Source organism: Legionella sp. PATHC039, assembly GCF_026191275.1.
Lineage (GTDB): Bacteria > Pseudomonadota > Gammaproteobacteria > Legionellales > Legionellaceae > Legionella > Legionella pneumophila.
On the sequence record NZ_JAPHOP010000001.1, the window covers coordinates 1,094,452 to 1,209,794 of the forward strand.

Genomic DNA, 115,343 nt, shown 5'->3' on the forward strand with positions numbered 1-115,343 from the left:
AGCTCTAGTCATCGCAGGCAAGTCAGCTCCAAATCCTTTAAACAAAGATTCAAATTGAGGAACCACATAGATTAATAATCCCGCAGTAACCAAAAGTGCGACAACCATAACAGCAATTGGGTAAGTGAGAGCTTTTTTTATTTTCTTTTTTATGACTTCAATTTTTTCTTTATACGTTGCAACCTTGTCAAGCATGATATCTAATGAGCCTGATTTTTCACCTGCATCGACAAGATTACAAAATAATTCATTAAAATAGATTGGATGTTTAATTAAGGATTCTGCCAGCGTTAGCCCCGTTTCGATATCGTGCTTAATTGTTTCTATTAAGTCTTTAAGTCTTTTATTGCTTTGTCCTTTGGCAACAATATCTAACGCTTGCACTAATGGTATTCCAGACTCGATCATCGTCGCTAATTGGCGGCTAAACACTGTAATATCTGCTTGTGTGATTTTTTTATTTTTTCTATCAAACAAGGGTTTTCTTTTTTTTACTACTTTATTGGTAACAATCCCTTGCTTACGCAAATCAGCTTTAGCTATTGCCAAGCTTCTGGCTTGAATATCACCCTCCATTTTTTGACCGGCTTTATTAATGCCTTGATAATGAAAGGTTAATAGTGGGGGGCTATTTTTATCCATCCAAATTAATCAACGGTTACCCGATTGACCTCCTCTATGGTCGTGATTCCTTCCTTAACTTTTTCTATACCCGATTGAAAGATAGTCAGCATACCTTCTGATTGAGCTAACTTTAATATATCCAGCGAATTACCACCTGACATAATCAATTGGCCAAGCTCTTTCGTCATCGGTAAAACCTCAAACAACCCAACTCTCCCGCGATAACCACTTGTACATTGCTCACAACCAACTGCTTTGTATAATTTAAGATTAATCAAATCAGCTTCCTTGAAACCTAGTTCAATCAAGCCTTGATTGGTAAAGTCATCTCGCACTGCCTTACATTGATTACATAATTTTCTTGCCAACCTTTGCGCAATAATTAAGGTAACCGAACTCGCGATGTTAAAAGTAGGTATTCCCATGTTTACTAAACGATTTAAAGTTTCAGCGGCACTGTTTGTGTGAAGAGTAGAAAGAACCAAATGTCCTGTCTGAGCAGCTTTTACAGCAATCTCTGCTGTTTCAAGATCACGTATCTCACCAACCATTATAATATCAGGATCTTGCCTTAGAAACGAACGCAATGCACCGGAAAAGGTTAGGCCAGCTTTAGGATTAATATTAACCTGGTTGATACCAGGCACTTTGATTTCAACTGGATCTTCAGCTGTTGAAATATTAACCTCAATTGTATTTAATATATTTAAAGCCGTATATAAAGTGACTGTTTTACCACTACCCGTAGGGCCAGTGACTAAAATCATCCCTTGTGGGCGCTGGATTGCTTTCAGGAAATTTGTTCGCTGAACAGGATTAAATCCTAATGCTTCAATACCTAATTTAGCAGCACCAGAATCAAGAACCCTCATAACCACTTTTTCCCCAGCCGAGGTTGGACATGTACTCACTCTGAAATCAATTGCTCGTGACTTGGAAATTTTCATTTTGAAGCCACCATCCTGGGGGATACGCCGTTCTGATATATCCAAATTAGACATTACCTTGATGCGTGCTGTAATACGAGATGACAAGCTTGCGGGAGGGGTAGCGACCTCATGTAAAATACCATCTTGCCTGTACCTGATTCGGTATTCTCGTTCATAAGGCTCAAAGTGTATATCAGAAGCCCCTTGCCTTATCGCATCCAATAAAATTTTATTGACGAATTTTACGATAGGTGCATCATCAGTTACTGATGTTGCAGTATCAATATCTTGATCTTCATCATCAGCACGTATTTCCAAACCTTCCAGATCTCCAGAGTCTTCAACATACTCTGATAGGCCCTGACTTTCCTTTGCTGTTAACAGGTTATCAATCAGAGCACTAAGCTTATCTGTTTCTACAACTATCGCATGAGTATTTAATCCAGTATGAAATTGAATTTCCTTTAATGAAGCTTGTTTACTTGGATCATCTGTTGCGAGATATAAATTGGTGCCGCGACTAAAAAGAGGAACCATGGCATGACGTTTAATTAATTTCTCATTAACCAGATTGGCAGGAATGGTGTCCACATCGATGCAATGAATATCCAACATGGGTACGCCGAAATTTTGAGCAGCCGTCAGTGCAATTTGTTCAGCAGATAATATTTTATTTTTTACAATGTATTGCAGCAAAGATATCTTTTCTGCTGCTGCCAGCTTGTGTAGTTCAATTGCTTTTGTTTTGTCTAGCAGCTTTTCCAGCACGAGAAGCTGGCCGATTCCCTGTAATCTATATTCTTCTGTAGCTAGAGCCATTTCATTTATTCAAAGTGTATCTTAGTTTTAAATATAGTTAAATTTTTTTATAATTGCATGGTTTTTCGAACAAAACCCGGTATTTTGGAACAGCCCCTAAATCCTATTTCTGGTTACTTTGCCATATCAATTTTTTGCAAACACACGCTATAACGCAACTCTCTTGGAAATAATAAAAAATTTGAAAGATTTAAATTGTTTGCATCTAAAACTCGTTGTATTGTAGTTAATAAAAGGTAATAAATTAAAGGTCACATTTTGTTGATTGAACATCAAATAAAACATTATGGCACTTTATACGAATGGTTCCAATCACCTTTAGGAGTATTTGTTGCTAAAGAATTTACAGATCAATTAGAACCAGTAAAAAAGTTCTTAAAAGGAGAGACCTTACTACAGCTTGGAGACTGTGCTACAAATCCATGGTTAAACCTTCTTGATTTTAAACACAAATGGATAGCATCACCATTTTCTTCTAAAAATAGAATCCATCTTGAGTGTTCGCTAAATCAGTTACCACTGAATAGAGACACTATGGATTGTGTTATAGTACCCTTAACACTAGAGCCGTTTGGAAACAATTTTAGCTTAATTGATGAAATTGACCGAATATTGAAGCCTATGGGATTTCTCATATTCTTATGCATTAACCCTTGGAGTTTATGGGGAGGGGCTATGAAATGGGGATTACTTAATTGTTATGGTAATCGAACGGTAAAATTGCGTTCAGCTTTCAATCTTAACAGAATTTTCCTACAAAGAGGCTACAAACAGTGTTCTTTAACTAATTTTTGCTATATACCACCAGTAAATAGCCAATCTTTAATTAAAAAGTTAACTTTTTTTGATGAAATTGGCAAAATGATATGGCCTTTTCCTTCTGGCTTTTATTGTTATATCACTCAAAAATATGAGTACATCAGCCCATCGCTCACAATCGAACCTGCCATAGAATCGGTAAAAAAAGAGTATGACTCGCCCTTACAGCCAGCAATAAATTAGATACACTTATATTTCATTAATATTCCACATACGAAAGAGGTTAAATTATTGTCACCATTAAGTCTAAATGAATAAATTTGGAGCTAACAATAAGCTCTAGACGACTAAACTGCTTTAAATATTTGAAGATACACCCTTACTTTTTGTATACTTTATCCTGCTTTTAGATAAGGTTAGATTCATGACAAAAAAATCGCTATTCAAAATCAGTTTTGCTAATCAGGACGAAATTTATGAAATCTATGCTCGTTCAATAAAAGAAAGCGATATGTTTGGTTTTCTGGAGGTTGAAGAGTTGGTTTTTGGAGAGCAAACGTCACTGGTAGTTGATCCGTCTGAAGAAAAACTTAAAATGGAATTTTGTGATGTTAAGCGCATTTTTATCCCTGTACATTCCATATTTCGCATTGATGAAGTTTCAAAACAAGGGACATCAAAAGTCAAAGATAACTTGAGCCATGGCAATAAAGTAAGACCTTTCCCTGGAGCAGGGAAGATAAAAGATTAACTTCGTTTAGCCTGTATAAACAACTTCTAAGGAAATTAATAAATGACTATTCCTGATAAAATTAAAGCTGTATATGAAAAATCAACCTGTTTATACACATCTAATGAAGTTGAAGCAGCACTGGACAGGATGGCAATAAAAATTCATGAAACACTGCAGGATAAAAACCCTGTAATTATTTGCGTGATGGTAGGAGGTCTAGTTCCATTAGGTAATCTATTGCATCGTTTGGATTTTCCTCTAGAGGTGGATTATGTTCATGCTACGCGTTATCGAGGTGATTTAACGGGAGGGGACATTCTTTGGAAAGTGAGGCCATCAAGCAATCTCGCAGGACGAACAGTCCTAGTCGTAGATGACATTCTTGATGGTGGTATAACCTTGGCTGCCATAATTAATGAAATCAAAGCCATGGGTGCTGCGGAAGTTTATAGTGCTGTATTAGTTGATAAATATCGTAAACGTGTCCCCAATGGTTTGCAAAAGGCTGATTATGTCGGTTTACAAGTAGAGGATCATTATATTTTTGGCTACGGTATGGATTATCACGAGTACTTACGTAATGCGCCAGGGATTTTTATCGTTCATCCGGATCATGAGGCAAGTAAATAAATTATTGTAAAAGTTGCATACATTTTTCAGGTGGCATGGGATGATAAAAATAGTACCCTTGACCGTAATGACAACCTAGATTTTGTAAAAAGACAAGTTCGTGTTTGTTTTGAATTCCCTCTGCAATCAAACTCAAGTTAAAACTTTTTGCCATCGCAATTATGGCTTTTATTAGAGTTTGGTTGGATTGATTATTTTTTAAATCCTTAACAAAGATTTGATCAATTTTTAAAACATTAATTGGTAAGTCTTTTAAGTAACTTAAGCAAGAATAACCAGTACCAAAATCATCAATTGAAATTTGGATACCCATTTCCTTTAATTCACTTAAAATATCCATAATGTCAGTAGACTTATCTATTAATATATTTTCAGTCAATTCCAATTCTATAAATTCTGGTTTTACTTGAAATTCGGATAATAGTTCATTAATTCTTTCAGGAAGATGCTTAAACTTAAACTGTTTTGGTGAAATATTGATTGAAATTTTTAAATTGTTAAACCCTTGGATTTGCCATGCCCTTATCTGTTTGCATACACTGGCGAACACCCAATCACCAATTTCACCAATTACTCCTATTTCTTCTGCAAGAGGAATAAATTTGTCAGGAAGAATTAATCCTTTTCCAGGGTGATTCCAGCGAATTAGAGCTTCAAAACCAATCACATTCAAAGAACTCAATTTTAGAATTGGTTGGTAATACAAAACAAATTCATTTTTTGCCACTGCATTTCTTAACTCACTTTCCAGTAAAATGTGTTCTAAGGTATAGCTATGCATTTCTTGAGTATAAAATTGAAAACTATTACGACCTTCAATTTTTGTTCGAGACAGTGCAATATCAGCCTTGGATAATAGTGTGTCCACTGTGTCTCCATCTTTAGGATAAAACGAAATCCCCACACTGCAACTCATTTTAATACAATGACCGTTCATTTTAACAGGTTCGTGAAATGCACTCATTAATCGCGAGACCCCAGTAACAACCTCTTTGCTATTGTTAATACTGGCAATTACAATAAACTGATCACCACTAAGTCGTCCAAGCACATGGTTCATCGGCATGCAATCAATTAACCGTTTTGAAATAGCTTTTATTATTTCATCTCCCTTGCTGTGCCCAAATACATCATTGATTTGTGTAAATCGATCTAAATCTAATAAATACACTCCTATTATTTTCTTACTACTAACAGCTGTTTTCATTGCATATCCCAGTATGCTAATAGCCAATACTTTATTAGGTAAATTAGTGAGCGTATCATGTGTAGATTGGTGAGATAGCTCCATTTCAAGCCTTTTAGGAATAGTAATATCCCTAAAGCTCCAAACACGCCCAATGATTTCATCATCCAATTTTAGTGGTTGAGTATAGCAGTGGTAATATGTATTATTTTTAAGTTTTAATTCAAATGCCTGTTGATAGTCTGGATTTTTCAAGATCTTATTAATTCTTTGGATTGCTTCTCTTCGATTGATTAATTGTTTATTAATCATCAGCTGTATATCATGATAATTTATCGTTTTCAGAAATCTCTCTTTTTGATACCACATACTTAAAAAGCGTTTATTGTAATTCATTACGTTACCTTTTCTATCCACTACCAAAATACCATCCGCAGTTGATTCCAATGTCGCGTTAACTTCTGATAATGCGTATTTGGCAGTTGCAGTTGATATTTTTGCCAATTGCCATAATCTAATGATTAATCCAAATAAAATGGAAAAAAGAATTCCTAAAGCTAACGTAGTGAGAGATAAATTAGTGCTTAAATTTAGTTCTTTTTCTTTTTTAAAAATTTCAAATGATAGCAAGGAAAAAGTAAGCATAATGCAAAATGAGCCCAAGTAGGGCATTGCAATACTAGAATTTAATTGATAGATGATATTATGGTGCCAATATAAACCCATCATCGCTGAAGAGAGCAACAAAAAACCAACTCCTGTGTTGATTGACATAGGGGTTTTGTTGCCCCATTTGTAAGCCTGTTGAATATCTGAAAAATAACCACTTATGAACAATACTGCTAAACAAAATACTAATAAGCTAAGTGCCCCTGCCAGAGAATTATTTAGTGACCGATTACCAGTGAAATTCATCAAGATAAGTGCTGCAGCAATTAATAAAAAGCAAAAAGCCGTGTTTGCAGCCATTCTGCCAGGAAAAGCATTTTGAATGGACTGGTAGTGATGAAAGAATATTTCGTCAATCCCAAGATTGATACTATAAGCATGTTGAGCTAGAGCTAAACCAGATAAAATGAAAACAGCTAAACTCAATATAATTGCTGACTTGTAATGGTAATTTAGAAATAAAAAAATAGAAAAAGATAAGGCTATGAAACACAAAGCAGTATTATAAACAACGGCTACTGTATTTGGGTAGTATTGAATTAAAAAGACAATACCGCTGTACCAACCAATAATAACAGATAGTCCCAATAAAAGTGTTAATGTGGAAAAAACTATCGTTAAATAAAGTGAAATGTAGTAAGAACCAGATAATTTAGGGAGTAGTATTGATGTCATAATATAACATCCCTGGTAGTGATTTACTTGCAAACGTGTTATCAATATAATAATAGACTATTTATTTATCGCACGCGCACGACATTCTCACAGAATTGTAACACACAGCATTTCCAAAATGGTTTACACACTGATTAACGCTCTCTAAGTGCTGATTGCTTAGCCTTAAGTATGGGCTTCAAAAGGTATTGAAGAACGGATTTTTGACCTGTAAGTATATCAACTGTAGCTTGCATACCCGGAATGATAGGCAATGGTTTTTTTTCAGTTCCCAGATAATTTTTCTCTGTTCGCACTTTAACTATATAATAGCTTTCTTCTTTTTTATCTGTTTTCTCATCAATAATAGTATCGGCACTAATATGCTCTACAACACCCTCCAACCCACCATAGATAGAAAAGTCATAAGCAGTAATTTTAACCATGGCCTTTTGGCCTGGGTGTATAAAACCAATATCAGAAGGGCGTATTTTTGCTTCAATTAATAAAGTATCATCAAGCGGGACTATCTCAAGTAAATCACTACCTGGTTGAACTACACCACCAATCGTTGTCGTCTTAATTTGTTTTACAATACCATAAACTGGAGAACGAACTGTGGTCCTTGTTAAACGATCTTTATCTGCTTTATTCGCCTCAACCAGGGCAAACAACTCTGTTCTGGCTTTATTCAATTTATCCAGCTCTTCTGATTTGAACTTCTCAATGTTTCCTTTAATTTCACTTACTGATCTTTCCAGACGAATAACCTCTACTTCTGAAACGGATCCACCCTTTAATAATGGACGAGTTAAATCCAATTCTTTTTGCGCCAACTCTAGGGATTTTTTCAGTTGATTCAACTCTCTCATCCGTGATTCATACAGAGACAACTGATCCTGCACAAGATGAGGATAGGTTTTGATAAATTTATCTGGAAACACAGGTTTTGTATCACTAATTTCAGCATTAAGCCTTATAATTTCTATTTCCAATGCATCAATTTTTTTCTCTGCTTCGGCATAGCTGGACATAAACCGAGTATTATCGATTTGCATTAAAATTTGATCTTTTTTAACTATTTGCCCTTCTTTGACAAAAATATTCTGAATAATCCCGCCTTCAAGATTCTGTATGACCTGAACCTCACTAGAGGGAATTACTTTTCCTTGTCCTATAGTTACTTCATCAAGAATGGCATAATTAGCCCAAATAATTGCTACAATAAAAAAAAGCAAGGAAGTCCATAAAATAATATGGGTAAAGGTTTTTGAGCTGTGAGTTTTTTTCATAGACTATTTCCTCACCGTTACCCCAGTCCTAAGGGCGCTTAGAACAGCTTCTTTATTACCATCAGCAATGATTTTGCCATTTTCTAAAACGATAATACGATTGACCAGCTCCAGCATGGAAATCTTATGCGTTATTAAAATTAAAGTACGATTATCGGATAAGTATTCATTAAGATTTTTCTTGATTAGCTTTTCGTTATTATCATCCATTGCAGAAGTAGGCTCATCCAGTAACAAGATATTAGGGCTCATAATCAAAGCACGAGCAAGAGCAACAGATTGTCTTTGTCCTCCAGATAATTCCGCTCCTTTTTCTCCTACTTGTCTATCAAAGCCTTTGGGATGATTATTGGTAAAACTCGTTACCCCAGCTATTTCAGCGGATTCTAAAAGAGCAGAGTCGTTTATAAAGGGAGCGCCTACACAAATGTTATCTCTTATGCTTCCATAAAATAAAACAATATCCTGAGGTACATAGCCTATTTGCTGACGTAAATCGTCAGGATTAATTTGGTTATAATCGGTGCCATCCAGCAAAATAGTTCCTTCGTTAGGAACGTAAAGCTTTAATATTAGTTTTCCCAAAGTCGATTTACCTGAACCAACTCGTCCTATAATTGCAACGCGCTCACCAGCATTAATTTTAAAATTAAGATTTTGTAATACCTTCGTCTCATCTTCCTTGTAATGAAAAGACACCTGTTTAAATTCAACAGCACCTTTCAGAGAAGGTCTGTGGAGATAACGAGATTCTTCTGTGGTATCTGTCTCAAGTTGCATAATCTTGTTTAATGAGTCCAGAGCATTAACTGATTGGAAGTAACGAGTAAATAGAGTGGATACTTGAGCCATAGGGGCTAATGCTCTTCCAGTCAATATGGTACAGGCAATTAATCCACCTGTGGTTAACTCACCTTCAGAGATCATATAAACACCTGCAATGATAACAGCGATAGTCGCAATTTGTTGGGCCAGATTAGTGATACTGATACTTGTATTGGCTACAAAACGTAATTGCATAGAGTTTTTAGAAGATTCATTAATTATTCTTTCCCACCGTGATTGCAGGACTGATTCTGCTCCAGTTGTCTTTACAGTCTCTATAGTAGCTAGAGACTCAAACAACGTCGCTTGCTTTTCAGCACCATATTGATAGGATTTTCTAGTAAGTCGAATTAAAGGCCATTGCAGCAATAAACCTATTATAAAAATGGTAGGGAGCACTAAAAAAGGTATCCAAAACAACACCCCGCCAATCAAATAGATAACAAAAAGAAAAATAAATACAAAAGGAAGATCAACAAGAACTGTCATAGTAGTCGAAGTAATAAAATCTCTGAATACTTCAAATGACTGTACTGTATTGGCTAAAGAACCAACCGATTTTGGCCTGTTAGCCATACTTAATCCGAGAACTTGCTGAAATATTAAAGCAGACAACTCTTTATCGCTGTGTTTATTTGCCACATCAATGAAATAGGATCGTAAACTCTTGAGCAGCATATCAAAGAGAAATACTAATGCTACACCACTAGCAAGCACCCACATGGTTTCAATAGCATGGTTTGGAACCACACGGTCATACACATTCATGCTAAATAATGGAACAACGAGTGCAAATATATTCACGAGCAAGGAGGCCACAAGAACTTCGGAATACAATGGCCAAGATTTAATAACAACTTTCCAAAACCAGTTTTTTTGTTCTTTGGAAAGAGTTTCATGTGCTCTGGTGCTAGGTTTATATTGTTGCTCAACAAAAATGACTTCACCACTTAACTCATCGGCAATTTGGTTCAAATCAATCCGGGAATCAGGTTGCTTGGGATCAAGGATTGCTCTTTTACCATCATCATCCAGTATTAGAAGCACAGCCTCGCCATTTTTTTTAATCACTACTAAGGGGATATCTGAATCAGTGATTTGTTCTAATTTTAAAGTTTTCACTTCAGAATCCAAAGAGGCTCTGGCAGCGGCACGCGAAAACATATCAACACTCAATTTACTATTGACCAATGGCAAACGAGCTATAAGTGATGGAGGCGAAAACGGATTTTGATAATATCGAGTTAATAATACCAAACAGGCTAGCAGAGAGTCATTCTTGGCTAGTTCACTCAAATCAATATGAGACCATGATTGTCTTCTCGGAGTGTTCATATGATTTTTATGATTATTCTTTATATTATTTATTTTATTTAAGTATATACTCAAATTACTTAAATAAAATAAAAATACCAATCTTTATATTAAGCAGTAAATTTAGTCTTTTTAAAGGGTTTGAGTGATTCTGTTATTTGCTTATAAAGCTCGGGCAACCATCTGGGTTGAGCAAATGTAGATGTTGATGGCTTTTGATATCGTAAGTCATTAGGGGCAATAATAACCTGAATATTTTTGAGGCCGACTCTTCTTGCCAAGATAAACAGTTGATCAATGGCAAGGTCACCGACAGCCAAGCATCCGACAGATAAATTTTTTCCATGAATAAAAATATTATTCCCTAACTCTTTCCTACCGTCCATATAACCTTTTTGCCGATCGAAACTATTTGGGTAGTTAATCATCATGGATAAGTGCATGCTGCTAAAAGGATTAAAATTTACTAATTTATAGATCCCTTCGGGGATCTGCTTATCATTCTCACGTAATTTGGGTCCTAAACGCCCACTAAAACCAGTTAATGGGTAATCATGAATATGCATCCATTCCTGGCTTGGATTTTTTGCCCATAACTCAACTTTACGCTCTGACTTGAAGGCAAGCAAGGCAATTTCTTTAGGAGGGTAGCTAACCCCGGCTTTAGAAAAATAAGAAATTAATTGCGGTTCTACTCTTAGCCCATAACGTTTTATTGCTTTGTCAATCGCTTTATCCCAGTTAAGCTTAGGTGCCATTGCAAATAAATTACAGCAGTAAAGAATAAACAATATCGAAAAAAATCGTTTCATAGACGCACTATACTGGTAAGTTAAACACATACTATCAAATAATAAATATCAGAACAATTTGTTAAAATATAGAAAATAGCTAATTTAACTCCTTTTTTGTTGCAATAAGAGTATTTGCTTTTTGCTTGGTATTGATAACTGCGATGCTATAAAATCTGGACTTATAGACAATTGGCCAAGCGAAGGGATTAAACCGTAATGATTAGGGCAAAGATAGTGAACAGTACCATCCAGTGCCACCTTATAAAATATATATCTGTAATCACAATATTCCGGTTTCTCTAAAAGAGCTACCTGCATCACAGGGGTTCCTATCAACCTGTTTTCGATAAAATAAGCGTTAATCCAAAGATTGATTACAACCAATAAAGCTCCAATGACTATAAATGATTGAAACAAACTGCTAACAATTTTAAACGCCACATTATCATTACTTAAATGCCATAAAACACAAACCAAAGATAAACACAAAACGAGCAAATTGATGGTATATATTGCTGCGTTAAGATAATTAAAATAAGTACCTAAAATCTCTCCCCCGGAAGTCTGATAATGAATGACTAATGAAATAAGGCTTATCCATAGCGAAGAAATAATATAATAAATCGCGTTTCGTTTGATTCCAATAATTAAAAGTGCTAGGGCAATTAATGGAAAGATACAGTGAATAACTTTAGCCAAGATATGCATTGATTCCATCCCTTATTATATAAATTATTAAGAACATACATAGTTATATCAGTAATTTACATGGGTTACTAGCCAGGCCTAATATAAATAAATCAGGACATGCTTCCTGCAATCAATGACGCTCTGCTATTTAGTTTTTATCAAAAGAATAAAGGGGGCAGTAGGGAAAACGGATGTCTTTACTAAATCGTCAGATAGCACAAGCCTTCTAAGGGTAAAGTCATCAAGAGCAGGGATTACATAAGACAATAGATTTAATACTGGTGGTAAATTATGCTTGGTTTTTTTTTGCTTTAAATTAAAAATATTTTGATGAATGGAGCCTATCCACACAATTCTTTTAGGCTTAGATAAATAATAGTTCGATTGCCAAATAGTTAAATCAAAAATCAACTTTGATTTCTTATCTTGATACGTCATTATCAAGCCTGGCTTTTTATTTTCATATAGTTGAGTGAGTAAAGGCAGTTTAACGTTTGATGGTGCATTATTCATTCGCATCAACAATCTGGTAAAAAAAGTTTTATCGCTCTGTGGTTCCCAACCAAATTGTTCTAACTTATTTTGCAATGCATCCAGATCACCTATGTATTGAATATTTAATAGACTTATTCGTTTTCCAATTCTGCTTAACCTATATAAAGGTAAAAGAGGTCTTTGCTGATCCCACCATTGTTTTTCTGTTAAAGTAAACTCCTTGTGATAGGGCATATGATCATGAACCTGTTCTTTAAAATTCATAACTGTTGAAACAGCTGTTGAAAATACAATAACCATAAGTAGTGATATGAGCATAATTAAAGGATGTACATTCTTTATAGCAGAAGTACTAAACCTTCTATATACCAAACAATGAATCAAACATACTTCAACTCCCAACAGATAAGCAGCTAAAATATCAGAAAACCAAAAATCACCTAAATAGATATTAGCAAACCCACTTAATCCGAGCACAACCAAAATAACTGTTTTAAAACTGCTGGTTATTAAGGAATACTTACTATTTATGTAAAATAAAATAAAACCATACAGTGCTGTTGCGATGGAAATACTAACAGATGGAAAAGAAGAACCAGGCAAAGTAACCAATAGTCCTTGCGGTCTGGGGCTGTCAATAATCTTAGTTAAAAATAAAGCAATAATACCGCTCAATAGGGTTATGCTGCTTAAATAAACTGTAGCTCGGTAATTTTTATGATAAATAAACCATATACAAGAAGCGATAAATAACCCAGCTAAAGTTGATTTACTTGTTAATTGAGCACATACAATAAAAACTGCTTCAAGTAAGGAACTGTGAAAGCTTTGCATAAAAAAATGCACAGGCACATTAATACAGTCTAGTAGTTGACCTTCAATGGTAAAAATAACTAACGTTAAAAAGAGAAAAAAAATCACGAGAGCGATAAGTAATAAACCAACCGTATTGTAATGATTTTCCTCCTGAAAAGGAGTGATAGCATAATATATTTTAGATAATCTGGGGCTTGTCTTAATTTCTAACCAAAAACGATGCAAGTTATTTCTCAAAAATGAATTTAACTTAATAAATAACCATTTGAGAACGAGGCTACTCAACCAAATAACAGCAAGAATGACCAATATCAAGATAAAAAACCTTGTAGCTCCTTCTGCTGATAACTCATGTCCTGCCGCACCAATCAACACCCCTGGCACAACATATAAAATAGACCATCCGATAGCAGAAATTATATTTGCGATCAGGAATCTCCATTGTTTCATATGCATTATTCCAGCAATAACTGGAATGATAGAACGCAATGGGCCAACAAAACGACCAATTAATACACTTTTACCGCCATGGCTTGCAAAAAAATCTTTACCATACTTCAATAAGCCCGGATATTTTCTAAAAGGCCAAATCTCAATTAAACGATCACTATAGAAATATCCCAAAAAATAACTAAGGCTATCCCCACAAATAGCACCCAAAGTAGCGGCAAGTAATGTCAAATCAATACGCATGATTCCAGAACCTGCTAATATCCCTATTGCTGTCATAGTAACAGAGCCGGGTATAATACTCCCAATGACAGCTAAAGATTCGCTTAAAGCAATTAAGAAAGTAATAAACAGGGACCAATGTGGGTTTGCTTGTAGCCAATAAGTCAGTGGTTGCACATAATCTGCTAACAAATTCATAATTTCCTATTATTTAAATTGAGTCAAAAAATACTGTACAAAATGTTGGCTTACTTCCTCTAACTGAATATTAGGATGGAAATGACTCATTTGTGTCATTTCCATCCTAGCAAAACCACATGGGTTAATGCCTAAAAATGGGCTCAAATCCATGTTTACATTTAATGCTATACCATGATAGGTACACCCATTTTTCACCCTCAGTCCTATCGATGCGATTTTTTTTTCACCTACATAAACTCCTGGTGCCCCACTGCGAATGTTTGCTGGAATTCTATAATGTTCTAAAACCGAAATTAATATTTCTTCCAGTTTTACTACTAAAGTTCTTATGCCCAGGTTTCTGCGGCAAATATCCATTAAAACATAGGCTACTAGTTGACCTGGGCCATGATATGTAACTTGTCCGCCGCGATCTGATTGCACAATTTTTATAGAGTTGGGATTAAGTACATGCTCTGGTTTACCTGCCTGCCCCTGAGTATACACAGGATAATGCTCTAATAACCAAAGCTCATCGCAAGAATTACTGTCTCGGATTGCAGTGAATTCCTTCATCTGCTCCCATATTTCAGTATAATCTTTTATGCCTAAATTATGAATTATCATTATAAAACCATTTTCACAGCAGGATGTTGACTTAAATCCTGATATAATCCATCCAGCGAGATTTGATTTTCTGCATACACCGTCACAGTAATAGCCAAGTACTTGTTTTGTTCACTCGTTTTATGAGTTAAATGTTCATTTTCAAAAGTAGGGAAGTGATTAATAACAATTTGCCTGATTTCATTGAGCAATAATTCTGAGTTAATTCCGATAATTTTTATAGGAAAATAGCAAGGGAATTCTATTAAAGTGGTTTTTGTCATAATTTAGTTTACTAGTTGTTGGTAGGAATCGTTAATTATCCGCCAATATTCGCCAACTTTTCCGCCATTAATCAAAGAATCATTAATCTTTGTAATAGGGAATACTTCTTTCGTCGTACTTGTTACCCAAACTTCCTGAGCAGAAAAAAGCTCTGACATGCTAATTTCTGTTTCTCTAAACTTTAAATCTAATTTTTTAATTATTTCAATAACAACTTGCCGAGTAATTCCTGGTAAACAGAAATTATTGATGGGTGGGGTCTTAATAACACCATCCTTTGCGACAATGAATACGTTGGTACTACTTCCCTCTGTAATTAGACCGTTCCTGGCAAGAATTGCAGTGTGGAATCCTGAAGATACAGCCTCATCATTCAGTAATATATTGGCAATTAAAGAAGTAGTTTTTATATCACATCTCATCCACCGAAAATCTTCAACCAGTTTTGCTGACATTCCCTGTTCCTTATCTTCGAGGGTGGGAAATGAATTATGCATGGTGAATGCGATAACAGAAGGTGTGGAGGAAGTAGGGATATCATGCTTGCGCACCCCTTGATTTCCTCGTGTGACTTGGATATATACTTGTAAATTACCTCCATTATTTTCTGATATTAGTCTATGAATTAAACCATGCCAATCATAATTTGGTATAGTCATCTTAATTTTTTTCATATTTGAGAATAATCGGTCAAGATGTTGGTCTACGAAGTAAGGCTGCCCATGGTAAACAGGCAGCACTTCATAAACTGAGTCACCAAAAAGAAAACCTCGATCAAATATTGAAACTTTTGCTTCAGATTGAGAACAATACTTGCCGTTAACAAATGCGATATTCATTATGAAAATATCCTAGGAGCCGAACCATCGCTTAAATGCTAACCTTATCGAATCTTTTGTTCTGGTATAGAATCCACCTGACTCCACTGTTTGCAAAGCATAAAGCGGTTTGCTTGAAACGATATTGTTATTAAATTGCACAATAATATCGCCAACTTTATCGCCTTTCCTTATAGGAGCTTGTAAATCATTAGAAATTTTAGTTGAAATATTTAATCTTTCATATTGACCTGCAGGTATCGTAATAAATTGATCTTCTGTTAAACCCACAGCAACTTTATCAGAAGTTCCTTTGTAAAGCGGTAATTCGGCAATTGATTGCCCAGATTTATATAATTGATGTGTTTCAAAAAATCTAAATCCGTAATTTAGTAATTTTTCACTGTCATCGGCACGCACAGAATCACTGGGTTCACCTAAAACCACAGCTAATAGACGCATGTTATTACGCTTTGCTGAAGATACTAGACAATATCCAGCATCATTGGTGTGGCCTGTTTTTATACCGTCAACTTGACTATCTCGCCACAACAAACGATTTCTATTAGGTTGGCGTATACCGTTATATGTAAACCATTTTTGTTTATACCAGTCATAATACTCAGGGAAATCGAGTATTAAGGCTCGGCCTAAAATCGCCAAATCTTTAGCAGTTGTATATAGATTAGGATCAGGTAGTCCAGTACTGTCTGTAAAATGACTATTTTTCATACCCAGATTTTGAGCTTGCTGATTCATAATGTCTGTAAAAGCATTTTCGGAACCACCAAGGTGCTCTGCCATTGCGACACAAGCATCATTACCAGAGTCTACTATAATGCCTTTTAAAAGGTCTTCAACAGAGACCTGATCACCCTCTTTTATAAACATACGAGAGCCGCCTGTCTGCCATGCATCACGGCTCACTCTTACCATATCATTAAGATGAATTTGCGCACTCTTCAATGCATTAGAAATGACATACAATGTCATCATTTTGGTCAAACTGGCAGGTGGTAATTTTTCCTCACTATTCTTTTCTGCAATTACTTTTCCACTATTCACATCAATTAAAATATAAGCTTTGGCATTAAGCAATGGAGCAGCTGGAGTTGTAAAAGGTTTCGTTGTGACTGTTGGAGAAGGCTTCTGCAAATCAGAGGAGGGGAGCACTTCATCAGCCATTGAATTGGTAGACTGTACAAATAAAGTAATAAGAAATAATAGCGTCAATAAAAAAGACGTTGCTCTGGTCATGATATTACCTGATGATAGTTACAAAATAAATGTATCTTATCACAGCCTTTTGCAGGCGGCCAAATAGCATATTAAAAATATTAATATTTTTTTTATAAAGCTAAATAAGTTGTGAATTAATTTAATCGCACTTCGAAAATTATTATTTTTTGGTAATATTAGCAATAACTCATAACAACAAGAAATATCAAAGAATATGCGTAAACTACTTATTGTTTTTTCAATTTTTTTAGCAAGTTGCCAAACTACTAATGACAAACCCAACCTAACAAATAAAAAACACCAAACCACTCACACTAAAAACTCTGTCTACGATCGATATAAATACAAGTCCAATCGTTATACAATACAGCAGGATGGAGCTCCCAAACAAGCCAAACAGGTAAGCTTTAAAGAACCAGTGCCTGTTAAAGAACCATTAAGCAGATATGGTAATCCTTCTGAATATTATGTTGACGGGCGCACTTATGAAGTCATGAAAAGCTCAACAGGGTATAAAACTCGTGGTATTGCCTCATGGTATGGAACAAAATTTCATAAACAGCGTACCTCCAGTGGCGAACCCTATGACATGTATGTCATGACTGCTGCCCACAAAACATTACCTTTGCCGACTTATGTCAAAGTAAGAAACTTGGAAAATGGCAAAGTCGCAATAGTTAAGGTTAATGACAGAGGGCCATTTCACGCAAATCGTGTCATAGATCTCTCGTACGCTGCAGCATTAAAACTGGGGGTTTTTCCCAAAGGAACTGCTCATGTTGAAATTGAAACACTAATGGGGCCTGCTGGGCAAGGCCATTATTATTTGCAGGCAGGGGCCTTTTCCTCAGAAGTCCTGGCAAAGCGTTTGAAAGAGAAACTAATTCACATTACACCGTCGCCGGTGTTTATTGAACACTATAAACAGCACTATATTGTCCGAGTAGGGCCTTTTGGTAACAAATCAATGGCTGACAACCTTAAAGCAAAATTATCAAATAACGGAATAAAGGGATCCTTTTCTGTGTTAATTTAATTTGTTTCGTGGAAAAACTGGTTAATTTATATTTTTAGAATTAAGAAAAAACCACTCAGAATAGTTTGGGAAAGAAATAGTTTTAGGTATAACATTATACTCAGACTGATTCTGAATGTGTGCATAGCTTGTGTTAATTTTACCAGCACATTATGACTCTATCGATGACATTCTTATCAATAGATATCACCTTGGTTCTAACTAAAGGCAACAATTTATTATTAATAAACAATAATTAATAGCTAATTAATAGATTAATGGATAAAATTGCCTTTATAATTCAATTTTAACTACCTTTTCTTAAGAGGTATTCAATCAATGCATGATGGCTCTGTATTTTACACTATATTTCTGATATTTGCTGGAGCTGCTTTTTTTTCTACCTTGGTATTGTACACCAAACAGTCATTATTGGTTGCTTATATAACACTTGGTGCTATCTTAGGTCCCTGGGGATTCAAACTTGTATCCGATGTGACGGTTGTCAAGCAGATAGGTGACATCGGAATAGTATTCTTGCTTTTCTTATTAGGTTTGCATTTACAGCCCCAGAATTTGATTCATATGCTAAGAAAAGTAACCTGGATTGCAATCGTAAGCTCAATTCTGTTTGCTGCACTTGCCTACGGAATTGGCAGATGGTTTGGCCTCACGGTGACTGAGTCATTGATATTGGGCGGAGCCATGATGTTTTCAAGTACTATTATTGGCTTGAAATTATTACCAACAACTATTTTACATCACCAGCACACTGGTGAAGTCATGATTAGCGTACTCTTAATGCAGGACGTTATAGCCATAGTTCTTTTGATATTACTTAATAGTGCGCATCAGGATGGGAACCTGTCAATCAATGATTTCATCCTGGTTATTATCGCGCTACCTGCCCTGTGCTTGTTCTCTTTTTTATTTGAAAGATACATCCTGATAAAACTGCTGGCACGCTTTGATAGAACTCAGGAATACGTTTTTCTACTCTCAATAGGATGGTGTTTGGGGATATCCGTTTTAGCACAAACAATAGGCTTATCAGAAGATATTGGCGCTTTCATAGCAGGAGTAGCTTTGGCATCAAGCCCAATTTCATTGTTCATTGCTGAAAGTTTAAAACCATTAAGAGATTTTTTCCTTGTAATGTTCTTTTTTTCGATAGGTGCTACTTTTAATTTTGGATTTGGAGCTCAGGTAGTTATCCCGGCAGTGATATTAGCAACATTGATACTGGTTATTAAGCCGTTGCTATTTTATATATTGCTTGCCCGTTCTGGTGAGAAAAAACAAGTAGCAAAAGAAGTAGGAATTCGCTTGGGGCAGGGGAGTGAGTTTTCTTTATTGGTTGCGAGCATCGCCTTGAGTACAAACCTGATTTCAGAAGTTGCCTCCAATTTAATCCAGGCAACTACTATTTTAACTTTTATCGTTTCATCGTATCTTGTTGTATTGAAATATCCAACACCTATAGCTTTATCTGAAAAAATGCGTAAGGATTAATCAAATGAAATTACTGGTAATAGTACTATGCTTGCTCAGTGAACGGTTTTTAATCCATTCAGTGTCCTATCAGCGATTTTCTTGGTTTAATAAATACTGTCTATTTCTTAAAAAATTCATCGATAAGAATAAATATTTCTCTAATCCTTGGGCTACCTTGGTAGCTATCATATTGCCCATTGTTCTTCTCACATTTCTTGTTTATTTTTCACTACAAAGTATTCTGTTTGGTTTATTTGGCCTAATTCTTAGCCTGTTTATTTTTTACTACTGCCTGGGGCCGCAAAATGCTTTTTACCCAATTTTGAAGAAACAGGCTAATCAAACTGAAACAGATGCAATTGGAGAATATTTTGCTGAGGTTAACAGCCAATTATTTGCTGTTGTATTCTGGTACATCATCGCTGGGCCAATAGCAGCTTTAATATACCGATTAATCGCTTTATGTAAACAAATTAATTTTATAAGTACTCAGGCAAGTCAAATTACTAACATTCTCGAATGGATACCAGCCAGAATCACCGCTTTGCTGTTTTTGTTAGTTGGAAATTTTCAACGAGGTTTCCATCTATTCGTTCAATATGTTCTAACTTCTCCTGACTCAAATGATAAGATACTGAGAGGGTGCGGTTTGCAAGCAGTTCGTATCAATGATACTGAAGAAGTACCAATGGCTGCTGCTGAAAATCTTGTAGAACATGCCACAATAGTGTTGTTAGTTTTTATTGCCTTATTTACGTTAGTAGCTTGGCTATAATGTTCTATTTCACAATAAATTAATGTGGGACTTGAATCATGAACACTGCATTCCGTTTACTTTTTTGCCTTATAATATTGGAGCTTTCAGCTTGTGCTACACTGAAAAGTAAAATTACCCATCATAAAACTTTAAGCCAATGCCAACAAACCTGTTTTCAGCAGCTTAATTACTGCAAACAAAATTGCACAGACAACTGCCGAGATTGTTCTACAAAAGTAAACCATTTCGCCAAAGAAAATTATCTGGAATACCTTCACGACGTCAAAATCCAAGGTGGATATATCACTCGCGGGTTGCAATCTTACCGTGATCCACTACAATGCCGCAAAGTAACTTGTAATTGCTCTGCGGATTTTAATGCATGTAATCAAGGTTGTTCTGGTGTAATTCAGAAAAGATTACAACCCGTACCATACTGTTCATAAAATTATTGATTGTTGGGGAACTATTTCATGACCAATGAAACAAATTTAGATCTGGATCCAATAGAAACGCGTGAATGGCTGGATGCCCTACAAGCTGTACTATTTAATGATGGTCCTGAGCGTACTGCATTCCTTTTGCAGCAACTTCTTAATAAAGCGAATGCCGAGGGGGTTAAACTAACCAGCTCAATTAATACTCCCTACAGAAACACTATAAAACCTCACGAAGAAAAACAAATGCCTCCCGATGAGGGAATTGGAAAGCGCATCAATGCCTTAATTAGATGGAACGCTGTTGCAATGGTACTTAGGGCAGGTAAATACGCGCCAGAGCTTGGCGGCCATATCGCTTCTTATGCATCTGCATCAACGTTATATGAAACTGGATTTAACTATTTTTTTAAGGGTCAAAAAGGCGAAAACGGAGGGGACTTGCTTTATATTCAAGGCCACTCGGCTCCAGGCATTTATGCCAGAGCATTTCTTGAAGGCCGATTAACAGAGAAACAACTTGAAAAATTCCGGCAAGAAGTAGAGGTAGATGGTTTATCTTCCTACCCACACCCTTGGCTAATGAACGATTTTTGGCAATTTCCCACCGTATCCATGGGTTTGGGCCCTCTACAAGCAATATATCAAGCTCGCTTTCTAAAATATCTTGAGAACCGGGGACTGATCAAAGCTGAGGGTAGGAAAGTATGGGCATTTTTGGGTGATGGCGAGATGGATGAGCCTGAATCAGTCGGGGCACTCAGTATCGCAGCACGAGAAAAGCTGGATAATCTCATTTTTGTAGTTAATTGCAATTTACAAAGGCTTGATGGGCCTGTGCGTGGTAACGGTAAAATCATTCAAGAACTTGAAGGCCTATTTCGAGGAGCTGGATGGAACGTTATTAAGGTCATCTGGGGAGGCCGTTGGGATCCATTATTTGCCCGTGATAATCAAGGCTGGCTACAGAAAAGAATGGAAGAATGTCTGGATGGAGATTATCAATCTTACAAAGCGAACGATGGATCGTATGTAAGACAACATTTCTTTAATCAATATCCAGAATTAAAGAAAATGGTTGAAAATATGTCTGATGAGGAAATTTGGCGATTAAATCGTGGTGGCCATGATCCTCAAAAAGTGTATGCAGCTTATGCCAGAGCAGTTGAACACAAGGGAACTCCAACAGTTATCCTTGCAAAAACCATCAAGGGCTACGGGATGGGTGCGGCTGGTGAGGGACAAAACATTACTCATCAACAGAAAAAAATGACCATAGATCAACTAAAAGCTTTCAGAGATCGATTTAATATTCCAATCAGCGATGACAAAATTGCTGATATTCCTTTCTATAAACCTGATGATGACAGTCCTGAAATCAAGTATATAAAAAAGCAAAGGGAAGCCTTGGGCGGTTATTTGCCCCACCGTTCAACTGAAGTAGAACAGTTAAAAATACCTGATTTAGGAGAGTTTTCCAGTATTACCAAGGGATTAGGAGATAGAGAAATCTCGACTACTATGGCATTTGTGCGAATTCTTTCAGCTCTACTCAAAAATAAAGACATTAATTCCAGAATAGTTCCCATAGTACCAGATGAATGCAGAACATTCGGTATGGAGGGATTATTCAGACAAATTGGAATTTATTCTCCCGTAGGTCAACTTTATACTCCTGTAGATCATGAACAAGTGATGTATTACCGAGAAGCAGTTGACGGGCAGATTCTTGAAGAAGGTATTAATGAAGCTGGGGCGTTTTGTTCATGGATTGCTGCCGCAACCTCTTACAGTTCAAATAAGCTGGCAATGATTCCATTTTACATTTATTACTCTATGTTTGGTTTCCAACGCATTGGTGATTTAGCATGGGCGGCAGGAGACATGCAAGCGAGAGGATTTCTGCTCGGTGGAACCGCTGGCCGAACAACGTTGGCAGGAGAAGGATTGCAACACCAAGATGGACATAGTCATGTTTTAGCATCAACAATACCTAATTGTATTTCTTATGATCCCACATACGCCTATGAATTAGCAGTTATCATCCAAAATGGATTGCACCGTATGTATGAAAAACAGGAAAACGTGTTTTATTACATTACTATTATGAATGAAAACTACTCTCATCCCGATATGCCTGCAGGGGTAGAGGAAGGTATTATCAAAGGAATGTATCTCTTAAAAGAAAATAAGAAAAAATCAAAAAACCATGTCCAACTAATGGGATGCGGTACTATTTTGCGTGAAGTTATCAAAGCCGCAGAGATGCTGGAAGAGGATTTTTCAATTACATCGGATATCTGGAGTGTAACCAGCTTCAATGAGCTACGTAAAGAAGGTTTGGCTGTAGAGCGATACAATAACATGCACCCCCAAAATAAGCCTCAGGAAAGTTATGTGACATCTCAATTAAAAGGACGTCGTGGACCTGTTATAGCCTCAACTGACTATATGCGTATTTATGCAGATCAGATCAGGCCTTTTGTTCCTAATCGCTATATTACCCTAGGTACAGACGGTTACGGCAGAAGTGATACACGTACACAACTACGTCATTTCTTTGAAGTTGATGCAAAATTTATAGTGTTGGCAGCATTAAATGCACTTGTAGCTGAAGGTAGCCTTGACAAAGCAAAAATTGTCGATGCCATGAAACGTTACAATATTAATCAAGACAAATTGGATCCAATGACCCATTAGTTAAACAATTAATCAGAACAGAAGATAGTTCCGGTTTAACTGAGTGCTGAGGAAAATATGACAAAAGAAAGTGAAATTAAAATTCCTGATATCGGTGGCGCTAATCAAGTTGATGTCATTGAGATTTTAGTAAAAGAGGGTGATCAGATCGAAGTGGATACACCATTGATTACGCTTGAGTCTGAGAAGGCAAGCATGGACATCCCCTCTCCAATATCTGGAACGGTAACGCAAATTCTCGTTAAAGTCGGTGACAAAGTATCCGAAGGCGATCTCATTGTCAAAGCCAAGTCAGATACAACGACAAATATTTCCAGTTCTCAAGAACAAAAGGCTGAATCAGAAAAGCAGAATTCGCAAACCAGAGCAGAAGAGCAATCTGTTGATACAAAGGCAACTGCATCTACACCTGGCTCCAAAGATATTGAAATATCTATCCCGGATATTGGTGGTGCAAATGACGTTGATGTAATTGATATTTTAGTCAAACCAGGGATGGAAGTAGAAAAGGATCAGGCATTAATTACATTAGAGGGTGATAAAGCAACGATGGATATTCCTTCGCCCTATGCAGGTAAAGTCATCGAAATGAAAATTAAATTAGGGGATAAAGTATCTCAAGGTACTCCTATTCTAACTCTAAAAGCCTCAGCAAAATCTGAGACACCTGAAATCGAAAAAAGCCAGATTAAAAATATCTCAGAACAATCTATAAAGGAAATAGAAAAGCCATATGAAGAACTAAAATCCGAACCAATATCAATTAATAACCTGGAGATAGCTGAATCAAAAAGTATCATAATATCTGCAGGTCCAGCCGTAAGAAGGTTGGCAAGAGAGTTTGGAGTCGATTTATCTTTGGTTCAGGGAAGTGGGAGAAAATCTCGTGTTACAAAAGAAGACCTGCAAAATTATATCAAAGTACGTTTAAATGAAAAAACTACGTCTGGTGGCTTCAGCTTACCGTCAAATCCAGCCATTGATTTCAGTAAATTTGGTTCAATTGAAACAAAGCCTTTAAATAAAATTAAAAAGCTTACTGGAGCAAACGTACATCGCTCTTGGATAACCATTCCACATGTCACTCAGTTTGACGAAGCAGATATTACAGACCTGGAGGCGTTTAGAAAATCAGAATCAGAGAGCACTAAAAATCAAGATTACAAATTAACTCTGTTAGCATTTGTTTGTAGCGTAGTTTGTAAGGCTCTCCATGCTTACCCGCAATTTAATGCGTCACTGGATGCCAGTGGTGAAAATTTAATTTATAAAAAATATTATAATATAGGTATAGCAGTAGATACACCTAACGGTCTGGTAGTTCCTGTAATAAAGAATGTTGATAAATTGAGTGTGATTGATATTGCAAAGGAAATGTCCAGACTCAGTACGAAAGCTAGAGAAAAGGGATTAACACCTATTGATATGTCAGGCGGTTGTTTTACAATTTCCAGCCTTGGCGGTATAGGCGGAACGGCATTTACTCCTATTGTAAATAGCCCGGAAGTTGCAATTTTGGGCTTATCAAGATCAGTAATAAAACCCATATACGATAATAAAGAGTTTAAGCCCAGATTGATGTTGCCTATTTCCCTTTCTTACGATCATAGAGTAATCGATGGCGCTGAGGCAGCCCGGTTTACTCGCTTTCTTTGTGATTGTTTAGGTGATATTAGAAGAGTTTTACTCTGACATATAAAGGAATAGAGCTATTGGTATTTCCTTGTTCTGAATGAAATGCCAATAACCCCAGAAAACATATTTTTTAATGAGGCTTCTTATGGCTAATAAAATTAAGACAGATGTAGTGGTATTAGGTAGTGGACCAGGCGGATACACCGCAGCTTTCAGGGCTGCCGACTTGGATAAAAAGGTGGTTTTGGTCGAGCGTTTTGACTCACTAGGTGGGGTTTGTTTAAATGTTGGTTGCATTCCCTCAAAAGCATTATTGCATATTGCTAAAGTAGTAGATGAAGCCCATGAAATGTCAGAGCAAGGTGTAGCATTTGGTAAACCTAAATTCGACAATAAAAAATTGGTTGCCTGGAAAAACTCTGTCGTTGCAAAGTTGACCGGGGGACTAAAAGCTCTTGCCAAACAAAGAAAAGTAGAAGTAATTACTGGGACAGGCAAGTTTTCAGGTACCCATCAAATTCTTGTTGAAACAAAAGAAGGGACTGTAGAAATTGAATTTGATAATGCCATTATTGCAGTAGGCTCAGAATCCATTAAATTACCATTTATACCAGAAGATAAACGAATATTTAGCTCTACAGGAGCATTAGAACTCGCTGATATCAAAGGTGACTTACTTGTATTGGGTGGTGGTATTATTGGCTTGGAAATGGCAACTGTCTACTCCTCCCTGGGAGTTAATGTAACAGTTGTTGAATTTATGGACCAATTAATTCCGAATGCTGATGCTGACCTGGTCAATATACTGCAAAAACGAATGACTAAAAAGGGTGTCAAATTTCTATTAAAAACGAAAGTAACTGCAGTCGAAGCCAAAAAAGATGGTATTTATGTTTCAATGGAAGGAGAACATGCAACTGATAAGCCACTTTGTTTTCAGCAAGTACTTGTTGCAGTAGGCAGAAAACCTAACGGTGGGGCAATCAACGCTGAAAAAGCAGGGATCAAAGTAGATGAACGTGGCTTTATTCCAGTTGATAATCAATTAAGAACGAATGTTCCTCATATTTTTGCTATTGGCGATGTCAATGGACAACCAATGCTCGCACATAAAGCCATCCCTGAAGGGAAAGTTGCAGCAGAAGTCATTGCAGGGAAAAAACATTATTTTGAGCCAAAATGTATACCTAGTGTTGCTTATACAGATCCAGAATTAGCTTGGGCTGGTCTAACAGAAAAAGAAGCAAAAGAGAAAGGAATAAACTATGAGAAAGCCTCCTTTCCATGGGCTGCTAGCGGTCGTGCACTCAGCATGGGGCGAGAAGAGGGGATGACTAAATTACTATTCTGCCCAGAAACTAACCGTATCCTGGGAGCAGGTATTGTTGGGGTTAATGCCGGCGATTTAATTGCAGAAACTGCCTTAGCCATTGAAATGTGTTGTGATGTTGAAGACATCGCTCTTACTATTCACCCTCACCCGACTCTATCAGAAACCATAGCTCAGTCAGCAGAAGCATTTGAAGGCACTATAACGGATCTGTATTTGCCCAAAAAGAAGAAAAAATAATAATTACAGGTAGCCAATTATACCTCATTGCATTTCCTTTGCTCACACAAGCAAAGGGATGCTTATTATATGTATATAATTATATATAGACCTCTTGCATGGGCTGATTATTTTATTTTGGGCTAGATACAAACTTTTTGCGGAGTAGAGTTTACATACATCCCACAAAAATATCTGCAGTACAGCAAAAAAATGAAAGGACGGTCATGCAAAGGGTCTAAATAAAAAACTAAAGAATTATTAAGTGCAGTATTTTGGATTAGTAATGTTTGATAACACATTTGCTAATATTTAATTCATCATAAATTAAGTATGATTATTCCCAGGAGTAATGAATGATATTAAACATTCGTAGAATGAAAGATAGTGATATTGAAAATGTCTATTCTATCGAAACAAATGTTCATATTGCCCCCTGGAGTAAAGACATACTAAGAGATTGCGTGCTTGTTGGTTATGATTGCAGAGTTCTGGAAATCAACAATGGAGATAGCTCGATCCTTGCTGGATATATCATATCCAGAATAAGCAATAATAGTTGTCATATATTAAATTTGTGCATTGCCAAACCATTACAATCAAAAGGTTTGGGGAGAAAACTATTACAAACAGTTCTTTATTCTTTATCAAAATATACTCAAACGGAATCAGTTATATTAGAGGTAAGGCCAAGTAACAGCGCTGCATTACATCTTTATGAAACAATGGGATTTGAAAAAGTAGAAATCAAAAAAGACTATTATAAAGATAAAAACAGCGTAGAAGACGCAATCCTCTTAAAAAAACTACTTCATCACTAAAATAATATTCTTACCATTAAAAATTTTATGGAAAAATTTTAAGTCAAGACTGTTTTTTCATTTTTTCTTTGTTATTATATAGGGGCATTCAAGACTTCCATATAATTTATCCACATGTGGATAACTTTTATCATATTCTAATAGTTTATTTTCCTAATCCATTAATTGATGGTTAATCATCCTTATTTCATAAAGGTTATTTAATGTAATTTATTTTTTATTATGAAAATTTTTATCCACAAAATCTGTGGATAAACTTGTGCATAGCACTGTGAATACCTTGAATTAATGGTTTCAAGAAAAGTTGTATTGGTATTAACCAGTAACTTTAAAATAATCAGCGCTATGAATCCTTTGCCTATTTGAGATATTCTTTTTCAATTATTTTTCCAAACATTAAAAAACGCATCTCCCTTGGAGCTTAAGAAAAATCTCAAGATCCAGGTAAAAAACGTTTTTTAGGAGGGAATTTAGATAAACTAAATGATTGAATTATAAATATTTTTTAACAAAGAGATTGAGTTTTTTTGTGAGTCCTGTTTTTGCAAAAAGTTAAAAGATCAATTATTTTGATTTCACAAGCCACGGATAGAGGATTTAAATTGAAGACTCTCGTCATAACAGGAATCAGTAGAGGGATAGGACTGGAAATTGCTAAAATTTTCCTTGACAAAGATTGGATGGTTATTGGTACTTCCACCAGCGGATATTCTCCTATAAAACATAAAAAACTACGCATATACAGGCTAGACCTAGCCATTTCAGAGCACATCGATGCATTTGCAAAAAATTTACCTAAAATTGATGTACTGATTAATAATGCCGCCGTGTTGCTTGAAGAGTGGAATGAAGAAAAAATTAATATGACCTTATTGAAAAAAACCTTTGCAATTAACCTGTTTGGTACAGTTGAGTTAACTGAAAAATGTATCCCCAAGTTCAATGATGGTGCACAAATTATTAATATCTCTTCGGGGTGGGGAGCATTTAGTTCCAATAATTCCCCCTTTCAACCACATTATAAAATGTCAAAAGTCAGTTTGAATATGTATACTAAATTGCTTGCAGAGAGACTTCCCCAAATAACTGTATCCAGTTTTGATCCAGGTTGGGTTAAAACAAACATGGGAACACAAAATGCAAAAAAACTTCCCAGTGAAACGGCACTGGAAATCTATGAGCTGATTAGTATGAAGAAGAAAAGTGGCTATTTTTGGTTTAATGGAAAACCTAGGGATTGGTAGCTAGTTAAATTTCAGTTATTCTCAACTATAAAATAAAGAATCAAAGGAGTGACAAACGTGAGTTTCGATTTTATAAAATCAATATGGATTGCAGCTCTTATAGGTATAACACCAACCTTGTCTTATTCAGAGTCCAATATTCAGTATCAAGAAACACTTCAATCACATTGCTTTGAAACCTGGATGAAAAAAATGGATCCATCAATTGACAAAGAAACATATAAACAATTTGGAGATAAATATTGTCGATGCATTTCAACTAAAAATCTCGATAATAAAACAGGGGTTCAAAAAGCAATTAGAAATTGCATACCACAAACAATTTTACATGATGCCATGGATGAACTGGAGGAAGAGGTGACTTTATCAGAAGTAACGACACAAACAATCGAACAATATTGTCTTAATAGATGGAGCCTTATTTATCCTAACCAAAGTGATGAAGATAAAAAAACAATCCAGGCTTATTGTGCGTGCGTCAAAACAAAATTATTGAGTTTTATAGAGCAAATAGAAAAAATATCAAACAAGGAATACAACGAAGCCATTAATGATATTAATACGATTTGCTCGGAAAATTTAAATCAATAACATAGTGTAATATAATTAAATGTTGACTAAATAAATAATCATATTTAGCACCAGCCAGCTCTAATGCTTTATGAAAGGCCTATTCATGTCAAGTAAAAATACCTATAACACTGTACTCAATAAGCAAGAAATAAACTGGATTTTAGAGCAACGTATTACAAGACAGACTGACAATAAAGAAGTTTTAATTTATCCAATGGGAGCAGAACGCTATTTGTCATCTGCTTTATCTGGTCATGAAGAAGAAAGGTATAATTTACACAGTGAAATCAAAGAAAAAAATGTCCTAATTATCCCTGGATATGGTAATAGCGCTTTTTTATTTGCTCAAGCAGGGGCCAAATCTATTCTTGTTTATGACAAAGATCCCGTGACTATTGCATGGGTAAAAGCATTTAAAAAATATTACCATTACAGAGAATACAATAATAATGGAAAACCATATCCTTCAATAGGTGAACTTCTGACAGCTCTCACCAAATGGTATCCTCCTCTACTTCAACTACCTTCAGGAGTGATTAAAAACTCTGTATTTTGGATAATTAACCCTAAATTACTAAGAAAATCATATATTTATTATATGCTGAAACTCACCAGGCAAGCTGTACAATTAAGAGTTCAAAATGAATTTGAGTTCGATCATCATATAGAGTTTTATGCAGGTGAATTAAAACATCTGATAAAAAATCATCCGTCAAAAACATTTGATACAGTATTTGTTCCTTACCTCTTAGGTGTACAAAATGGAATAGAAAAAGAGAAAGATATTGTTAGTTTTATTAGGCAATTAATAGAGCTTGTACCCTATGGTCATATTTTAGTGACCCCTTCAAAAAGCACTAAAGAATTCCATCTGGTTGGGCAAAGTTACTTTTGTACAACAGCTTATTCTAATATACAGTCCATTCCTGATTTAAAACCTTATATCATTGCAGAAGACAGTATTTGGTTTAAAACTCAAGGACTTGCAATATTTGGTATAAAACCAGGTGCAGAGAATCGTTTGTGAAAATAAGGCTATGATTTATTTGAATTAGAAAACGTGCTTCCTCATTACCTATCAAGGAAGGGGAGTATTCACCCCCCCCCCAAGTTTTAGGCAATATCAATATCTCGCGCTTTTCCAAATCAGGTTATGAAATATGAAATCAATGCAATTGATATGCATTTTCCTTATTTCCATCAGCAATTAATTGAGTTGTTCTATCCTGCATGGTTGATCCCCCACGAAAAGTCAAATGGATTGGTAATGGGAGATCTTCTTTTACCTTATCCAATCCCTTTTTTGCCATTGTTCTCACATCAGATGAAGTAGCATTAGAGTAGATTATTTTTAAAGTGCTAATCATCATAGCTTGCCTATTTACATCGTATTTATCCCAATAAGTAAATTTTTCAGTTAGATTGGCAGCCAAAGTTGGATTAATTTTATCCAAGTCCAAAATGGCATCAGCAACCAGTTGGTAACCTTCGCCTGTAGCAGAATGAAATCCAAATGGGTTTTTTATAAATGATCCTAGCAGAGCATACACCTTGTTAGGATTAGACAAATCAAAATCACCATGACGCATTAATTTTTTTACCCGCTCTATCACATCAGGGGAGTGCGCCGATGCTTGAATACTGAACCAGTTATTTACGGCTCCCGGATCATTTTTCCAATAATGATAATAATCCTCTAATGCAACATCTGCTTCCTCACAATTTATTTCGCATAACATGCTTAAAGCCAAAGCAGTCTCTGTCATATTTTTGCCTAAAGCATCCTCAAATTGAAGAATCAGTTTCTCCTTTGTTTTTTCAAAATCAACATTTAGCAAATAAGAAAAACATACGGATTTTAAACGCCGCAATCCCGCTTGCTTCAAATCAAAACCTTTTAATTTTTGTTTATCATCATCCCCAGATATTTGTATTCTAAAAAGGAGATTATAAAAATCCGTTTTCAATTCTTTTGCAAGGGCATTTTGTATTAATTGACGCCCCTCATTTAATTTTTCAAAATCAGGCTTATCCTGATTTTCAATCAACTCTTCTAAAGACGGTAAGGTAATTAATTCAGCTAGCATCCATTCATCTAAAGAGTTATCAGAAAGCAATGCCTTGTAAACAGCGAAGAACTGAGGAGATAATTCTATTTTTTTTCCTTTGCAAAAATCGTTAAGTAAAGCTGAAATAAGTTGCTTTGCTGCCTCACAACGATTATACAAATTAGTATCGAATTGCATCAATAATAATAAATTCTGATAAGAATATTCATAGTTCATTTGTACCGGTGCAGAAAAACTACGTAATAACGATGGAATAGGGCGGGTCTGGATATTTTCAAATTGAAACTTGATTTCCTCCTGATCAACGATTAATAATTTATCAGCTACAATTTCTGCCCCCGAACTATCGAGCAAACCCATAAGGATGGGAATGGGGCGATTTTTCCCATTGACTATTTTAATTTTTAAGAGATATTGCTTTGCATCTGGATTAAATTCATCCGTTACTATCAATTCAGGAATTCCAGATTCAGTAAACCAGGATAAAAAGGAACGAAGATCTTCACCAGATGAATTACTAAGTGAATCAATAAAATCCTCAAGAGTAACTGCGCTTCCATCATTATCCTTAAAAAACTTGGCCACCCCTTGAATAAAGGGTTCTTTACCTATAAACAACATCATCATACGAAAAATATCAGCACTTTTTTCATAGGCTGCAGCAGTATATAGGCTTCTAACTGCTGTATAGGCACTTTGTCGTGGTGCTCTTTCATCCAAATTCTTGCCATCAAGTAATCTTATCAAATCAGTACCAAACAGCTCCTCTCTGAACATAGCAGCTCTAAACGTAGTAAGACCTTCCTTTAATGGCAAATTGAACCAATCTCTTATTGTGACTCGATCTCCTGACCAATAATGAAAAAACTCATGAGCAACCACTTCCAACACACGTAAAATACCTAAATCGGTTTTAGTTTCAGGAGTTGCAAATAAGTTTTCTGTATTAAATAAATTTAAGCCAGTTGGCTCGGAAGCACCTGATGCGTATTTATCAACTCCGGCTACCATATGTTGTCTCAAAGCACATTCTAAATTAAAAGTACGTTCATCCCATGCCATTGCTTCTTTCAATACTTCTTTTGCAAAATCACATTTTTTTGTAGCTGATGGTGGAACATAGAATTCGATGGGTAATTCACGGCCAGATTTTGTTTGATAATAAGTGACTGAACGCTGTAAATTGCCTGCCACCAGCGCAAATAAATAACTTGGCTTTGGGACATCATCCAGCCAGGTTACAGAATGCAGCCCTAAAGGAAGTTCTTTTTTCTCAATTAGCACACCATTTGAAAGTAAAACAGGATAATCTTGCTGATTCGCGATGATTGTAGTTTTATAAGTCGCGAGATTATCAGGTCTGTCCGGCAAATATAATACTCGGCGCAATCCTTCAGACTCTGCCTTAACTAAGGCTACTCCCTCTGTTTCATATAATCCAAACAAATCGGTATTTTCACCGAGCAGAGTAGTCATTTCTATAGTAAAGGGGGGATTTTGAGGTATATTTTTGATTATTAAAGCATTTTTAGTTAGCTCATATTCGTTTTCTTTCAATAAATTATCGTTCATTTGTAGTGACACTAATGTCATGTTCTCACCATCCAATATCAAATCATTTGAATGTGAATCAATATTTGGGTTGGGCACTACTGTAAGTCGGGCCTTGGATTCTACTGGCTTTTTACTGAGATCGATTTGCAAATCAACATGGATTACAAAATAATCGAGAACCTTATAATCATTTAATTTCTTTACTTTAGATTGATCTATTTTCATGAATACTCCCTGAATTACCACAAAAAACTAAGAATTAATACTCCTCATTTCAACTGATTACAAACCATTTATCTGCTTTCAGTTCAGTGAAATCACGATATAAGATCAAGATAGTAATTTCAATCAAGTTAGTATTTTTGTTATGGCGATAGATATTATCTCCTTTGCACTCAAAGGATACTTGATTAAAGAGCAGTATGATTTAAAAAGAGAGTTTAAATTCAAATACCATGAAGATTGGTCAAAGAAGCTGTTAGAGTCGTTTCTGGCTTAGGGACACTTTGAAGTTTTTTTAGACACTCATTGGGATCAAGGCTACATTGACCAAAAAGAGAGAAATTATAATCCTGAGACACCCCATAACCCATGCATCGATCTCCTGTCGCTACAATCAGATCATGAGCATAATCGGCTAGTTTCCTTGCTGCCTCTTCATTTCCTCCAAGCCTGGTAACTAAATCTTTCATCTTCAGACTGTTAAATTTTCCCTTATCATAACATCTCATTAAGTCCAGATCATGAGCAAGAGCCATAAGTATACCAGAGGCTGATGAAATTCCTGGTTTACCCGTATCCAGAGCTTCAGCCCAATATTGAAGTTCACTTTCATCGGAAAATAGCGAAGGAATTAATGACGATTTATTGGAAACTACATGATTTAAAAAACCTTTTTGAGCATTTTCTTTAAAAGTAGCATAGATATGTTTGGAATGCTGTCCATTGTATGCTTCCTTAAATGCCTGCTGATAATGATTGGCATCTGTCCAACTCATATCGTTTTCACGCCCAATTACTGAAAATAACATCATGTATTGTGCTTTTTGTATTTCTTTTTGCGTTAATTTTTGGAATTTTGCATCACCTGAGTATGTTTTCAAAAATTCAGCAATGACTGGTACAAGCTGTGCGACTCGTAACGTATGAGCAATTCCATGATTTGGCCTGGGAACTAAACCCGAGGGAGTATTTAATGACCAATCCTGTCCCATATTGGACCAATGTTCCCAATCAGTATGCTTTTCCCAGGCTGCCTTTACATTAGCATCTGGTTGTTTAAGTTTAGGATTATAAGGATGTTTTAAAAAATTATTCCAAACATAGTCAATGGCTTTGGCCCCATTAGCAGATACTAGATAATCATTTTTCTCTATTTCTTTAGTTATTTTAGTATTTACCAATAATGAAGGTCCATTTAAAGAAAGATTCTCCTGATGAAAATAGAAAGTGTCACTACCTGTTTCATTTTTTGTTGGGCAGGTTCCTAAATGAGAGCTTATCCCCAGATTAGACAACACAAAGTCTCTAAACTCTGTCCTTCCGAAATTAATTGAAATTTCCTTATTCTTGGAAATATAACAACCTAATTTATTATCTGGGTATTTTGAAGGTTTAATCAGTATCATATTCGGCTCTTTGATTTCAAAAGGGTGAGATGAGATATTGACTCCTAAACTTTTTGCCTTATCTGTTATTTTATTAAGGAAAAATTGTCGCTCTGTCTGATTTTGAAAAGTAATTCTTATCATCGGACTATCAACGTTTCCTGTCGCGGTAATAGAAATCGAAGAGTCTCCTGACTTTGAGGGATTAAAAAATGTTGGCGAAGTAGAAGTAGTCGCCGCCGGCTTTGCTACAGGAATAATAACAGGGGCCCCAATTTGTACAAACGTCAACTCAGAATTCGCACCTGGAAGCTTATGTTTATGGAAGAAAATAGTATTATGGTCCTTGAAAATCTCGGCATGTTCTGTTTTCACGCCTACTTTAGGTAATACAAAATGACTCAACTCCACTTTTCCAAAATTAATAGCGAATTTTCCCCCTGGGGATATATAACAACCACAAGGATTAGTTGGGTAATTGGAAGCCTCTATCAGAAGTGAGTTTCCAGGGCCTTGTATTAATGGAAAATTTAATCCTAATTCGCTTGCTTTTATCTTTACTTCCTTGAAAAATTTACTTTTTTCTTCCTCACTAATAAATTCCATTTTTAAATTAGGTTTACCATTATTAGAAACCCAAACTATTTTCGTAACCATAATTGGCCTCTGCTATTCCCAAGAATATTTTTTAATTATAGTACATATTGTCTATTATTTATCTATAAGGTTTTTTATAATGGCATAAATCAGATTAGATGATTAAACGGCTACGCCTATTTTTTAGATATTTACCTCCAAAGAATTTATACAAGGAATTGAAGATGCTGGGTTCATTGACATCGAAAAAGGAATACTCCAATTATTGGAGGAGGTACAGTATTAACCCCATATAGAGACTGGATAAGTAATCTTAGCTTTACATTGCAGCACATGAACAATTCACCCGATTTGGAACCATACAACTAACCATAAAATCATCAGGATGAATCATTCAAAGCTTGTTGTTTATGCTATGGGACTTTAAGAATAATCAGCAAGCAACCAAACACATATAGTGGAAAACTGGTTTTTCAGGTATTTCCCTGGTTATTATTCTGGCAAATACCTGATTATATTTAGCGATAAGAGATTATATTGCCAACTTCCGTCAGATCCCTATTTGAACGATCAGCAAGATCATATGATCCATTTAAAAGAGTATTACTTTCTCTGGAAAAAAACATTCTTAACTGATTTGCATTTTGACGTCTTAACTTAGGTGCCATCAAAGGGTAGCCGTCATTATCCAGAATCGGCTCATTTATTCTTATTGATTCCTGACTTATGTCTTTAGGCAATTTGACTGCGCCAGCATAGGACTCTACAGAATGTAAGGTAATTGTCTTTAAATTAAAAAACTTTGACATCATTTGCTCCTATTGGTTTTATAAATCTCACTTTGATAATAATAAGAAAATGATTAAAATTCACTAGTTTAATTTTATGAGGGTTTATTTTATGAGCAAAACGTATACAGAAAAGTTATTTTCATACGGGACCTTACGCTATGAAAAAGTACAAATTGCTAATTTTGGTAGAAAAATGCAAGGCCAAGAAGATGTATTGCAAGGATTCAAATTAACCACGATTGAAATTAAAAATTCAGCCGTTGTTGCGACAAGTGGCGATAATTTTCATCCCATTATTTCGTATACGGGCAATCCATCAGACAAAGTTCCAGGTATCGTATTTACTATCAGCAAAGAAGAATTAGCACAAGCTGATAAATATGAAGTCTCTGAATATAAACGTGTGAATGTGAAATTGAGCTCAGGGGTGAATGCATGGGTTTATATCAATGCTCAAGATTTTTACGGTAATAACCAAGCAAAAAGCTAACTAACAATACAAATATATAGAGGCTCAAATGGGTGGTTATATTATTAATTTGTAGCAAATGCTGTATTGCCGATCTACAAATCGCATATGATGTTCACACGTTATGCAATTAAAAAGCCAAAAATAAAACCAAAAGGCGGATTTATTTTCACTTATGATCACAATTTAATCAGTTGTGTATAATAATTAGTATAAGGTTTAGATAGTATAACTCTGAAGGAAATTATTATGACACAACAAAAGTGGAAAGAACTTCATAGTTCTCATCATCGGGAAAAAAAAGATTCTTATATTGAGTATTTTAAAGAGCACTTAATTGAACATCTAACCAAAGAACATGACCCTAACGGTGAAACAAATCAACCTAGTAAAATACTAGAAGCCAGTCGGAGTACGACTGGGAAATTATCAAGAATATTTGATGCGTATCATTTCCCGGCTCCAAACTATGAAGAGTTAAACGCTATTCATCAAAAACCTAATGGATTAAGAGAGCACATGCAGGAAAATCTAAATGGGATTATCCCTGTTTTACTTAATGAAGATAGAACCGCACTTCATCCAAAGGTTATTGAAGCGATAGGGCGAGATAATTACGAAGCAATTTTAAAAAATGCTCAGGGTAATGAACAGGAGATTGCTCTCCAATTCCTAAAGGCAGCAATAATAAGCTATGGGCAAAGGATGCTAGATAACACTGATGATAGTAATCTTAAAAATAAAGCTTTTATTTCAATTATGCCTGCCCTGGAAAAACTTGCCGGTGAAGTGACTTTGCAAGGTTTGCCTGAACAATCTAAAAAATCAAATCCACTCGATATTCTGAAAATGTCACAAGATCTCTTGAAATTACTCGATGAAGCGAATACAGCGGGTATTACCATACCTAACAGCAGTATAATGCGAGACAAATTGCAAACTGTATCTGATCTTATGGATCCAAACAATGAAGAATTTAATATGCTTCCAGAAGAAACAAAAAATTACAAAGCTATAGAAAATTATGATAAAGCTATTGAAAGTTTTATTACTGGAGCACAAGAGACATTGGCAACCAAGCCTCCCGAACCAGAGGAAGTCCACTGGTTCAAAAAATTTCTAAGGTTTATCACAGGCAATGAAAAACTATTGCAAAATGCTGATGAGAAACGTTATGACCAACAAATCAAAGTCCTTTCAGATATTAGTGATTTAAATAAAAAACTGAATTCCTTTCCACAAGAGAAAAACATATCTTCTGAACCTGAATTGACTCATGATCATGGAAATGAGACTCAAATGAAACTCAAATGAAACTCTAATTAGAGAAACCATTATTGATTGCTAGGGTATGTAGTTAATTTTAGTCTACCCCGCAATTAAGTCTGATTATTTTGATAATCAGACTTAATCGCTATAACCGTGTAGGCGGATTCAATTTGTAAGTGCAATTTACTGTTAAGGAAAATAACTATTAGTTTCTGAAATTTCTTTAACTGTTTCTTCCGATAATTTCTCCTTTAATTTAGGGGTCTTTAATATTAAGTTTTTAATATCTGAATGGACCATGCTGTACCCTTTGAAAAATCCTTCATTTGTTTCACTCATTGCTTCAAAATAACCTCTAACTAATTGTTTTGGATGCAATGAGAACTTATTAATTCCAGAGAATTCTTGCAGCTTTTCTTGCCATACCAAGTTGCTAGACGCGAGATTACGCAATAAAATACATACGGAAGATATCTTTCCTAAATCTTTAACGTCTAAAAATTTCAGTGTAATAATTAATAAGTCTTGGGGTAATTCAATTAACTTCATTCCGTAAATCCTTCAATATTCGTAGTAAATCATAGATGTGTTGCGCTATGTAGTTTAGTGGCAAATCAAGTATCTTTGAATAGAAAAGGTTTTAAAATAAGTCCATTTCGCAGAAATACTTTATTTTTATGCAACATTAACTAGCTCATCCCAAATTTCATTTGGCGTTTTAAATCCTAAAGATTTACATAGAAGAAAATTTACCTTTTGAAATCAAAGGTTTTGATTGTGATAACGGCTCAGAGTTTCTTAATTAGCACCTTATTCGTTATTTTACTGACCGCGGTTCTCAAAAATCCGTACAATTTACCCGTTCACGTCCTTATAAAAAAGACGATAATGCGCATGTTGAACAAAAAAACTGGACTCATGTCCGTCAGCTCTTTGGCTATCATCGTTTAAAATTATTATCTATAAGTATCTGTTCATATTCTTCGGCAGAAAGAGATGCATGGTATAAATCGTGTCCTCCATTATTACTCCAAACTTCATCGTATTCAGGTCCTGATGTAAAGATTAATAAACCATTTTGATCAACATAGGAAGCTAGTAAATTTAAAGTCATTCTTTGATCATCGTGAGGTAAATGAAAAAAGCTATGCCAGGCAATAACCGAACAGTGATATTGAATACTTTAAATACAAAATGTTCCTTCCAGTTGCCTTTTTTTTCGTATTTTTGTCCATTCCCACCAAGGTTGTTTTTGACCTGTACGTGCTTCGTTTATAGCAGCGGCAAAGACATCCCAAACACATGGATCATGAGCTTGGTCAGTAATTTGTTGCAGGCGTGAGTACATTTCATCAGCACATGCATTAGCAAGTTGAGGAATTGAATTAATCTCAAGTAATTGCAAGTCTTTATAAGTTGCCTCCCCCACATTCATAAGACTTAAAAGTGGATGGGTTGCCTTGAACTTATTTTTGGTCATATCTATCCCGTGGAAGCTGCCTTTATTTCAATCATAATATCATCGAGATTGATAATTCAAACAACTTCTTGAGCCCATGATTTTAAAGAGTGATATTATTACTTCTATAAATCTTATTTTTTATCCAGGCCGATCACATCATAAATAGTGATAGGAGCAGCAATTCCCTTAACTTTTACCCTTAGGTGACCATTTAATTCAAGCGACTGGTTAATTTCCTGGTAAGTTGCCTCAGAAATTAAAATTTGCCCACCCAAAGTCAGATCCTGAATGCGTGATGCCAGATTAACTGGAGAACCAATTGCACTGTATTGCATACGCTTCTGAGAACCAATATTCCCTACAATTGCGTAACCTGTATTAATCCCTATGCCCATTGCTAATTCGGGTAAACTGCTGTTGCGATTCATAGCGTTCACCTCTTGCATGGTAGCTTGCATCTCTAATGCGCAGGCTATCGCTCTGTATGCGTCATCCCCTCCAGAATGTGGTGCTCCAAATACCACCATGATAGCGTCACCAATAAAGGAATCAACAGTGCCATTATATTTTTCTATGACATCAACCATTTTTCCATAATGATTGTTAAGCGCAGCAACAATTTTATCCGCAGGAAAATGCTCCGACAGAGTAGTAAAATTTCTTAGGTCGCTAAACAAAATTGTAATTTTACGCTCCTCCCCTCCTAATTTTAACTCTGATTTTGATTCAAGAAGCGCTGCAACAATCTCGTCAGACATGAAACTACCAAATACTTTACGAATAAAATTATTTCGCATTTCAAGTTCTTTCTTAGCTTTTGTCAGAGAAATGTTTTTTTCTCGGACAGCCTTCTCAAGAAGCGAAATATCCAGCAGATTGAGTTGATCTTCTGCCAACGTTGCTAAATCTTTTAAAATTTGAATTTCAGTCTCGTCTAAATTACGTGGTTTTTTATCTATCGCGCATAGTGTTCCCACGTTAAAACCATCAACTGTAGTTAACGGAAATCCTGCATAAAAACGAATATTGGGTTCACTAGTCACATAGGGGTTATTGCAAAATCGCTCATCCAACAAGGCGTCTGAGATTATCATTGGTTTATTTTGTTGAATAGTATAGTGGCAAAATGAATCATTACGGGATATTTTGTTAAGACCTATTCCACAACTGGATTTGAACCATTGGTGTTTGGAATCAATAAAAGAAATAAAGGCAATAGGAACCGATAAGTAGCCCGAAGTGAGTCGGATAATCCGATCAAATCTTTCATCTGGTGGTGTATCAAGAATTTTTAATTCGTATAACGCAGCAATACGATTCTGCTCAGTAGTATCCAAAGGTTTCTTCATAATTTTCTCAGGATTGTTATCACGATTGGTTCTTTTCCCAGGTGAATAAATAAAATGAGAGACATAATGGTTATTAAGATTATAGTACAATGCACTCATATTGATTGGCTTAAACCAACAAATAAGTAAATTGTATTCAGCAATGGAAATAAAGTTGACGAATTATTTGTATGTGGCTAACACTTGCTATGAAGAATATACACAAAAACGGGCAAATAAATAGTATTTAATTACCCGTCCAAAACCTTAAAAATTTAACCTGATTTAATGATGCGAGAGGGTATTATCATCAAGATGTTCAGATGCCTTATTTACCAATCCTGAAATACCTGATAGCTCATTGTTTGTAAAGAAACCAAAACGTGATGAAGGAGAACTAGAAACAACTGATAAAAACTCATCACTATGAATCCCGTCTACACCACTTTCAGCATCTTTCACAATGCTTGTAAGCTCTTTTTCTTTTGGCGCAGGAACAGAATAATGATAAATAGTTTTGCAACTGCCATTGTTGCCCAGAACCTTTACAGAACGTATTAGGTCAAATAGTATATCGAAAGGACTAACTCCCTCTTCTCCTTCTCTAAAGCCCAAGGTATATGGATACTTACTCCCCGCGCTAACTCCTTCACATTTAGCTACCACTACCCCTCGTTCGCTAGGCTTTACCTTCTTGCATTTAGCCCATCGGCCACCAGCCATGCCTGGATCATCTCCAATTCTTCTAACAATTTCACTATTGGATAATAGTTTACTATCTGCATCTTCATGCAATTCTATAGCAAGCATCGCTCCATTACGTCGTGTGCCTTTATTAAAATATTTTTGAGCATATTTAAGATCAAAAGCAAAAAAAGTTTCTCCCTTTGCTTTAGTTGAGACCTTTTCGTCGTCTTCTTCACATACTTTTTTCTTGTTACCAAATATTCTCTTTCCTTGATTTAAGTTTTCAAGAATTGCTAAATATTCATTTTCACTGACAAAGCGAAATAAATAATTACTAGGTCTTTCAATGTTAATACTGAACTCTGCAAAAGATTCTTCCTCTAACTCTGCAATCTCATCTACATGTCTGGTAATAGAATCCTCCAACTCCCTAATTCTTTCTTTACGAAAAATGCTTTCCTTTTTTTTAATATCGGATTTACGATTTGCTTTAACAGGCGATAAATCCAGTTCCTCAGAAAGCTCTACTAACTCATCCAATTCTTCTTTACTTGATTTTGCAATAGTTGGATTATGTCCTTTTATTTTAGGCATTTGCATTGCTTTATTTTTACGCATCTAACTCTCCTAACATCGTTACGATATACAATATGTACTTATATTATTCTTACACAATATATTTTGCACATTATCAGCAAAATGAAATGGATTGCAATCTTTCATTTCTAAATCAAAATTACTGAATCGAAATACATTAGATTTAAGAAGAATACTTGGGCAGCAAAAATAATGTCTTGCCCATTAGTATTCTATGTTACTCCCTAACGGTTTTTTTGGCTCAATTCGCTATTGAGTGCCTCTTCAAGATTTTGAGATTGACTAACCGCCAGAGAAGACTTCAAAGCAAAAAAGCCTTGATGTCCGGTGGTTCCAAAAGTTACAGCATAAGCCACAGCAAAGGTCACTGCATTAACCAATTGTTTCGCTAAATTGGTTAAATAATCTCCCCAACCTAAATCTTTTTGCAGTATTGGTGCAGCTTCCTGAATCGTTCTTTTTGTATTTTGCGCAAAAGTTATTAATTTTTCTCTGCTTGGTTCATTAAATGCTTCCTCTTTGTATTTTCTCAAAGTATCTAGCAATTCTATAGCTCTTTGCTTTGCAGGAACATGATAAGTGCCAATAGAGTTAATTTCATTTTCAAAATTATTCAAAATGAGATCAATAGCATCGGACTGAGCTACGCATTTTTTGCTTTTTTGCTCTTCCTCAAGTTTGATTCGTTGCTCTTCCTCAAGTTTGATTCGTTGCTCTTCCTCAAGTTTGATTCGTTGCTCTTCCTCAAGTTTGATTCGTTGCTCTTCCTCAAGCTTGATTCGTTGCTCTTCCTCAAGCTTGGCTTGCTGTCCTTCCTTCTTAAGCTTCTCTTGAGCATCAGGAAGCCAGGAAAGTCCATCTTCTCTTTGTTGTTGTCGTTTTTCTACATCAGACTGAAGTTCACACCATTTAGGAATGTTATCAGAAGAAAAATTAGCTTTTCCAGATACACAGGCATGATGCTGCAAAACTCGTAATGGTTGAGACATAGGTTCAGCTAAATATTCAAAATACCTCGGGATGGATCTACCAGATATAGCTTCCACCCAAGATGATGAGACGGCACTTGGGCCCGAGAATTCCATAACCAATGGTTTATAGACATTCCCTTGAAACGACTTCAATAGTTTTTTAATGCCGTCAGGAGTCTTAGGACAGTCATTAAGATGTTGTTTTTCTATATGATTTTCAATAACAGATGTAAGCAAATCTTGATTTTGATGCTGAATTGCCTCTTTAATTGCAGGTATAAGTTCTTGTGTAGCAAAAGTTTTAGCAAAATACTCAGCGCCAAAAAAAGTTGCAAACGACAAAGCATCCTGGTGAGCTTCTGAAACCACTGCCCTTAAAGTACATAAATCAAATTTGCCATTTGTTTTTTCAACAAGTAACCGATAACCTGGCGAACTTTTTAAACGCACTAACTCTTCGTTTTTGCTTTCTGCAATATATTTCGCACAGTTTTCATAACGTGCAATGATATTTTTGGCAACTCCTTGGATTATTTGAAGACGTGCTTCTTTATCTTTGCTATAAGCAATCATGTCGGTATTGAAGGCTGGGTTTTCCAAAGCAGGTTGTTGACCGTCCTTTGTGAGCGCCGATCCCATATTAAGTAGAACCGGGAAGCCGGAATGCACCTCAACCGCGACTTTTTTATCATTCATTGGCAAATCAATGTCAATATAATTGCTACTTTCTCCGATGATTACATCAACCCAACGCACCAGATCAGATGCTGCCGCAGGATTTCCTCCCTTACCCTTTCTCATTGCCTCAAGCTCATCTTTCGCCAGATTTAGCAATTGAGCATCAGTTTTACTGACTGATTTTAAATCTATCGAATCAATATCAACTAATTCAATATTATTTTCCTTTGCCCATTGCTGAAAATCCATCCTGGCCGTCTCATTTAAACACAATGAGCTAAAAACAATTCGAGTTTTGCCTGGCTGGTTAAGTTTTGCATTTTTTTCTACTTTAGTTTTAACATGTTGTGGCATGTAAACTGCTGGGTTATTGCTAAACCAGACAGAAAATATATTGGTTGTATCAAATGCGTATTTATCTTCACGACTAACGTCCAACCCCAGGATATTAACATTCCCGTTGCTAAGGTCGCTTAGCTCTCTCTTTAATTCTGGAATAACTTTTTCATTTAAAATTTTAAGTTGTTCTTCAGAAAATGATACGCTCTTGGCATAGACACCATTACCCCTGATCCTATTGTATAAGTCGTTAATCTGCTCTTGACTAAGCGCTGCTTCTAATCGTCTTGCTAATTGGTCGAAGATGTAAGCTCGTAACTTTCCCGCTTTCTCTCTTTTTTCGCCCTCAACCACGTCCTCCAATAGCTCGCGTGTCAATTTATTTAAAGTATTACTAACAGGAGATTTACCAATTGTCATAGGCCCATATACTTGAACCTTGCTCTCAACAGGCTTGTACGCATCCTGAACTGGCTGACTTTCAACAGTATCAGAAGGAAACGGGGTATCAAGGTCTTTATTTTTTCGAACCCAATCTAAAGCAATCTCTTTCCCAATTGTAAGATAGAGAGCAAATTTAGTTAAAAACACCTCACTAAGCAGTGTTTGTTCATTAACTCCAGTATTTAACTGGTGAATTTTAAGCAATGAATCAGCCAATTCTTTAGCCATTTGCTCATCAACAACGCATGTTGATTTGATGCTCTCAATAAAAATTACCTTTTGTTGCTCTTTCATATATTAATCCCATCTGGTTATAATCTAAATTTTTACTGTTGTCTCTACTGGAGAAATACCAAAATAAACCAAATATTTACAAAGTGTTCATGAATATACCATAAATAACTTAAGTAAAACTTAAATTACGTTATTAATCTAATCGGATTGTATTCATAAGATAACTGATTCTAACATTATGATGATGAATTAAGTTTCAATAACCATGAGTCAATAATGACTCCAGACAGTATAAAATGAATTACCATCTAACCTTTCGTCATCCGAACAAATCTTAACGGAAGATTATTGGGAAGAGTAATTACTTCATTTGAAATGCGCTTATAGCCAAAAGCGCTGTAGAGCTTAACCCCAGGTAAAGTAGCCATCATCTCAAGCCGAGTAAATTTTTGTAAAAGAGCCTCTTGTTCACAATGCTTCAAAAGAATACTTCCCAATCCTTGTCTTGCGAATTTGGGATGAATAAATAAAGCTCTTATTTTTGCAAAATCTTGTTGAGGATCCAGATATATCCCCTGTTCTCTACCTGCATATTGACTGCCGCCAAATAATGTTCTTCTACGACTCCATCCACCACAACCGGCAATTTGCCCATCCCTTTCTACGACAAAATACGTTTTGTCTAAAATTAACTCTAAATCGACACCAAATACATATTGAATGGCTCCTTCAATTTCTTCCTTTGTATAATCTTCGCGGCTAAGCTCTCTTGCTGAACAAGAAATTAATTGATTTAAAAATTGAATTTCGTTCATTTCAGCTAATCTGATTGTAATCATTGATTGATAACCTCCTGCAAGTTTGTGTGGAGGTAAGTTAACATAAAACAAATACAAATAAATTTCTTATTTTATTTATAAAAATTACTTTTTATAATGTATTTTTACAACAAAAGGTAATATATGAAAAACAAGCCAACAAAAAATCATCCAAATGAAAAAAATACAGGATATCCAGTTGAAATACTTGATAAAATTGATAGAAAAATTCTAAATATTCTTCAGAAAAATAATCAAATTACTAACCAGGCATTGGCAGATATAGTTGGAATCTCTGCCCCACCCTGCTTTCGAAGAGTCAAACGCCTAAGAGAGGAAAAAATTATCGTTAATGATGTTGCTTTGGTTGATCCATTTAAAGTAGGTAGGCCATTAATTGTGTTCGTAAATATTACTCTTGAAAAACAAAGAGAAGATCTGCTAACTCATTTTGAAAGAAAAATGCACGAAGAGCCTGAGGTTATGCAATGCTATTTTGTCTCGGGAGACACAGATTACCTGCTTATTATTCATGTCAAAGATATGAATCATTATAATGAATTTGCCAGGCGAGTATTCGCTAATGAGCCCAATATTAGAAAATTCAGAAGCAGCTTTTGTCTTAATAGAACCAAATATAATACACAAGTTGTTTTAGATGAGTAGTAACTAGCAAATACCTGCCTGGTTAACAAACCTAATCCCGCATGTACTATAATTAATTTAGGAGCGGAATCACAAGGAGCCAACCATGCAAGAATCAATTCACTCTTTATTTTTGGCACAAGCAATCGGCCTCTATCTTCTTATTGTGGGAATTATAATGCTTTCTCGAGCTTCATATTATCGTGAATTGTTGACTCATCTCAAAGAAGGCAGTGCCACTATTGTAACGGCTGGAAGCTTGGGGTTAATTATCGGTATTTGCCTTGTACTGGTCCATAACATTTGGGTTCCTGAATCAGAGGTATTAGTTACACTGGTAGCCTGGCTTATTTTGATTAAATCAATATTATGGCTTGGATTTCCCGAGTTTATGGTGAAATGCAGTCAAAAAGCCTATACAGGGACAGGCTATTATGTGATTTCCATAGTGGTATTAATTATTGGGATTCTGCTAATAACCCACGGATTTTACCTGTTTTCCCATTGATTTTACCTGCTTTCATAAGCAACTCTGCTTTCAGTAAGGTAACCATCAATGGATGAAGTGTTTAGGTTTTTATAAAAGAAAGGTGCAAGTGTTAACGTTTTTTTTCATTTCAAAAAATCGTAAAGTTTTTTTGAAAAATTGTTAAATTTATGGCGCTTCTTAATAAAATCTTAAGCTTGTCTACATATACTTGACCTGCCTTCAAAGGAAATGAATTGTTGCATAGGGAAATCTCTGAATTATATGAGGTTTAGTATGTCATCGTTTAAGCATTCTTGTGAAAAAATTGATATCAATCTAGCTCATAATGTTCTAACCATTTGTCCTAAAAATAGAGAGGCACTGCAAAGAATTACTGCCCTTTTCAATAATCTGTACATTCTTTATTTTATAGGAGGTATCCCTAGCATCACCTACGATGACATGGATCAGATTCAAATTAATATTAAGTATTCTCAACAAATAACCGATGCCAAACTCAAAAATACATTACTTTCTTTTGTTAATTCTGAATTAATCTCTCAAGATGAAAAAGAAACATTTTTAAATGAGCTGGAGCTCACCAAAACTTCATTCACTACCCAATTTAATACCGAATTGGAAAATATCAGAAAAAAGGCTGAAGAGTTAAGCAAAAAAGCAGAAGTTGACCCTTATCATTATGAGTCTGCGTCAAAAGCAGCTAGCAAGCTGCATCAAGAATTATTAATAGCCTCCCAACTTTATTTTTATCATAAAACACCCGAGGCATACGAAAATTTCAAGCAAACATGTCAAAGAGAAATTGAGAGGGCTCGACCTGTACTGGAGCAGCATAGAGGATGGAAACCTTTGTTAGTTAATGTAGGAGCGGCCATCATAGGTCTTGGATTTCTCTATTTGCTTGCAGCTTCCATTAACTATTATAAAACAGAGGGCCGTCATTTTTTCTTTCATTTTGAAACGGACTCTTTGCAAAAATTAGAAAACCTGAATATAGCTCAATCTCAAGTATTAAGAATCTAACCATGAACAACCCGGATTAGACGGCTCTGTTATAATCCGGGAAAAACAGATTTTTAATTTCTAACCGCAATACCCAATACCGAGCTTTTCATTTCCTCCACCAATTTCTCAGACCTGGTTTGAGAAAATAACCCCATACGACCTGTGTAGTAATAATTTATCCCAAAAGCAAATAAATACCCTATACCAAGCAAAAGGATAGCCATTGATAACTCAGCCACTAACCATAAGGCATCTCGGTGATTTTGCAAAGTCAAATTGGCTAAATCTATTTCTGCTATGCAGCACTCTTTATAACGTTTTATTAAAAATGGATCTGGATTCTTTTCAAGATAATTGGTGTAGGTAGTGAGCTTACTAACCAATTGGCTCATTGCATTTGCTGCATCAAAACATGCTCTATTACGCAAATCTTTTTCTTTGCTCTGTAGGGTAATTAAATGCAAGTGAATTGAATTGAGCTGTTTCCTTAATTTAATATCATTATCTGTTAAATCAATTTCAAAGCTTGTAGAGCACTTTAATCTTTTATATTTTTCAAAATCAATTTGGGAAAACTGCTTGATAGCCTTATCAATAGATCCTCTTTCCTCAGGGTCAACTATAAGCATTGTGCTTAGGCACGATCTGATTTTGCTTTTATCTTCCTTGGTTAAATAGAGTTCCAATTCTGGGTCAGAGAAGAGTAGTTCGTTTCTTGACTTCTCAATCACGTAGTCCAAACCCTTATCACGAGAGATATAATAATTAGTATATTTATCTCCCCACAAATAACTTAATATCCTGCCTGTTGACCAAACATCAGCTTTTGCTGTGTACAATGCCTGGGTATTGAAAGATTCAGGCGCTCTGTATGCTCGGGTTCCACAACGACGATAATCCTGTTCTGACGCCCTAAGCACAAAACCAAAATCGATTACTTTAGCTATCGGAGGTGACTTGCTAAAATCGATTATAATATTTCCTGGTTTTATATCTCTATGAATCAAATGCTTATCCGTCACCTGCTCTTTAATTGCTCTTAAAATGGCAAAAGTAAACTCAATCCGATTAATAAGATTAAGCTCAGGTACCTCTTCAGAGAAATCAAGCCGCTTAACGGGATTTAGAAAATTCTCTAAAACGATACCCTCTGCTTTTTCCATAATCAAGTAACTGAATTTACTCTCTTTGTTTTCTACAAATATTGGTGGTTTAACCGCTATATGCCCTGATTGAAGAAGCCCTTGATATTCACGTAGTACAGAATGACTTTGATCGCGTTCACTATGGTTTTGTATTTTAACTAATTTATTCTTTGGTGGTCTTTTAATTGCATTTCCAAATTCAAACTGAATTGTACCTAAAATGGGATACACAATACCGTACGCTCCCTTACCTAAAGGGTTCTTATTAGGGTCAAAAAATTCAAATGTATGTTTTTTTTGATCCGATTTTCTTGGGCGTCTCACTAAGGATTGATTAAATAAGAAGCAATAAGTAACATCCTTATGAGTATATTTGTACCCTTGATTATTATTCCAGGCACCTGGTAAATCATTATCATTCAGATAACTCTCCAGCGCTGCAAAAGCTTTTTGATTTGTAATTTGTAAATTTTGGAGATTAGCTGCATCAACGGAAAAAAACATTGTACGGGGCATGATATTGACTTCAATTTGATTAATCGGTTTTATTATACCTCGTCTTTTTTATTAAGTTAAATTAATTGAACTCTTAGCTAAAATCTAATTCATTATTTTTTAAATTTATAGTATAAAATGAAATTTTGATTTCAAGGAGAGAATTGTGGGTAAGGTAAACGCAGTTGGAATGGCTGAAGTCGGAGTTGAAAGAGCCAAAAGGAAAGAAGCCCTAAGAGTTCTGACGTCATCCCTCTTCAACCTGGATAATAAGGAACACACTCAGGCATTGGAAAAGTACATCAAACAATTTGAGTTAAGTGTCAATCAAATGTACCTCTATCAAACAATGAGTACTGCATTAACAGCTTGGGGGGGCTCGTGGATAGTTGGAAGGTTTTTGCCTATTCCTGAATTTGCGAATCACCTTCTTGCAGCCTGTCTCTATTTAGGCGTTTCTGGCTACATTCTTGAATCATTTAGCATGACCGATTTTTATGAACAATTGAAAGAGATGAAAGTACTCTATAATTGGTGTCTAAAAAATAACAAAGAAAACTATAGTACCGATATCGATAATACCAATAACCTTTTGTATCCTGATATCCAGCGCATGATTAAACTAATCGCCCCTTTATGCTCTACTGATTTTATGATTGCCTGGCCTAAAGAAGTAAAAACTACAGAAACTCAAAGTGGAATCCTATCCAACACATTGTCCATAGGCTATTCTATAGTATCAGCGCCATTTTCACTGTTCTCAACAGCCAGTAAACCGAGTCAGGATCAAGTCCAACGAATTAAAGACCTGAAAGTGCAGGTAGAAACAAGAGGTCTTGACTTAGGGGTTTTTGCTGGTTTTGAGCAGGCAGTCAAGTATTTTGCTACGAACTCTGATTTTAGAGATCTATTGAAAGCCAAGCTAACTCAACCTGTCAACTCATTTAAAAATTTGTTGCAAACAACCATACCAGGAATGTTGGCAGGAACTAATTCAAAATAATGGTAATAGATCCCTCATACTTAAATATTGCCTAACGGTCTTATTAAGTAAAGAGCTGATGTGTTTCTTGCCGACCTTAAGCCTTATTAAAGGTTGGCATTAGCATTAAAGAAAGGAGGCATAATCATCATTAAGGCCAGTATGAGGATGATTAACAGCAAATAATGTCATTGATTTACTCCAAAAAGGTTTCTCAAGATGAAAACTATTTTTGCAAACAAGGAATTGCTTTACAATCAATACAAAAAAATGTTTCTAGAGCAGATATCAGACGTCAGCAAATTAAAAGAATGTATTAAAGCAAGGTATGATATAAAAGAGCTTCCTGACGAAATACTTTTTAAATTGTTAACTAATAATCATAAAAAAATTTACGATTTCATAGGGACACATAATCAAAATAGAATCCGATATTTTTTCGGTAATTTTGATAATTTTGATCCGCGTGATAACCAAATTACCGTTTTAGATCGATTTATTCTTGATAGCGTTCATTTTTATATCACTAGCAGTTTATTAATGCAGTTAAACAAAGAATATCAAGAGAATGCAATGGAAATTGATAAAGCATGGCAAAAGGAAATTCAAGCCCATGCCCATTTCGGTCCATTACCAACAATAGCTATCGTTGGAAACTTGATTAAATCGAATAAAAACCGCGTCTTTAAAGATTTACAATTCCCTGCGAACAAAAATATACAGCTCTTTCAATTAAATAAATTATCAATTAAGATTAATGATCAAGTCTTTGCGCTCTGGTTACCCAAAGAAAGTGAAGCACAAATATCACTATCCAACTTCACTCGCAATACCATTTTTGTTTGTATTGCCACCGCCGCTATTTTAGCAATAGTCGTAAGTCTCTTTGTATTTTCTACAAGCTCAGCAGCTAGTTTAGCCGTTATTTTTAATCCTGCATCGCTAGGAATAATGATTGCATTGTTAGCAGGTGCCACGCTAATGCTGGGTATAAGCTCTCTTTATTCTTCCACTACCATACATAACAGTACAATAGAACATCCGGAGAACCGAACACCAGAAGAGCATTATCACTCTCATAATATTCGCAAGGATAAAATACATTCTAGTAAGGCCAAACCAGAAGAGCAGTTACCCTACCATGATCTCAAATGGTTATTATTTAACAGAAAACCACATACATTAAGAGAATCAATAGTGACTCCAGCAACAGCATCTGAACAAATATCATTTATGTGTACTAATAGACAAAAGCTATAATAAGCTTTCCCTAATATCTGTAAAATTTATCATAATACCGGTAAACAGATAGTGCTTAATTTATCCTTAAAATTAGGATTGACTTAAAATTACGGATGTAAAACAGGAGCGCAAATAAAATCCTCTTGGTAACGTTCTTATACGATTACCCTCTGGGTCATAACCATAACATAAAGATTTTCCATTGGCAGCCTTAGGCCTCACTTGAAGATACTCTCCCGAAGAAGAATTTAATGTTTCTAATTGTCCCAGAACTATTTGATTTGTTAAATAATTCCAATCTTCTGCAAGAACAGATTCCTGATCTTTATTTGGAGACCATAAAAATCCACATCCAATTCTTCTGTGAGGAAATGGAATATCTGTATCTCCCTCTATAGGAATCCATAATACCTTTTTTAATTTAGCGTAACATTGAGAAGACTCCCAACTTTGCTGATGGATGGTCAGTAGTGGAATAGAAACAATAAATGTGGACTCGGCCGGTTTCCCTGCTTTATTAATAGGTATCGTTTTTAATTCAATGCCCAACTGCTTGAAATCAGGTAGCGACTCATTTTTTGCATCAGCACCTAAAGCTAACTCGAGAGCTTGTCCGACCCATCCTTTTCGATGAACGGGGTTTAAAGGGGTAAATAGACCCAATTCAAGAGCTAATTGAGCGAAACTCAAGCCCTCAATTCGCTGGCATTCCTCCAAAAGTTCTTTTTCATTCTTCGGTGGTTTGTTTTTTAAGGCTAAAATCACTGGAGCTCTCTTTTAGTTCAACAGTAATAGGCTCAATTGGCGGCTGTATTCCTGCCGCTTTAAACTGTGCAGTTATGGCAAACAAGACTTTTGACCTTACTTCAACCCGGTTATGATTCTGGATATTAATAAAATACCGTGCTTCAAATTCTATTAAAGCTGTATCGATTTTCTTTAAAAAAACTTGTGCGGGAGGATCTGGAACAATTTCCGGAATAATTGCCAATACATCAAGTATTAACTGTTGAATCATCACTGGATCATCGGCTCTGCTTACCTTTATTGGTATGACCGTACGAATAATACCATCTTGATGAGTCCAGTTTGTAAAAGGTTTATTGAATGTTTCAGCATTCGGAATCAAAACCTGAGTATTATCCCATGAAGATACGCGCATCGAGCGAATGCCTATGTGAGCCACTTGCCCTTCGTATTCACCTATGGTGATCAAATCGCCTTCCCTTACGGGTCTTTCAATTAAAAGCATAATGCCTCCAACAATATTTGAAGCAAAATCTCTTAAACCGAAACCCATACCGACAGCAAGTCCTCCAAGTATCATCGACATACCGCTAAAATCCAGTCCCAGAACATGAAGAGTGATGAAGGTACCCAATAATATGATCGCATACTGTGTAAATACAGATAAACTATGGCGTATACCCACATCTTTGGTATTCTTATATAGCCATCGAAAGCAAAATTCTCTTGTCCACTTTGCTGCCCATACTAAAACAGCAAGCAGAATAAGAAATTCAATGATACTGGCAACTGTGATGTGTATGCCCGTAATATTAAGAATACTGTATTGAACTACTTTTTCGAGGCTAGTCACAACCAGTGAATCAGAGTACCAACCAAACAACTGAAATAAAATTAATACACTTGTCAAAAACAAGACAATACGCAAGATTTTATCGATTGGTTTGAGGAAAACCTCTATCCATAACCAACCATTTTTCAATGAAGAGATCATCCACTCAGAGAAAAGCTCTAATGCGTCAAATATCAAACCTCTTACGAGAATATAACCTACTAAAACCAACAAAATATAAGCTTGATAACGACTCATAGTCCATGCCAGATTCACAAACCCAATTAAACCAATAATTGCGGTTGTAAATAAGGTTATAGGAACTAAAATGACCAATAAAGAAATTGCATTTTTAAAATATCTTTTCTTTGATTTCAATAATGGTCTAATCAGATAAGGAATTACATCTTTACTTTTCCACGCGACCAAGGATACTGTTAACATAAAAAGCATGAATAATCGATTAAATATATCTTGCAGTAGAATTGATAAAGGTAACAAGTGACTAAATGTCATCAACGCAGTTGTCCATCCACCAAAAAGCAACAACCATTTTAGTCGATAATATAATTTAACGTCCTGACCTGATGAATCCGATATACTTTCTAACAAAATCAAACGGGCTATTAAAATTAAAACTCTAAAGGTGAGCCATACGATAATGAGTTTAATTAATAATTGAGAGTTAGCATAAGAAATACTGGTGAAGTATAAAATGAAGGATAACATAGCGAAGAAGCAAAGATGAGGTATGTTTCTTTGCAGTAAAACGAGTATTCCACCATAAAGATAACCAGTAAATCTTGAGCGTTCTTTATCGCTTGCTAAAGTCTTCAAAACATGATTTAAAACATAAAACAGGCTCAGGATAAAAATAAGAACTGTCCATAAAAAAATAGCAGGAAAAGTATCTAGCCAGGTATAACTATCATAAACCTTTATGGTTAGTGTTTTGATGTATTTATAAAACAAATTGGGGATATCAATTAGCTTCTTGAGAATAACTGCCCAACTGTCTATATTGTATTCGCTTAAACTTTGTCTTGTTGAGATCTGTTTCTTTAATTGATTTTGATAATCCTCTAAATTTTTGGATAAGATAAGTTTTTGATTAGAGGTCTCCTTTAATTCTGTTTTAACGTCATTCTGCAATAAGCTAACTGATTTTTGTAACCCTGGCTCAACAAAAAGATTGGCCTGATTCGTAAGAGAATTCAGAATGGTTTGCAAAGAACTCTCTATAGCCGAATATTGATTAATAACCTCTCTGTAATTATCAATCGCAGATTGCAAGGCTTTAGTATCCAAGTTATTTAATAACAGGATATTCGTTTTAATTATCTTTTTCTGTAACTCCAGTGCATTCAATTTTTGATGAATAACTGCAATTCTTTGATTATTGATGTACAAATTAGCTTCATATTGAATCTGTTCGCTAATCGCTAGTTCCGGTTGCTTTTTATCTTGGCTGGATACTGCATTCGCATAAAGGATATTCAGCTCTTTATTCAATTTAGCTCTAATGGCTTTAATTGACTTAAGCTTTTCTTTCAAATCGAAGTTGGCTTTCCAAAGTTTTAATTCATTCAAAATATCATTTAAAAGTAGTTGATATTGTTTGGCTAAATCCAAAGTTTCTGCAATTAACTCAGTAGTTTTTTTATTAACAGTAAGCAAAGTCTCGATTTTACCTACTTTTTCCTGAATGGTTACTTCAGCATTGGCAAGTGGCATTTGTTGCAAACGCTTTAGCTGGTCATTCAAATTGACTTCTTCTTTCTTTTGATTTTCACTAAAACTATTCAAACTCTCAATTTTTGCTTTATTCATTGAAAGAATAGTTCTAATTTGCCTTAACTTCTCATTATACTCTTGCTCATCCTTGGGAGCGCTCTTTTGTTTAATTTCATTAATAGCAATGGTCAAATGAGTTTTTTCATGAGCCAAATATTCTACTAGCGTGGCATTATTTTCTTTAACCGACGCTGAAAAGAGCGAAAAACTAAATAATAAAAATAGAGGCAGGAAAAAGCACCACGAGTATTTAAAACTTGTGGTGCTTAAATTTAAATTACTTTGTCGTAATAGTTGGCGCAAGTCTTATACCCAGTTCAGTTAATTGTGCATTGCCCGCAGGCGATGGCGCACTTGTTAAAGGACATGATGCTGTTTGAGTTTTGGGAAACGCAATCACATCCCTTATGGAAGTTGAGTCTGTCAGCAGCATAGCTAATCTATCAATTCCCAACGCAATTCCTCCATGAGGTGGAGCACCATATTGTAAGGCATCCAGCAAAAATCCAAATTTCTCATGTGCCTCTTGCTCACCAATTCCGATCAAATCAAATACAGTTTTTTGTAGCTCAGGTTGATGGATACGAATAGATCCACCGCCAATTTCATAACCATTAATAACTATATCATATGCCTTGGCTAATGTTTGCGTTGGCTTGGAGCGAAGTGCCTCAGCAGATAGTTCCTGAGGGGATGTAAAGGGATGATGCATAGACTGTAACTTATTACTCTGAGGATCCAACTCAAACATAGGCCAATCAACTACCCACAATAATTGCCATCCAGGATTAATCAGATTTCTATCATGACCCAGTTTATTCCTTAAAGCTCCCATAGATTCATTGACTACATGAGCTTTGTCAGCACCGAAAAAAATAACGTCGCCAGTCTCCGCCTCAACCCGATTAAGAATAGATTGCACAGCCGTTTCAGATAAAAACTTTAGAATGGGTGACTGCAAACCCGCCATACCAGCACTTAAATCGTTGACTTTAATATATGCAAGTCCTTTAGCCCCATATATAGTTACGAATTGTCCATAGTTATCCAGATCCTTTCGACTCAGATCACATCCATTAGGCAATTTTAAAGCAACCACTCTTCCTGAATTATCATTCGCAGCAGAAGCAAATACATTAAAGTCACAATCCTTTACCAAATCTGCAATATCAATCAACTCCAGTGGATTACGCAGATCGGGCTTATCACTTCCATAACGTGTCATAGCCTCTTGATATGACATTCTTCGCAATTTATCAGGTAAGGTAACGTTAATGATTTCCTTAAATACAATCTTCAGCAATCCTTCAATTAGTTGCAATATATCTTCTTCATTAATAAAGGCCATTTCTATATCAAGCTGAGTAAACTCAGGCTGTCTGTCAGCTCGTAAATCTTCGTCTCTGAAACAACGTACAATTTGATAATATTTATCAAATCCCGACATCATCAGCAATTGCTTAAATAATTGTGGTGATTGCGGTAACGCATAGAATTGTCCTGGATGCACCCTTGAAGGCACCAGATAATCACGAGCCCCCTCGGGAGTTGCCTTAGTCAACATAGGCGTTTCTATATCTAAAAAGTTCTGCTCATTCAAGTAATTACGTATGCAACTGTTTAATTTGTGTCTTAAAGTTAGTTTCTTCTGCATAACAGCGCGCCGCAAATCAATATAGCGGTATTTATAGCGCAAATCTTCATTGATAATTTGATGATCATCTGGCAAAAACGGTGGAGTTGGAGATTGATTAAGGATTTCAAGTTGTGTACCGATTACTTCAACCCGGCCAGTCTCCATTTTATCATTGATCATTCCTTCTGGTCTTTTACGCACTATGCCAGTAACACGAACAACAAACTCTGATCTTAGTTTTTCAGCAATTGCAAAAATTTCCTTATTTTCAGGCTCGTACACCACTTGCAATAATCCTGAACGATCACGAATATCTAAAAAGATAACCCCGCCATGATCTCGTCTATTATGCACCCACCCACAAACTGTGATTTGCTTATCCAAGCTTAATTCATTCACGGCCGAACAGTAGTGTGTACGCATAAAACCACCTATTAAAGTTTATTGAGTTTTTACTTGTGCCGATGCAGGATCAGACTGCATTACACCTAACGATATTACTAATTTTAACGCTTCATCAATGCTCATGTTCAACTCGATGGCATCTTGCCTGGGTATCATCAACATAAAACCCGAAGTAGGGTTAGGTGTAGTTGGAACAAATACAGACATCATGTCTTCCTTGGATTTCTCTTTAATTTCAGGATTAACGGAGCCAGTCTGAAACGCGATAGTCCAAAGTCCTTTACGAGGATATTCAACTAAAACAACTTTACGAAAAGCTTGGCTATTAGTTGATAGAACAGCATGAATAACTTGCTTTACTGCATTATAAATTGACCGCACCAGAGGTATTTTAGCCAATAAGAATTCACCCCGACTTACAAGTCTCTGCCCGAAAAAATTGGTTGCAATAATTCCTGTCACGAGTAATAAAACCAATGAAAATAAAACGCCAAAGCCTGGTAAATAGAAACCGAATAACTGCTCAGGTTGATAAGCTTTTGGAAATAAAGCCAAGGTGCTATCAAGCATATCAATAATAAATCGCAGGACTACAATGGTTACAAATATTGGTAACCACACTATTAACCCGGTAATTAAATAGGCTCTGAGGGAGATTAATTTCACTCGCTATCACCTTTTGTCGATTTTGCGCTATCTGCAGAGCTTGCTGCGGGAGTTTCTTTAGAGGAATTCTCTTTATTAATGCCAGTATCTCCTGATTTATTCTCAGTTGACTCCTTTGGTCCATTTCCTTTGTTTTTAAAATCTGTGACATACCAGCCAGTCCCCTTTAACTGAAATCCAGCCGGAGAAATAAGTTTTGTTACAGTATTTTCATAACACTTTGGGCATTGTTTTACAGGCGCATCCGTAACTTTTTGCATCAAATCAAATTGATGATGACAGTTTGTGCACTGATATTCATAAATTGGCATCTAGCATCACTCCATAAACTCGAAGTATCTGAAATTTAACTTTTCATTATAATTGCTGCCATGGGTATAGCGCAAGCAGAACAAGCAATAACATCAGGTGTGTAGTGCTGTTTTGATATAAAATTTCACTGCGATTACAAGGAGCTTAAACATATATCAGAAATCTTGCCACCATAGTTTGTCCTAGCTAATAAAGGATATTTTAACTTGGCTTCAAGGGTACTAATATTTTCATCAAGCATTAGCATGTCCTGATCCAGGCAATTAGCAATCCATCCTTGACATTTGATTTTATTTATTTCGAGCACTTCCTGGGTAAGCAAAGTGTGGTTGATGCAACCCAACTTCATGCCCACAACTAAAATAACAGGGATTCTGGTTAATTTTAAAAAATCAAGCCAAGTGTCCTGCTCATTCAGAGGAACCATTAATCCCCCGGCCCCTTCGATAAATAATTTCTTAATATCATTCAGTTGCAAATTAAGGCAATAATCAGCCACTTTATGGACATCAATACTTGCACCATCCTCCCTTGCTGATAAGTGCGGTGAAACTGGCAATCTAAATCGCCAGGGATTAATAATTTCTAAAGGCAAATGATTCTGTTGCTGGTGTAAAAGTGCATCAGAATTTACTAATTGATTTTCACTGTACTCACATCCGCTTGCTATAGGTTTTATCGCTGCCGAACTTGAAAAATAATTAACCAATTGATTGGTTACAAATGTCTTACCACAATCAGTGTCAGTACCCGTAACAAAATATCGTTTCATTTTATAAATTCATCCATCATTGTAATAAATAAATCGGTATGGGACAGAAAAGGCATGTGAGCTGCTCTGTTGAAGAGGACATACCTAAAATTCGGGTAATTTTTCTCCATAATTGCCATGGTCTTGGCAGGAGTAATCGGATCAAGTCTACCAAATAAGTAAACAGTAGGTATAGATATTTGTTTCAACTGCTCTCTAAAATCCCAGGTACCCAAAATTTCGAGACCAAACGCTAAGCCTTCTGGAGATGGGGGATTACCTATTTTAAAATCAAATTTCATCTTATTGAGTTGCAATGATATGAACTCTTTTAATGTCTTATTAATATCTTTAGATAAATTGTTATAAAAATTGACAAATACCTCCTCTGCTACTCCCGGCCAATCAATATCAGAGATAAAGCGAGGTGAAGAGGTTATATTTATCAAATACTGCAGTCTGGCAGGCTCTTCAATTGCTAAACGTGTTGCGTACAGCCCACCCATTGACCACCCTGCCAATGCAAATTTATCAGGTAATTGGTCAAGCAAATTCTTTTTAAAACTCTCCCAGTCCATCATTGGAGTCAATCCAAAACCAGGCAAATCGACCAAAATAATCTGATATTTAGGCTTAAGGTAAGGAATTATTGGTTGCCAGATTTGGCTATCAAATCCCCAGCCATGAAATAAGACCAAAGGCATACCTTGCCCATATTTATCGAGATGAATATTCATGTATTAAGTACAATTTATTAAATAACTCAATGATTTGTTCAATAGTATGCTTATAATTAATAATAATCCGTAAACCGGAAGAAGCACTGTTTACCGTTGGAGCTCTGATAGCAGAGCAATAAATTCCATCTTTTTTCAGTTCACTGGCATAATACAGTGCCTTATGAGGGCATCCTAACCTTAATTGCTGAATTGGAGTATCTGAATCCAGCCAATTTAAAGGCGAAGACTTTATCAATTCTTTGAATTGAGCAACTAGTTGGTTTAATTTTGCTCTTCTGGAGTCGGCAGCGGCTATTATCTCCAAGGTTTTGAGCAAGCCATAGCATAAAGCAGGACTAATAGCAGTTGAATAAACAAAAGAACGTGCCGTTTGCAACAAAGCATTTATCCAATCTTTTCGCCCACCAACCACAGCGCCCTGGGAAGCAAATGCCTTACCAAAAGGAATAACTCGCAAGGGAACCTCATTCTGTGTCAGCCCATGGCCTGGCACAGAGCCCATTCCTTGAGGTCCAATCACACCAAAAGCATGCGCTTCATCTACAAAGAACTCAGTGCCATTCTCTTTGCATAACGTACTAATCGTTGATAACGGCGCTATCTGCCCGCTCATACTAAAAATACCTTCTGTAATCAAAACAGAATCACCCAAATGAGATTTTAACAAGGCAGACAAAGCATTCATGTCATTATGTATGTAACGAGAGTAGGTTACTCGTGACAAAGCCAATCCATCATAAATTGATGCATGAACGCTTTTATCTATAAAACAATGTATTCCCAAACGCCCAAGCAAGGCCGTAATGGCCAAATTTGCACAGTAGCCAGAGGAAAATAAAAGACAATCATCTACTCCCAGCATTTCGGCAAAGGCCCTCTCAAGGGTTTGGTGGCTACTATGGTAGCCACTTAAAACCATCGAAGCACCACTTCCACAAGGATACAACTCATATCCCTTTTGATAGGCTTCAGCAATTCGCCTGTCTTCTGTGAGCGACAAATAATCATTAGAGTCAAATCGAATATAATCTATCTTATCCGTTTCTAAAATTTGTCTTGTACGCAATAATCCTTGTTCTTGCAGCAGTGCTGTGTACTCATTAATTTTTATATTAAGAGTCATTTATACCATCTCAGTCAAACCCAGTTTGTTAAAAAGAGTTTTGTCTTTGAAGCGCTGGGGATTATCTTCTGTCAATAATTTATCGCCAATAAACACAGAATTGGCTCCGGCAAAATAGCAAAGTGCTTGTAACTCGTCGCTCATTTCGGTTCGACCAGCTGTCAATCTAATAGCACTTTTAGGCATTAAAATTCTTGCTGTAGCAATGGTTCTTACCAATTCAATCCCCTCTACTCTCTCAGCTTGGGCTAAAGGTGTTCCTTCCACTGGAATTAAACGATTAATTGGCACACTTTCCGGGGGAGTTTCCATATTAGCTAATGTTAATAAAAATTCGATTCGATCTTCTCTGGTTTCCCCCAATCCTAAAATACCACCACAACATACATTAATTCCCGCTGAACGAACGTTATTTAAAGTATCTAATCGATCGCTGAATTTTCGAGTGGTTACCACCTTATCGTAATAAGATGGTGAGGTATCAATATTATGGTTATAATAATCCAATCCAGCCTCCTTTAAATGAGAGGCCTGTTCTTTGGTAAGCATGCCTAAAGTCATACAGGTTTCAAGCCCTAAAGACTTTACTCCTTCTATCATTTCTTTTAGCTGCGGAATTGCTTTATCAGGTGGACAACGCCATGCAGCTCCCATACAAAAACGTTTGGCCCCACCCTCCTTTGCTTCTTTGGCACATTGCAATACCTCTTCAACTGACATCAATTTTTCTTTTTCTACATGCGTTTTATAGTGACCACTTTGAGAGCAATAGCCGCAATCTTCTGGGCATGCGCCCGTTTTAATGCTTAACAAGGTTGCAAATTGTAAAGAATTAGGATCGTGATATGTCCTATGAATGGTATGTGCTTGATAAAGCAAATCATTAAATGGTTGTTGATAAATTGCTTCAATATCAGAAATTGACCACTGTTTATTTTCTTCAGACACGGCTACCCCCTTTAATTCAGAATAGTGAACATGATAAAGTCGCGCCTATACTTGTCAACCAAAATTTTTAAAATGGTAAACACAGATCAGCTTATTGCAAAAGACTTAAAGCACATTTGGCATCCTTGTTCACAAATGAAAGATTTCGAAACATTCCCCCCTATCGTTGTCAACAAAGCACAAGGTAGCTATCTCTATACCAATAAGGGCCCCGTGATTGATGCAATTTCCAGTTGGTGGTGCAAATCATTAGGGCATAGTCATCCAGCAGTGATAGCTGCTATCAAGAGCCAACTGGACTGTTTTGAGCATGTGATTAGTGCGAATACAACTCATCCTGCTGTAGTGGAATTAGCTGAAAAATTAAGCGAAATTACAGGAAAACAGCATGTGTTTTTTGCAAGTGATGGTTCCAGTGCTGTTGAAATTGCCATGAAATTAGCCATTCATGCTTCACAAATAAAAGGGCACAAAAATAAAAATCAATTCATTGCCTTAAAAAATGGCTACCACGGAGAAACTATTGGCACCATGAGTGTCAGTGATTTAGGGCTCTATAAGGCTCCCTATACATCGTTTGGTGTGCAATGCCATTTCATCGATGATATTCCCTATGTCTCAGGCCTTAAGGATCCCTTATGGACAAATTGTGATGCTTATTGGAATAACGTCGTACAACAATTGAATAAAATTTGCGATAAAGTTTGCGCGATACTTCTGGAGCCTATCATTCAGGGTGCTGGAGGTATGCTATGTTACAGTGCGGATTTTCTCTCAAGAATCTCGTCATGGGCTAAGGAAAAAGACATTTATTTAATTGCTGATGAGATTATGACTGGTATAGGCAGAACTGGAGAATGGCTAGCCTGTGATCATGCAAGGGTACAACCTGATCTGATTTGTCTATCTAAAGGATTAACTTCCGGCTCAATACCATTTAGCTGTGTCATGATTGACAGTGCCTTATTTGATCTTTTTTATGATGATTACCATACAGGGAAATCTTTTTTGCATTCACATACCTATAGCGGTAATCCACTTGCTATAGTCGCTGCTTTAGCAACTATTAAAACAATAGAACAAGATAATTTACTCATGCGTAGTCAGGAACTTGGTAAAATCATGTTTTCCTATATGCAGGATATAGCAAGGGACACTAGAAAACTTGTAAATGTTCGTGGTGTTGGAGCAGTTGTTGCGGCTGATCTCATAGAGAGCGGTCAAGCAAGAATTGGATTTAAAATTTATCAGGAAGCAATAAAACAAGGCGCACTGATTCGCCCGATTGGCAATACTCTCTATTGGTTACCACCTCTTAATACAGATAAAAAAATCATTGGGAAATTAGCAGAAATAACATTAAACTCTATAGAAGAAGCCTATAACAAAGCTCAAGGATATGAGTAAGGTTATTCACAAATTATCTTTATTTCTTTTTAAAAAATTTAAAATCATATGGATTCTCTTAACTATTGGTATCCTGATTTCAGCTGTTTACGCTAATTGGAATATTAACCAAAAAAGAGCTTATAAAGATTTAAAAGAAGTTGCAATCAATCTCAGTAACAACATAGATGGTTTTATCGAAGATCTACTTCAGGAAATCTATGCTTTGCCTGTATATGGGAAAAAAATTGTCGATTGTAAATCAGATTTATATCCATTCTTGGAACATATCACTCTGAATAATCCTAAAATTTCTGGTGTTATTATTAGTGACAACAAGCACAATCTATTTTGTTCAACTTTACCTAATAATAAAGATCTTATTGCAACACCGATTCGTTCACGTTCTATTATAGGCCCCTATAATTTACCATTATTTGACCAGCCCGTTTACCTGATCCAGCAAAAAATGGGCAATTACCTTATAGGTATTTTAGTTATTGCTTCTGTCTTAAAAAGTGAATTACAAACAGATAAAAATCAATCCACCTATATAGCCCTATATAATGAATATGAGAAAAAAAATATCTTTCGTATTCGATATACTGAGCAAAATAAAAACTGGGTATTAAGCAATACGCAAGAAACTGACACACAATATACCCCATTAAGTCTCGTTGCTATAGAAAAACTACAAAGCATAAATGGTGTTTCTGTCGTTGTTTCTGAAAACAATAAAACTATCCTTCATAACTTTTGGTATAGTCAAACAATAACCATTCTTATTGTTTTGATTTGTTCCTTTATTTTGTATGCCCTTATAAAAAATATGATGACTAAACGTTATTCATTGCAAGGCGCAATAAAACTGGCTATTAAAAATGAGGAGTTTTATCCGGTATACCAACCTTTGTTTGATTGTGATGAAGAACGATTCACAGGGGTTGAAGTGTTATTGCGATGGGAAAATGAAGACAGTCAAATCATTATGCCTGATTTTTTTATTGCTGAAGCAGAAGCAACAGGATTAATTGTGCCAATTACACTTCAAATCATAGAAATTGCCTTCAAAGAATTTAGATCTCTATTAGATGAACGCTCTTACTTCCACCTTGCATTTAACATTTCTGCACTACATTTCACAGATTCAGTATTTTTCAATCAATTCCATAATCTAATAGAAAAATATAATATTTCACCGCATCAAATAATTTTTGAAATTACTGAAAGAGAACTCCTCGACAAAAACGACATCACTTTTATCAATAAAATGCAAGAACTAAGGCAAGCAGGTTTTTCACTTGCTGTTGATGATTATGGGACTGGCCATGCCAGCATTAGTTATTTGCAACATTTTCCATTCAATTATTTAAAAATTGATAAATTATTTGTTCAAGCAATTGGTTCTAATGATATTATTGAATCATTAAATGACGCCATTATCCAGATGGCAAAAGGATTAAACTTAGTTACTATAGCAGAAGGCGTGGAAACAAAAGACCAAGCTAATTACCTGGCAAATAATGGTGTTCGTTTACAACAAGGCTGGTATTATTCCAAAGGGCTATCCATTGCTGAATTAACAGCCTTGCTTAAAGGAGAAAAAATATGAGGAATTATATTTTTTATGGTTTACTACTATTAATTGGTTTATCCCATCAAGGCTTTACTGCCCCAATGATGAAAAAAGGAAGTTACTGGAAATGTGTAACTTATGATAAAGCCAACAAAGCATGGACGGCGCAAAGCTCATACCGAAAGGTGGCTATCAATGTTACATTTGCCGCTTGCAAAAAAGAAAGCCAACTTCCTGCAACATGTAAGACATCCATATCAAATTGTGAAGGATTTATAAATGGAGTAAGCACCAGACCAATGTGGCGCTGCACAGCCATCGATATTACTGCCCAACCTTGGGAAAGTAATTTTTACCCAAATCGGGATGATGCCGCCTTAGCTGCCCAGGCCTATTGTAAAGAAAACAGTACACTACCTGCTACTTGTTATATTAATATGGTGACTTGTGCAAACAAAAATGAAGGAGCCCACTCAGATGGTCTATTCAGTGGGACTAACCGGTAATATTGCTAGTGGCAAAAGTACAGTCGCAGAATTTTTTTCCGAGCTAGGTATAAATGTTATTTATGCAGATAAAGTTGCCAAAGAATTAACTTCTAAAAATACACCCTGCTACCAGGATATTATTTCACATTTTGGTTCTTCAGTGGTTCTTGATAATGGTGAGCTTGATCGGAAGCGTATAAGAGATATTATATTTTCCAATTCAAATGAGCGCTTATGGCTTGAAAGTCTATTACATCCAGTCATCCGTAAAAAAATTGAAGAGCAACTCATTGTCTGCACTTCGCCCTATTGCCTTATTGAAATTCCTTTATTATTTAATAAACATCACTACCCTTATCTTCAAAAAGTTCTATTGGTTATTGCTCCCCTGGAATCTCAGCTAGACAGAATTATTAAAAGAGATCATTGCACAAAAAAGCAAGCATTAGCTATTTTAGCCACACAACCTAATATAGAGCAACGCTTGGAAGCAGCCGATGATGTGCTGATCAATGAATCTGGATTGAGTGAATTAAAAGCTAAGGTGAATAAGCTTCATCAAAAATATCTTAGGGAAGCAAAAATCAAACAGTAACAACAAATTTCTAGCAAAAGACCAGTTAATATATGGATTTTAAAGATTTTTTTATTTTCAACAACTTTTATGTTAGTCTTAACACAAAATTCACCTTAATAGCTTGATTTTTAGATTTGTTTATAAAAAACAATATTGTTTTTAAATAAACCCAGGAGCCCATTTTTACCCAATGTGCATCTATAAAAATTTAAATTGCCATTATTATAGGATAAAGCTAAGGATGGCCTTAATCTATGCATGACCATATGATAACGTTTCAACTAGCAACTCATTTTTTATCAAGAATTGCCTTGCGCCTGGAGTACCTTTTTAAAACCATTAATGAAGCTTGTAATGAGTCTCATGAGGTTATTCATCGATTTGCATTAAAGAATATAATTGAGATTGCTGAAATAGTTGAAAAGCCGGAATTAAAAAGCAGATTTATTAAAGAGTTAATTAGAATTGAGCATGTACTTAAAAAAGCCAATCTATTGAATCATAGTGAGTTATTTGATGATCTGGAAACACAAATTCATGTGTTAAATCATGTACCAGGTCGATTTAGTAACAAAATCCATGATGATGAATTTTTAAAAACTTTAAGACAAATACACCACCCCAATACTAAAGAATGCGAATTTAATTCCCCTCATTTGGTATTGTGGTTTGATTCAGATCCCCTAATGAGACAAAAAACAATTAGTCAATGGGTATCATGCCTGAAGGATCTGGAAGATACTGTAAAAATTTATTTGTCATTGTTACGAGGTGTTACTCAGTATACTCCCATTAGAGCAAATAATGGATTCTATCAGCATAGTCTTTCACCTAAATCACTTAACCATCTGATCTTGTTAAGAATAGATAAGAAATTGAAAATGATACCAAAAATCCAGTTAGGGCATCATAGTTTAACTATCAGGCTTTATGAGCTTGTCACTGGTCAAGAAATCAGAGATAAAACAATAGAAATGGAAATTGCATTTTGCCAAATATAGACGCCCTGTGCGCTATGCTGGCTTTGCGTTAAGGTGAGTCCGCATTAATTAAATTGTATAGTAATTCCTCCGCCAGTAAACGTTCACGCTCCATGTAAAGGGGCGTTTAATTATATTTGAATAGAAGTCCACTTTAGAAGGGCTTCCATGATAAATGTTAAGATATTATTTTTTTGTTGTTTGCAAGTAGCAATAACAGAAAAGATACGTTCAATAAAACGACTGCCTCGCTCAGATTGAGTTCCAAAAGTAAGTTTTTTAGAAATAACCAGAGGTCTGAGTTGACGCTCAGCGTGGTTATTTGTTGGAGGAACATTAGGTAGTTCAAAGAAGCTCCATAAGCTAGCAACAGACTCCCAAATATTAGTGCATGTTCTAGCAGTTGCTTTATGCGAACACCGAGCTCCTTCTCGTAAATGACGAAGTAATTTTGCTTTAAAATAACGAAACCTTTTTCTAGGTTTTTTAAACGAGAGCATGTTTGGGTCATACTCTGTTTTCCAGAACTTAAAAAGACGCTCATAAGCTTTAAGAAGCCTTTTTCCTATTTTTCCTGGCACTCCAGGGCGTTCGGATATTTTTTGAAAATCCCTTTTCAAATGAGCCCAACACACTTGACGATTCCTATCCGGCAAAAAATCATAAGCAGAATAACGATCTGTTACATAAATGTGGTTTCGAAAATCACCAATGAGTTCTTTAGCAATTTTCCTTCCTCGAGAACGCTCTAATTTGAAATAAGTCGCTTCCTGTGTGCTCATAATCCATGCCCAACCATTTTGGTAGCATTCTTTATGGCCTGTTTCATCTAAATGAATCACTGTTGCGTTTTGAACTTGGGCTTTAATTTCTTCATGAGCTTGCTCGAGTGATTGACTCACCGTGTGCTCAACATTCGATACACTTCCTAAGCAAATGGGCATTTGATAAACATCAGCAAACCAAGCATGAACCAAACGCTTACTCAGCCGGTATTTACTGGTCAATAAACTCACCATCGCTTGAGCTCTGGGACCAAATCCCTTACGACTCACGCCTTCAGGCAAATTGCCTTGATAGCGGCGTCGGCATGTTCTACAGCATCCAGTTTGAAGCTGGTATTCAATCACTTCATAACGGGGGGTAGGTAGTTCAAAAACTTGATGTCGTTCAAACTGACCTAAAACATCTAACTCTTTACCACAATCACAATGGCTTTGGGGTGGGCAAACAATCACTGAGTTGATTTTCTCTATAGGTACTAATGCACGTTGATGACCTTTATGTCCCGCTTGCCCTCCAGGTTTCCGACCACTCTTGGGCTTACTTTGCTTTTTCTTTTTAAGGTCTCGCGATGGTGGCAATGAGGAATTTTTCGAATTGGTATTCAACCGCTCTTTAAGGCAGGCATTTTCTTCTTTAAGCTCAACTATTATTTTTGCCAAATGGCCTATAGTCTCCAATGCTTCTTCCAAGCTCTTCGGAGTTAAATTGATTTGCGATAAATCAGCCATAAAATCAAAATGTTATATTTTGACTCCTTATAGCAATTTTCTAAACTAATAAAAACCCCTCCTCACAAAAATTATTAAAATTTATATGGTTATGTGACAAGGGGCGTGAACGTTTACCTCCGCCATAATAACGCTCAACACCATTCAAAAGGCCAGTGATACGTTGATTAACCTCAAAATCAATTGCAATATTCTTTTTAACTTGATAAAGAACTCCTGCATCAGTACTAAACCCGCTTCCTTCATCAGGTGCTGTTTTACTTTGTCCATAAATCTCAGCAAATAATGATATTTTATTTTTAGTCCACGATAAAATAAGATCTGGATTAACACTCGTATAACTTTGTCCACCATCGTAACTAGGCTCCGATTGAGAAGTAATACCCAAATTACCTGTAAGATTTAATTGGGAATTAAAGTTATAACTTAAAATTCCTATTACACCACCTCCTGGATTTGGACTACCAAAAGAAGCGCTGCCTGATGGAAATACAAATGTTCCGCTAGCAGTTATAACCCACTTATTGTTAAACCATAGAACATGATTGACAATAAGCTGAGTTTGACTAAAACCTATGCGTGGATCAACCGTCTGATTAATATAATTGGGTAACAACAAGTCTACCTCAAAATAACCAGGCAAACCTAACTGTATTGCAGCAGCAGGAAAATTATGCTGTACACCTTCCCCAATTAATTGCTGATATTGATATCCAGAGCTAATTAATACGTTTCTGGGAGGGACTACACAAGGATTAGTTGCAATACCGCCTCTTTCAAGAAAAGAGAGCATATCTGTTGGTTCACCACAAACTTTTTCATATGTTTGATAATCTGTAGCAGCTTTGATTTGAAGTGAGAATAGTAATAAAGAAAGGGTAAGTGTATAAATTCCATTTTGCTTAGTAATCATTTTTCTGTCCAATTGATTAACAATTAATTGAAATACAAAATCTAATCATTTACAAAAGGCTACTATCTTTGCAATCTCTAGCCTATGTGAACATACCTTGTAGTGACCATTCTGATTGATTTTATCTCGACAACAGATCTGTTATAACATCATCTAAACAAGAAGTTTGTTTTGTGCTTAGCAATTAAACATGATGTCCTAGCCTCAAACTTTAGACTATTCGTACATTTATAAAGCTTGATATTGAAGTTCAGGGATATCAATTAAATCGAAAACCGCATGATTTGCTTTAGGGAAATCATTAATATTTAATTCCTCTTTTTTTACCCACTTCATATTGAGTTGTCCTTCCTGACATAAAGGGTTGCCTGTAAAACGAGTCACCTTAAAAATAATTAATTGTATATGTTTATCTGGATAGTCATAATCGACATACCCCAGAAAACGATATTCATTTACAATTATGCCTAACTCCTCCCTAATCTCTCGAACCAAAGCACCCTCAGGAGATTCATGAGGCTCCAGTTTTCCTCCAGGAAACTCCCAAAATCCTCCATGTGCGACATGAAAAGGACGTTGGGTAATTAGTATACGTTGTTTTTCATCGATAATGATAGCAACTGCTACTTTCACACGAGGCTTCCATGACAGGCTTTATATTTTTTACCTGAGCCACAAGGGCAAGGATCATTACGGCCAATTTTCTTTTCTTGTCGTCTAAAAGTTTGCGTTTCACTTGCCTCATCATTCTCTGATAAACTTTCATGCATGAGATTCATTTTTCTAATCTGATCCGCTCTACGTTGCTCTTCAACAACTTGAGCATCCTCCTCCGTTTGAATTTCAACGGATGATAGTATCCTGATCACCTCATACTTAAGATTATCGAGCATCATTGTAAATAAACTAAAAGCTTCTTTTTTGTATTCCTGCTTTGGATCCTTTTGAGCATAACCCCTTAAATGAATTCCCTGACGTAATTGATCCATCGCAGCCAAGTGTTCACGCCAATGATTATCTAAAGTTTGTAAAATAATGGATTTTTCAAATTGTGAAATGACTGGCCTTCCAACTTTTCTTACTTTTTCATCATAATGCTCTATAGCTAAAGCAAGAATTTTTTCTTTAATTTGCTCAGATTGTATACTATGATCTTTATCAATCCAGTCAGGCACAGGGGCTTTGATTTTAAATTCATCTGACAAAACATCAGACAAAGCCTGTGGATCCCACTGATCCTCTAGACTTTGAGGGGGGATATAAGTATCAACCAGACTATCCATTACCTCTTCTCTCATCATTTCAACAACTTCCTGTGTATCCGTCATTGCCATAATAGAGGAACGCTGAGTATAAATGACCTGCCGCTGATCATTCGCTACATTATCATAATCCAACAATTGTTTTCTTACATCAAAATGATGTCCTTCCAGTTTGCGTTGAGCATTTTCAATTGCTCTGGTAACCAAACTATGTTCAATCGGCTCACCTGGCTGCATTCCTAAACGACGCATCATAGAGGCCACGCGCTCAGAAGCAAATATTCTCATTAAATTGTCTTCAAGTGACAAATAAAAACGACTACTTCCGGGATCACCCTGGCGACCAGCTCGCCCTCTTAATTGATTATCGATACGTCTTGATTCGTGACGCTCAGAGCCAATAATTCGAAGTCCGCCTGCTGCAATCACTTCATCATGACGTTTTTGCCATTCTTTTTTAACCGCTTCTTTTTCTTGCTCACTCGCATCAGCTGGCAAATTAGCCAGAACAGCTGCCAAGCTACCACCTAAAACAATATCTGTTCCTCGTCCAGCCATGTTAGTCGCAATGGTTACAGCGCCAGGGCGCCCGGCTTCGGCAATAATTTGGGCTTCTTTTTCATGGAATTTTGCATTCAATACCTGATGCTTTATGTTCTCCTTTTTTAAGAGTTGACTTAAAAACTCAGAAGCTTCGATTGAAACTGTTCCAACTAAGACAGGTTGTCTACGAACACCACATTCTCGTACATCTTCGATTATCGCCTGGAATTTATCTGCCTGTGTTAGATAAACCAAATCAGGCTCGTCTTTTCTAATCATTGACCTATTGGTAGGTATTACAACCACTTCAAGATTATATATTTGTTGGAACTCATAGGCTTCTGTGTCAGCAGTACCCGTCATTCCTGACAATTTATTATACATGCGGAAAAAATTCTGAAAAGTTATAGAAGCCAGAGTCTGATTTTCATTTTGAATTGGGACTCCTTCCTTGGCTTCGACTGCCTGGTGCAAGCCTTCTGACCAACGCCTTCCAGGCATGGTACGGCCGGTATGCTCATCCACTATCACTACTTGATTGTCTTTGACTATATAATCAATATCTCTGTGAAACATTGCATGAGCCTTGAGTGCCGCATTCACATGATGCATCAACATGATATTGCTGGCATGATAAAGACTCTCACCAGGATCTAGTAATTTGGCTTTGGTCAGCAGTTCTTCTATATGCAGATGGCCTGCATCAGTCAGATGAGCCTGTTTTTGCTTTTCATCTACAGTATAATCGCCTTCGTCACCCTCTGCTTCTTGTTTTTTTAACTGTGGAATCAAAGAATTAATTTTGATATACAGCTCTGAACTATCTTCTGCCGCGCCAGATATGATCAATGGAGTTCTCGCTTCATCAATCAAAATGGAATCTACTTCGTCGACAATAGCAAAATTAAGCTCTCTTTGTACCTTATCAGTCAGACTAAAAGCCATATTGTCACGTAAATAGTCAAAACCGTATTCGTTATTAGTTCCGTAAACAATATCCGCTTTGTAAGCTTCTTGTTTTTCCTTGTGCGACATATCAGGATAGATAACGCCAACTGTAAGCCCTAAAAATTCATATATGGGCTTCATCCATTGGCTATCTCTTTTCGCAAGATAATCATTAACAGTGACTATATGTACACCACGTCCGCTAATGGCATTTAGATAAGCTGGCAAGGTTGCAACCAATGTTTTACCTTCCCCGGTACGCATTTCAGCAATATTTCCCTCATGCAATACCATCCCGCCTATCAATTGTACGTCAAAATGCCTAAGACCGAGAGTGCGCAATGATACTTCTCTAACCGTAGCAAAAGCTTCCGCAAGTAACTCATCGAGACTTTCACCATTATTGAAACGTTCTTTAAATTCTTGAGTTTTTTCAGCCAGCTCTTCGTTTGATAAAGCCTGCATTTTCGGCTCAAACGCATTAATAGCCATTACAGACTTTTCCATTCGCCGTAATGTCCGTTCATTTCGGCTTCCAAACATTTTCTTAATTAACGTACTCAGCATGGCCTCAATAACCCTCAGGATGTTCCAATTAATAAACATCGTTAATGTACTAGAAATCTTGATAAAATTCCACGAAATGTTGGCATCTGCTCTATTATTTCTTATACAAGGTCGACTTGATTTATTGCTTCCAAATTTAATAAGTACTGGATTAACTCACTAAAACCGGAAGTATTTTTCTCCTGAATAATATTCATCAATTTCTTTTTCCAATGTTTGGCTCCCGGTAATCCAAAAGTTAAATTAAAAAGTGGCTTAGCTAAAATGCTTAAAGAGAGATTAGCTCGAGATTGATCAAACCAATAATCCAGATAACTCATTAACAACTGGCTACGTTTAATTTTGATGAATTCTGGGTATAAGGCTTGATGAATTTCAGCAATTTGATATGGGTTATCGCAAGCAAGCCGTCCTAACATTACTCCATCGACATGCTTTAAATGACTGTTTATTTCTTCAATAGTTAATATATTCCCATTGATTGTAATAAAGATATGAGGAATTTCCTTTTTTAGCTCATATACATAATCATAATTTACGGGAGGAATTGTTCTATTTTGCTTTGGATTTAACCCATTTAACCAGGCCTTGCGAGCATGAACAATCAGTTTGTCACAGCCTGCTTCAACCAAGTGAAGAGAAAAAGATCTGAAAAATTCATAACTGTCCTGGTTATCGATACCGATTCTCGTTTTCGCTGTGACTGGTATTCCTACTACCTGTTTTATTGCACGAATACAATCAGCAACGTGTTCTGGCTCCTTCATCAAGCAGGCTCCAAATCGTCCCGCCTGTACTTTGTCACTAGGACATCCCAAATTCAAATTAATTTCATTAAAACCTTTCTGCTCAGCAATAATGGCGCACTTAACCAATGCGGATTTATCTGCACCACCCAATTGAATAGCGATAGGATATTCAACAGAATTAAAATACAAAGCTCTGTCAGGATTATTTTGCACAGCCCCTGTTGTTTGCATTTCAGTATACAAAAGGGCGTTAGGAGCCAATAACCTTATCAGAGTACGAAATGGACTGTTAGTCCAATCAATCATCGGCGCTATAGATAATTTGGAAAAAATACTATTAACCACGTTTAATATCAATTTAAAGCAAATATAACATTATACATTGTTGTTTGAGAAATACACAAAAATAGTATCAATTTAAGCGTTTATGCTTGCTGAACAGGATTCATTGCCTGGATGAGCAATTGGAGCTTTGTTCTCCCCTGATAAAAATTGATATCCAGTTTATAGGCGGTATGAATGTACTTAATCCTATGATTAGGCCAGGATTTTAAATCCACATTAAAAGCAATGGCATCCAGTGGCTCTCCTCCTTGTGAGGAAATTAATGTCATTTTTAAATGATTTTTACCGACAATTCGTTGATCCAGAATTTCAAATACATTATCAAATACGGGTTCTGCAAACGCTTGGCCCCAAGGACCAGCTTGTTGTATTAATTGTGCTGTTTCCAAACTCAGTTCATGGGATTGCAATGGTCCGTCCGTCAGTATTTCTCCTTCGCACTGTGATAAGTCAAGATGTTTCAGAACCTCTGACACGAATGCTGAGCGAAAATCATTCAATAATTCGGGGCTAATACTTAAGCCAGCAGCCATAGCATGTCCTCCGAATTTAAGAATCAGTCCTGGATTGTCCTTATCAATAGCTGCCAATACATCTCTAATGTTTAAATCGGGGACAGAACGTGCTGAGCCCTTTAACTCATGCTCACTGACAGAAGCAAATGCAATCACAGGACGATGATATTTTTCCTTCATCCTTCCTGCCAAGATTCCTATCACTCCTTGATGCCAGGTTTTATCATGAAGGCACAAGGCAAGTGGTAAGTGTTTATTCTCTTCATCGTTAATTGACAATTTCTCCAAAGCAAGCATGGCTTGCTCTTTCATTTCAGATTCTATTTGCCTTCTTTCCAGATTCAACTCATCCAACTGTTGACAGAAATTTCTCGCTATTTTTGGATCCGTCGTAATCAAACATTCAATACCAAGCGACATATCATCCAGACGGCCTGCGGCGTTTAATCTTGGCGCTATGGCAAAACCAAGGTCAGATTCTCTTAGCCTGGAGCAATCCCTACCAGCAATTTCAATCAAGGCTTTTATTCCTTCTCTGCATTGTCCTTGACGAATACGCATCATGCCTTGATTAACCATGATCCTGTTATTTTGGTCAAGCCCCACAACGTCGGCTACAGTCCCTAATGCAACCAAATCCAGAAAACTCGCCATATTAGGCTCAGGCATGTTGATTTCATTAAACCAGTTAGAATTGGAAAGATGCCTGCGCAATGCCAGCATAACGTAAAAAATAACGCCAACTCCTGCAATTGACTTGCTTGGAAATAAACAACCGGGTTGATTGGGATTAACAATTGCACAAGCATCGGGTAGTGATTCTGCTGGTAAATGATGATCAGTAATTAATACATCTATTCCCATTTTATTAGCCGCATCTACTCCTTCAAAACTGGCTATACCATTATCAACAGTAATAATTAAATGAGGTTGCCATTTGCTTGCCACTTCAACAATAGCAGGAGTAAGACCATAACCAAATTCAAATCGATTAGGCACCAAGTACTCAACAAACCTTGCACCCATAGCACGCAAGGCAGTAATGGCTAATGCCGTAGAAGTTGCCCCATCGGCATCAAAATCACCGATAATAAGAATACGTTGCTCTGAGCGCAAAGCATTCTCTAATCGTAGACAAGCTTCATTAATGCCTTTTAAAGTGTGAAAAGGAAGTAATGTTTGTAATTGTTTATCAAGTTGAGATTCGTCACTAATGCCTCGTGTTATATAAATACGTTTTAATACATCAGGTACATTAGGTAAATTAACAGTAAACTCAGGCTGTTGTCGTTGTTTAATCAGCATGTGTCAGACTTCTCCATAATCGAGTAAACCAATGAGATTTTGCTTTAATTAAAGCACAATTGTTCCAGTACCAATGCGCCGGTATTTTTTTTATTTCAACTTGATGTAATTCGCTTAAAGAATCAATGCCATGTAATAGAACAACCTCAAACCCGCTCACGTTCACTGACGGGTCATATAAAGTCACATTTGAAGAATATGCTTGAGCTACTGCCAGAAAATGCTTGTCTGTGCAAATTGATATTGTTTTTTTAGTTTTCAATTTCCCACTACCCCATGCCCAAACACCATTAATTAATGATTTCCGAGTATTGGAAGAGAAAAACATTTGACTTTCAGTAAAAAATTTTTGCCAGTACATAGTCTCATCCAGTTGCGATAATTCTGGCATCAAAGACTTGTTTAGTACCTGATAAATTGGTTTGGCATTAAGAGGTGGCTTATCATCAACTCGCAATAACCAAGTGTATTTGTCATAAAAATAAAGGGACATTCCTTCTTCCGCTAAATAGGCGGAGTACAAATCGAACCAATATTTCACCTCTTCATCTGTTACTCGTAAATCGTTATCAAGAGCGACAATGACAGCATCATTATGTGATGCTTGCCAATGCATAGGAGTTAAAACCGCCCAATCTCCCTCAAGATTATGACTCGATTTCAATAAGTTACCTACTGGGGGATTTATAAGGTCATAACCGCCGCATGCTAATAAATTAAGTACTGCCAAACCTTGCGATTTTAATAATTTGCCCTCTTTGCTATCACAGTCGCTCTCTGTGTTTATAATGACATTCATAGCACTAAACAGCCTTTAGTAAACCATCTCTTTTAAACAGAGTTTTTAAATTTCTCAAGGCCTGTCTTATTCTGTCTTTATTTTCAATTAAACCGAATCGGACATAACCATCCCCTTGCTGTCCAAAACCTATACCAGGTGAAACAGCAACTTGTGCTTCTTTCAATAAATATTTACTGAACTCAAGAGACCCCATAGCGCGGTAATTGAGAGGAATAGGTGCCCAAACAAACATGGTCCCTTTAGGTTTGCTCACTTCCCAACCAATATCATTCAGTCCATCACACAAAAGATTGCGTCGTTTTTCATAAAGATTTCTTATTTCCAACACACAATCATCAGGGCCTTCCAATGCTGTAATTGCAGCAACCTGGATGGGAGTAAAAGTACCGTAATCCAAGTAGGATTTGATACGTGTTAAGGCAGCTACTAACTCTTCATTACCACAAGCAAACCCAACACGCCAGCCAGGCATATTATAAGATTTGGACATTGAGTAAGTTTCAATTGCAATGTCTATGGCGCCAGGAACTTGTAAAATCGAAGGGGCTTTATACCCATCAAAAACTATATCTGAGTAAGCCAAATCATGAATAATCCAAATGTTATTACGCTTGGCAAGATCAACCACCTTTTCAAAAAACTCATATTCGACACAGTGAGTACTTGGATTTGCCGGAAAATTCAAAACCAAGGCTTTGGGTTTTGGCCAGGTTCTGCTAATAGCATCTTCTACTGCAGCCAAAAATTGAACTTCATCGATTAAAGGAATTTGCTTTACATTAGCACCAGCAATGATAAATCCGTAGGTATGGATTGGATAAGCAGGGTCAGGAACAAGCACCGTATCACCTGGACCTGAAATTGCCAAAGCCAAATGTGCAAGCCCCTCTTTAGATCCTATTGTAGCTAGTATTTGTGTTTCACTATCCAGATGAACATCATAATGTCGAAGATACCAGGTTGCCATCGCTCGACGTAATCTCGGAATTCCTTTCGACATTGAATATCGATGCGTATCAGGCCTTTGAGCAACCTCTATAAGCTTATTAACAATATGAGGTGGGGTTGGTTGATCAGGATTCCCCATGCCAAAGTCTATAATGTCCTCTCCTCGCGCCCGCGCTTCCATCTTAAGCTGGTTTATTGTATTAAATACATAAGGGGGTAAGCGTTTAATGCGTGGAAATTGACTCATAATATTGACCTCTGTGATATACTGTTAGCCATTATAAACTAATGAACTTTTTAAAATCATGAATATCAATCTAGAAACCGCAGAGCAACATGCAGTGCAAGCATACAGCGATAAAAAGATTCAGATTAATTCCATAATTTATGAAAGTAGTTTAATTGTTTCTAAGAAAGAAATCATTACTGATTTTGTAATTAAAGACATCCAAGACATTAATAATTCATATATTGATTTATTATTAAGAAGCAAACCCGAATTAATTATTATTGGTCATCTGCAAACAGGCAAAACGCTGCCTGTCACTCTAATCAGTCAATTATCGCAAAAAAGAATTGGTATCGAATGCATGTCCATAGGTGCCGCTTGTAGAACTTATAACGTCTTATTGAGCGAACACAGAGCGGTTGTTGCAGGGTTTATCTTCTAATACCAATTTTTTGAGAGGGCTCTGGCTAAACATACCAAAGCTATAATTGCCTTCTTGCTTCTAGCACGTTAGGAATTTGCTCCAACTTAGTTAATAAGCGCGACAAACTGTTTAAACCATCGATCTCAACAGTTAAAGTGATATAAGCCATATTTTCATGTTTATTGCTATGGGTCTGTAAAGCATAAACATGGGCTTTTTCATTTGAAAGCAGCGAAGTAACATCCTTCAATAACTCGGAGCGATCAAAGGCTTTAATCAACACATCAACAACATAATTTTCCCGTGTTGCTGAACCCCAATTCACCTGAATAAACCGTCGCTTTTGCTTTTCACTGGCATGTATAATATTAGGACAATCTTTTCGATGAACGGAAACCCCCCTTCCAATCGTGATGTATCCTACTATTTCATCACCAGGAACAGGTTGGCAGCATCTCGCCATAAATGTCAATAAGTTCCCAACTCCTTCAATACGAAGATCACTCCCTGTGACCTCTGGTTTTTGTTGTTGTCTTACAAACTTCTGTAAATTTTGTTCTGGAGTATCTGGGGGTGCCAATCGATTAACAATCTGGCCTATTTTAATATCACCTCGCCCCAAACTGGCATAAAGATCATCCGCCTTTTTATAATTCAATGCCGTAATCACTTCATTGAGTTTATCCGATTTAATACCTAAAGATTTTAATTCTTTCTCCAATAACTCACGACCATCTCTCACATTATCTTCATAATCTTGCATTTTAAACCAATGCAATACTTTAGCCTTGGCTCTTGCAGTTTTTAAATAATTCAGATGAGGATTAATCCAATCCCTTGATGGTTTGATTTCTTTTCCAGTCAGTACTTCAACCCTGTCTCCTGTTTTCAATTGATAAGTCAATGGGACAATATGACCATTAACTTTGGCACCTCGGCAACGATGTCCCAAATTACTATGCACATGATAAGCAAAATCCAAAGGAGTCACTCCATGGGGTAAATCCAACACATCGCCATCAGGAGTAAATACATACACTCTGTCTTCAAGAAACTCAGTCGTAACGTTTTCTGCGACACCTTTATTAGCCGCCATTTCCTGGTGCCACGCCAAAACGTCTCTTAACCATTCTATTTTGCGCTCATGGCTCTCTTTTTGTGATACCGCCCCCTCTTTATATTTCCAATGGGCTGCCACACCCATTTCTGCTAAATCATGCATATGAAAAGTTCTGATTTGCACTTCAAAAACTCTTCCTTCCGGACCCTCTACTGCGGTATGAAGAGACTGATAGCCATTGGATTTTGGATTGATGATGTAATCATCAAACTCTGCTGGAATTTGCTTCCACAAAGTATGAACCATGCCTAACACTTCGTAACATTGTGCTTCAGTATCTACCAGAATACGAACCGCTGTGGCATCATATATCTCATCTAATGATACATTTTTGCGCTTCATCTTTTTATAAATACTATGGATATGTTTTGAGCGACCATAAACGGCAAAGTGGCGGGCTCCTGTTGCTCGAATCTGATGTTCAAGCTGTTCGACAATGCGATTGACAAAACTGTCCCTTTCCAATCGTTTAGCCTTCAATCCCTTGGCAATCGCTTTATATTCTTCTGGATGCAAATGTCGGAAAGCCAAATCTTCCATTTCCCACTTGATTGCCCCTATTCCCAAGCGGTTAGCTAAAGGCGCGTAAATTTCCATGGCTTCGGTTGCCAGCTGTTTACGTACCGTTTCAGACAGATGCCCTGCTGTTCTTAAAATACATAAACACTCTGCCAGCTTGATTAAAACAACTCGCACATCATCAACCATCGCAAGGAGCATTTTGCGAATATTGTCAATTTGATTTTTGTTTTGTGGGTATTTATTTAAAGCCTGGAAATTGTTCATGGCACTCATTTTTTCTATGCCTTTGACCAATTTAGCGATATTGTGCCCCAATTGCTCTTCAACATCGTCAATAGATAAATCCGCATAATGAACATTTTCAAAAATAATAGCGGCAGCCAGAGTTTCCTGATCTACTTCCAGGTCAGCAAGTAAATCAGCCATTGATAACCCTTGTTGTAAACAAGTTTGCCCTGTTTCAGTAGCATGATCCTGACCAGCCAATTGACTTAAAGTACAGGCAGCTCTTACGAGTTCGAGATTATCCAAATATCCTTTTGAGCCAAGATGATGTAACCACATCTCTACGTCAATACTGCCATCTGGCGTCAACGGAGTCGTATCTTTTACTCTTACCATACACATTATCCTTTTTGAAACAAGGCAATAGACTCGACATGCGTTGTATGAGGAAACATATCCATTACCCCAGCAGTTATCAAAACGTAACCTTTTTGATTAACCAATATATCTGTATCTCGAGCTAATGTTATCGGGTTACAAGATACATATACTATACGCTCGGGATCAATTGAATCAATTTGTTTTACAATTTCAAGCGCACCAGAGCGGGGAGGATCGATTAAAACCTTGCTAAAAGACGTATTAACCAGATTCCTAACTTCCATCACATCATCAAGATTAGCAGCATAAAAATCCACATTGGTAATATGATTAGACTTGGCATTCATATAGGCTCTTTCAACCATGTTCTTATTGCCTTCGACACCAATAACTCGAGAGCAATGTTTAGCCATGGGAAGCGAAAAATTACCCAGTCCACAAAATAAGTCTAGCACGATATCAGAATTTTTTAATTCCATTAACTGAATTGCCTGCGTTACCATCTTTCTGTTTAACTCGGCGTTTACTTGAGTAAAATCGTTGGGATGAAATTGAAAAGTTATTTGATAATCGGGCAGCTCATAACTCAAATAAGCATGAGCATCTGAAGGATAAAAGCAAAAAACCGAATCAAGTCCACCTGGCTGCAGAAATACCTTGTATTGGAATTGTTGCGCAAATTTCCTGATTTTCAACTCATCTTGCTCTGTTAATGGAGATAGATTGCGGAAAATCAGCGCCACTTCATTATCACCTGCAGCCACTTCAATTTGTGCGATACACTGCTTATTTTCCATCGTATCGATTAATTTTCTCAAATGGACAATATCAGTATCTATTTTTGAATTAAGAATAGGACATTGATTTATTTCTGTAATGAACCTTGGATTATTCCTCTCTCTAAATCCAACCATGGTGCTTTGTTTCTTTTCTACAAAGCGAGTACTTAAGCGTGCTTTATTTCTATAATTCCAATGATGGCTTGTTAAAGGCGACAACACTGATTGAGGTTCAGTATGGCCATACCGGGATAGTAAATCCAAAAGATGGGATTGTTTGAAACGAATTTGTTCCTCGGCACTCATATGTTGCAAAGAACAGCCTCCACACATTTGATAATGAGGGCATTTTGGTTCAACCCTGAGAGTAGAGGGTTCGACAATTGATAGTAATTTACCTTCATCAAAATCCTTTTTTACCCGTGTATACTGAAATTCAACCACCTCACTGGGTAATGCTCCCTGAATAAAAGTTGCTTTGCCATTAACTCGTGCTATCCCCCTTCCATCATGGCTTAAGTTTACGATCCGAGCGGTTTGTGAGGTTAAATTCAATTTTGGCTTAACTTTTCTCATGAAATGATTCTCAAATAATTATCAATTACAAAATTCTCATGCTACATTTTTAGAATGTTGTATGGATATAAAAAACAAAAAATGCCCAAATAAAGGGCCGAATAATCAAGGGAATGCATAATGTTGAAGAATATCACACGAGCTTTGTCTTTGTCATTGTTAATAAGCCATAACATCTGCGCCAATGAAGCATCTTCTATCGAGACAATATCTCAACCAACGACCATTCAATTTTTAGAAAAATTTGGTGCAGGATTTGCCAATCTGGAACATAAAAATCTGGGGGATAGAGTTCAACTTTATTTACCAGGCCATAACAGCAAGACTGGTATTGTAAAACTGAGATTACCCAATGGGAGTAAACTAAGTTATGGCGAGATCGTGATGTACGGTGGTGATATGTTTGGAAATCCAGCAAAACCCATATCCAATTGCTCTGAGAAAAACAGGTTAGCTTGTTTCCAGGCGCAGTTTGACGCTCTGGGGACTTTAGGTAACAACCAAGACAAACGTTGCTCCAACCCTCTTAATCAGATAATCCATCTTGATCGGTTTTTTACCAATTTGGCTGAAGAGATCGAAAAATCAAAACAAAACGGAACAAATGATTGGGATTATTATAAGCAGCACGACTCAGCTATTAGCAAGGAATTAAACAAACTGACTTGTGGTGGAAGTATAATCAGTGGTTTTATACCCTTTGGCAATTATATTAAATTAGCTGAAGTCAACTATGATCACTTTGTTCCTGATTCACTTGTAGCCTATAAAACAGGCCATAGATTTGCTTTGGAAACAGCATTAAAAGCTTATGAGAAAAAGCAGCAGGGACTTATAGATGAAGCTCACAAGCTCTTTGAATTAGCCTATGCTCAAAACGCCTTTGCAAATCATTACTTAACTGATTCTTTTTCTGCAGGGCACATGCGTACTCCAAGAAGAGCCATAGGACATGATATATTACTGCCTTCTGTTTTAAATCTTCTTATCGCCAATTTGATGCATAATGAAGACAATCAACATGGGTTAAATGTAGTGAATCATGAAGGAATAAGTTGGCTTGCCTATGGCGATGGCTATTTATACAAACCTGAAGCCGAATTACAAAGAGTGGCCATCTTAGACGCCATGCAACGTTCTGCAGACAGTATCCATAGTACTTTTATGAATGGAGTTATCCCTGAACACTACCCAGAGATGGATGTGTTTCCCGACTACTCAAAAATTGAACAGATAAATGATACAGCTCCATTATTTAAAGTTGAAAACGGCGTTTTGCTTAAACGAGTTAATAATAAGGATCACTATGATCACCATTGGACAAAATACTGGAGCGGGCTTGTGACTTTAATAGAGTTTCAGGTTAATAAAATTTAAATGTTCTAACTTCCATAAAACAGGCATTATGAAGAAAAATATTATTATGTTCATTGTATCATGCGCCATGTTTATGGAAGCTATTGATACAACTATTATCAACACCGCAATCCCGGTGATAGCACATAGTTTAGAGGTCAATCCAATTGATCTTAAACTCGCGCTCATTAGCTATCTTTTAAGCTTGGCAATCTTTATTCCTATAAGTGGATGGATTGCTGATAAATATGGTGTAAAAAAAGTATTTATAGCAGCTATTGGTGTCTTTACTCTAAGTTCCTTATGGTGCGGATTCACTCAAAGCCTTTGGGAATTAGTATTAGCCAGAATTATACAGGGTGTGGGCGGCTCCCTAACCGTGCCTGTTGGACGTTTAATTATTCTGAGAACTTGTGAGCGTCATGAATTAATAACAAAAATGAGTATTGTCGTCATGATTGCCTCGATAGGTATGCTACTTGGTCCCTTACTAGGCGGTATTATTACTGACTATTTCTCATGGCGGTGGATATTTTGGGTTAATATCCCTGTTGGCATAATCGCCATGCTTTTATCTCACAAACTGCTTCCAACTATCTTGCCCAGATCGGTTCCGCCTTTGGATAAATCAGGATTTATAATGTTCGGAGCAGGCCTTGCATTCTTGACTTTAGGTTTGTCTTTGTTTAGTGAGACGAAAGCGGATATCGTCTACTCCGCTTCAATTACTCTTTTATCCGCCTTGCTGTTAATTGGATATAGCAAACACTCTCGTAGCAAAAGCAATCCTATTATAAAAGTTACTTTGTTAAATATAAGAACATTTCGTATTGCCGTGTTTGGAAATTTATTAACTCGTTTAAGTTTTGGTGGAATTCCCTTTTTATTACCTTTGCTCTTCCAAATTATTTTAGAATATTCTCCCCAGTTATCAGGAATGTTGCTTACACCAGTGGCACTAGGCGTATTCCTGGTTAAGCCGTTATCTTTCTCCATCTTACGAAGATTGGGTTATAAAAAATTACTCCTTTTAAATACTGTTTTAGTCTGTTTTTCTCTTTGGTCCTTTGCCACAATAAATCAAAGCACTTCTGTCATCTACATTGGTTTTTTAACATTTCTTTATGGATTTTTCATTGCTCTGCAATACACAGGGATGAATTCCCTCGCGTATGCGAATATTGACGATAATGATATGAGTTATGCGACAAGTATTATGAGCACAGTTCAACAGTTATCCCAAAGTTTTGGAGTAACAATTTCTGCCTTATTGGTCAGTTTATTCACTTTTCAGGTTTCGCAGCATTTTGTTTTAACAGTCAAGATTTTTCATCTAACCTTTTTTGCTTTAGGGATACTTACGATTCTTTCAGGATTGATATTTACCAGCTTAAAAAAAGAGGATGGAAAAGAACTGATTGAGTCACCCACCTAGGTCCATCTCAGTTGTATCTTGTAAGCCAGACACCTTGATGACCAGGACAATTCATGTCGATACAGTATCTGGTCATTCAAGAAAAAATTAATGCTTAAGGAAATTAATTAAATTCAATGATGATCTAACCATTCACCAACACAGACAACAAATCAGGCGCGTCACTTTCAAGTGACTCCTTTAATCTAGAAAGGTTTCTTTTACATCTGGTAAAACTCACATCTTTTGCAAACATAGTCTGTGTCGTTGGTAAAACATTCTCTAAACCAAAGATTATTTCAATAAAGTTATTGATATGAGCCTTGATCTGATTCCAAATTCCTGGGGCTGACTCCAAAGAAGGTTTATAGGTGTATATAATATCAGTACACTTATCAGCGAGTAGGTATTGGTTTATTGGTGCATGAGGAAATCTCAACCTGGAATCTTCTTCCAGGATGACTCCTAGATCATGAAGAAAACCTTTAGCTGCTTCAATAACCGGTTTTTCAAGTCTTGATCGATTGGCATTTAAAATTTGTTCAACACGTAAGTGTAACTGACTTACTGCTTTATGCACTTCACTTTCATCACGCAATTCATCGGTTACTTCGACAAACAGCCTTTCTCCCTCATCTACTATTCTTCTAAACCATCTAGGCATATTAATGCTCCACTATTAAATAGATTGTCCAATTATACATCATAAAATCATTCATTATCAATCATCTCTGCATCAACATTTAGAGCAAGAGTCCATCTATACTTGTTATTCTTTAATAAACCAGTGTTATTTGGAGCTTAAATATTGAGAAATAATTTCTGCGACAGAGGCTGGATCATCCATGTGCACATGATGTCCTCCTTGTACCCTATGAATGGTCAAATTTTTTATTGATTGGGAACGTCCTTTAAAAACAGATTCGGGATAAGATACACCTTCGTTAGCGAGAATTAGGCAAACTGGCACGTCTATAGCACGAAACATGGCTCGAATTTCATCTTCATGGGGAATAGTCGAGCTAATACAACGTAATCGGGGATCAAATGTCCAGACCCAACCTTCTTTCTCTTGTTTTGTGCCTCTTTGAACTAAAGCTTGAGCTGCTTGATAGCTTATATTACCAATATTCATACGGTCTTTTATCGCAGCATCCCGACTTGCAAATACAGTTCTTGGTTGTTTCCCAGATATTAAATAGCTCTCGATATTTAAGGGTAAATAAACCATACTGTTCTCAATAATATGGACCGTTGGCCCTAAAATATCTAAAAATACCAGTTTATTGACTTGTTTAGGCTGAGCAATGGCTAGAACAGTTGCCAAAAAAGAACCTAATGAATGAGCAATAATATCAAAACTCTTCCATCCCAATGCCTTAATAACATGGCACATGAGAAAAGCATCATTTTTCCAATGAGGAACAACACCCTCAGGATAGTGACTTGACAGTCCAGTTCCAGGATAATCTACTGCAACCAGTTGCCTGTCTGATAATAAAGGTGCTAGCAAATCAAAACTGGCCGCGTTATCCATTTTACCATGCAAACACAATACTGGATTAGGGTTTTCTGAATTCCAAATTTTAAGAGCAATAGTAAAACCCGGGATTTTAACTTGTCTTTCTTGGTAAGATGTCAAGATAGATACCTTCTTAAAACTCTCCAGCTGGGGCAAATATTTAAGAGATTTATATACTAATGAATAGTAGGAGCAAGAGTCAATGAAGAGAATAATATTTTCAATTTCTTGATGACTTTGATGAATGGCAGATCCGAAATTACCATGCTAATATAATTTAAGTGTAATAAGGAAAAAATAAGATTCACAATGCTGTATCCGAGAGAGACAAGGAGAGTATTTTGAGTTTATTATTAAAAAGCCCGGCATTTGAACATAACGATTTTATTCCTGATGAATTTACTTGCCATGGATTGGATCGCCCTCCACCGCTTGAGTGGGAAAACGCCCCGCCAAATACCCAATCCTATGCATTAATTATGGATGATCCGGATGCGTTAGGAGGATTATGGGTTCACTGGGTTTTATTCAACATACCGGTAAGTTATAACGAACTGGATGCAGCTATAGATGTACCCGACTCAGCGATAAGCGTTAAGAATAGTTGGGGCAAAACAGGTTACGGCGGACCATGCCCACCAAGCGGAATACATCGATATTATTTTAGGTTATATGCTTTGGATACTTTTTTATCTCTGGATGAAAAAGCAACAAAGAAAGACGTTGAATATGCTATGCAAGGCCATATTCTTGAGACAAGTGAGCTCATTTGTAAATATACTAAAATCTAATCCCTCTTGAGATTAGAAGAAGAACAATGATTACTAATATACTGCATAAGCCTATTTTTTTGGGAACAAAAAATATACCTGCCAAGAGTATTTTTTATTTTTTGTTATGATAATCATTGCTTAGTGTCTTAAACAGAACCCTACCTTCTACTCACTTGTTTCCATTTTTCTGCATACATTTCATTCATAGTTCTTATTTTAGAAAAGTCCCATAACCTGTTTAAAGGATCAGACTGATCAACAAACAAGCTTAGAGGTTCACCTTGATTATATATAGGATTTTTAACGGCTGAGCTAGAGGCCGCTGGATAATAAAAGAAGACCAGAGAATTTCTTACATCTTTTTTCTTTGCCTCAACTACCTGATGCCAAGGACTAACAATTTTTCCACCAGTCCAAGCTGATAAAAAATCTCCAAAATTAACTATAAGGCAATCATCCGTTTCAGGGATTATGTTTTGAAAGTTACCCTCATTATCTCTATATTGGTATCCATCTGCATCTGCATATACCAAAGTAATCAGGTTCCAATCTGTGTGAAGCGAATTTGCTCCTGTATTAGGAGGGTCAAATTCTGTCTTTTTGTAATACCTGAAGCTTCGTAATAACGATTGAAAATCTGAAGATTCATCAATCGGTAAAACAGTTTTTCCATTGAAGAGGATGATTTCAATTAACCTGGATAATTTTTTTGCTGTATTGGCAAAATCTTTTATCAATCCATTAATATCATCTGGGTTGATATAACCATGATTAGGATAGATATTGGGAGCAACTAATGATAAATTTGAGGCATCTGAATCCGGGATTTCATTATCAGGCCACCCAAACGAATAAGATTCTTTTTTTTCAAATACATCAACAAGACCACTTTCTACACCCAAGGGAAAATAGCCTCTGGTTGCACCACCACCTGAAATTTGTCCGGAAATATCTATTTTGGTTTTAAAATCCAAATTGTAAAATGTATCCAGATTAGATAAAACCCTCTCTAATCTTCTGAAATTCACCGGCGAATTTTTTAGAATAAAAGTACCAGTCTGGAAAGCCTTTTCAAGATTTTCCAAGCACTTAACCGGATCATTTAAGTCAACAGTGATTACAGGCTTATTATTTTTCATCTTTCTCGTTATTTCCTATAAAGAACTATAAGTTTATGTTTAATTTTTAAACTATGAGTAGCTATTAATGCACAATACTGTATTAAGGAGCAAAGACAGATTTTTCTTCAAATGTTTGCTTGTCATCTTGATTTGAGAAAAATTGAAAACCCGTCCTCAATTTTGATTTAGGCTCTGTAATTAATTTGTATTGTTGCAGAACCTTGTTATCAGGTATTGCAGCAAACACCGCTTGCTCAAGTCTATGGAGCTGTAAAATATTACATTCCCCTTGTTTCTTAATGCTTAGGTATTGTTCAAATACCTTATCAATTATTTCCTCCGTAGACTGAGCATTAAGTATTTTATTAATTAGATAATTCCTATAATTATCATTAGTTATATGCCTAATATTATAGAGAATTTGAATTTGATATATATCCACACCATATCGTCCCATTCCTTCAGCCCATTCTTGCTCAATCGCTGCCTGAAGCAAAGTATGCAAAAGGATTTCTGCGTCACTGGCATATCGTCCTTGTAATACCCATGCTGAGCCCAGCAAAACTCGACCCAGCATCACTTCAAATTCAATTGGAACTTCCCCTAATTGTTTTTTTATTTTTTCAAGAATACTTTGTACACTGTAATGTGGCTCACCGACAACCTTATAACCTAATTGGTGTATATCATGATTTGTAATAGCAGCCACCATCCCACTATACCCAAACTGGAATTCCTTTGGTGTCTTAGCCTCTCTAATAATGCTTGACACAGCATCACCGTTATAAGCTTCAATATTGCGTGGCTTTCCTTGATACACTAATCTATCCGCTTTCGTTTTGGAAACTATTCTTGTGAGACGTTCATTTTGAACTTCTGAGATATTTTTTGTGCTGCCAGATGTTTGTTTACCATCACCATAGCTATCTTCATGCGATAACATTAAAGTTTTAAATTCAACTTTCAGGTTTGAATCAGTCTCCTTTATCGCTTTAACAATGCGCTCTATAAAATCAGGCTTATTACGTAAACCAAATCCTGAACCGATGTTTTCCACTGATGCAGCAGGGCAACACATATTAATACCAATACGAATTTTATGATGAAACTCTTTGGGCACCATTCTTTTTAGCATGAGAATAGCAAGCTTTGTTGTTTCTTCTAATTTATTGCCATTTTCACCATAAAAAAAGTTGAAATCTTCTTGCTTGGAAAATTCATTAGGGATAGCCAACTGAAAAACAAACTCTTTAGCTTTCTCTAATTCCTGACGACTAAATTGCAAACGATAAAAGCTTTTTGTTGCGTCTGAATGATGAAGTGTTTGTTCCAAAGATGCTAACGGAGTGCTCATGAACCGGCTATTGAAAATTTCTGCGATTACAATCATTTCACTATAAACTGTGCTTTTGAAAAACCCATTCAACCAATATTGACGGGCGCCAGGCCCGCTTCCTCTTACCATCGGCGCTGTTGAAACATGAGACATTAACTCCGATTGTTGATTGGATAAAAGATTTAAATCAATTAATTCAGGTTTGTATTCTCTTGAGGATTTTCCGAAAATCGAAACATCGTCAAGCAACTCCCAAGATTGAAGTTCTGCCGTTTTAAAATTTGCATGAAAAACATCAACAACTTGAGTGTGTTGTTGATGTCCCTTAATTAGAATATGAAGCTGCTGTTTTTCGTAAATAGCTGGCACCACAGAAAAACAATCTCCTCTCAATGGGGAACTTGTTTTTATCACAGCTAATATTGGCTGCCTGTTTAAACCAGCTTCAAAACCATCTGGCTTTTTAAAAAAAGATTCATCTAATGTTAAATAAATATTTTTTTTATCCGTTGACAGCTTCTGTGGATCATTTCTATTCAATTCAACACTAAAGACAGGTTCTTCTTTAAAGTAAGAGGTAGGATCATAGTTGAATATTTCGGGATAGTTTTTTGTTAACAACCCCAATATTTTATTGGTCGAACGTCCATTAAAAAAATTTGCCTCAGCATGCCTCTGCCAGGGAGTAAAGGCTCTAAGTGGTTGCTGCATAGCAGTGTCAGGCAATAAATCGTCATAAATAGCATTCCATCTAAGTGTTAATTGAGAGGTAACATGGCCTGAACCATCTATATACAGAAGATATTTGCGAAACTTCGTATCAAAACAAATGGAAAGTCCGTCTTCATTTGAGTCATCCTTCAACAATACAAGCCATGATGATTTTCTTTCATCTCTCCCTTTAACAGGCTCAGTTCGATAAACAATGCTGCCCGGATCAAGTTCCCCCTCGTCATTAATTGGAAAATTGGGCGCTCCGAGTTTGACATAAATAGAATGGAAAGTTTCATATGTTTCTCTTTGAACACGACTTAAACCCAGGTTAGATTGTACAGCACGGCGTATTTTTTCCATCATATTATTAAATTTATGCAATTTCTCAGACTTTCCCTCTTCTCCTTTAGATATATTACAAATAAGTGCTTGCAAGGATTTGGCGCAAAATTCAATTTTTTGCTCTCTTTGTATCGCATCAGAAGGTGGAATAACTCTGTTAAGGTGAAAATTTTCATTCTCTAGATGACCTGTCAAATACTCAGTGGCCCGGTCATAAAAAGCATGCGATACGCCTTTGACTTTCCTGATTTCATCTGCCGAAAGATTTCTAAAAATAGCATTTGCAATATTTGACTTATCTAATATCATTTTTTCTTTCATTTACAACATTCTCTTTTTTAATGCATTATCGTAATTTCATTTCACCCTTGATTTTTCTTGCATATTTTGTTCAATTTGAAACTAATACTCTAAAATTTTATAAATTATGCTCATAGCAAAGAAAAAAATCAGGCCTTGTTGTATTCGGATATCCCTCAAACCGCATTTATAGACAAATGTGATTAAGCTATTTTTATTTAGGGGGTATTTCCTACTTGTTCGTCATGCTTTACGTTGAGACTAGAAGCGATTGTGCTATCCAATCAGGAAAAAGAATTTGGAGTTCGGCCTTATTATGCATTTAAATACTCTCTTGTTTAAAAACATAAAGAATACTTAAAGCAACATTCAGAGAATATCCGTAAAATCACGGATAAAATGGTTATTTATCTTGTAATGATTCCGTTCAATTGAATAATCAACTCAGCTTTATTATCACATTCCAATTTTGTTTTTAATTGATTAACATGGGTTTCAACGGTTCTTGCTGATAATTGGAGTATTTTCCCAATTTCTTTATAACTCATTCCTTGCAACAAGAGTTTTGCACAATCCTTTTGCCGAGGAGAAAGAAGGGATTTTTTTAGCTCTTTATTGATTTTATTTCGGTGACAACAACTGGCATTATAGGGGAGTATTATTTTATTTTTTTCGAATTGACTTATTATTGAATTAAATTGATCTTTAAAGTAAAGACTATATTGTTCTAGAACATCCAGATTATTGAGATAAAAGTTATTAACAATACTTGTATTATCACGTGTACTTGCAAAACAAAAATATTCTATAGAATCATGATTTATTTTAGCAATAGATATACCATTGGCCATGTCGAAATTTATTGCGGCATCTTGGAGCATCAAAGGACAGTCATCCGTTAGCCATAAATAATAATTCAGTGGTTTTTTTAAATAGGATTCTGGAATAGTCAGCGTCTCCAGATAGTTCATTTTAAAATAATGCTCAGTCCATTTTTGGTCTGTAGAGAGTCTAATGACAGTACTATCAAAGTAAATTCGATAATAATTAAAGACTGTCATACCATGTTTTATGAGCAAAGGTTGCATGATATTTTTTATATCTTCACAGGTAGTCAAGGCAAAGTGATTTTCCATATGCCTTAAAACATTTGATGAATTAGGCATTAGTTCTCTCTTCAAACTCATGGGCAAATAATCTTGCGTAGATTTTCAGATCTGGATTCAGCATTTTTTGGAAAGCCATGTAAATTGCTCCAGTGCTTCTTCAGATGTTAAATTTTCGTTCCCTAAAACTTCTTCAACTTTGAATATGTTTATACATGTGAGGATAGGATTAATCAAAAATAACTGTCCAGAAAGTCATCATTCTTTTCAAGACAGCTGACATAGTGAATACAATGAAATCCAACGTCTGATTTTAAACCATTTAAGACAATTCGTTGGGTAATGAATCAAGAAATTCAGTCACTTCTTTGGGGGTAAGTTCATAAAACTGCCCTCTGGATAAAAATCTGGGCATTGTAAGCATGCCATAACGGATTCTTATTAATCGACTAACCTCAACACCTTGAGACTCCCACAACCGACGTACCTCTCTATTTCTTCCTTCATTAAGGGTCACATGGTACCAGGAATTTGTTCCTTCTCCTCCACGAAATTGAATTTTGGTAAATTTTCCCAAACCATCATCCAACATAACCCCTTTCAATAAGTTATTTAAAGATTCCTGGCTGACTTGACCATGAACTCGTACGGCATACTCTCTTTCCAAACCATATTTGGGATGCATGAGTTGGTTAGCCAATTCGCCATTATTAGTAAAAATGAGCAAACCGGAAGTATTTAAATCCAGGCGCCCCACTTGCACCCAACGCCCCTGTCTAAGATGCGGTAAATTATCAAATACTGTTTTTTCAAATTTTGGATCATGTCGACTGGATACTTCACCGACCGGTTTATGGTAAAGAAGAACCCGGATGTTTTGTTTGCCTTTTAAAGGGTTGGGAATCAACTTTCCTTTGACGCTAATTTTATCACTAGGGCCAGCGGAATCTCCCAGTTTAGCTGGTTTGCCATTAACCTGCACCCAACCATTATCAATCCACCGCTCCATTTCACGACGAGATCCAAGTCCGGCTTGACTTAATATTTTCTGTAATCTTTCACTGCTCATTTTGCGTACACTCTTTTATAGGTTGGGTTGCCTCGTGCAGGGTTAATGTATCCATTATTTCAGGTAAGGGAGGAAGTTCACTTAAGTAATTTAAGTTAAAGTAATTTAAAAATTCTTTTGTCGTTGTATAAACAGCCGGCTTCCCTACTACATCTTTATAGCCTGCTATACGAATCCATTCCCTCTCCATTAACGTTTTTATAATCTGGCTGTTAACGGCAACTCCTCTAATGTCTTCAATATCAGCTCGCGTAACAGGTTGCTTGTAAGCAATTATTGCCAAAGTTTCAAGCAGTGCGCGCGAATACTTTGCTGGCTTCTCGATTTGGAGACGAGCAACCCAAGTGGCATATTTGGATTTTGTTTGTACCTTAAAACCACTTGCAACCTCGATAAGCTCAAAAGCACGGGAAGAATAATCTACCTTTAAGCTCTCTATTATAGCCTGCAAATCTTCTAATGTTGGTTTTTGCCACTCATCAAAGGTTTCTTGTATTTTTTCTAAAGTAACGGGCTCATTATTGGATAATACCAAAGCTTCAACAATATTTTTTAATTCATTGTCAATCATTTCATGCAGCCTGCAAATGTATAGGTGAAAATGGCTGAGTTTGCGTAATAATCAATAAAGACTGCTTAGCCAATTCAAGAATAGCTAAAAAACTCACAACCAATCCCATCCTTCCCTCTTCAAGAGTATATAATTGGCTAAATTCCAAAATTTTTTGATGCTGCAATTGAAAGAGAATACGACTCATTCGTTCACGAACAGACATTAACTCCCTGGAAACTTGATGTTTTGAATAATGCTCTTCACGTTTCATCAAAACTTTCATAGCCTCGACTAATTCAGATAACTCAACTTCAGGATAAACTTTAAGTGTTTCAACCTCCTCTGGATTAACCTGAATTGTAAAATTATCTCTGTCTTGTCTTGGCAATCCATCCAATAATTCAGCTGCTTGTTTTATTTGCTCATAAGCTTGCAACTGTCTTACCAGAGTCATGCGTGGATCTTCTTCTTCCTCCTCTGAATCTGGTGTGACTGGCAATAATAAACGTGACTTGATTTCAGCTAACATGGCAGCCATTAATAAATACTCGGCAGCCAGCTCCATTCTTCGATTTTCCATGAGCTGGATATATTGTAAATACTGGTTGGTTATACTTGTCATGGGAATATCAAGAATATCAATATTTTGCTTGCGGATTAAATACAGCAATAAATCTAATGGCCCGGTAAAAGAATCCAGTAATACCTCCAATGCATCAGGAGGAATATATAAATCCTCTGGAAACTGAGTAATTTCTTTACCATCCACCACCGCTTTGACTAAAGGCGCAGGCTGCAAATCGATATTCATTAATAATCAAGCCCCATGACTTCTCTGACCGTATTTAAAGTCTTGTTTCCTTCTTCTCTGGCCGCTTCGCTTCCTTCTGCTACAATACGTTTTACCGAACCTAAATCAGCTTCATAATCTGAAATTGCTTCCTGTATTGGTTTAAGTTCTTGATGGATAGCACCAATCACTGGCCTCTTACAGTCAATACAACCAATTCCTGCTGTTCGGCAACCTTTTTGCACCCAATCTTTTACTTCCTCATTAGAATACACTTTATGGAATTGCCAAACAGGACATTTTTCAGGCTCTCCTGGATCTGTACGTTTAATACGCGCCGGATCCGTGGGCATAGTCAGAATTTTCTTTTCAACTAAAGCTGGCTCATCTCTTAGCATGATCGTATTATGGTAAGATTTGGACATTTTCTGCCCATCAAGACCAGGCATTTTTGCGGTTTCCGTAAGCAAAGGCTGTGGTTCGTTTAATATAATTTTGCCACTTCCTTCCAAATATCCCAACAACCGCTCTTTATCTCCAATCGACAAATTAGGCTGATCTTCTAAAAGCGCTTGTGCTGTCTTAATCGATTCGTGGATGCCATGCTCCTGAAATTGCCTGCGTAACTCGGTATAAATTTTCCCATTCTTTTTACCCATCTTTTTGATTGCTGCAGCAGCCAGCTCCTCAAAATTAGCCTCTCTACCATAAAGATAGTTAAATCTTCGGGCTATTTCTCGTGTTAACTCAATATGAGCCACTTGGTCTTCACCCACTGGAACATAATCCGCGTGGTATAAAAGTACATCAGCACTTTGTAGTAAAGGATATCCCAAAAAACCATAGGTTGATAAATCTTTTTCTTTTAATTTCTCCTGCTGATCTTTATAAGTAGGAACTCGCTCCAACCAACCTAAAGGAGTGATCATGGACAAAAGTAAATGTAATTCAGCATGCTCTGGGACCCAGGATTGAATAAATATCTTACATAAGCCTGGATTAACTCCACAAGCTAGCCAATCAATAATCATATCCCAAAGGTGTTTTTCAATAAAATTGGGGTCTTCATATTGTGTTGTTAAGCCATGCCAATCTGCTGCAAAAAAGAAACAATCGTATTGATGTTGTAATTTTATCCAATTTTTTAAAACACCGTGATAATGACCTAAATGCAATCTTCCACTGACCCGCATTCCAGAAACGACTCGCTTATTGGAAGTAAACAGTGCTGACATCAATTTCCTCTTCTTGTTATAAATTAATCAATTATTTCAAATACAAAAATTTCTTTATTCCCTGAATTCTAACCTGATGCTTGCTTCAATCATCCTTTATCCAAATTTTATGGAGATCAGAGACATGAGATTAATAATCAAAAGCTAACTGGACAAAATAAAATTCAATGGTGTCAGCTCTAGTCTGGTAGGAGCACATAAAATTCTCTTTCACTAAATACTAACAAAACCGCGACTGTATTCCATTACTTAAAGGGTTCAGGATCTCCTTTTCCCTCTCTTATAATTATCGGATAATCTCCAGTTAAATCCACTACTGTAGTGGGTTCATGGCCACAATTTCCACCATCAATTATTAAATCAATTTGGTTGCCTAATAAATCTTTTATTGCTTCGGGCTCGCTTAATGGGGCTTTAGCCCCTGGTAAAATTAAAGTGGTGCTCATTAAAGGGGCTTCCAGACACTCCAATAAAGACAAAGTAATCGTGTTATCAGGTACTCTTAACCCCAATGTTCTTCGTTTTGGGTGGAGCATCAAACGAGGCACTTCATGTGTAGCATTAAGAATAAAGGTATAAGAGCCTGGAGTAAAAGCCTTCAATAATCTAAAAATTGGATTAGAAACCTTTGCATAAGTACCTAACTGGGATAAGTCACGACAAACCAGGGTCATATTATGATGCTTATCCAATTGACGTAAGCGGCGAATACGCTCCAGGGCTGATTTATTACCCAAACTACAGCCCAAAGCATAGCCAGAATCTGTCGGGTAAATGATAAGCCCCCCTTCTTCAATAATTGAAACTGCTTTTCTCAACAAGCGTGCTTGAGGATTATCTGGATGTAAAGCAAAAAACTGACTCATAAAGTCCCCTGTTTCATGTTCCATTCTTGCCAAATAGGCGTGCATATTATTGGTAATTGTCGCTGACGCCCCAGATTTATACGAGATTGAGCATCACTATGGTAATCTGAACCTGATGAGGCGAGCAAATGAAATTGCTCACACATCCCGGCCATTTCTTGAATTTGTACAGTTGTCATTTCTCCAGAAACGACTTCCATGCCAACACCTCCAGCCTCTTTAAACTCCGTGATTAACTCACGCAATTTTGAACGCGTCAATCCATATTTAAGTGGATGAGCAATTACAGCCTGTCCACCAGAATGAGATATACCTTTGACCGCATCGTGCATGCTAATCCATAAGGTAGGTATATAGGCGCACTTGCCTCTCCCAAGGTAATTTTTAAAAGCCGACTTCATATCTTTTGCCTTCCCTTCATTAATCAGTACTTGGGCAAAATGGGGTCGACCCACCCGTTTGTGGCCTCCCAAAAGACAGGCTTTTTCATAAGCATTGTCAATACCAACCGAATGCAAGGATTCTCCAATTTTCTCAGCACGCTCTATTCGACTTTTATTTTGATAAGCAATTAACTCTTGTAATTCTGTTGTGTGGTTAATTTGGTAACCAAGTATATGGATGTCATACTTCTTCCAACGAGTACTGAGTTCTATCCCTTTAACTATTTCAATATTTGTATGGGTTGCAGCACCATATAAAGCGTCATATCCTGCAACAGTATCATGATCAGTAAGAGATAGGCATTGAACTTGTAAAGTACTCGCTCTTTTTATTAGTTCTTCTGGAGTCAGTGCACCGTCTGAAAAAGAACTATGACAATGAAGATCGATCATAAATTGCAGCTAATTTAAAAAAATCGAAGTATAGCATAATTAACGTGAGTTCGACATAAAAGGCTTTTATAACTTTTATGTCGCTAAACGCACGTTATCCCGTAAAAAAGCAAAGCTTTTTATACGGGATCCATTCTAAACACCCAATTCTATATAAGTAAAACCAGGTAAAAATATGATGTTGTAAAGACTAAACTATCCTTTTCTTTGAACAACTTGCACAACATAGTACTTTTGCACTATTCTTTAAGTATGGTCATTAATCTTTAATAAAAACTTTGAGTAGTACATTAAACAGTGAAATAATCAAATTACCACCTCTTAATACCAGGGAACTCGCAAACCTGTGTGGGGTTTTGCACAGTAACTTAAAAATTTTAGAACAGCACTTTAAGGTTTCAATAAAGATCAAAAATCATAGCATGATAATATGTGGCCAATCAGGTGACCATTTTGAAGAGATAAAAAAAGTATTAAAATTATTGTATCCTTTAACTAGCGAACCTATAGATACCAAAACTCTACGAGTCTTAATCAATGAGGATTATCAAACAGCAATGACTCACCATATCAGATTATCACGAAAATCAATTTCTGCACGTAACAGCAAACAAGCCGCATATCTGGATTCAATTAATACTCATGATATTACATTTGCCGTAGGGCCGGCTGGGACTGGTAAAACCTACCTGGCTGTTTCCAAAGCAATAGAATGTTTTGAAAAAGGCGAAGTACAAAGACTTATTTTTGTGAGGCCTGCTGTAGAAGCGGGTGAAAAACTCGGTTTTCTTCCCGGCGATCTGGTAGAAAAAGTCTTACCTTATTTAAGGCCTATCTATGACGCACTGTATGAAATGATAGGTTTTAAAGAAACTCAAAAGCTGATTCAAACAGATATCATTGAAATTCTCCCATTAGCTTTCATGAGAGGCAGAACTTTAAATGAATCTTTTATTATTCTCGATGAGGCTCAAAACACCACCATCATGCAAATGAAAATGTTTTTGACACGCATGGGCTTTGGCTCTAAAACAGTCATCACAGGTGATATCACTCAAGTCGACTTGCCTAAAGGTATTGACTCGGGCCTTGCGCATGCCATTCAGTTATTCAGACATTTTCCTGATATCAGCATTCATACATTTACCAGTCGTGAAGTCGTCAGACATCCTTTGGTTTCAAAAATCGTAGATTGCTATGATAATGAGATGGAAAGGATTAAAAAATGACCTATCACATTGACATACAAAATGCTACAGGGAAGTTATTGCCCTTAAGTGAAGATGAAATCACCAAGCTGGCATCACTAGCTCTAAGAGATCATAAACAGGATGCTGAGCTAACAGTTCGTCTGGTTGATGTTGAAGAAATGACTTATCTTAACCATACCTATAGAAAGAAGAACAAACCAACCAATGTTCTTGCATTTCCTTGCTCACTACCAGCGAACATTGAACTGGAATGTCCTCTTTTGGGTGACGTTGTTATTTGCCCTGAAGTGTTGCTTGCAGAAAGTGATCAATTCAATAAATCGCTACATGCTCATTGGTCTTTAATCCTGATTCATGGAGTGTTACATTTATTAGGTTATGATCATATAAAAGATGAAGAAGCCTCTATTATGCAAATGCTCGAAGCTAAGTTACTAGCTGAATTAGGTTATGCTAATCCATATGAAGTCGAGGAAAATAAACTTGAATAAATTGGAAGATGGTGGGTCGTGGTTTTCTCGTTTAAAACAGTTCTTACAAGGAGAGCCACAAAATCAGGAAGAATTGGTCAGTTTATTAAGAGACGCTCAAATACGCTCCCTGATTAATTCAGAGACCCTCGCAATGATTGAGGGAGCTATCCTTTTCTCAAAAATGCGTGTTAGAGACATAATGCTGCCTAAAAATCAAATGGTTTGCATTAATAAGGATGATGATTTTAAGCATATTATATCTATTGTAACTCAAACGGGACATTCACGTTTTCCTGTAACGAGTGAAAACTCTGATGAAGTGGTTGGCATTTTGCACGCAAAAGACTTGTTAAAATATCAACCAGAAAATATGGAATCATTTGATTTATTGGACATCTGTCGCCAGGTAACTTTTGTACCTGAAAGTAGACGTCTTGATAGTCTGCTTAGTGAATTTCGAAGTAATAGAAATCATATGGCTATTGTTGTTGATGAATATGGAGAGGTGTCAGGTTTCGTTACCATTGAAGATATCATTGAACAAATAATCGGTGATATAGAAGATGAATTTGATATCGATGAAGATGCCTATATCAAAGCACATGAAGGACACTGCTATATCATCAAAGCCCATACTCCAATAGAAGAATTTAATGAACAGCTCAACGCTAATTTTAGTGACGAAACCTATGATACAATTGGTGGCATAGTACTAAATAAATTCGGCTATTTACCTCAACGAGGCGAAGTAATAATCATAGATGATTTTGAATTTAAAGTTCTTAATGCCGATTCGAGAAGAATAAAGTTATTAGAATGTCTCGATAAAAGAAGTCCCGAGAAACTAAATTCTACAGTTGAAGGATAAGTAATTCATGAGCAGCTCTATTCTCATTATTGATGATGACACAGAACTCACAGATTTATTAACCCAATATTTAGAGCCAGAAGGCTTTAATGTAGTATGCGTTCATGATGGAGAAAATGGTGTTAAAAAAGCTTTAAATCAGGTATTTGATGCCATTATACTCGACGTCATGCTGCCGAAGCTTAATGGTTTTGAAGTATTAAAAGCAATAAGAGAGCATTTGGAAACACCTGTATTGATGTTAACTGCTCGCGGTGATGATATCGATCGCATTGTTGGGTTAGAAATTGGTGCAGATGATTACTTACCTAAACCCTGTAATCCACGAGAGTTAGTGGCACGTCTGCGTGCTATTTTAAGACGCACTCAAAAAATCCCAACTCCTAAACCAATTATTGAACAACATAATATCATTGTGGATTGCTCCAAACGCCACGTGACTATGGCAGGAAAATTCCTTGAATTAACTAACGCGGAATTTAATATTTTGGAGATGTTAATCAAATCACCAGGACAAGCATTTTCCAAAGAGGAACTCACCGAATATGCTCTGGGAAGAAAATACACTGCTTATGACCGCAGTATCGATGTTCACATCAGCAATTTGCGAAATAAATTAGGCGATAATCCCCAGGGGGAACCTTTAGTCAAAACTGTCCGCGGGTTTGGGTACATGTTTAATGCGTAGCCTGTACTGGAAAATATTTGTTTCTTTTTGGCTGGCCACCATTTTAATTATTTTTACTACGGCATGGGTTACTAGCCAAATCGCACAAAAATCATCACAACCAGCTCGAGAAGAAATGTTCATGGACAGCTATGCCAATGCAGCTGTTGCAACCTATGAGTCAGGCCAACAATCAGCACTTTTGAAATGGCTTGATAAAATAGGCCTTTCTCGTCATATGACACTGTATTTACTAACTAGCACTGGCGAAATCATTGGCGCACAGAAGCCACCTGACGCTGTAAAAAAAATTTCAGAAAATTTAATAAATGATGAACTCCCAAGTGATGGCATATTTAAAACAGGGAAATTAGTCGTTAGCCATGAGATCCTATCAACGTCTGGAAAATATTACCGGCTAGCAGCTGTCAGTGAAAAACCAATCTCTTATTTTGTGCAAATTCCATGGGCTGGACTGACAATACGCTTAACTCTGGCCATATTCATCAGCGGGCTTATTTGCTATTTACTCTCACGTTATTTAACTCAACCTTTACGCTCATTAGGCATGGCAGCAAAATCTATCGCTAAAGGAAATTTAAATACCCGGGTTGGTCGCTTCAGAGGTCATAGTAAAGATGAGATTGCGGAATTAAGTAATGAATTCGATCGAATGGCCGAGCAATTAGAAGCGCTTGTTCATTCCAAAGAACGATTAATACAGGATATTTCCCACGAATTACGCTCTCCATTGGCTCGACTTAAAATCGCCATAGAATTAGGGAAAAAGAAAACCAAGCATTTGGCTGATAATGAATTTGCCCGCATGGAAATTGAAACATCCAGACTTAATGATTTGATAGGTGAAATTCTCGATTTTGCTCGTTTAGAAAAATCGACAACAGAACTTCATTTATCCAAAACAAATATCGCGGATTTACTTGCACAGGTTATAAGTGATGCCAATTATGAGTTCAGTCACAATTCTATAAGAATACAAGCTGGAATAATCACAACTTGTGAATTAAATATTGACCAACGCCTAATACACAGAGCTATAGAAAATATTGTTCGTAACGCATCACACTATTCTCCTCCAGATGAAAAGGTCCTTATTTCATCAAGCTATAATGAAAATAAAGATCAAGTTTATATTGATATTAATGATAAAGGACCTGGGGTTCCCGAAGATCAACTGGAAAAAATATTTAATCCTTTCTATCGCGTGGATACCTCCAGAACAAAAAAAACCGGTGGCTATGGGCTTGGACTCGCAATTGCAGCCAGGGCTGTAGCATTACACCAAGGAGAAATTATTGCTAAAAATAGAGAGCAAGGTGGTTTGCTTGTTCGTATCATTTTACCTGCTGATGTTAAATAGGATTTCTATATTGACTAAAATTGATTTTTGACTTGCATTTTTATTATTTAATTCCGCATACATACAAATAATTATACATTTTGTTCATAATCCCAATTTACTGGATAAAACCTATAGATTTAAGTAAAATGAATCTAAAAAATAAATGGAATGCTATTTTGTGAGCAATGATACAAAATTAAATAACGCAAGTAATTATTTCTTTATATCTGGATTTGTAATTTCAAAAATTAAATACCTTCCCATTGCCGTGGTTTCTTCCACTCTGAATCTGATTTCACTTTTGTTTTACCTGGTTGGCTATAGCTTGTGGTTTATTGCAAGTCATTTTTATCCAGGCCAAGATAAAAAGATGCAAGAGTGGTATGAGTTTGCTCAATTTAAAGAACAATATCTTTACGCCGCAGCTCTAGGGCTCGTCGCAACATCTATCAGTATGATGGCAATCTTTTCCCCAATAATGCTTGTTCTTTCAGCATGGCTGTTCTTTGGCAGTAATATTGTTTGGACAATTGGTGAGTACAACAAATTAAATAATCCACTCAGCCATGAAGAAAATTTTTCCAAAGACCGTCAAAATGCCTATGTGTCTTATGCTTTATCCATAAGTTTAATAGGATTCATTACAGCAGTCTCAACTACTATCGCTTTCTTTATTCCAGTAATGACTATACCCTTACTTATAGTTACAAGTATTGTATGTATTGGGGTAGGAGCATTAGCGTTTGAATATTGGATCGAATCGAAATTTGGTGACCCTCAGCCTGATATCACTATCGATGAAAGCTACAAACAAATGAGCAATGATTTGGGGAAAAAAATTACTTTGAAGCCTAATCCTACCCCAGAACCTTATCATGGAACCAGGCCACTTCACTTTACGCCACATGATGTAAAAATGAAAGAACCGTCTCCAGATCTTCAAATGGATTTATCCTATCGTACTTGTAAACCACAGTATTAATTTAGTATATTCTGCACGCCAATGATGAGGGTGTGACAATGGATAAATTAACTTCGAACATGATTAGCGAAGCGCATAAGGCACTAGTCAACGCTTATGCCCCCTATTCCAAATTTTCAGTAGCTGCTTGTATATGCACTGATAAAAATAATTTTTATACAGGAGTGAATGTAGAAAATATTTCTTATGGGCTAACAACCTGTGCTGAAGTTTCAGCGATTTGTAATATGGTTACCGCAGGTGAGCGAAAAATTAAAAGCATTGTGGTATTAGCTGCAAACAATTTGCTATGCTCTCCTTGTGGCGCATGCCGACAAAGAATTCATGAGTTTTCATCCTCTGATACCATGGTACATCTCTGTAATAAAGAAACAATATTTCATAGTATTACAATTAATGAATTACTACCCTTGGCTTTTGATTTTAACCCTTAATCGGACGATTTTATGATGACTTCAGTATCCACTATCAGTTACCCACATTTAGCAGCAGAATATATTCAAAAAACATGTCCATCATTTAAACCAAAAGTGGGTGTAGTATTAGGCTCAGGGTTAGGACAATTTGCCGAAGAGTTAGAAGATACAGTTGCTATTGAATACGAAAAACTCCCAGGATTTCCCAGAACTACAGTACAGGGGCATGGAGGAAAATTAATTTTAGGATATTATGGATCTACTGCGGTTATTTGCTTACAAGGCAGAGCCCATAATTACGAAAGCATGGAAAATCATGAAGCAGTAAAAACCTATGTAAGAACTTTAAAGCTATTAGGTTGCCAGTATTTTATAGCAACAAATGCTTCTGGTTCACTTAAAGAAGAAGTTGGACCGGGTGAATTAATGCTAATTACCGATCACATCAATTTTCAACCCGGAAATCCTCTGGTTGGTCCAAATGATGATGAGTTTGGACCCAGGTTTTATCCTTTAGATAATGCTTATGACATTACCATGCGTAATGCATTATTGGATATTGCTCAAAGACATTCGATTAAACTACACCAAGGAGTTTATATCTCTGTCTTGGGACCAAACTATGAAACAGCTGCTGAAATTCGTGCCTTTAAATTGCTGGGAGCTGATGCAGTGGGTATGTCAACTGTACCTGAAGTTTTAGTCGCCAATCATTGTGGCTTGCGTGTCGCTGTCATTGCAACCATAACAAATTATGCAACTGGACTTGCAAAAACCAGTCATAGCCATGAATCCGTTGTCAAAATGGCTTCCAGTGCCGCTGAAAAACTTAATACTTTGATTAAACAGTATATTTTGGAATTATCGTGAGTTTGGATAAGCATTTTAATGATGTCTTGGACAAGCTCCTGTCAAACCAGGATATTATATCTATTTCGAATGCTCAATTGATGCATTGCATTGATTTGACTCTGCTAGAGGCGGATGCTTCTCTTGAAGCATTGCATCAATTACAGAGCCGAGCCTGTCAAAATGATGTTGCAGCTATTTGCGTACTACCCAAACATCTTCATGTTTTTAAGCCTAACTCCAAAATTAAATTAGCAACTGTTATCAATTTTCCTCTTGGGAATGATGATTTGCTGGTTTCCTTGGCAGAGATAGATAATGCCATTCAACTGGGTGCTGATGAAATAGATTATGTACTACCCTATCAGTATTACTTAAGAGGAAATAAGCAAAAAGCGCTAAATCATTGTGATGTCGTTATTCAAACCTGCAAAAAATATCAACTTACCTTGAAAATAATTTTAGAAACTGGCCTTTTTCCAGATATGGAAAGCATTTATCAGCTTAGCTCAGAAATCATTGCTCTTGGTGGGCGGTTTCTCAAAACTTCGACTGGAAAAACCCCCCAGGGTGCGACTCTGGCAGCAGTATTTGCTATAGTCAGTGCTGTTATGGATTCAACTTATGCATCCTCTTGTGGAATTAAGGTTTCAGGAGGGATTAAAACGCCTCTCCAGGCTCAACAATATGCTCAACTGGCTGAATTACTTATGGGCAAAGCGATTCATAAGGATTGGTTTCGTATTGGAGCCAGTACTCTGCTTGAGAAATTATTGTCATGAACGCACAATCTATGTGTTAATATGTCAGCATGCAAACAGGGAGAGGGCTTGCAATGAAATTATGGATAATACTATTTAGCTGCTTTATTGTTACCTTTTTAATAGCATTCTCCCACGCAAAAGCGCCAGTAAACAACAATAAATCATCTTATTGCCTCCCTAACCAACCATGCTGGCCAACCCCCAAAGAATGGGAGCAACTAAACAAAAAAATAAATGGCCATTTAATAAAAGCCAGGAACTATCTGTCACCTTGCATTGAAGATCCTAAAAGCAATGGTTGTAAAAATACCCTGGAGGAAATAAAAAATCCCTTTTATTTGGAAACACAACCTACCGCAACCCAGTCCACCGGCTGGTTTGATGCATGGGATTCAGAAATAAGCCCATACATAGTTGCAGCAAAAACACCGCAGGAAATTGCTCATGCAGTAAAATTTGCTAGAAAACATCATATCAAACTAGTTGTCAAAGGCACTGGTCATGACTATCTTGGAAGATCCAATGCTCCTGATTCTTTGTTGATTTGGACACATCACATGCGAGAAATACAATTCCAGAAACATTTCGTCCCAAATGGTTGTTCTGCAAATCATAAGGGTGTTCCTGCGGTAACTGCTGAAGCGGGTACCAGATGGATAGAGGCTTATAAAGAGGTTACTGTAAACCAGGGGCGCTATGTTCAGGGCGGAGGTTGTACTTCCGTTGGAGTTGCCGGGGGATTTATTCAAGGCGGGGGATTTGGGAGTTTTTCTAAAAAATATGGAACCGGTGCAGGGGGAATTTTAGAAGCAGAAGTAATTATTGCTGATGGTTCAATTTTGATTGCCAATGAATGCCAAAACCAGGATTTATATTGGGCATTGAAAGGAGGTGGCGGCGGAACTTATGGTATTGTAAGTAAAATCACATTGGAAACGCATGAATTGCCAGCAATATTTGGAGCATTAACAGGAAGTATTACAGCAAAAACAGAGCAGGATTTTAAGAGTCTCATAGACTATTTTATTATTTTTTACAGGGAAAGACTTCATAATGAACATTGGGGGGAACAAGTCATATTAGGCCCTGATAACAAAATGGAGTTGGCATTGGTTTTTCAAGGGATAAGCAAAACTCAGGTTGATAGATTATGGCAACCATTAAAAACTTGGTTATCCCAAAAACCTGAACGTTATCAATTTACAATAAAAAGCCTGGTACTGCCTGCAAGAAAATTCTGGGATTATGATTATTTAAGCAAAAATCTACCTGATCATATTGTATTTGATAAGCGAAAAAATATCCCTTATCCAGAGTTTTGGTGGGCTGGTAATCAGTCAGAAGTTTCTATCTATTTAACTCACTACCAATCCGGTTATTTACCCTATACCCTCTTTCAAGAAAAATTTTCGAATAAACTATCTAACGCTTTGTTTGAAGCATCTCGACTGACCAAACTGTCTTTGCATTTTAACAAAGGCTTGGCAGGGGCGTCTCAGCAAGCAATCGAGAGACAAAGAAAAACATCAATGAACCCTTCCGTATTGGATGCAGCAGCCTTGATAACAATAATTGGGGGGCAACAAAATGTCTTTCCCAAGTTGCCTGGGCACAAACCTGATTTAGATAAAGCACGGTTTTCAGCTAAGCAAGCAAAAAAAGCAATGAAGCTAATATCTGATCTGAATCCTGATTCGGGCACTTATGGAAATGAGGCCGATTACAATTTAAAAAATTGGCAAAGAGCTTTATGGGGATCCAATTATGAGAAGTTATTACAAATTAAACACCATTATGATCCTGAAAACCTGTTTAATTGCCACCATTGTATTGGAAGTGAATAAAAATTAATTAATAATTTTGAGAATCTCAGTTAGAATAACTAGTCATAGTGAATTAATTAGCATTGGAGTTTAAATTATCATGAAGACTAAAATCATATTAAAATCCATTTCATCATTACTTTTGGGTTTGCTACTTGTAAGTTGTAGCAATGAACTTCCTCCCGGCGAATATGATGCAAATGAGATAGGCAAAATAAAAAAGGTTATTCCGGGTGTGATTATTTCGAAACGACCAGTTAATTTACATCGTCAAAACGCTGATGCCAATCTGCATGTAAAAGGTAGTGCTGACTCTAATTTGATAGATGGTGGTTATAATAGAACACATGGTGTCGAATATGTCATCAAGTTAAACTCTGGCACCATTATTTCAGTGGTACAAGCAGAAGACTTGAAATTAAAGAACAAGCAAAAAATTCTGGTAATTTATGGAAGACACACTCGAGTTGTAGCTGATAATGGGAGCGATGTATATTAATTAGCCTGCCTGCTCCAAAATATGGGTTGGTGTTGGATTTTTTCTTCTAAAGCCTGTCTTATGAAGGAACTTTCCTACACCCATAATCTCTTGAAACAACAAATTTTCTATTAGGGTTGAGAGGACAGATTATTTAAATCAATGCTAATCCAACCGCAAACCACATTACTAATCCATAATAACCACTCACTAAAAATGCTTTAAAACAATTTTTAGGTTTTCTTGCATAAATTAATTTTAGTTGATAAGTCAATATTCCAGCAGCATTACACCATAACAAATAAAAAAACCATTCTGCATTTTTATTTATTGCCCATACCAACCATAAAGAATGCAGAAAAACCAGTAACAAGGCAATAATTAATCTATCATAACTTGCAAAATATATTGCAGTTGATTTGACTCCTATTTTTAAATCATCGGCTTTGTCAGTCATCGCATACATCGTGTCATAAGCGATAATCCAGGTAAAATTAATTAAAAACAATACAATAAAATCGCTATTTAAATTTTTCCCTGAGGCAATAAATGCCATAGGAATACCCATGGAAAAAGCCAAACCTAATATCAGTTGTGGTGCATTCAAAAATCGTTTACAAAATGGGTATACAAAAGTAATTAGCACGGAAATAACCGCAAAATAAAAACAATTGATTGGAAGTTTTAATAATAAAAGCAATGAGGCAAAAAGTAATATAAACAATAAAATAAATGCCTCAGACAAGCTGACCTCTCCAGAAGTCAAGGGACGAAATTGGGTTCGGGCTACATGCCTATCAATATGTCTGTCAGCAATATCGTTAATAACACAACCTGCGGAACGCATGAATACTGTACCTAATAAAAAAATCATAAGCAAATCAATAGAAGGAAAGCCCTGATTTGCCATCCAAAGTGCCCATGCGGTGGGATACCAAAGTAATAAAATTCCTATTGGTTTATTTAAGCGTAATAATCTGACATAGGCATTCCAGGGAATCATAATAAACTTTCCAACTCCGGTAACAAGATTTCAGCCAAATAAAAAGAACTCTTTTCCTGAAATACTAGCTCCGTAAACCTGACCCACATCTGAGAGTATTCAGAGCCAATGTATTTTTTAACCCAATGAAACTCAAGATTTAATTGATTTACAGGATAACAAAGTATTGGTAACCGCCTCACACTACTTTCATCAAAAATGAGATTTCGTATTGATTCATTTTCCAAACGGTTGAAAAATTCTGGCTTAAGGGCATAACACGATTGTGGAATAACCGATCGCGCATACCAATAGACAATCCCTTGATTTTTCATAACAATTTCACGTTGAAGAATGCTTTTGTCCTGTATACACAGAACATACTTATCCCACCAATTTGGGATAGACCAGTTCTGAGATAAACGTTCCAGCTCCGCATTACCGGTCATTGCTTTTAGTTTATCTGTTAAGGAACCTTGGTATTCTAACCAATCTTTGAGTAATCCTGGTCCTTTCGTATCGGCAATCAGCAGGGATTGATAATTAATAGACATACATAAATAATTTGGAAAAAAAATTCATAAGATATTACAGAATTACCTCTTTATGAACAACCATTGCTTATAATTTAAGATAAAAACAAAATTATTTTATTTTGATTTTGCGTTAATTACCCCACCCTAGCTCTGCCAAGCCTATTTAAAGTAACCACAACTTTTTCATTGGTTCGTCTATTATTCAAAATAAATTTACCATTGCTCATCGCACGATTCGGAATATTGGATATAATAATTCTATGGTTTGAATCTACGCCTTTCCAATTAATATTCCAGGAATTAGAACTCCATTGCCATTGGTAAATAAGCTCGGTTTTATTGGATTTTCGATTAAGTTTAGCGAGCATCATTCCCCTAGACCAATTTTCATTAGAACCAAAAGGAAGAAGATAAATCGGATGCCCCAAATGAATAGCCTGTATTTTGGAGTATTGAATGGCTGTTTTTATGCTATTAACTAATGATTCTCTCTCATTGTTTTGGATTAGTGAAAAAAATGACCATGAACCTAAAAGCAATAATCCTAAAAGCAAAGCTAATGCAAGCATTGTTTCAAGTAGAGTAAATCCTGTTATTTTCATCAATTGAAGCCTCATATCATCTACAAAATTTTATGATGAAGATAAGAGGCGATCCTAAGAGCAATCGCTTTGGGTGATATGGCTGCGGCATAGGCTAAAATTTTATTTCTTATCCCCGGAATAATATACAACTTTCCTTTTTTTAATCCTTTATAGGCAATTTTAGCGACCTTTTCAGGGGTCATCATTCCAATATATCCCCTCTCCAACATAGAACTTTCCATACCAGAAGCATGGAAAAAATTGGTTTTTGTTGCTCCAGGACAAAGAATAGACATAGATACCTTAGTATCTTTAAGCTCATAAGCAATAGCATGGGAAAGCGTTGCCACATATGCCTTACTCGCATAGTAGGCTGCCATAAAAGGACCCGGTTGAAATGCTGCTGTCGAAGAAACCTGTAAAATACTGCCTTCGTTTCGAGCTACAAAATCATGAAGAAAACATAGTGTTAATTCACTTAAAGAAATCATGTTTATGTTCATTAAATCATCGAGCTTGTTCATGCCCATCTCAACAAAGGAACCCATATAGCCTATGCCCGCATTATTAACCAGGCAGTTGACTTCTACACCCTGCTCCTTTAAATCAGTATACAACTTAAATGCGCTTCCAGGTTTGCTTAAGTCATGTACTTTATATTCAACATTAACTTGATATTGTGTATTTAATTGCTTTGAAATGTGCTCCAGCTGTTCAGAATCTCTACCAATAAGTATTAAATCATGGCCATGTGATGCAAACTCATACGCCAAGGCCAAGCCTATTCCTCTCGTGGCTCCCGTTATTAAGGTCATCATGAAGCATTCCTCCTTTTACTGTTTGCACAGGCTCTATTTGGTTACGTAGGCAATCCAATAACCGAGATACATCGTCATACTTTTCCTGTTTTAACAAATTCAAGATCCGTATACATTGAGGGAGACTTAAATCCCATTTGCCAAAATAATTTGCTTTCATAAGATTAATGTCGCTATACAATAAATGCCTAACCTCTTTTAATACATTATAAATTTGTTGGCATGATCTTTCCTTGAGCTCTTTAATTAATTTAATGATGATATGAATCATAACATGAGCATTCCCTGAAATTTTGTTAAAATGCTCAAGACAATCAAAGGGAGAATGTATATTTAGTGAATGACGTGCACGGTCTAATAGATTCTTATCAATTTTATTTATTAATAAATCATTAGATAGTTTTAAAAAAATTGGATAGAGCGCCAGTAAGACATCATGGTTTCCATTTTCAAGTTCCTGGCTGTGATTATGATGCTGACAAACCGCATTACCAAAAAAAGTTAAAGTATTGCTTTCATTACAAGCTGTTTTATTCTTTTCAGGATTAGAAGGTAGAGACGTATTAAAATAAAGTTTTCTAAGTTCAAGGGATTGCTTCATTAAAGCAGTACGATTAGGTAAGGTAGATTGCACAATTAGATTATTAACAACATTAAACCATTGTTCATGTCCCCTGTAACAACAGTATGCAAGCAAATCTCCCAAAGAATTGAAAGTAGAGTACATTATTTCCTTGTTAACATAGCTGTTTTTTTTTCTAGTATATCTTACATTAAGATAATCCAGAGTTGATTGATAACCATTTTGGATCAATTCCTCCTGGCTCTGCCTCTCTACATTAAATCCTGTTGTTGATACTTTCCCTGTTTCAGGAATTATAGTTTGAAGAGCATATTGTCTTAATTTAAGGCGGTCTCTTTCCCATCCACTTGCAGGATCACTCACTCCAGTCAGTAAGCTATAAATCCAGTTAAGAACGAAATTCTCCCGATAAACTTTGTCCATTATTCTATCAATAACATTTCTTTCAATCCCATTATCAAATTGAACTGCCAATACTTTTAAATTATTACCAAATTCAGACTCCAACAGCGTTGAGTGGTCATCAAAAAAAACTTCAGTTGGAAAATTACTTAATATTCCACCATCATTATGCTCTTCACCATCCAGCAGAGTATCTCTATACAAAACTGGAAAGCTCGCAGAAATTTTAACTGCTTCACTGACCTCCAATAATGGGTAACGATTTGCTGATAAATAAATAGTTTTTCCTGTGCGTTTATTTGTTGCTGTAACAATTAATTCTTTGCCTATTCCACAATCTGGAAATTGCTCTCTTAGAGAAGCTAAAGTACTAAAAGTTATTTTTCCCTTAGGATATGGAATTTTATATTTATTTACTATTTGCCTTACTTTATTTGCAATCGCATAATCCAGCGCGGTCTTTAAGGAATGGGTATCCGATAATCCATTTCTGTCTATATCAAATTGAACTAAATGCTCTTGTTTGAAATGCTTGAAAAGTTCACTAATTTCATCAGCAGTATAACCTAGGTAGCACATCAAAGACATCATAGCACCGGCAGAGCTTCCTGCAAATTTGGTTGGCTTCATTCCTGCTTCATTGAGAGCCTTCCAAACCCCCACGTGAGCAAAAATTTTTGCCCCACCTCCACAAAAAACCAAATTAGTAATATCAGGTCGTTTCTCTGTGACTAAGATCTCTTTTGATTTGGAGCGCTGATAAATTTTGACAGTTTTAGTTTTATAAAGTAATTCCAAATTGTCGTCTGCAGTGCTTGTTTTTTTAGCGTCGTATGTATCGCCAAAAAAAAGTTTAGATATCCATCTCCAAAGTCTGATATACCAAGGCCTCACACCATTGAAACGTTGCATTTTTCTATAATCATACATTTCTTTATGACGAGCTTCTGAATCAGTTACATCAATAGATTGCGGATGAGGGCTTTTACAGACAGACTCATAATTAAGATTTTTATAATTGAGCCCAATAAGTTCATCAACCAGTTTATCAGTAATGAATACTCTTTTAACATTACCTAATGGCTCACTTTGGTTATCATTCGGATCTCTGTATTTTGTACCTGAAGGTGGTACTAAAAACTGGTTAAATCCAATTAAGATACCCTGCTTTCCATGACACATTTCAATACCAGTCAGCTGATAATTGACAGAAAGTCCCAAATCCGTTATTTTCCAATGCTCAGATTTATTATTAAATAACCAGTTTTTTAAGATACCCCACCAGCTTAAAGCAACCTCCGCAGTGAAACCTCGATCTTCATTCACGTAAACGCCGCTTAAAAAACCATGCTCTTTATCTTTTTGATGAGGCTCAAGCAACCATTCAATAAATAAAGCTCTTTTTGAATCACTCAATCGAGTGAAATCAAAAATCATACGTTCATCATCAAATAAATAATTTCCAAGTGCAATCTTGTTATCTGGAGGTAATCCATTAATTCTGAGGCGTCCCAGATAAGCTGATATGATTATTTTTTTTAATAAATCTAAATTCTGAGGGTATTTGGTGTCAGATTCCAGCAGTTGACTTATGACGTGCTGTGGGGTCATCAGTAAATCCTTACGTCTGGGTAGTCCATAGAATAAATATCTGAAATACTATTGATTATTTTTAAATATTTATTAATCATCTTTATAACAATTATCATAAATTTCTATGGAATAAAATAGGAATGGTACAACTAATTCAAAAATGAACAAAATTATACCATATGTATAATTTTTTAAAAGTATGTGCCATCAAAGATCACGCAATAGAGCTGAGACAACCTCCTGAGGATTGCTCGCTTGCGTAATTGGTCTTCCAATAACCAGAAAATCACTTCCTTCTCTGATGGCTTGTTGTGGAGTCATTACTCGCGATTGATCATCTTTTAGATTATTTGGCAGTCTTATGCCAGGAGTAACGGTAATAAAATTCTCACCACACTTCTGTTTTATAATTTTAACTTCATGCGCAGAGCTTACCACACCATCAAGCCCAGCCTCTCTGGCAAGCATAGCGAGATGGGTTGCTTGCTCAGGCAATGTATTACTAATACCAACACTGGCCAGCTCCCCTTCTTCAAAACTGGTCAGCACAGTCACTGCAATCAACAAAGGCCTGTCTTTACCATACTTTTTTAAAGATTCCCTGGCAGCTTGCAACATTTTTAAGCCACCGATAGCATGAACATTTATCATCCATACCCCTAATTCTGCAGCAGAGTGGCATGCTTTAGCAACTGTATTAGGGATATCGTGAAATTTCAAATCTAAAAATATTTTAAACTCTCTTCTTACCAATTCTTTTACAAACTGAGGACCTAGTAGAGTAAAAAGCTCACTCCCAACCTTAAGTGCGCAATGATTCGGATCAAGTTTGTCAACCAATTGTAAAGCGTTATCTTGATTATCAAAATCCAACGCAACGATTAATTTAGGTGTCATTTATACCACAGCCTCTTCATTCATCATAAGTAAAGCATTTCTCACTGCTACAACTATTTTCAATTGCTCATCTTCTTGTAAATAAGGGTGCATAGGCAGGCTAATTACATGTTGACTTGCTTTCTCAGAGTTTGGAAAATCTCCAAGTTTGTAATTTAAATAACCAAGTGCCTGCTGTTGATGCATAGCAATTGGGTAATGAACAGCTGTAGGTATACCTGAGGCTTGCATTGACTTCACAAATACATCTCTATTCTCAACCTCAATGGTATACTGAGCATACACACTTGCATTGCATTCATGCACATAAGGAGTTTTCACTAACTCAGAGAGCATTTGATCATAACGCTTTGCTACTTTTTGTCGCAATAGAATTTCATTAGAAAATATTTTCAGCTTCTGAAGTAGTATTGCTGCTTGGATAGTGTCCATTCGACCATTAATCCCTACCCGATTATGGCAATAGCGAGCATTTTGTCCATGAATTCTAATTTCAATTAATTTTTGGGCTAAAACATCATCATTCGTAAAACAAGCTCCAGAATCACCATAACCACCTAAAGGTTTTGATGGGAAAAAACTGGTACAGCCAATAGTAGCCAGGGAACAAGAGTATTTGCCTTTATAAGTAGCTCCAAAACTCTGCGCGGCATCTTCAATAACAGGAATACCGTATTGAGTTGCAATGGCATTAATCACATCATAATCTGCGCATTGCCCATATAAATCTACTGGCATAATGGCCTTGGTTTTCTTAGTGATTGCTCTCTCTAACTGCTCAGGATCCAAATTATAAGTTAAAGGATCTATATCTACAAAGACGGGTGTTGCATGACAAAGGCTAATCACTTCTGCTGTTGCGAAGAAACTAAATGGGCTTGTAATTACTTCATCCCCAGGCTGAATATCCAGAGCCATCAATGCCATTAATAAAGCATCTGTACCACTTGAATTCACAATCGCATGCTTCACTCCAACAAAAGTGGCCAACTCTTTTTCAAGTTCTGCAATTTCAGGCCCCATAATATATTGGCCATGATTTAATACCCTTTTAATGCTGTTTAAAATATCATTCTCAATTAAAGAATATTGTGTTTTTAAGTCGATAAATTGCATTATAATCTCATAATTAGTATATAAATTGTTTAGCTATACCTAAGATCAATACCATGAAGTTAAGGAATAATCTTAATACAAATCTAAAGTTGCAATAAACTGATTTGAACGTAAACTGCCTTGGCAAACTAGAAGACAAATCAAATTAAATTAAATTTCCTATTCGAATTGTTTTACTTAATTTGCAATAACAAATTTGAATTACGATACTAAGTTAATATGCAACTGTTCATTAACTTTCTGAGAGTATGTCTCAGGTTAATCCCCTTCCAAACCATGGATAGGCTTCATTCTACCCCACTGTTTACAACTTGGGCAATGCCAATGTAAATGTTTACCACCAAAACCACAATGCCCACATCGATATATGGGCTTATTATCTAAAAACTTGCTAGTAATATCATAAAGCATTTGCAGTTTTTCACGTACTTTCCCATGAGCAGACTCCAAGTGCCAATAAATCAAACGATTCAAACCTCTTATCGATGGATGTTTGCTTAAATTATCAGCCACAAAGTCAATTGCAATATCCATACCCTTACTTTGTCGTAAATAATCAGCGATAACGAAAATTACAGAGGCTCGCGGATGTTTTTCCAAAGTTTGCTCAAGATAGTGAATACAATCCGGCATGGAGTCCAGTTCTTTATGGCAAAGAACTAATGATTCAATGATTTCGGTTAAAAACTCTGCATCCTGCTGCGGCACTCTTTTTAAAGATCGAATAGCCTGTTTATAGCGGCCTTCTTTTATTTCAATTGTAGCATTCATCAAACTAGCTCTTACGGACTCCGGATCAACATTCATTGCTTGCTTTATACAATAAATTGCTCTATCCATTGCATTGATTTTAAGCGCTTGACTAGCCATTTCACAGTAATAATGAGCTGCTTGATTGTGAAAACTGGCTCCGGTAGAAATTTCCAGTTTCTTAATAATATCTAAAGCTTTTTCCCAAGCTTTTTCTTGTTGGTAAATTGCTAATAATCCTTGAAGACTGCTTGTATCTCTACTCCCGCCCAACTCAACAACTTCAAGGAATATACGTTCAGCTCGGTCAAACACTCCAGCACTCATATAATCTTGCCCTAAAGCCATTAGGGCTTCCTTTCGCTGTTGAATACTTAATTGAGGTCTGGCGATTAAATTTTGATGAATACGAATAGCCCTGTCTACTTCCCCTCTACGCCTGAACAAGCTACCCAGTGCAAGATGGGTTTCTACTGTATCGCTATCAACTTCTAGAAGCTTGATAAATACGTCAACCGCTTTATCAGATTGTTCATTTAATAAATAATTAAGTCCAACTACATATTCTCGCGATAAGCGATTGTGGACATGAGCATCTTTATTAGAATTACTGCGGTTAGCCAGCCACCAGCCAGACCATGCGGCAGCAGGTAACAAAAGTGGCCATAAATTAATCATCTATTAATTTTCCTCTCTGCATATCGAGTTTCCACTAATAATAAAATTAATGTTGATCTTGTAAGGGTATTGAACGTAAATTCTTAATTTCTTTTTCAGTTAGTTTTAATTGGTTTTTCATTTTACGACATTCAATTTTTAAACGCCAATATCGTGTAATAAAGAGAACAAAACCTATAAAAACACCAACTCCGAGCATGATAGTCATAAGAACAGAGATAGGCATGGACACCGTTTTAAAATAGAAATTAACTTGAACCGACGAGGCATTTAGAGCCGCAAAACTAACACCAATAATAATAAGCAGCAAATAAGTTACCAGCATTAATATGCGCATTGAATATTTCCTTTAATCCTTAAGCTAAAAAGTCCATCAT

The 115,343-nt window shown here is 36.3% G+C and carries 103 protein-coding genes (1 of these 103 running past the window's edge); 41 read left to right on the top strand and 62 right to left on the bottom strand.

Annotated elements, in window-relative coordinates; genetic code table 11:
* Window positions 1-642 carry the 5' portion of a type II secretion system F family protein gene (locus OQI99_RS04950; protein WP_265731435.1) on the bottom strand. 579 nt of this gene lie to the left of the window's left edge, so only the first 642 of its 1,221 coding nucleotides appear in the window; its start codon is at window positions 640-642; its stop codon lies beyond the left edge, outside the window.
* 5 nt (window positions 643-647) lie between these two features.
* The gene (gene pilB, locus OQI99_RS04955; protein WP_061514106.1) at window positions 648-2,372 is read right to left on the bottom strand and encodes a type IV-A pilus assembly ATPase PilB; all 1,725 of its coding nucleotides are present in this window, start codon (window positions 2,370-2,372) and stop codon (window positions 648-650) included.
* A gap of 258 nt (window positions 2,373-2,630) precedes the next feature.
* On the opposite strand from pilB, the gene OQI99_RS04960 reads away from it, so the two are divergent.
* The 3 genes from OQI99_RS04960 to OQI99_RS04970 all read left to right on the top strand — a co-directional run bounded on the left by OQI99_RS04960 (window position 2,631) and on the right by OQI99_RS04970 (window position 4,494).
* The gene (locus OQI99_RS04960) at window positions 2,631-3,374 is read left to right on the top strand and encodes a methyltransferase domain-containing protein (protein ID WP_265731436.1); all 744 of its coding nucleotides are present in this window, start codon (window positions 2,631-2,633) and stop codon (window positions 3,372-3,374) included.
* A gap of 181 nt (window positions 3,375-3,555) precedes the next feature.
* Complete coding sequence (locus OQI99_RS04965; protein ID WP_061514108.1) at window positions 3,556-3,882, top strand: DUF1820 family protein; 327 nt, start codon at window positions 3,556-3,558, stop codon at window positions 3,880-3,882.
* 42 nt (window positions 3,883-3,924) lie between these two features.
* Window positions 3,925-4,494, top strand: coding sequence for a hypoxanthine-guanine phosphoribosyltransferase (locus OQI99_RS04970; RefSeq protein ID WP_265731437.1), 570 nt, complete (start codon window positions 3,925-3,927; stop codon window positions 4,492-4,494).
* Between the two features lies 1 nt (window position 4,495).
* On the opposite strand, the gene OQI99_RS04975 is transcribed toward OQI99_RS04970, so the two are convergent.
* The 10 genes from OQI99_RS04975 to OQI99_RS05020 form a co-directional block, all read right to left on the bottom strand.
* Window positions 4,496-7,024 carry an EAL domain-containing protein gene (locus OQI99_RS04975; RefSeq protein WP_061514110.1) on the bottom strand — a complete coding sequence of 843 codons (2,529 nt, stop codon included), beginning with the start codon at window positions 7,022-7,024 and terminating at the stop codon, window positions 4,496-4,498.
* A gap of 134 nt (window positions 7,025-7,158) precedes the next feature.
* On the bottom strand, window positions 7,159-8,295 hold the full coding sequence (locus tag OQI99_RS04980; RefSeq protein ID WP_061514111.1) for an HlyD family type I secretion periplasmic adaptor subunit: 1,137 nt from the start codon (window positions 8,293-8,295) through the stop codon (window positions 7,159-7,161).
* Window positions 8,296-8,298: 3 nt separating this feature from the next.
* Window positions 8,299-10,455 carry a type I secretion system permease/ATPase gene (locus OQI99_RS04985; RefSeq protein WP_265731438.1) on the bottom strand — a complete coding sequence of 719 codons (2,157 nt, stop codon included), beginning with the start codon at window positions 10,453-10,455 and terminating at the stop codon, window positions 8,299-8,301.
* Window positions 10,456-10,544: 89 nt separating this feature from the next.
* Window positions 10,545-11,246: a L,D-transpeptidase family protein gene (locus tag OQI99_RS04990; RefSeq protein ID WP_195911931.1), complete on the bottom strand. Its 702-nt coding sequence runs from the start codon at window positions 11,244-11,246 to the stop codon at window positions 10,545-10,547.
* A gap of 84 nt (window positions 11,247-11,330) precedes the next feature.
* A complete protein-coding gene (locus OQI99_RS04995; RefSeq protein ID WP_061514113.1) occupies window positions 11,331-11,936 on the bottom strand; it encodes a hypothetical protein in 606 nt (201 codons plus the stop codon).
* A 126-nt stretch (window positions 11,937-12,062) separates the two neighbouring features.
* A complete protein-coding gene (locus tag OQI99_RS05000; protein WP_265731439.1) occupies window positions 12,063-14,099 on the bottom strand; it encodes a bifunctional DedA family/phosphatase PAP2 family protein in 2,037 nt (678 codons plus the stop codon).
* Window positions 14,100-14,108: 9 nt separating this feature from the next.
* Complete coding sequence (gene lipB / locus OQI99_RS05005; RefSeq protein WP_265731440.1) at window positions 14,109-14,708, bottom strand: lipoyl(octanoyl) transferase LipB; 600 nt, start codon at window positions 14,706-14,708, stop codon at window positions 14,109-14,111.
* Window positions 14,708-14,971, bottom strand: a complete 264-nt coding sequence (locus OQI99_RS05010; protein ID WP_011213793.1) for a YbeD family protein — start codon at window positions 14,969-14,971, stop codon at window positions 14,708-14,710. The genes lipB and OQI99_RS05010 overlap by 1 nt, the downstream gene beginning before the upstream one ends.
* 3 nt (window positions 14,972-14,974) lie before the next feature.
* Window positions 14,975-15,811, bottom strand: a complete 837-nt coding sequence (locus OQI99_RS05015) for a D-amino acid aminotransferase (protein WP_265731441.1) — start codon at window positions 15,809-15,811, stop codon at window positions 14,975-14,977.
* Window positions 15,812-15,823: 12 nt separating this feature from the next.
* On the bottom strand, window positions 15,824-17,047 hold the full coding sequence (locus tag OQI99_RS05020; RefSeq protein WP_265731442.1) for a D-alanyl-D-alanine carboxypeptidase family protein: 1,224 nt from the start codon (window positions 17,045-17,047) through the stop codon (window positions 15,824-15,826).
* Between the two features lie 196 nt (window positions 17,048-17,243).
* Between OQI99_RS05020 and OQI99_RS05025 the strand changes: the two genes are divergently transcribed.
* From OQI99_RS05025 to OQI99_RS05075, 11 genes are all read left to right on the top strand, one after another.
* Window positions 17,244-18,065: a septal ring lytic transglycosylase RlpA family protein gene (locus OQI99_RS05025; protein ID WP_265731443.1), complete on the top strand. Its 822-nt coding sequence runs from the start codon at window positions 17,244-17,246 to the stop codon at window positions 18,063-18,065.
* A gap of 318 nt (window positions 18,066-18,383) precedes the next feature.
* A complete protein-coding gene (locus OQI99_RS05030; RefSeq protein ID WP_265731444.1) occupies window positions 18,384-19,556 on the top strand; it encodes a cation:proton antiporter in 1,173 nt (390 codons plus the stop codon).
* A gap of 4 nt (window positions 19,557-19,560) precedes the next feature.
* Entirely contained in the window at window positions 19,561-20,313 is a 753-nt protein-coding gene (locus OQI99_RS05035; RefSeq protein WP_265731445.1) for a hypothetical protein, read from the top strand.
* A gap of 38 nt (window positions 20,314-20,351) precedes the next feature.
* A complete protein-coding gene (locus OQI99_RS05040) occupies window positions 20,352-20,741 on the top strand; it encodes an acyltransferase (RefSeq protein ID WP_265731446.1) in 390 nt (129 codons plus the stop codon).
* A 27-nt stretch (window positions 20,742-20,768) separates the two neighbouring features.
* Window positions 20,769-23,432 carry a pyruvate dehydrogenase (acetyl-transferring), homodimeric type gene (gene aceE / locus OQI99_RS05045; protein WP_011946508.1) on the top strand — a complete coding sequence of 888 codons (2,664 nt, stop codon included), beginning with the start codon at window positions 20,769-20,771 and terminating at the stop codon, window positions 23,430-23,432.
* Between the two features lie 57 nt (window positions 23,433-23,489).
* Window positions 23,490-25,124 carry a dihydrolipoyllysine-residue acetyltransferase gene (gene aceF, locus OQI99_RS05050; protein WP_011946507.1) on the top strand — a complete coding sequence of 545 codons (1,635 nt, stop codon included), beginning with the start codon at window positions 23,490-23,492 and terminating at the stop codon, window positions 25,122-25,124.
* Between the two features lie 88 nt (window positions 25,125-25,212).
* Entirely contained in the window at window positions 25,213-26,637 is a 1,425-nt protein-coding gene (gene lpdA, locus OQI99_RS05055) for a dihydrolipoyl dehydrogenase (protein WP_011215566.1), read from the top strand.
* Between the two features lie 335 nt (window positions 26,638-26,972).
* Window positions 26,973-27,437, top strand: coding sequence for a ribosomal protein S18-alanine N-acetyltransferase (gene rimI, locus OQI99_RS05060; RefSeq protein WP_010947230.1), 465 nt, complete (start codon window positions 26,973-26,975; stop codon window positions 27,435-27,437).
* A 602-nt stretch (window positions 27,438-28,039) separates the two neighbouring features.
* Window positions 28,040-28,681: an SDR family NAD(P)-dependent oxidoreductase gene (locus tag OQI99_RS05065; protein ID WP_265731447.1), complete on the top strand. Its 642-nt coding sequence runs from the start codon at window positions 28,040-28,042 to the stop codon at window positions 28,679-28,681.
* 57 nt (window positions 28,682-28,738) lie between these two features.
* A complete protein-coding gene (locus OQI99_RS05070) occupies window positions 28,739-29,272 on the top strand; it encodes a hypothetical protein (protein ID WP_011946504.1) in 534 nt (177 codons plus the stop codon).
* A gap of 85 nt (window positions 29,273-29,357) precedes the next feature.
* A complete protein-coding gene (locus OQI99_RS05075) occupies window positions 29,358-30,281 on the top strand; it encodes an ABC transporter permease (protein WP_265731448.1) in 924 nt (307 codons plus the stop codon).
* 139 nt (window positions 30,282-30,420) lie between these two features.
* On the opposite strand, the gene pepN is transcribed toward OQI99_RS05075, so the two are convergent.
* The 3 genes from pepN to OQI99_RS05090 form a co-directional block, all read right to left on the bottom strand.
* Entirely contained in the window at window positions 30,421-33,102 is a 2,682-nt protein-coding gene (pepN, locus tag OQI99_RS05080) for an aminopeptidase N (RefSeq protein WP_265731449.1), read from the bottom strand.
* A 221-nt stretch (window positions 33,103-33,323) separates the two neighbouring features.
* A complete protein-coding gene (locus tag OQI99_RS05085) occupies window positions 33,324-35,141 on the bottom strand; it encodes a SidE phosphodiesterase domain-containing protein (protein ID WP_265731450.1) in 1,818 nt (605 codons plus the stop codon).
* Window positions 35,142-35,599: 458 nt separating this feature from the next.
* Window positions 35,600-35,893 carry a peptidase gene (locus OQI99_RS05090; protein ID WP_322783692.1) on the bottom strand — a complete coding sequence of 98 codons (294 nt, stop codon included), beginning with the start codon at window positions 35,891-35,893 and terminating at the stop codon, window positions 35,600-35,602.
* An 88-nt stretch (window positions 35,894-35,981) separates the two neighbouring features.
* On the opposite strand from OQI99_RS05090, the gene OQI99_RS05095 reads away from it, so the two are divergent.
* Window positions 35,982-36,362 (top strand): gamma-glutamylcyclotransferase family protein, encoded by a 381-nt coding sequence (locus OQI99_RS05095; RefSeq protein ID WP_265731452.1) that lies wholly within the window; start codon window positions 35,982-35,984, stop codon window positions 36,360-36,362.
* A gap of 228 nt (window positions 36,363-36,590) precedes the next feature.
* Window positions 36,591-37,655 carry a hypothetical protein gene (locus OQI99_RS05100; RefSeq protein ID WP_265731453.1) on the top strand — a complete coding sequence of 355 codons (1,065 nt, stop codon included), beginning with the start codon at window positions 36,591-36,593 and terminating at the stop codon, window positions 37,653-37,655.
* Between the two features lie 144 nt (window positions 37,656-37,799).
* Here the strand turns inward: OQI99_RS05100 and OQI99_RS05105 are convergent, their stop codons facing one another.
* The 7 genes from OQI99_RS05105 to OQI99_RS05135 form a co-directional block, all read right to left on the bottom strand.
* Window positions 37,800-38,159: an F-box protein gene (locus OQI99_RS05105; RefSeq protein WP_265731454.1), complete on the bottom strand. Its 360-nt coding sequence runs from the start codon at window positions 38,157-38,159 to the stop codon at window positions 37,800-37,802.
* A gap of 391 nt (window positions 38,160-38,550) precedes the next feature.
* Window positions 38,551-38,724, bottom strand: a complete 174-nt coding sequence (locus tag OQI99_RS05110; protein ID WP_265731455.1) for a hypothetical protein — start codon at window positions 38,722-38,724, stop codon at window positions 38,551-38,553.
* Window positions 38,725-38,793: 69 nt separating this feature from the next.
* Window positions 38,794-39,090 carry a helix-hairpin-helix domain-containing protein gene (locus OQI99_RS05115; protein WP_265731456.1) on the bottom strand — a complete coding sequence of 99 codons (297 nt, stop codon included), beginning with the start codon at window positions 39,088-39,090 and terminating at the stop codon, window positions 38,794-38,796.
* 113 nt (window positions 39,091-39,203) lie between these two features.
* Entirely contained in the window at window positions 39,204-40,520 is a 1,317-nt protein-coding gene (locus OQI99_RS05120; protein WP_265731457.1) for an adenylate/guanylate cyclase domain-containing protein, read from the bottom strand.
* Between the two features lie 165 nt (window positions 40,521-40,685).
* Complete coding sequence (locus OQI99_RS05125; protein ID WP_265731458.1) at window positions 40,686-41,705, bottom strand: hypothetical protein; 1,020 nt, start codon at window positions 41,703-41,705, stop codon at window positions 40,686-40,688.
* Between the two features lie 203 nt (window positions 41,706-41,908).
* Window positions 41,909-44,410, bottom strand: a complete 2,502-nt coding sequence (locus OQI99_RS05130) for a glycosyltransferase family 88 protein (protein WP_265731459.1) — start codon at window positions 44,408-44,410, stop codon at window positions 41,909-41,911.
* Between the two features lie 248 nt (window positions 44,411-44,658).
* Window positions 44,659-45,189, bottom strand: a complete 531-nt coding sequence (locus OQI99_RS05135; RefSeq protein ID WP_061514116.1) for a GNAT family N-acetyltransferase — start codon at window positions 45,187-45,189, stop codon at window positions 44,659-44,661.
* Between the two features lie 123 nt (window positions 45,190-45,312).
* On the opposite strand from OQI99_RS05135, the gene OQI99_RS05140 reads away from it, so the two are divergent.
* The 3 genes from OQI99_RS05140 to OQI99_RS05150 all read left to right on the top strand — a co-directional run bounded on the left by OQI99_RS05140 (window position 45,313) and on the right by OQI99_RS05150 (window position 47,326).
* Window positions 45,313-45,834, top strand: coding sequence for an Lrp/AsnC family transcriptional regulator (locus tag OQI99_RS05140; RefSeq protein ID WP_080447486.1), 522 nt, complete (start codon window positions 45,313-45,315; stop codon window positions 45,832-45,834).
* An 85-nt stretch (window positions 45,835-45,919) separates the two neighbouring features.
* The gene (locus tag OQI99_RS05145; protein ID WP_010947214.1) at window positions 45,920-46,321 is read left to right on the top strand and encodes a hypothetical protein; all 402 of its coding nucleotides are present in this window, start codon (window positions 45,920-45,922) and stop codon (window positions 46,319-46,321) included.
* Between the two features lie 195 nt (window positions 46,322-46,516).
* Window positions 46,517-47,326, top strand: a complete 810-nt coding sequence (locus tag OQI99_RS05150; protein ID WP_265732351.1) for a lpg1484 family Dot/Icm T4SS effector — start codon at window positions 46,517-46,519, stop codon at window positions 47,324-47,326.
* A gap of 53 nt (window positions 47,327-47,379) precedes the next feature.
* Here the strand turns inward: OQI99_RS05150 and legK1 are convergent, their stop codons facing one another.
* Window positions 47,380-48,969: a Dot/Icm type IV secretion system effector kinase LegK1 gene (gene legK1 / locus OQI99_RS05155; RefSeq protein WP_265731460.1), complete on the bottom strand. Its 1,590-nt coding sequence runs from the start codon at window positions 48,967-48,969 to the stop codon at window positions 47,380-47,382.
* Window positions 48,970-49,114: 145 nt separating this feature from the next.
* Between legK1 and OQI99_RS05160 the strand changes: the two genes are divergently transcribed.
* Together OQI99_RS05160 and OQI99_RS05165 are read left to right on the top strand one after the other, a co-directional pair.
* Window positions 49,115-49,951 carry a hypothetical protein gene (locus OQI99_RS05160; RefSeq protein ID WP_265731461.1) on the top strand — a complete coding sequence of 279 codons (837 nt, stop codon included), beginning with the start codon at window positions 49,115-49,117 and terminating at the stop codon, window positions 49,949-49,951.
* Window positions 49,952-50,149: 198 nt separating this feature from the next.
* Entirely contained in the window at window positions 50,150-51,190 is a 1,041-nt protein-coding gene (locus OQI99_RS05165; protein WP_265731462.1) for a hypothetical protein, read from the top strand.
* A gap of 72 nt (window positions 51,191-51,262) precedes the next feature.
* Here the strand turns inward: OQI99_RS05165 and mutH are convergent, their stop codons facing one another.
* The 9 genes from mutH to bioB all read right to left on the bottom strand — a co-directional run bounded on the left by mutH (window position 51,263) and on the right by bioB (window position 61,126).
* Entirely contained in the window at window positions 51,263-51,937 is a 675-nt protein-coding gene (gene mutH, locus OQI99_RS05170) for a DNA mismatch repair endonuclease MutH (protein ID WP_265731463.1), read from the bottom strand.
* Window positions 51,900-54,848, bottom strand: a complete 2,949-nt coding sequence (locus OQI99_RS05175) for a mechanosensitive ion channel domain-containing protein (RefSeq protein WP_061514122.1) — start codon at window positions 54,846-54,848, stop codon at window positions 51,900-51,902. Before OQI99_RS05175 ends, mutH begins: the two co-directional genes overlap by 38 nt.
* A complete protein-coding gene (aspS, locus tag OQI99_RS05180; protein WP_265731464.1) occupies window positions 54,823-56,604 on the bottom strand; it encodes an aspartate--tRNA ligase in 1,782 nt (593 codons plus the stop codon). Before aspS ends, OQI99_RS05175 begins: the two co-directional genes overlap by 26 nt.
* An 18-nt stretch (window positions 56,605-56,622) precedes the next feature.
* Window positions 56,623-57,252, bottom strand: a complete 630-nt coding sequence (locus tag OQI99_RS05185) for a DUF502 domain-containing protein (RefSeq protein WP_265731465.1) — start codon at window positions 57,250-57,252, stop codon at window positions 56,623-56,625.
* Window positions 57,249-57,563 (bottom strand): FmdB family zinc ribbon protein, encoded by a 315-nt coding sequence (locus OQI99_RS05190; RefSeq protein ID WP_061514125.1) that lies wholly within the window; start codon window positions 57,561-57,563, stop codon window positions 57,249-57,251. The genes OQI99_RS05185 and OQI99_RS05190 overlap by 4 nt, the downstream gene beginning before the upstream one ends.
* Before the next feature lie 134 nt (window positions 57,564-57,697).
* The gene (gene bioD, locus OQI99_RS05195) at window positions 57,698-58,336 is read right to left on the bottom strand and encodes a dethiobiotin synthase (protein WP_061514126.1); all 639 of its coding nucleotides are present in this window, start codon (window positions 58,334-58,336) and stop codon (window positions 57,698-57,700) included.
* On the bottom strand, window positions 58,333-59,052 hold the full coding sequence (locus OQI99_RS05200; RefSeq protein WP_061514127.1) for an alpha/beta fold hydrolase: 720 nt from the start codon (window positions 59,050-59,052) through the stop codon (window positions 58,333-58,335). Before OQI99_RS05200 ends, bioD begins: the two co-directional genes overlap by 4 nt.
* Window positions 59,033-60,178 (bottom strand): aminotransferase class I/II-fold pyridoxal phosphate-dependent enzyme, encoded by a 1,146-nt coding sequence (locus OQI99_RS05205; RefSeq protein WP_265731466.1) that lies wholly within the window; start codon window positions 60,176-60,178, stop codon window positions 59,033-59,035. The genes OQI99_RS05200 and OQI99_RS05205 overlap by 20 nt, the downstream gene beginning before the upstream one ends.
* A complete protein-coding gene (gene bioB, locus OQI99_RS05210) occupies window positions 60,179-61,126 on the bottom strand; it encodes a biotin synthase BioB (RefSeq protein ID WP_027224978.1) in 948 nt (315 codons plus the stop codon).
* A 72-nt stretch (window positions 61,127-61,198) separates the two neighbouring features.
* Here bioB and bioA point away from each other — a divergent pair, with 72 nt between their 5' ends.
* From bioA to zapD, 5 genes are all read left to right on the top strand, one after another.
* Window positions 61,199-62,533 carry an adenosylmethionine--8-amino-7-oxononanoate transaminase gene (gene bioA / locus OQI99_RS05215; protein ID WP_265731467.1) on the top strand — a complete coding sequence of 445 codons (1,335 nt, stop codon included), beginning with the start codon at window positions 61,199-61,201 and terminating at the stop codon, window positions 62,531-62,533.
* Window positions 62,526-64,124 carry an EAL domain-containing protein gene (locus tag OQI99_RS05220; protein ID WP_061514129.1) on the top strand — a complete coding sequence of 533 codons (1,599 nt, stop codon included), beginning with the start codon at window positions 62,526-62,528 and terminating at the stop codon, window positions 64,122-64,124. The genes bioA and OQI99_RS05220 overlap by 8 nt, the downstream gene beginning before the upstream one ends.
* The gene (locus tag OQI99_RS05225) at window positions 64,121-64,594 is read left to right on the top strand and encodes a hypothetical protein (RefSeq protein ID WP_061514130.1); all 474 of its coding nucleotides are present in this window, start codon (window positions 64,121-64,123) and stop codon (window positions 64,592-64,594) included. The genes OQI99_RS05220 and OQI99_RS05225 overlap by 4 nt, the downstream gene beginning before the upstream one ends.
* Entirely contained in the window at window positions 64,566-65,171 is a 606-nt protein-coding gene (gene coaE / locus OQI99_RS05230) for a dephospho-CoA kinase (RefSeq protein WP_061514131.1), read from the top strand. Before OQI99_RS05225 ends, coaE begins: the two co-directional genes overlap by 29 nt.
* 236 nt (window positions 65,172-65,407) lie before the next feature.
* Complete coding sequence (gene zapD, locus OQI99_RS05235; RefSeq protein WP_027266501.1) at window positions 65,408-66,154, top strand: cell division protein ZapD; 747 nt, start codon at window positions 65,408-65,410, stop codon at window positions 66,152-66,154.
* A 110-nt stretch (window positions 66,155-66,264) separates the two neighbouring features.
* Here zapD and tnpC read toward each other — a convergent pair whose 3' ends face one another.
* From tnpC to alaC, 8 genes are all read right to left on the bottom strand, one after another.
* Window positions 66,265-67,647, bottom strand: a complete 1,383-nt coding sequence (gene tnpC / locus OQI99_RS05240) for an IS66 family transposase (RefSeq protein ID WP_265731468.1) — start codon at window positions 67,645-67,647, stop codon at window positions 66,265-66,267.
* Between the two features lie 40 nt (window positions 67,648-67,687).
* Window positions 67,688-68,560 carry a transporter gene (locus tag OQI99_RS05245; RefSeq protein ID WP_241495227.1) on the bottom strand — a complete coding sequence of 291 codons (873 nt, stop codon included), beginning with the start codon at window positions 68,558-68,560 and terminating at the stop codon, window positions 67,688-67,690.
* A 228-nt stretch (window positions 68,561-68,788) separates the two neighbouring features.
* The gene (mutT, locus tag OQI99_RS05250; protein WP_061514031.1) at window positions 68,789-69,193 is read right to left on the bottom strand and encodes an 8-oxo-dGTP diphosphatase MutT; all 405 of its coding nucleotides are present in this window, start codon (window positions 69,191-69,193) and stop codon (window positions 68,789-68,791) included.
* Complete coding sequence (gene secA / locus OQI99_RS05255; RefSeq protein ID WP_061514090.1) at window positions 69,190-71,880, bottom strand: preprotein translocase subunit SecA; 2,691 nt, start codon at window positions 71,878-71,880, stop codon at window positions 69,190-69,192. The genes mutT and secA overlap by 4 nt, the downstream gene beginning before the upstream one ends.
* 101 nt (window positions 71,881-71,981) lie before the next feature.
* Entirely contained in the window at window positions 71,982-72,974 is a 993-nt protein-coding gene (gene dusA, locus OQI99_RS05260; RefSeq protein WP_195911929.1) for a tRNA dihydrouridine(20/20a) synthase DusA, read from the bottom strand.
* Window positions 72,975-73,054: 80 nt separating this feature from the next.
* Window positions 73,055-74,794, bottom strand: coding sequence for a single-stranded-DNA-specific exonuclease RecJ (gene recJ / locus OQI99_RS05265; RefSeq protein ID WP_061514032.1), 1,740 nt, complete (start codon window positions 74,792-74,794; stop codon window positions 73,055-73,057).
* Window positions 74,784-75,593, bottom strand: coding sequence for a hypothetical protein (locus OQI99_RS05270; protein WP_061514033.1), 810 nt, complete (start codon window positions 75,591-75,593; stop codon window positions 74,784-74,786). Before OQI99_RS05270 ends, recJ begins: the two co-directional genes overlap by 11 nt.
* Before the next feature lie 4 nt (window positions 75,594-75,597).
* Window positions 75,598-76,791 carry an alanine transaminase gene (gene alaC, locus OQI99_RS05275; protein WP_061514034.1) on the bottom strand — a complete coding sequence of 398 codons (1,194 nt, stop codon included), beginning with the start codon at window positions 76,789-76,791 and terminating at the stop codon, window positions 75,598-75,600.
* Window positions 76,792-76,849: 58 nt separating this feature from the next.
* On the opposite strand from alaC, the gene OQI99_RS05280 reads away from it, so the two are divergent.
* Entirely contained in the window at window positions 76,850-77,215 is a 366-nt protein-coding gene (locus OQI99_RS05280) for an Mth938-like domain-containing protein (RefSeq protein WP_011215607.1), read from the top strand.
* A gap of 40 nt (window positions 77,216-77,255) precedes the next feature.
* Here OQI99_RS05280 and relA read toward each other — a convergent pair whose 3' ends face one another.
* Together relA and rlmD are read right to left on the bottom strand one after the other, a co-directional pair.
* Entirely contained in the window at window positions 77,256-79,460 is a 2,205-nt protein-coding gene (gene relA / locus OQI99_RS05285; protein ID WP_061514035.1) for a GTP diphosphokinase, read from the bottom strand.
* 5 nt (window positions 79,461-79,465) lie between these two features.
* Window positions 79,466-80,800 (bottom strand): 23S rRNA (uracil(1939)-C(5))-methyltransferase RlmD, encoded by a 1,335-nt coding sequence (gene rlmD, locus OQI99_RS05290; protein WP_061514036.1) that lies wholly within the window; start codon window positions 80,798-80,800, stop codon window positions 79,466-79,468.
* A gap of 120 nt (window positions 80,801-80,920) precedes the next feature.
* On the opposite strand from rlmD, the gene OQI99_RS05295 reads away from it, so the two are divergent.
* Both OQI99_RS05295 and OQI99_RS05300 read left to right on the top strand, forming a co-directional pair.
* A complete protein-coding gene (locus tag OQI99_RS05295; RefSeq protein WP_061514037.1) occupies window positions 80,921-82,177 on the top strand; it encodes a hypothetical protein in 1,257 nt (418 codons plus the stop codon).
* 28 nt (window positions 82,178-82,205) lie between these two features.
* On the top strand, window positions 82,206-83,591 hold the full coding sequence (locus tag OQI99_RS05300; protein WP_061514038.1) for an MFS transporter: 1,386 nt from the start codon (window positions 82,206-82,208) through the stop codon (window positions 83,589-83,591).
* Window positions 83,592-83,715: 124 nt separating this feature from the next.
* Here OQI99_RS05300 and OQI99_RS05305 read toward each other — a convergent pair whose 3' ends face one another.
* Together OQI99_RS05305 and OQI99_RS05310 are read right to left on the bottom strand one after the other, a co-directional pair.
* Window positions 83,716-84,234: a lpg1453 family Dot/Icm T4SS effector gene (locus tag OQI99_RS05305; protein WP_061514039.1), complete on the bottom strand. Its 519-nt coding sequence runs from the start codon at window positions 84,232-84,234 to the stop codon at window positions 83,716-83,718.
* A 126-nt stretch (window positions 84,235-84,360) separates the two neighbouring features.
* On the bottom strand, window positions 84,361-85,212 hold the full coding sequence (locus OQI99_RS05310; protein ID WP_061514040.1) for an alpha/beta fold hydrolase: 852 nt from the start codon (window positions 85,210-85,212) through the stop codon (window positions 84,361-84,363).
* Window positions 85,213-85,433: 221 nt separating this feature from the next.
* Between OQI99_RS05310 and OQI99_RS05315 the strand changes: the two genes are divergently transcribed.
* On the top strand, window positions 85,434-85,883 hold the full coding sequence (locus tag OQI99_RS05315) for a YbhB/YbcL family Raf kinase inhibitor-like protein (protein WP_061514041.1): 450 nt from the start codon (window positions 85,434-85,436) through the stop codon (window positions 85,881-85,883).
* Window positions 85,884-86,023: 140 nt separating this feature from the next.
* On the opposite strand, the gene OQI99_RS05320 is transcribed toward OQI99_RS05315, so the two are convergent.
* The 9 genes from OQI99_RS05320 to OQI99_RS05360 form a co-directional block, all read right to left on the bottom strand.
* The gene (locus tag OQI99_RS05320) at window positions 86,024-87,004 is read right to left on the bottom strand and encodes a 2OG-Fe(II) oxygenase family protein (RefSeq protein ID WP_061514042.1); all 981 of its coding nucleotides are present in this window, start codon (window positions 87,002-87,004) and stop codon (window positions 86,024-86,026) included.
* An 82-nt stretch (window positions 87,005-87,086) separates the two neighbouring features.
* Window positions 87,087-89,699, bottom strand: a complete 2,613-nt coding sequence (locus OQI99_RS05325; RefSeq protein ID WP_061514043.1) for a lpg1449 family Dot/Icm T4SS effector — start codon at window positions 89,697-89,699, stop codon at window positions 87,087-87,089.
* Window positions 89,700-90,085: 386 nt separating this feature from the next.
* Window positions 90,086-90,844: a LuxR family transcriptional regulator gene (locus tag OQI99_RS05330; protein ID WP_061514044.1), complete on the bottom strand. Its 759-nt coding sequence runs from the start codon at window positions 90,842-90,844 to the stop codon at window positions 90,086-90,088.
* Between the two features lie 262 nt (window positions 90,845-91,106).
* Window positions 91,107-91,853 carry a 23S rRNA pseudouridine(2605) synthase RluB gene (gene rluB, locus OQI99_RS05335; RefSeq protein ID WP_011213732.1) on the bottom strand — a complete coding sequence of 249 codons (747 nt, stop codon included), beginning with the start codon at window positions 91,851-91,853 and terminating at the stop codon, window positions 91,107-91,109.
* A complete protein-coding gene (scpB, locus tag OQI99_RS05340; protein ID WP_061514045.1) occupies window positions 91,843-92,424 on the bottom strand; it encodes an SMC-Scp complex subunit ScpB in 582 nt (193 codons plus the stop codon). Before scpB ends, rluB begins: the two co-directional genes overlap by 11 nt.
* Window position 92,425: 1 nt before the next feature.
* The gene (locus OQI99_RS05345; RefSeq protein ID WP_061514046.1) at window positions 92,426-93,217 is read right to left on the bottom strand and encodes a segregation and condensation protein A; all 792 of its coding nucleotides are present in this window, start codon (window positions 93,215-93,217) and stop codon (window positions 92,426-92,428) included.
* Window positions 93,217-94,431, bottom strand: a complete 1,215-nt coding sequence (locus OQI99_RS05350) for a tryptophan--tRNA ligase (RefSeq protein ID WP_061514047.1) — start codon at window positions 94,429-94,431, stop codon at window positions 93,217-93,219. Before OQI99_RS05350 ends, OQI99_RS05345 begins: the two co-directional genes overlap by 1 nt.
* A 245-nt stretch (window positions 94,432-94,676) precedes the next feature.
* On the bottom strand, window positions 94,677-95,297 hold the full coding sequence (locus OQI99_RS05355; protein ID WP_061514048.1) for an L-threonylcarbamoyladenylate synthase: 621 nt from the start codon (window positions 95,295-95,297) through the stop codon (window positions 94,677-94,679).
* Entirely contained in the window at window positions 95,294-96,133 is an 840-nt protein-coding gene (locus OQI99_RS05360; RefSeq protein WP_061514049.1) for a PHP domain-containing protein, read from the bottom strand. Before OQI99_RS05360 ends, OQI99_RS05355 begins: the two co-directional genes overlap by 4 nt.
* 278 nt (window positions 96,134-96,411) lie before the next feature.
* Between OQI99_RS05360 and OQI99_RS05365 the strand changes: the two genes are divergently transcribed.
* The 11 genes from OQI99_RS05365 (at window position 96,412) to OQI99_RS05415 (ending at window position 106,048) form a co-directional block, all read left to right on the top strand.
* Window positions 96,412-97,362, top strand: coding sequence for a PhoH family protein (locus OQI99_RS05365; RefSeq protein ID WP_032829454.1), 951 nt, complete (start codon window positions 96,412-96,414; stop codon window positions 97,360-97,362).
* Complete coding sequence (gene ybeY, locus OQI99_RS05370; RefSeq protein WP_061514050.1) at window positions 97,359-97,835, top strand: rRNA maturation RNase YbeY; 477 nt, start codon at window positions 97,359-97,361, stop codon at window positions 97,833-97,835. The genes OQI99_RS05365 and ybeY overlap by 4 nt, the downstream gene beginning before the upstream one ends.
* Entirely contained in the window at window positions 97,795-98,685 is an 891-nt protein-coding gene (locus OQI99_RS05375; protein WP_061514051.1) for an HlyC/CorC family transporter, read from the top strand. The genes ybeY and OQI99_RS05375 overlap by 41 nt, the downstream gene beginning before the upstream one ends.
* Before the next feature lie 7 nt (window positions 98,686-98,692).
* Window positions 98,693-99,373, top strand: a complete 681-nt coding sequence (cpxR, locus tag OQI99_RS05380; protein ID WP_061514052.1) for a two-component system response regulator CpxR — start codon at window positions 98,693-98,695, stop codon at window positions 99,371-99,373.
* Window positions 99,366-100,733, top strand: coding sequence for a two-component system sensor histidine kinase CpxA (gene cpxA, locus OQI99_RS05385; RefSeq protein WP_061514053.1), 1,368 nt, complete (start codon window positions 99,366-99,368; stop codon window positions 100,731-100,733). The genes cpxR and cpxA overlap by 8 nt, the downstream gene beginning before the upstream one ends.
* 160 nt (window positions 100,734-100,893) lie before the next feature.
* Window positions 100,894-101,697: a hypothetical protein gene (locus OQI99_RS05390; protein WP_061514092.1), complete on the top strand. Its 804-nt coding sequence runs from the start codon at window positions 100,894-100,896 to the stop codon at window positions 101,695-101,697.
* Between the two features lie 38 nt (window positions 101,698-101,735).
* Window positions 101,736-102,131, top strand: a complete 396-nt coding sequence (gene cdd / locus OQI99_RS05395) for a cytidine deaminase (RefSeq protein WP_061514054.1) — start codon at window positions 101,736-101,738, stop codon at window positions 102,129-102,131.
* A gap of 12 nt (window positions 102,132-102,143) precedes the next feature.
* A complete protein-coding gene (locus OQI99_RS05400) occupies window positions 102,144-102,983 on the top strand; it encodes a purine-nucleoside phosphorylase (RefSeq protein ID WP_061514055.1) in 840 nt (279 codons plus the stop codon).
* Window positions 102,980-103,744, top strand: a complete 765-nt coding sequence (gene deoC, locus OQI99_RS05405; protein WP_061514056.1) for a deoxyribose-phosphate aldolase — start codon at window positions 102,980-102,982, stop codon at window positions 103,742-103,744. The genes OQI99_RS05400 and deoC overlap by 4 nt, the downstream gene beginning before the upstream one ends.
* Before the next feature lie 53 nt (window positions 103,745-103,797).
* Window positions 103,798-105,570, top strand: coding sequence for an FAD-dependent oxidoreductase (locus OQI99_RS05410; RefSeq protein ID WP_061514057.1), 1,773 nt, complete (start codon window positions 103,798-103,800; stop codon window positions 105,568-105,570).
* 79 nt (window positions 105,571-105,649) lie between these two features.
* The gene (locus tag OQI99_RS05415) at window positions 105,650-106,048 is read left to right on the top strand and encodes a hypothetical protein (RefSeq protein WP_061514058.1); all 399 of its coding nucleotides are present in this window, start codon (window positions 105,650-105,652) and stop codon (window positions 106,046-106,048) included.
* A gap of 133 nt (window positions 106,049-106,181) precedes the next feature.
* On the opposite strand, the gene ubiA is transcribed toward OQI99_RS05415, so the two are convergent.
* From ubiA to OQI99_RS05460, 9 genes are all read right to left on the bottom strand, one after another.
* On the bottom strand, window positions 106,182-107,030 hold the full coding sequence (gene ubiA, locus OQI99_RS05420; RefSeq protein ID WP_061514059.1) for a 4-hydroxybenzoate octaprenyltransferase: 849 nt from the start codon (window positions 107,028-107,030) through the stop codon (window positions 106,182-106,184).
* Window positions 107,027-107,563 carry a chorismate--pyruvate lyase family protein gene (locus OQI99_RS05425; protein WP_061514060.1) on the bottom strand — a complete coding sequence of 179 codons (537 nt, stop codon included), beginning with the start codon at window positions 107,561-107,563 and terminating at the stop codon, window positions 107,027-107,029. Before OQI99_RS05425 ends, ubiA begins: the two co-directional genes overlap by 4 nt.
* A 116-nt stretch (window positions 107,564-107,679) precedes the next feature.
* A complete protein-coding gene (locus OQI99_RS05430) occupies window positions 107,680-108,162 on the bottom strand; it encodes a GspH/FimT family pseudopilin (protein ID WP_061514061.1) in 483 nt (160 codons plus the stop codon).
* A gap of 5 nt (window positions 108,163-108,167) precedes the next feature.
* Entirely contained in the window at window positions 108,168-108,947 is a 780-nt protein-coding gene (locus tag OQI99_RS05435) for an SDR family NAD(P)-dependent oxidoreductase (protein WP_061514062.1), read from the bottom strand.
* A complete protein-coding gene (vpdC, locus tag OQI99_RS05440; RefSeq protein ID WP_265732352.1) occupies window positions 108,892-111,546 on the bottom strand; it encodes a Dot/Icm T4SS effector VpdC in 2,655 nt (884 codons plus the stop codon). Before vpdC ends, OQI99_RS05435 begins: the two co-directional genes overlap by 56 nt.
* A 186-nt stretch (window positions 111,547-111,732) precedes the next feature.
* Entirely contained in the window at window positions 111,733-112,422 is a 690-nt protein-coding gene (gene pyrF, locus OQI99_RS05445; RefSeq protein WP_061514064.1) for an orotidine-5'-phosphate decarboxylase, read from the bottom strand.
* Window positions 112,423-113,538, bottom strand: coding sequence for a DegT/DnrJ/EryC1/StrS family aminotransferase (locus OQI99_RS05450; RefSeq protein WP_061514065.1), 1,116 nt, complete (start codon window positions 113,536-113,538; stop codon window positions 112,423-112,425).
* 258 nt (window positions 113,539-113,796) lie between these two features.
* Window positions 113,797-114,966: a lipopolysaccharide assembly protein LapB gene (gene lapB / locus OQI99_RS05455; protein WP_061514066.1), complete on the bottom strand. Its 1,170-nt coding sequence runs from the start codon at window positions 114,964-114,966 to the stop codon at window positions 113,797-113,799.
* 46 nt (window positions 114,967-115,012) lie between these two features.
* The gene (locus tag OQI99_RS05460; protein WP_010947151.1) at window positions 115,013-115,303 is read right to left on the bottom strand and encodes a LapA family protein; all 291 of its coding nucleotides are present in this window, start codon (window positions 115,301-115,303) and stop codon (window positions 115,013-115,015) included.
* Window positions 115,304-115,343 lie beyond the last annotated feature (40 nt).

Coding starts and splice junctions, on each gene's coding strand:
- pilB (WP_061514106.1), bottom strand. CDS start 2,372: ATGGCTCTAGCTACAGAAGAATATAGATTACAGGGAATCGGCCAGCTT.
- OQI99_RS04965 (WP_061514108.1), top strand. CDS start 3,556: ATGACAAAAAAATCGCTATTCAAAATCAGTTTTGCTAATCAGGACGAA.
- OQI99_RS04970 (WP_265731437.1), top strand. CDS start 3,925: ATGACTATTCCTGATAAAATTAAAGCTGTATATGAAAAATCAACCTGT.
- OQI99_RS04975 (WP_061514110.1), bottom strand. CDS start 7,024: ATGACATCAATACTACTCCCTAAATTATCTGGTTCTTACTACATTTCA.
- OQI99_RS04980 (WP_061514111.1), bottom strand. CDS start 8,295: ATGAAAAAAACTCACAGCTCAAAAACCTTTACCCATATTATTTTATGG.
- OQI99_RS04985 (WP_265731438.1), bottom strand. CDS start 10,455: ATGAACACTCCGAGAAGACAATCATGGTCTCATATTGATTTGAGTGAA.
- OQI99_RS04990 (WP_195911931.1), bottom strand. CDS start 11,246: ATGAAACGATTTTTTTCGATATTGTTTATTCTTTACTGCTGTAATTTA.
- OQI99_RS04995 (WP_061514113.1), bottom strand. CDS start 11,936: ATGCATATCTTGGCTAAAGTTATTCACTGTATCTTTCCATTAATTGCC.
- OQI99_RS05000 (WP_265731439.1), bottom strand. CDS start 14,099: ATGAATTTGTTAGCAGATTATGTGCAACCACTGACTTATTGGCTACAA.
- lipB (WP_265731440.1), bottom strand. CDS start 14,708: ATGATAATTCATAATTTAGGCATAAAAGATTATACTGAAATATGGGAG.
- OQI99_RS05010 (WP_011213793.1), bottom strand. CDS start 14,971: ATGACAAAAACCACTTTAATAGAATTCCCTTGCTATTTTCCTATAAAA.
- OQI99_RS05015 (WP_265731441.1), bottom strand. CDS start 15,811: ATGAATATCGCATTTGTTAACGGCAAGTATTGTTCTCAATCTGAAGCA.
- OQI99_RS05020 (WP_265731442.1), bottom strand. CDS start 17,047: ATGACCAGAGCAACGTCTTTTTTATTGACGCTATTATTTCTTATTACT.
- OQI99_RS05025 (WP_265731443.1), top strand. CDS start 17,244: ATGCGTAAACTACTTATTGTTTTTTCAATTTTTTTAGCAAGTTGCCAA.
- OQI99_RS05030 (WP_265731444.1), top strand. CDS start 18,384: ATGCATGATGGCTCTGTATTTTACACTATATTTCTGATATTTGCTGGA.
- OQI99_RS05035 (WP_265731445.1), top strand. CDS start 19,561: ATGAAATTACTGGTAATAGTACTATGCTTGCTCAGTGAACGGTTTTTA.
- OQI99_RS05040 (WP_265731446.1), top strand. CDS start 20,352: ATGAACACTGCATTCCGTTTACTTTTTTGCCTTATAATATTGGAGCTT.
- aceE (WP_011946508.1), top strand. CDS start 20,769: ATGACCAATGAAACAAATTTAGATCTGGATCCAATAGAAACGCGTGAA.
- aceF (WP_011946507.1), top strand. CDS start 23,490: ATGACAAAAGAAAGTGAAATTAAAATTCCTGATATCGGTGGCGCTAAT.
- lpdA (WP_011215566.1), top strand. CDS start 25,213: ATGGCTAATAAAATTAAGACAGATGTAGTGGTATTAGGTAGTGGACCA.
- rimI (WP_010947230.1), top strand. CDS start 26,973: ATGATATTAAACATTCGTAGAATGAAAGATAGTGATATTGAAAATGTC.
- OQI99_RS05075 (WP_265731448.1), top strand. CDS start 29,358: ATGTCAAGTAAAAATACCTATAACACTGTACTCAATAAGCAAGAAATA.
- pepN (WP_265731449.1), bottom strand. CDS start 33,102: ATGAAAATAGATCAATCTAAAGTAAAGAAATTAAATGATTATAAGGTT.
- OQI99_RS05085 (WP_265731450.1), bottom strand. CDS start 35,141: ATGGTTACGAAAATAGTTTGGGTTTCTAATAATGGTAAACCTAATTTA.
- OQI99_RS05090 (WP_322783692.1), bottom strand. CDS start 35,893: ATGATGTCAAAGTTTTTTAATTTAAAGACAATTACCTTACATTCTGTA.
- OQI99_RS05095 (WP_265731452.1), top strand. CDS start 35,982: ATGAGCAAAACGTATACAGAAAAGTTATTTTCATACGGGACCTTACGC.
- OQI99_RS05100 (WP_265731453.1), top strand. CDS start 36,591: ATGACACAACAAAAGTGGAAAGAACTTCATAGTTCTCATCATCGGGAA.
- OQI99_RS05105 (WP_265731454.1), bottom strand. CDS start 38,159: ATGAAGTTAATTGAATTACCCCAAGACTTATTAATTATTACACTGAAA.
- OQI99_RS05110 (WP_265731455.1), bottom strand. CDS start 38,724: ATGACTTTAAATTTACTAGCTTCCTATGTTGATCAAAATGGTTTATTA.
- OQI99_RS05115 (WP_265731456.1), bottom strand. CDS start 39,090: ATGACCAAAAATAAGTTCAAGGCAACCCATCCACTTTTAAGTCTTATG.
- OQI99_RS05120 (WP_265731457.1), bottom strand. CDS start 40,520: ATGAGTGCATTGTACTATAATCTTAATAACCATTATGTCTCTCATTTT.
- OQI99_RS05125 (WP_265731458.1), bottom strand. CDS start 41,705: ATGCGTAAAAATAAAGCAATGCAAATGCCTAAAATAAAAGGACATAAT.
- OQI99_RS05130 (WP_265731459.1), bottom strand. CDS start 44,410: ATGAAAGAGCAACAAAAGGTAATTTTTATTGAGAGCATCAAATCAACA.
- OQI99_RS05135 (WP_061514116.1), bottom strand. CDS start 45,189: ATGATTACAATCAGATTAGCTGAAATGAACGAAATTCAATTTTTAAAT.
- OQI99_RS05140 (WP_080447486.1), top strand. CDS start 45,313: ATGAAAAACAAGCCAACAAAAAATCATCCAAATGAAAAAAATACAGGA.
- OQI99_RS05145 (WP_010947214.1), top strand. CDS start 45,920: ATGCAAGAATCAATTCACTCTTTATTTTTGGCACAAGCAATCGGCCTC.
- legK1 (WP_265731460.1), bottom strand. CDS start 48,969: ATGCCCCGTACAATGTTTTTTTCCGTTGATGCAGCTAATCTCCAAAAT.
- OQI99_RS05165 (WP_265731462.1), top strand. CDS start 50,150: ATGAAAACTATTTTTGCAAACAAGGAATTGCTTTACAATCAATACAAA.
- aspS (WP_265731464.1), bottom strand. CDS start 56,604: ATGCGTACACACTACTGTTCGGCCGTGAATGAATTAAGCTTGGATAAG.
- OQI99_RS05190 (WP_061514125.1), bottom strand. CDS start 57,563: ATGCCAATTTATGAATATCAGTGCACAAACTGTCATCATCAATTTGAT.
- bioD (WP_061514126.1), bottom strand. CDS start 58,336: ATGAAACGATATTTTGTTACGGGTACTGACACTGATTGTGGTAAGACA.
- OQI99_RS05200 (WP_061514127.1), bottom strand. CDS start 59,052: ATGAATATTCATCTCGATAAATATGGGCAAGGTATGCCTTTGGTCTTA.
- OQI99_RS05205 (WP_265731466.1), bottom strand. CDS start 60,178: ATGACTCTTAATATAAAAATTAATGAGTACACAGCACTGCTGCAAGAA.
- bioA (WP_265731467.1), top strand. CDS start 61,199: ATGGTAAACACAGATCAGCTTATTGCAAAAGACTTAAAGCACATTTGG.
- OQI99_RS05220 (WP_061514129.1), top strand. CDS start 62,526: ATGAGTAAGGTTATTCACAAATTATCTTTATTTCTTTTTAAAAAATTT.
- OQI99_RS05225 (WP_061514130.1), top strand. CDS start 64,121: ATGAGGAATTATATTTTTTATGGTTTACTACTATTAATTGGTTTATCC.
- coaE (WP_061514131.1), top strand. CDS start 64,566: ATGGTCTATTCAGTGGGACTAACCGGTAATATTGCTAGTGGCAAAAGT.
- zapD (WP_027266501.1), top strand. CDS start 65,408: ATGCATGACCATATGATAACGTTTCAACTAGCAACTCATTTTTTATCA.
- tnpC (WP_265731468.1), bottom strand. CDS start 67,647: ATGGCTGATTTATCGCAAATCAATTTAACTCCGAAGAGCTTGGAAGAA.
- OQI99_RS05245 (WP_241495227.1), bottom strand. CDS start 68,560: ATGATTACTAAGCAAAATGGAATTTATACACTTACCCTTTCTTTATTA.
- secA (WP_061514090.1), bottom strand. CDS start 71,880: ATGCTGAGTACGTTAATTAAGAAAATGTTTGGAAGCCGAAATGAACGG.
- recJ (WP_061514032.1), bottom strand. CDS start 74,794: ATGCTGATTAAACAACGACAACAGCCTGAGTTTACTGTTAATTTACCT.
- OQI99_RS05270 (WP_061514033.1), bottom strand. CDS start 75,593: ATGAATGTCATTATAAACACAGAGAGCGACTGTGATAGCAAAGAGGGC.
- alaC (WP_061514034.1), bottom strand. CDS start 76,791: ATGAGTCAATTTCCACGCATTAAACGCTTACCCCCTTATGTATTTAAT.
- OQI99_RS05280 (WP_011215607.1), top strand. CDS start 76,850: ATGAATATCAATCTAGAAACCGCAGAGCAACATGCAGTGCAAGCATAC.
- relA (WP_061514035.1), bottom strand. CDS start 79,460: ATGGTAAGAGTAAAAGATACGACTCCGTTGACGCCAGATGGCAGTATT.
- rlmD (WP_061514036.1), bottom strand. CDS start 80,800: ATGAGAAAAGTTAAGCCAAAATTGAATTTAACCTCACAAACCGCTCGG.
- OQI99_RS05295 (WP_061514037.1), top strand. CDS start 80,921: ATGTTGAAGAATATCACACGAGCTTTGTCTTTGTCATTGTTAATAAGC.
- OQI99_RS05300 (WP_061514038.1), top strand. CDS start 82,206: ATGAAGAAAAATATTATTATGTTCATTGTATCATGCGCCATGTTTATG.
- OQI99_RS05305 (WP_061514039.1), bottom strand. CDS start 84,234: ATGCCTAGATGGTTTAGAAGAATAGTAGATGAGGGAGAAAGGCTGTTT.
- OQI99_RS05320 (WP_061514042.1), bottom strand. CDS start 87,004: ATGAAAAATAATAAGCCTGTAATCACTGTTGACTTAAATGATCCGGTT.
- OQI99_RS05325 (WP_061514043.1), bottom strand. CDS start 89,699: ATGAAAGAAAAAATGATATTAGATAAGTCAAATATTGCAAATGCTATT.
- OQI99_RS05330 (WP_061514044.1), bottom strand. CDS start 90,844: ATGCCTAATTCATCAAATGTTTTAAGGCATATGGAAAATCACTTTGCC.
- rluB (WP_011213732.1), bottom strand. CDS start 91,853: ATGAGCAGTGAAAGATTACAGAAAATATTAAGTCAAGCCGGACTTGGA.
- scpB (WP_061514045.1), bottom strand. CDS start 92,424: ATGATTGACAATGAATTAAAAAATATTGTTGAAGCTTTGGTATTATCC.
- OQI99_RS05345 (WP_061514046.1), bottom strand. CDS start 93,217: ATGAATATCGATTTGCAGCCTGCGCCTTTAGTCAAAGCGGTGGTGGAT.
- OQI99_RS05350 (WP_061514047.1), bottom strand. CDS start 94,431: ATGTCAGCACTGTTTACTTCCAATAAGCGAGTCGTTTCTGGAATGCGG.
- OQI99_RS05355 (WP_061514048.1), bottom strand. CDS start 95,297: ATGAGTCAGTTTTTTGCTTTACATCCAGATAATCCTCAAGCACGCTTG.
- OQI99_RS05360 (WP_061514049.1), bottom strand. CDS start 96,133: ATGATCGATCTTCATTGTCATAGTTCTTTTTCAGACGGTGCACTGACT.
- ybeY (WP_061514050.1), top strand. CDS start 97,359: ATGACCTATCACATTGACATACAAAATGCTACAGGGAAGTTATTGCCC.
- OQI99_RS05375 (WP_061514051.1), top strand. CDS start 97,795: ATGCTAATCCATATGAAGTCGAGGAAAATAAACTTGAATAAATTGGAA.
- cpxR (WP_061514052.1), top strand. CDS start 98,693: ATGAGCAGCTCTATTCTCATTATTGATGATGACACAGAACTCACAGAT.
- cpxA (WP_061514053.1), top strand. CDS start 99,366: ATGCGTAGCCTGTACTGGAAAATATTTGTTTCTTTTTGGCTGGCCACC.
- cdd (WP_061514054.1), top strand. CDS start 101,736: ATGGATAAATTAACTTCGAACATGATTAGCGAAGCGCATAAGGCACTA.
- OQI99_RS05400 (WP_061514055.1), top strand. CDS start 102,144: ATGATGACTTCAGTATCCACTATCAGTTACCCACATTTAGCAGCAGAA.
- OQI99_RS05410 (WP_061514057.1), top strand. CDS start 103,798: ATGAAATTATGGATAATACTATTTAGCTGCTTTATTGTTACCTTTTTA.
- OQI99_RS05415 (WP_061514058.1), top strand. CDS start 105,650: ATGAAGACTAAAATCATATTAAAATCCATTTCATCATTACTTTTGGGT.
- ubiA (WP_061514059.1), bottom strand. CDS start 107,030: ATGATTCCCTGGAATGCCTATGTCAGATTATTACGCTTAAATAAACCA.
- OQI99_RS05425 (WP_061514060.1), bottom strand. CDS start 107,563: ATGTCTATTAATTATCAATCCCTGCTGATTGCCGATACGAAAGGACCA.
- OQI99_RS05430 (WP_061514061.1), bottom strand. CDS start 108,162: ATGAGGCTTCAATTGATGAAAATAACAGGATTTACTCTACTTGAAACA.
- OQI99_RS05435 (WP_061514062.1), bottom strand. CDS start 108,947: ATGATGACCTTAATAACGGGAGCCACGAGAGGAATAGGCTTGGCCTTG.
- pyrF (WP_061514064.1), bottom strand. CDS start 112,422: ATGACACCTAAATTAATCGTTGCGTTGGATTTTGATAATCAAGATAAC.
- OQI99_RS05450 (WP_061514065.1), bottom strand. CDS start 113,538: ATGCAATTTATCGACTTAAAAACACAATATTCTTTAATTGAGAATGAT.
- lapB (WP_061514066.1), bottom strand. CDS start 114,966: ATGATTAATTTATGGCCACTTTTGTTACCTGCTGCCGCATGGTCTGGC.
- OQI99_RS05460 (WP_010947151.1), bottom strand. CDS start 115,303: ATGCGCATATTAATGCTGGTAACTTATTTGCTGCTTATTATTATTGGT.